This window comes from Bacillus cereus group sp. RP37, from assembly GCF_040459695.1.
Classification (GTDB): Bacteria; Bacillota; Bacilli; order Bacillales; family Bacillaceae_G; genus Bacillus_A.
This window is the reverse complement of sequence record NZ_JARVHP010000001.1, coordinates 288,356-403,698: the sequence shown is the minus strand read 5'-3', so window position 1 is coordinate 403,698 and position 115,343 is coordinate 288,356. Positions and strand designations below refer to the sequence as shown.

The window sequence follows — 115,343 nt, the reverse complement described above, 5'->3', positions numbered from 1 at the left end:
TCGCTACAATAGCAAATCCTTTTCCATGCTCGCCTGCTCTTGCCGCTTCAATATTTGCATTTAAAGCTAGCAAACTCGTCTGACTGGAAATATTCGTTATTACATCTACAATTTCATTAATTTGCTTCGATTGCATCATTAAATCTCTAAATATAATTCCTGATTGTGAAACAACATCATTTAAACTTCTCATATTCGCTTCAAAATTTCGTAAAGTATGTACACTACCCTTTGAAATCTCTAAACTTTCATCCACACGAATCGATGCATTTCTTACTTGAGAAATGATTTGTTCAATATTCCCCTCCATATCGTTCAATACTTCTACCGAACGATGCATCATCTCTGATTGTGATTGCGTGCCAACTGCCACCTCTTCAAAAGCCAAATTAATTTCACTCATCGACTCCATCGATGTATTCATATTTTGTCTTAAATGATTGAAATTACTATCTAGTTTCACCACAGTTTCCTCAATAAGTCTTTGCGTTTCTTCTAGCTCCTGAGCTTTCCTCATTACTTCTTGCTTCTCATCACTTAAACGAGCTAACAGATTAGAGCCAATCTTCGTTACGCCCCACATTGCGATCGTTACGATCGCTAACAAACTCGCGAAGTTTGCAGCTTCAGATGCCGCTGTATAAGCAAAAAATTGCTCCGGCCAATAACTACAAAGAATAAATGTGATAACAACCGCCACTCCGCCGAGAATGATAACGAGACGTTCACTTAAATAAATAAGTGAAACTGCTAGTGTAAAGTAGACCATTTGAAATACCGCTGGGCTTTCATTAAAAGCTTGTACCATAATGAAAGACATCATAAGCAACATAAATGTCATGATGTATTTATACATTGATTCCATACTTTTTATAAAAGTAAAAAACGTTCCAAATACAACAACAGAAATACCACAAACCCAAAACGCTATTGCTCTCTCCGTAAAAATATATCCGTAATACCCAATCGCGATTATTCCAAGGAAGAAACTACAAATCGTGATAAACAGTAATAAATGATTTTTCTGTGATTCTTTCTCAAGGTTAGAAAAACAAGTTCTCTTTAACCACTCCATATATGAAGCCCCACCTTCTGCACTTAATTACTTCAGCTTAAATACCGCACTTACTGGGTTATGATCGCTATTTTCAAACTTTAAATCTTTCCCTTGTACATTTACAATTTCCACATTTGGTGAAACGATAAAGCCATCAATAATCGTGACAAAGTTTTCACCTTCTACATACTTCTTCACATCATCTCTCACCGTCATAACTGACGGATCTACAGCCCACTTAAAGCCTCCATCAGTAAAGTCCTTCGGTAACTCTACTAACCACTCAGGACGCTCTTTCACAAACTTCGGATCACTTAATTGAACGTCAGAAAGCAATTGATTCCAATCTCCGCCCATTATTACGTAATCACCATTTTTATAATGCTTGTTCATATATTCTTTTAAATACTCTACTTGCTGTTTTCTAATTTTCCCGCCTTCGTCATACGCAGACAAATGTAAGTTTACAAGTCTAACATACTTTCCATTATTAACAGGGATTGTATATTCAACAATCGCTCGATCTAAATCGAATAAACGCTTTGGCCAAGGTTCCATTCCAGGAAGCTGGAATCTCTTCGCTGTTTGAACCGTATATTTAGAAAACGTACTTAACCCGGCCTCCGCATATCCCATTGGACTTGTAATTGGTACAGGGACCCATTTTGTGTCATAGTTCTTTCCGAACGACGAAGCATAATCAGGTAATCCATTTTTCAAAAATTCATGCCCATTCACATCAAAAGATCGCAGTGATTTTATATCAACTTCTTGTAATAACGCAAAATCACTATTCTCATTTTGTAAAAACGAAAGCATATTCTTTAAGTTCACTTCAGTCTGTTCTTTACTACTAGAACCAGAACCCTTTCCTCCGTCCATAAAGAAGTCTTGGTCCTTATCTAATCCACCATATCCAATATTAAATGTTGTAACTTTAAATTCATTTCCTGTCGCTAATACGCGCTCTTTATTATTTTCCACCTTCAAACTTACAACATCAGCAGGCTGTTCTTTAGTAAGTGTCATATACCCTAAAAAACCACCGACAACTCCCACCCCTACTAAAATACATATTAGTACTATTTTTAATAATTTCTTCAAATAAACGCCCCTTTTCTAAAACACCCAACTTAATTATCTTTATTTTCAGTTAACTAAAACTGAATGACAGACATACGAAATATTTTATCACATTGAAAACCCTATATCACTATATTTAGTTTATAAGTAATAATTCTTGCTCTTAAATCATCAAAAGTACAAAATGCCCCAACTCCTTCACTGGAAATCCAACGCAATGTTTAGTACACTATATGTAATAATTATAGGCGATGGAGTTCGCCATAAACGCTGCTTAGCTAATGACTCCTACCAGTATAACTACTGGTAGGAGTCTATTTTTTGGAGCAAGCTATTTAAAGAGGTGAGAAAATTGATTTATATTATCGTTGGCATTGCCGGTATATTAGGAGCCCTCTCTCGTTATTATTTAGGACTTACTATTCATACATTTTGGCATCATTCATTTCCATTAGCTACATTACTTATTAACTTAGCCGGCTGCTTCTTATTAGCGTGGCTAACTACCTATATAGCTCGGCGAAACATCTTGCCGTCAGAGATTATCACAGGCATTGGGACTGGATTCATTGGTTCCTTTACGACGTTTTCAACATTTAGTGTAGAGACTATTCAATTGATCAATCATTCTGAGTGGAGCATAGCCTTCTTATATGTATCATGCAGCATACTTGGTGGCCTCATTATGTCTGGACTTGGCTTTACACTAGGTGATTTCTTAATTAAGAAACATCTTACGGAAGGTGATCACTTATGATAGAAGCTTTATTAGTAGCAACAGGAGGATTTTTCGGTGCTATTACACGATTTGCAATTAGCAATTGGTTTAAAAAAAGGAATAAAACTTCATTTCCAATTGCTACGTTTCTCATTAATATAACAGGAGCATTTTTACTCGGATATATAATTGGTAACGGAGTCACTACAAATTGGCAATTATTATTAGGTACTGGATTTATGGGAGCGTTCACTACATTTTCAACATTTAAGCTAGAGTCCATTCAGCTCTTCAATCGTAAAAACTTTGGCATACTATTTCTATATTTAAGTGCTACTTACATAATTGGTCTCCTCTTCGCATTCCTTGGAATGAAGCTAGGCGGAATATAAAAAAGAAAGCGACTCTGATCAGTCGCTTTCTTTCATAAGAAGTATGTCCCGCCATATGGAATGGAAAATAAACCTGCTGGATGTACATCGTAATGTACAATTTGCATAGGCGGCTGCGCATACGGCATATACTGACTTTGCATCATTTGCGCTACTTGTGCTTGTTGCTGCTGCATTTGAATGGTCTGATACACAGCATGCATAGTCCCTTGCGCTCCTGCCAGCGTAATAGCTGCTCCCACTTGTCTACCACTATAAAAATAATGATTCATCATGATTCAGCTCACTTATTATTTTTCTTACATATAGTATGTTTCTATTTCATAGTGAGTGTTTTATCATACTGTCTTTTTTCGAAGCACCGAGAAAAGAGCCACGCACAAAACCAAAACAATTCCAGTAAAAGTAAATAAATATGCTAACGGAATTAAGAAAAATGGCTCCACTAAAGTTCCATCTGGTTTCACTTCAGAACCAATTATATTAAACATGATGATGCATAACACTCCTAAAAATATTGGACTAGAAGCTAGTAAGTATTTTTTCTTCATCTTATATTCTCCTCTATTCGTATAATCTTTTGATTAGTTAACATCATATTACTCAAAATAACATTAATGGTCAATAATTATTTATTGCAAAACGATAAATAATTATTGACCAAAACAAAAAAAGGTTTGTTAAGGCATCTTAAATTGCCTCACAAACCTTTTCAAACATAAATATTTACACTTCAAATCTCTTACTTACTACAACATAAATCGCACATAATAGCACGAATATCCCAGCATAAATTAACAAAATTTCTACACTAAACATATCAGCCAATGGGCCAAATATGATCATTCCTAAAGGAAGCGCGCATGAATTAGCGATTTGTACAACACTAAACATACGCCCATGCATAGAAGGTTCTACTTTTTCCTGCAATAACACAGTAACTGGTGTATTGAAGCACGGCATTGTTATACCAATTAAAAAATTAAATACTAAATACATAATAAATATGGGTGCAATTCCTAGTCCAATCATAAGCAGTCCATACAACGCACAAGCTAGCGCTGTTGTATGCATACGATTACGGAAACCATCCCATGCCGCAATTAATACGCCACCAGCTGCTGCCCCCGCACTAAAAGTCATCTCACTAGCAGTAAGTCTCCACATTTCTGCACCGAAGGAACGAGTTACCATTAAAGGGGTTAAAAAGGCAGCTGGACTTATTAAAATCATGACAATGATTAATAAAACGAGTAGCCTTTTAATGCATACATTTTCTTTTAAATAAGCAAAACCTTCTTTTATGCCTTGTAGATTAGATTTTTGCTTACTCTCTGCATTCACATGTCTCTCCACTTGAATAATAAACATAATACTAATTCCAATCATAGCCGTAATAACATCAATAAAAAATGTCGTTTCAATGCTAGCAATAGAAAGAATTGCAGCACTTGCTGCTGGAGAAAGAAACATAATTAAAGATGTAATACTGCTATTTATCCCATTTACTTTCATAAGATGATCTTTCGGAACGATTTGTGGGATTAACGCATTCACAGCTGGCGTTTGTACCCCTGTCCCAGCTGAACGAATAAGTAGTACGATAAAAAGTAACCAAATACTTTTATATCCTGTTAAAAATAAACCTGCTAAAACTAACGTAGCAATTGCTATAACCCCGTCCGATAACATAATCATCTTTTTACGGTCATAACGATCAATCCAAACACCTGCAAACAAAGATATCGCAATTTGTGGTAGGAAACCACAAACGGTTGAAATGGTCAACATTAACCCTGACGATGTTGTTAAGGTGATATACCATATAATCGCGTATTGCACGAGAGAGGAACCGAACAACGAAATCGTTTGAGCGGTCAAAAATATAATAATTTTCTTTTTCCAATCATTTCTACTCATATGTTTCACACCCCCTTAACTAATCCTGTCTCTATATTAAAAATACTATCTGCCCAATCAAGATAAAAACTTGCTTCGTGAGATACGAGTATAACGCTCCCCTTAAACTGTATTAACGCCTTTTGCAAAGCTTCCTTCGCTTCTGCATCTAGGTGATTTGTCGGTTCATCTAAGATTAAGAAATTACAAGGTAATAATAATAATCCGCATAATTTAACCTTTGATTGTTCACCACCACTCAACGTACGAATTTCTTGTGAAACATGAGTATCCCTCACACCACATGCAGCTAAATGATGACGTATTTCCTTCGTATTCAGTTTTGGAAATCGTTCCGAAATAATTTGAAGCGGCGTTAAAGAATCATTACTCCAATTTAAATCTTGCTCATAATATCCCATCTTTATTTGCTCTGAAAAATGAAATTCTCCAGAAATACTAGAAATAATACCCATGATTGTTTTTAATAAAGTAGATTTCCCTACTCCATTGAACCCTGTAATAACAAATTTTTGCCCACCCATTACTGAAAAATTCAATTTTGGTAAGAGAGCAAAATCGTAACCAACTTCAAGGTTATTTACTTCAAGAACTGTCTGAACAGAAATAGGAAGTTCCTGAAAATGAATAGACGGTTTATGAGTAAAACTTGGCGGCGCAATTCTTTCCATACGCTGCAACTGCTTTCTACGTCCTTGTGCTATTTTGGAATTCACTCCAGCAATGTTTCTACGAATATACTCTTCCGTTTTTTCAATTTTCTTTTGCTGTGCATCATATTGGCGAATATAATCTTTTCGTAAATGCTCCTTTTGTCTTACAAAATCTGAGTATTTGCCGTAATACTTCTTCACCGTTCCAAACTCTACATCACATATGCAAGAAGTTACTTTTTCTAGAAAATCAAAATCATGTGATACTACAATAAACGCCCCTTCAAAATTCATTAAATAATTAGCAAGCCATTCAACATGCTCTTTATCAAGAAAGTTTGTCGGTTCATCTAGTAATAAAATATTAGGCTCTTCTAATAAAAGCTTTGCTAAAATCACCTTTGCCCGTTGTCCTCCGCTTAATTCACCAATAACACAATCCATCCCAATAGCGTCAATACCTAAACCGGCTGCCACCTTATTTATTACGCTGTCTACCGAATAAAAATCGCGAGCCTCAAGCTGCTCTTGTATTTCAGCTGCTTTCAATAGTTGATTCTCATCTCCAGTCATCGCACTTTCTTCATATAACGTATTCATCCTCTTTTCCATTTCAAACAAATCATAAAAGGCTCGCTTTACATATTGTGCAATGGTATAGCTCCCATCAATTTCTGCATATTGATCAAGATGTCCAATTTGAATATTAGGTTGCCACTTAATGCTCCCCTTGTCAGAAATAATTTCCCCCACCAATATTTTCATTAATGTGCTTTTTCCTGCACCATTCTGCCCAACAATCCCCATATGTTCTCCTTTATGCAAATCAAAAGAAGCATTTTCGTATAATGCTTTATCTATAAAACTATGTGATAAATTTTCAACTTTAAGTAAACTCATTTTTATTCCTCTTTTCCTGAAATTAAAAAAAGCAGAGAGATAGCGTCATTCGACACTAGCCCTCTGCTTCGTGGTTTTCCCATACTACTCCAATTTACAGTAAAAGCTCATTGGAATAATATACACAAAGGGCCATAGACAAAGCATTGTCTATGGCCCTTAATCTATTTTATACATCAGCTGAAAAACCATAACGAAACAAGCATAGGTAAACTATACTTTTTTCGAAAAGTTATTCAGCCGATGAATATAGGGGATTTATGCCCCTTGATTAAGCTCCGTACAACGCTTCACCGTATACATTTGTGCGGAGCAAAGTTTTCTAATGAGTTTTACAAATTTTATATAAAGCATGTTCTGCACCTTCCTTAATACTTAAAAGGGATTTTAGCATACAGTTTTACGAAGCGTCAACATTACTTCCAAATCATTCAACTACTTGCTTTCAAAATATTCCTTCTGAAACATGCACATTCTTATCGCATTATGATAGTTACCATCCACGAAAAACTCGTCGAGAAGTTCACCTTCTACCATAAATCCAACTTTTTTATAAACATGTACTGCTTTTTCATTTTCCTTATCCACCACTAAATAAAGTTTATGCATATTTAATACAGAAAAAGCGTAATCCATCGCTAAACGCGTCGCTTCCGCTGCATAACCATGTCCTTGATAATTCGGATCAATAATAATTTGGAATTCAGTTCTTCGATGAATATAATCGATTTCCACTAACTCGACTAATCCAACCATCTCATTATCTTTCTCCAGGATAAAACGGCGTTCACTTTGATCATGGATATGTTTATCATATAAATCCTGCAGTTCTACAAAAGCTTCATACGGCTCTTCAAACCAATACGACATAATATGTGCATTATTATTAAGTTCATGTACAAACTTTAAATCTTCCCGTTCTAAAGGACGTAACTTCAATTCCTGACTCATTGCTATAACCTCCAAGTAAAAGAAACCTCTTCACTTAATTTCTCAATTTTTTTCAATTTCAAACGCCCTATTTTCATTGTAAACTTTCAAGTAACTTGAAGGTCAAGACATAAAAAGTAGTGCAAGCTACGCCTGCACTACTACTCTTTTCTCAAATCTCTCATATTCGATATGTATAAAGCAATAACTAAAACAAGAATGGATCCCGCATATAATAACGTCTCCATCGGTTTCTCATGAGATACGATAATTAATCGAATTAATGCCGTAATTCCAATATAAATAAAATAACGTAACGGGAAATGATAATTCGATTTGAAATACTTAATAATTAATGCGATAAACTCAAAGTATAAGAAGTAGACAATGATGCTTTCAACTAATTTATAGGACGTATACTTCTTCGCTGAAAATATGTATTGAATAAATGTGATTGTCTCGTTAATTAAAAAGATCGATAAGACAATGGACAATATAATTAGAGCTATATTTAATATCCACTGTAAAACACTCGCGATAAAATGATCGATATTAAATGATTTCATTTTCACATTAAACTCCCCTTCGTATAAGTACGTATTTATTATAGCAAAATTATGATTGGAGGTGTGTTAAATCATAGGTTCGTCCTTTGTTGTTGCCGGTGTAGGGAAGATTTAGTGTGTGGAGAATTCTGTTTACAATCATACCCGATGAAGCATGGAGAAACTCTTTCAAATTACCGTTCGTACATGTCGTACTAATGAGCAATGCATAATCTCGTATAGCATCCTCATGTGCCACTTTTGAAAAATCTTTACAACTTGTACAACGCCAGCCTTTCTTCACTTTAACCATTGGAATAACTAAGCATTTCTCACATTGTACTCCATTTAGCAACTCCTCTTTTTCTATTTTATATTGCTCAAGTATATTTTGTTGAAGTGGAGAATGCTCCATTATTATTTGATGAATGAGCCTATCTACATTATCTATAACTTTTCTCTTATATTTACTTTCAAACCACTTTATTTTATGAGGTAAATTTGCACTGTGAATAATTGTATGAAGAAGATTGTCATCTGAAGATTTTATAATGGTACGAGGCGAGCTAATAACAACGAGGGACTCAATTGGACAACTAGAAGAAAATCCATGTAAGCTTAACCATTTCTTAAGTTGTATTTCTTGCCTTTTTATTTGTAAAACCGGATCTGGGAATCCCTCTAAATTTCCTTCTGTTATTCGGATAAGTTGATTGAACTTTGCATCAAACAGTAATGTGCCTGCTATATTTTTTATCTCAAGAAAAAGAAGAAATTTTGTGGAAAGGATAATAGTATCAATTTGAAAGTATTGATCATGATTAGATAAGCGAACATCATGTAAAATACTATACTCTTTCTCAGAAATAAAACTAAGTGGATAATCAATCGCTTGCTCCCCTTTATACCCCGCCATGTGTTTTGCCAAGTTTTCTCCAATTAAATTTCGTTTCGGATGATGTACAGGTAACCTTCTAAGAAGTGCTTCTAACTGTCTTATATAAATCGGCATTTTTCGTTCTTTCACAATCACCTCAAACACCCCTTTACAAATATATCAACGATTTTTTCAATATATCAATCATAACTCGCAATATATCAACGATTTTTCCAATATATCTATCACAACTCACAATATATCAACGATTTTTTCAATATATCGATTAGTCGACAATATTCTACACTACCTCACTCCAATCACCCACAGCATATCCTAAAAAAACACCATCAGCAAAAACTTAAAATCGCATTTCCTCATAACAAAAAACCATAACCCCGCACCTCCAGCAAAGTTATGGTTTTTATCCTACAATGTCACTCTACCTATACGTTTGCCGTGAATTCCACAAAATTCATCTGTACTTATACCAATTTTTACACAATGAAACTATATACGCGAAAATCGTTTCACGACGTTATTACTTCCACATAGTTGCAATTTATATAATAACGGTACAGTACAAATAACGTACTGAATCAATAAGTATGGGGGAATAAAGATGAACGAAGCGTTACTATTAGTAGACATACAAAATGATTACTTTGAAGGCGGCAATATGGAATTATATCAACCTGAAAAAGCCGTACAAAAAGCCAAGGAAGTATTGAAAGTATTTCGTGAAAAACATAAAACAGTCATTCATGTACAACATATTGCGAACAATGAAGGAGCTACTTTCTTCTTACCTGAAACAGTAGGTGTTCAAATTCATGATGATGTACAACCGATTGCTAACGAAAGAGTCATACAAAAACATCACCCTAACAGTTTTTTAAGTTGGCCGTAAACAAAAGAGCATAAACTTTTTAAAGTTTTATTCCTTCAATTGCCGCACTTTTAGCAACACTTGTCCAAGTAATAGGAATTTCATTTCAATCCATTTTACGTGAAGAAGTAAATCGACGCCGATTAACTATATGAGGAATTACATTATTAATCAGTGGGGGTTTTGTTCATCCCCCACCTAACTTCTTTGCTTTCGCTGAATTTTGAGGTGGGGGTCTTACTGCCCGTTAATGCGGGATAAAATTTGTGACTAAGTAAAAAAGCGCCCTACTTATAGGGCGCTTTTTTATACTTAATGATTAATACTAGCTGTTGGGTATAATGTTGTTCCTCCAATTGAAACTTTTATTTCATTTGTTAATGGAACATTTTGTTCATTAATAATTGTTCTCCACCATTCCCATGCAAGACCTGTACATTCTCTTGCTACGACCTTTATATTTTTTGAATTTGGTGGAAGAGGGATAACTGTAGAGTAATGAGCCGTTTTGTCTTTTCCGCTACCATCCCATGTTTTATGTGTTAGTACTTCATTACCCTTTTGGTCAAATGTGAATTCATCCCAAGATACATCAAATTGAGCAACGTAAGCACCGTAATGATCAAGTGTCATTTTAGCACTTGAATATTCTGTAGTTGTCGTTTCAATATAATCTGTATTGTTATGAACAGCAGCAGTTGCATTATCTTTTAAGAAAGTACTTGTATATGAAATTGGGTATGCTGGATTTTTAAGACTTAATTCAGCATTATCTTTAATGATATTTCGGATTTCATTGAAATCTTTAGTAACAACCTTGTTATGCTCTTTCGCATCTCCGCCTAATACTACAGCAGTAAAGGTACTTTCTTCAAAAATATCTTTGTACTGTCCACTCGTTTCGACGCTGTTATTCTTAAGTAGGGCTTTAAATGCAGCTTGTACATCTTTGCTCTTAGATGTTGTTTCTAATTTTACATAAACAGTTCTACCATAAGCTACATTTGAGACCATAACAGGTGGAGCCGAATTACTTACACCTTTACGAGTTAACTCACCAAAAGTAACACTATTATCAAAAAGATCGGATGGATTGTTAGGTAGTTCAGCACTTACGGTATAAAATATTTGCTTATATGCCGCTACCATCACTTTTTTCTCTCCATTTGCAACCGCATTAAAATCAATGTTTAGACTGTTATCAAGATATTTAGCGTTAACGTTAAGGGCACTTGCGATTTGTGATTTACTATAAACCATAGATTCCGTATACTGCATTCTTGCAGGTAACGTATGTGTTTTAGAATACTTTTCATTCCAAGTAGATACTAAATCGTCTACTGCTCCAGCTACATTACCATATGTCGGATTTTGGACAGTAATTGTATTTTCTTTTCTCATGCCAGGTAAGTCTATACTAATATTCAAAGGCTTTCTCTTCGCCACTAATAAACTAGGTTGATTGTCTGCAAAAGCTTTATTTGCAAGTTGTACCGCTCCTGGATACGTGCGATTCACTACAGAATCAATAATTGAAATATCGACTGGTGACGTTGTAAGTGATTTTTTCTCGCGTTCCACTACTACAAATTTACCATTTGAATTGATACTTTCTTTCGGAACAAAACTCTCTACTTTATCACCATTTACAGCTAAAACCTCTTGATTATTATATTTAAGATTTGCTATACCAGTATCAATGCCACTAGCATTTTTGGTTACATCAGTTGCATTACTGGCTTGTGTTTCTGCGAAGGAAATAGATGAATAATTAATAGTGCATAGACTAACTAATAAACATGCAAGGAACTTTCTTCTTTTAGCGTTTTTCTTAATATTCAGAAAAATCACCCCGTTCTTTTTTTAGTAAGATATGATAATGATTGATAAATGATAGCTAACTAATACACTTACATAAATGCTTTTAAAAGTTCTTGAATTAACGGGATTACGCCACCTACAAATTTCAAAACTGCCATTGCGATTTCCATATTATTTCCTCCTTTTTATTGCTACGAAAATGTGATTTATCTTTATGCCCTCATTATAGTGACCCCTTACACTTTTATCAATACACTCTGATATGCAATATTACATATAAAAGAAACAGGATGAATTCTTTTAAAAAGTTATACAGAGATATTTTTTTCGCTTGGTAGATACTTGAAAAGGTGAAGCATTCTTTTGCATTTTATGAGTAATCACGTAAAAAAAGCTGCTGCCTATAAACTACAGACAGCAACTTCAACTAGAGTAACTTGCATAATCTACACAAGCTACAGTATTTTTTTACATTTTATAACTAATAAACAGCGATTGGACCATAAGGACCATTGATAATTTCTATTTTTGTTTCAAAAATATCTGTCAAAATTGTTGGGTCCATAACCTCTTCTACTGTTCCAAAAGCAGCAATTTGTCCATCTTTCATAGCACAAATTTTGTCAGAGTATTTAGCTGCAAAATTTATGTCATGCATAACCGTCAAAATTGTTCTTCCAAATTCATTAGCCGCACGTCTCAAATGCTCCATCATTTGAACAGAACGAGCAACATCAAGGTTGTTCAGAGGCTCGTCCAACAGTACATATTCAGTCTCTTGGCACAATACCATCGCTACATATGCCCTTTGTCTTTGACCACCAGAAAGCTCATCTAAATATCTATTCTCTAAATTAGTTAAATCTAAGAAATCGATATATTTAGAAATGATAACCTCATCTTCTTTCGTTAATCTTCCCTTTGAATAAGGAAAGCGCCCAAATCCAACTAATTGTCTAACAGTAAGCCTAGTTACAAAATGATTTTCTTGTCGCAATATAGTCAAAACTTTTGCTAAGTCTTTTGATTTGGATTCAGAAACATCCATATTTGCTACTTGAATTTGACCTTCATCCATATCTAAAAGTCTTCCAATCATCAAAAGTGTCGTGGACTTTCCAGCACCATTTGGTCCAATTAAAGAAGTAAAGCCTGCTTTTGGTATTTCAATATCCAAAGGTCCTATTTTTACCTTATCAGTATAGAACTTTTTAACATTATCAATTTTTATCATAAAGCCCTCTTCCTTAAAACTATAGTTAAGAATATAATTCCACCAAATAATTCAATAATAACTGAAACCACGCCTTGAGCATGGAATACATGATACATTAAAAAATATGCACTCGTCATTATTAAAAATCCTATTGCAAAAGCCATTGGAAAAATGTATCTATGATCATACGTTGACGCCGCCTGATAACTCAAAGTTGCTACTAAAAAGCCGTAGAAAGTAAGTGGCCCGATTAAAGCTGTTGAAATGGACATTAAAATAGCTACTAATACAAGCGTATAAATTACACTAGGTTGATATTTAACTCCAAAAGAAGTAGCAACATCCTTTCCTAGTGACAAAACATTCAAATTCTTAGAATGAGCAAAAATTAATACCGCTACAATTATAATCATAGGAATTACAACAGGAAAATAAGCAGGATCTGCATGATTAACAGAACCAAATAATCTCGCTTGTAAAATATCAAATTCTGAAGGCGCAAGTAGTTTTCTCATGAAAGTTGACACAGAATTTAGCCCGGTACCAATAATAATTCCAACTAAAAGCATAAGTTGTAAATTCCCGTATTTACCGGAAAGTAACCAGCCATAAAGTATCAAACTCATGAAGACCATAACAACGACTTGAAATAAAAATGATCCAATTCCATTAAAATTGAGCAATGCACTAGCACCAAAGAAGAATATTGTACTCGTTTGAATTGCTGAATAAAGTGATTCGAAACCTAAAAGTGAAGGAGTAATAATCTTATTATTCGTAATAGATTGGAAAGCAACTGTCGATAAGCTATGGCAAACTGCAGCAATAATCATTGCAACAATAGCTACTATTCTTCTCTTAACAACTGGAATAAAAGAAGGTGAATCTATCGGAACTGGGTTGTTATAAACTAAAAGTCCATATGAAGAAAGGAGACCTAAAGCAATCAATGTTACCAGTACAATCCAATAACGTCTTGCTTCCTTCTTAGAACGAAAAGCACTAGCTGATCTACTTTCATTATGAAGGCTAGAATCGATTTCGACATTTTCTTTATTTCTATAATCTAATGTGATCATCGCAGCCTCCTTGGTTTTCTTCGTCTCAATAGAATAGTAATAAACACGACTGCCCCCACTGTTGCAAGTATTAAAGAAACAGGTACTTCAAATGGCTTTATAATTGTTCGAGAAATGATGTCACAGACAGTGATTGTCCCCATTCCGATCACACATACCCAAGGTAAATTACTCCTAAGATCATCCCCTCTAAACATGGAAACAATGTTTGGAACAATTAATCCCAAGAAAGGTAAGTTTCCAATAACAGCTGCAACAATTCCAACAGCAACAGAGATAAGGCCAGTCCCAAAAAGAACAATTCTATTGTAATTAACTCCAAGGCTTGTTGCGACATCTTCTCCTAGTCCAGCTAAAGTCAATCTATTAGCATACATAAAAATAAGCACAGTAATGATAACAATCAGCCATAAATATTCATATCTTCCCACCTGAATGTTAGCAAATGAACCTACAAACCAAGTTTCAATACTTTGCGTCATTTGAAACAGGAGTCCCAAAAAAGTAGACACTGCAGAAATAACTGCTCCAAGCATCAATCCGATAATCGGGACAATTAAAGACGAACGAAGTTTAACTCTTCTTAAAAATAGAAAGAAAATCATAGTTCCTATAAAAGAAAAAATGATTGCACCAGTCATTCTTTGCACTAAAGTCGGGGCAGGAAATAATAAATAGACAAAAAGCAGGCCTAAGCCTGACCATTCAATAGTCCCCGTTGTAGTAGGTTCAACAAAGCGATTCTGTGTAATGAGTTGCATTACGAGCCCTGCCATCGCCATTGCAGCTCCAGTAAGCATTAATGCAACTGTTCTCGGAACACGAGTTATGAAAAACATCTCCATTCCGTCCTCTTGTCCACGTATATCATAAACTCCAGTAAACAGTGATATAATCCCTAAAATTATAACAATCATAATCGCTATTATAAAAGGTTTTGTCCATATTTTATTGTGATTATAAAACTGGGGTTGAGAAATATTCTCAACCCTAGAAATCATATTTTTTGACACTGTTTCGTACTCCTTTACACTACTTAGCTAAAGTTTTTGCGATATTTCCAAATAACTCTATATAAGTCTGAATTGATTCATTTGTGTAAGTATCTGCTGGTGCATAAATAACTTGTTTTTTAGAAACAGCAGTTGTGTTTTGAAGAGCTGGTGATTTAGAAATAACATCCTTAGCAGGAGCTGAAGTAGCAGCATCAGATGTTGCAGCATCACGATCTAATACGAAAAGCCAATCAGGATTTGTTTGTGCAATAGCTTCAACAGAAACGTCATCACCTTTATGACCTGCAGTAGAATTAGAAACTTCTAGTGCTGGAGTCCAACCAAAAATTTCATACATTGGTCCCCAAACGCGACCAGAATGTGGAGCAGCAAAACCAATATTTCCACCAGTAACGATAACACTCATAACTTTATCTTTTCCGTTATAAGCAGATTTTGCGTTTTCAATAGATTTATCAAAATCAGCTACTAATTTTTTAGCTTCTTTATCTTTATCAAAGATTTTTCCTAAAGAAAGTGTAGAATCTTTAAGTCCTTTTACTAAGTTTTCTCCAGGCTTAGTAGCTTTCTCAGAAACATCAACATTAAGATCAATAACTGCTGCATTTGGTACTAATTTTTTAATTTCTTCGTAATGGTCAGCAAATCTTTGACCAACGATTACAAGTTCAGGGTTTGCAGCTGCAATAATTTCAAGATTTGGCTCACGGTGATTCCCAATATTTTGAACTTTTTCATCCTTTTTATATGCTGAATCAGCAGGCATGATATCCTTTGGAGCAGCCGCTAATTTAATTCCCCAATCAGCTAAAGTTTCAAAAGTTCTATTATCTAAAGCAACTACATTCTTTGGATTTACAGGTACAGTAACCTTTCCATGTGCATCAGTGATTTCAACCGTTTTTGGCTTATCACTACCATTATCTTTAGTAGCCTTCGAAGTTTCTTTACCTGAATCTGAGCAAGCTACTAACATTAAAGTGAAAATTGCTAGAATACTTACTAATTTTAAAAGCATAGTTTTTTTCATACGTATACTCCTTATAATGTAATTTAGTTCGAAAATGATAAAGTCCATAGATTGAATTAGATAGTAAATGCTATTCACTTAAATCAATATTGATAATCATTTTCATTTGAACATCCTGTTAATTAGTATAGTCATTAATTCTGTGAAAATCTTGTGAATGGTGCGAATTAATAAAACCAAGCATAAATTGGATGCAAGAAGTAATATTTAAAGTCATGCATGTTGACTAACCATGATTTCCCCTACAAAACACCCCCATTACTAACTAGTATTTTCATAATCTATTGCCTGATAGAAATATTCTTTTTACGTATTTTAATACTTTCCAGAAACTATTTGATTATTAGATTTAACAGAAAAAACGAGTAAAACTGAATGAAACAGTTTTACTCGTTTTTCTATTATGCTAGTGATTATTATGAAAAACTGTACGTTACCTATTATCTTATTTTTATCATTCAATCATTGAATAGCCTCTGCCATGTATCGTTTGAATATATCTGTCTTTCTTCTCACACTTTAACTTTTTTCTTACATATCCAATATATAAGTCTACTACATTTGGATTTACTACTACGTTATATCCCCAAACCTGATTCAAAAGCATTTCACGGCTCAATATTGTGTTTTTATTCTTGATTAAAAATACAAGTAAATCGTACTCGCGCTTAGTAAGCGAGAGATTTTCACCACTTTTTTTCACAATATTGCTAGATGCATCAACAAAGAGATCTTTAAACTGAAAAAAGCTTATCTCATTTTGCTGGATATAGTCACTTCTCCTTAAAATGGCTTGAACCCTTGCTACTAATTCTTCTTTCACAAATGGTTTTCTTATATAATCATCTGCTCCTGCTTGTAACCCTGCTATACAATCCTTGCTAGAAATATTGTCTGTCACAATAATGATCGGTGTCGTTTTAACAAGTCGTATTTGTCTGCAAATTTCTGGTCCGGATATACTTAATGAATCCCAATCCAATATGATAATATCCCAATCTTGTTCATATATTATATTTAAACCTTCGTTTTCATTGTGAAGTTTTAAAATGAAATGGCCTTCTTTCTTTAGACCGCTTACGATTTTCTTTGCTAAAGACCGTTCATTTTTAATTACTAACACCTGCCTCACCGATGGTTCACCTCTACTTCAATATAACTTAGTTAGATAAAAAATTATCTCAAAAAAATAATGTAAGATTTATAAATATTAAACTCCTAAAAAAAGCCATTATAACAGCTTATTAGGGGAACTCTATATAATCTTACAATAGATATGGAGACGAATACAAAAGATATGAAGATTTAAATAAATATTATTTAATCATTAAGGTGCAGCTATAGTATCTACCTGATTATCATCAATAACTATTTCTTCATTTTTTGTTTCAGGGATACCGCCCCATCCCCATAACGAGATTTTTATCTTCTACAGTTATTTATGAGAGTACAGCCGAGATACGTATAATTTTAAGTATTAGTCTTGCTTTTATTTTATCTATTTACAATAAAGTTTCTCTCTTGATCTATATGGGTTAACACGAATCACACAATTAAAAACACTTTGTTTTAAACGTCTTTATTTTAAATTAAACAACTTTATTATTTGTATACACCATTACCAGAAAAACTCCCTAAAAAATAGAAAAACAAATAACCAGTTCCTTAACATACAAGAAATCGATTATTTTGTATCTAAACGTACCATTTTCTTTTTTGATATGATGAGCCCTAATGATATTGCCCAATCCGGTGTAAACTCCTCAATAACAATGGATCTTTTCATATTTCTAATGCACCTTATGTATTTTACGCTTAAACATAATATTAAAATTAGATGAGCGAAGCCACGTCAAGTGAATAGAATTCACTCTTTAAGAATACATAAAATATATACACACAAGTTTAGCCTACTCATTAGTGAACATAGGATTCTATAAATTTTGGAGGGAGAGATATGCCAAAAAAGGTTCTCCTGTTTACAGATTTGGGAATTGATGATGCGTTTGCTATACTGTACACCTTTTTTCGTAAAGACATTCAACTTGTAGGAATTGTAGCCGATTATGGAAATGTATCAAGAGAAAATGTAATAAGAAATATTAACTATTTGAAGTACATTGCGGGAAGGGAAGAGATACCTGTATTCCTTGGTGCTTCTGTGCCGTTGACAGGTATATTGATTCAGTATTTCCCTGAGGTACACGGAAAAGTCGGATTAGGTCCTATTATTCCCCCTGAAATTCCATATCCAATTTACCCCTTAAATGATATTTATCAAATTATAGAATCAAATTTAGAAGATCTTACAATTATCAATTTAGGAAGACTTTCTTCGCTAGCCACGACTTTTGTATTGAATTTAGAAACAATGCGAAACGTAAGAGAATGCATTTGCATGGGGGGAGCTTTTTTCTATCCAGGTAACGTAACTGCTGTGGCTGAAGCTAACTTTTACGCAGACCCTTATGCAGCAAATTTAATTCTGCAGCATGCGAAGAACTTGACAATTATTCCTTTAAATGTGACACAACATGCGATTGTTACACCTGAAATGGTCCAACAAATTGATACATTTCATCGGAATACACAAGATCTTGCAGGACTCATCATCAAGCCCATGCTAGACTATTATTATAATTTCTACTCCAAGTCTAATCCTGGTATAAGTGGAAGTCCTATGCATGATTTTGTAACAGTGTGGTATTTGTTAAATCAAGAGGCTGTTAGCCTTTCAAGAGTACCCATTAAAATAATTCCTGATCAAGGAGAAGGATTCGGTCAAAGCATTGCAGATTTTCGCTTTGTTGCTAATCCAGGCTATAAAATGCATAATGTTGCTTTTCAGTTTGATTATGAAAGATTCAAAAAGGATATTATGGAGACGTTCTTAAAGAAGAGAGTATAACATGCTTTATTAATTTCAGATAATAAGAATCACGCGAATAAAAATTCACTTTACTTAATGTACAGAAATTCGAATTTTTTAGGTTAAAATTCGCCTAGTAGGGATCCCCCACATGCCCATCGAACCAAAGAGATTATTTATTAGTTTTGGGGTATTTGCTTTTCCTATCTTGATTGTAATGTGGTCCTTAAAATGTAACAAGAAGCGTAAAATGGCTATTCTACGCTTCTTGTTACATTTTATTTTCGGAACCATAAGTTTGCCACAAACAAAAAGAACCATAACCTTGCCAATCCGGCAAAATTATGGTTCCTATCATACAAAATAAAAAAACCACCAAATATGTATTGGTGGAGACGGTGGGAGTCGAACCCACGTCCAAAAATATCGGCACTTAAGCTTCTACGAGTGTAGTCGATATATTAGCATTTCGCGAACTCTTCAGCCTATCGACAGGCTTCCAAGTTGCTAGTCTGGTTGTTCTCTTCCTTTGTCCTCAGACGGCGAACTCCGGCGTAGTCCACTTAGTTTGAGTCCCTTACCCTACCACATGGACGATGGAGGGAGGAACCTTTAGTGCAATTAAGCAGCTAAAGAAAGATTGTTTTGTTTGCCAATTATAGGCTTTGACGTTTTAACGAGGCCGATCCCCTCGACTCGCAACCTAAGCTCGAACTATCCCTGTCGAATCCGTAACGTCCCCATGATAAAAATGGAGCATACGAAGAAAAATCGTGATAGCTACTAAGAGCTGTTTTTCAATGTGCAACAATCTTACATAAGTTATTATATCATACGCGCGCCGTTTTACAAATGTAAATATCTGTATTACATCTTTTGACGATCACGGAACGCGCGTGCAATTTCACGTTTTGCTTCTTTTTCTTTTAAATCGTTACGCTTATCATATTGCTTTTTACCTTTTGCTAAACCAAGTGCCATTTTCGCAAATCCATTTTTCAAATAGATTCTAACTGGAACTAATGCATAGCCTGTTTCTTTTGAAGCGCCCGTTAACTTCTCAATTTCTTTTTTATGAAGAAGTAACTTTCTCGTGCGAAGCGGATCATGGTTGAAACGATTCCCTTGCTCGTACGTACTAATATGCATATTATGAACCCATACTTCACCATTATGTACACGTGCAAACGCATCTTTCAAGTTCACGCGTCCAGCGCGAATCGACTTAATTTCCGTTCCTTGAAGGACAAGCCCTGCCTCGTATGTTTCTTCGATGAAATAATCATGAAATGCTTTTTTATTTTGTGCAATAACCTTACCTGTACCCTTTGGCATAAAACGTCCCTCCTCTATTTTTACTATTGTAACAAATGTTAATAAAAAGCGAAAGTGGCTCGCTCTCAAGCCACCAATAAAAAAGAAAAAGCCCCGCTTTTCATCAAAGCGAAGCCCTCCTTTTCTTACTTACGCTTTTTCTTTTTCTTCTTGAATCCTGGTACATTTTCGAAGAATGCTTTTTTCTTCTTGCCGTTACCATCTTTTTTCCCTGGCTGACTAGCCGACGTGGAAGCGGAAGTAGAAGCTGATCCTGATCCTCTTCCTTTTCCTTTGCCACCACGGTCAAATTTTCTCCCTGTGCCACGTTCACCGCCACGCTCATTACTGCGCTCGCTACGTCCACCGCGTTTCTTTCTGCCTGTTCTTGGCTGTTCGATAACGACTGGGCGATCTTTGAACTTACGGCGAGGCGTACCTTTCATGCCAACGATTTCAAAGTCAATTGCGCGCTCATCTTTGTTTACGTTAATAACGCGAATTGTAATTTCGTCACCGATGCGGAATACGTTACCTGTACGTTCTCCGATCATTGCGAAATGTTTCTCGTCATAACGGTAGTAATCATCCGTTAAGTAGCTAACGTGTACAAGACCTTCAATTGTATTTGGAAGCTCTACGAATAAACCAAAGTTTGTTACAGAGCTAATCATACCGTCATACTCTTCACCGATCTTATCAACCATGTACTCTGCTTTTTTCATTTCGTCTGTTTCACGTTCTGCTTCAACAGCACGACGCTCCATATTAGAAGAGTGCTCTGCAATCTCAGGTAAGTTTTCACGCCATTTTGCTTGCGTTTCATTGTCGACTTTACCGTTAATGATGTATTCACGAATTAATCTATGAACAATCGTATCTGGGTAACGACGAATTGGTGATGTGAAATGCGTGTAGAACTCAGTTGATAAACCGAAATGTCCTAAGCTATCTGCATCGTAGCGCGCTTGCTTCATAGAACGAAGCATTACTGTTGAAATAACTACTTCTTCAGGCTGTCCTTGAACCATTTCAAGAATTTGTTGCAGTGCACGAGGATGTATTTCGTTCGCACGTCCTTTTACTGCATATCCGAAGTTCGTTACAAACTCGAAGAAACGCTCCAGCTTATCTTCTTTCGGATCTTCATGGACACGGTACATGAATGGTACGTTCATCCAGTGGAAGTGCTCTGCTACTGTTTCGTTCGCAACAAGCATAAATTCTTCAATTAACTTCTCTGATACAGAACGATCACGCATAACAACATCTGTCGGTTTTCCTTCTTCATCTACTAATACTTTCGCTTCTTTAAAGTCAAAGTCAATTGCACCGCGGCGCATACGTTTTTCACGTAAAATTTGTGCTAATTGACCCATCTCTTTAAACATCGGTACGAGCGGCTCATAGCGTTTGATTAACTCTTCATCCTCATCTTCTAAAATGCTTCTTACGTCAGCATACGTCATACGCTCTGTCGTTTTAATCACACTTTGGAAAATCTCGTGCTTTACAACATCACCTAAGTTGTTGATTTCCATTTCACAAGATAACGTCAGACGGTCTACTTTCGGGTTTAACGAACAAATACCGTTAGATAGACGATGCGGAATCATCGGAATTACACGGTCTACAAGATATACACTCGTCGCTCTCTCCGCTGCTTCTACATCAATTGGAGAACCTTCTTGAACGTAATGACTTACATCCGCGATATGAACGCCAAGCTTGTAGTTACCGTTCTCAAGCTTCGTTACTGTAACAGCATCATCTAAATCTTTCGCGTCTGCACCGTCAATCGTTACGATCATTTGGTCACGCAAATCACGGCGATCTTTTAAATCTTCTTCTGAAATCGTTTCTGGTACACTGTTTGCATGCTCCATCACTTCTTCAGGGAATGCTAAAGGTAAATGATGTTTATGGATGACAGATAAAATATCTACTCCTGGATCATTTTTATGACCTAGAATTTGAATAACTTCACCTTCTGCACTTAAACGATTCTCTGGATAGCTCGTAATTTTCACAACTACCTTATGACCTTCTACAGCACCCATTGATGCACTTTTCAAGATAAAGATATCACTCGTCCAGCGCTTATTGTCAGGTATAACAAACCCAAAGTTTTTCGATTCTGTATATGTACCAACGAGTTCTTTCGTTCCACGCTCTAAAATACGTACAATTGAACCTTCTTGTCGTGACCCACTTGATTGTGAGCTAACACGCGCTAATACTGTATCGCCATGAAGTGCACCGTTTAACTCTGTAGGCGGGATGAAAAGATCATCGTCTCCCGTTTTCTTCTCGTCTGGTACAACGAATGCAAAACCACGTGCATGTCCAATTAACTTACCACGTACTAAATTCATCTTTTCAGGAAGACCGTAACGGTTGCTACGTGTACGAATAACAAGCCCCTTCTCTTCCATCATTACAAGTGCTTTCACGAAATCTTTAAAGCCTTCAGAACCTTCAATCCCAAATGCCTCTTCTAACTCTTGTATCGTTAACGGTTTATACGCTTCTTCTCTCATAAATAATAACAACTTATCAATATGTTCTTGCGTGATTTCTTCCAAGTAAAAATACCTCCTTTGAACCCTTATATTATTTAGTGTATCCGAAAGATAGGGGATGTATAAAGCGAAACTTTAATACGCCCCTAATGATTTTTTACAGTTTTCATAAAGTGAAATTTTAATCAGTATTTTTTCTATTCCCACTGATTAGTAACCCCACCAATCGGGCTTTTACGGGCAGTTTGTCCCCTCTCCACTTTCTTGACTTCAGCAAAGTTTCGAGTATGAGTCTTACTACCGGCTAAAGCGGGTTGAAAAATTCCCTTATGAAAAAAAGAGGCAACTAGATCTTACCAATCTAGTTGCTCCAAGAAGTTATATACATCCTCATGTAGCTCGTCACGTTGCTTATCAAGTGTAATGACATGCGTAGAGTCTTCATACCATTTAATGTCTTTTAACGTAGATTCTACACCGTTATAAATAATGTTAGCACTATCTGTATTAATCATTTCATCATGACGTGCTTGTACAACAAATGTTGGTGCATAAATCATATCCACATTGTTACGTACGTCAGCAATTAATTGTTGTAATGCTTTTAATGTATTCATCGGTGTCTTTTGGAATTCCAACATTTCTTGTTCGATTTGTTCTGGTGATTTTTGCTCACGGTTTTTATATTCGCGGGCATATGCCAATATACCTTGGTACATCGTTTCTTCGCTCTTAATATACATCGGTGCACACATTGGTACCACACCTAATACTGGTACTGTATAACCTAATTTTAAAGAAAATACTCCGCCAAGTGACAATCCAACAACAGCAATTTTCTCAAAGCCTTTATCTTTTAAAAGCTGATATGCCTCCGTTACGTCTTGCCACCAATCTTCAGGACCTGTATGAACAAGCTCTTCTGGTGGTACACCGTGCCCTTTATAAATTGGTGCATGACAAGTGTAGCCTTTCTTTTCTAAGAAACGCCCTAACATACGTACATCAGCTGAGTTTCCTGTGAAACCATGTAGTAATAAAACAGCGCGGTCTCCACCCTCAAATGTAAATGGTTTCGGAGATGCTAATTTCATCATGTACTTCTCCTCTTTCTCTTCTGTAATCTAGTCGTATTCTTTCTATATCTTAGTGTACCATATTTATATTTCTATAATCTAATTAGAAACATCTTTCAAATGGCAAAATAAAAAAAGAAGAACCATTAGTACAACTTACTAACGCTCCTTCTTTCAATTCTATAAATTTAAGTACGTAACAGCAATTGTTAATACGAAGAATAGAACAGCTAAAACAATCGTAATACGGTTTAATACCGCTTCAATTCCACGTGCTTTTTGCTTACCAAATAATTGCTCTGCACCGCCTGAAATTGCACCTGAAAGGCCTGAGCTATTACTAGACTGCATAAGTACCATAACAATCATTAAAATCGATACAATAATAAGTAAAACGGATAATAACGTATGCACTTGGCGTACCTCCTACAAAGATTCAGTTATTGTAACTGTAGCATAAATCCTATAGAAAAGCGAGAGCAATAAGGTTGCTCTCGCTTTTCTTCTATTACATAAACATCATTGCAAATAATGGTCCGAGCAAACATGTCAAAATTGCAGTTAATGTCATTGTTACCGATCCAATAACACCTTCATGTTCATTATTTTTCATTGCTCTCATGACACCCATAATATGAGAAGCACATCCAAATCCGATACCTTTACCAACTGAGTTTGTAACGCGGCTCCATTTTAATAAAAGCGGGCCAGTAATTGTTCCAGTAATACCCGCAATAACAACGAAAGCTGCTGTTAATGACGGTACACCACCAACTTGTTCAGAAACACTCATCGCAACTGGCATTGTCACCGATTTTGGTAAAGATGATAAAATTAAGCTTTTATCTGTTCCCATAAGTGAAGCAATAACAAAATCACTTGCGATCGCAACTGTTGTACCTACTAATACCCCACCGGCAATTGGTACAACATACTTTTGCAGAACGTGACGTTGTTTATAAAGTGGGATTGCAAACGCTACAACACCTGGTCCAAGTAAATTCGCAATCCAGCCACCACCGCTTTCCATATAATTTTGATATGGTATATCAAGCACTATAAATAAGAAAGCCATTAATCCTGTCGCTACAAGCATTGGAATAGTAAATGGTGTTGGAAATAATGTATAGATTTTTTTAGATAATTGATATAATAGCACCGTAAAAAGAACCCAACCAATTCCGATTAATATTTGGCTCATCGTGACTCTCTTTCCTTTCTATTCGCAAGATATTGTCCTGTATGTCCTGCGACAATAATAATTAAAAATGTACTCGCTACAATTGTAATGAAAAGAGAAATTCCTTTACTCATAAAAAAAGCACCGTAATTCATTAGGCCAAGCGTTGGCGGAATTAATAAAAACGGCATAATAGCAACGAGTGTTTCTGCTCCTAAATCGAACCATTTCACTGGAAGAACTTTTAGGCTAAGTAAAACAAGTAAGAGGAACATTCCAATCAAACTTCCTGGAATCGGAATATTTAACATTTCTTGTACCCAAGTTCCAACCATATAAAAAACGTAAAGAGCAGCAATTTGGACAAGAATCTTTGTAAATTTCATGTTCATCATCCCTCATGTTTATACGATCTTCTGTTAATATCTTTATCATAGTATAAATTGTAAAAAGCTGCAATTTATCAACTTGACAGCAAAAATAGCCTATGTTACACGCTTACAACCTTGATATGACTGCATTTCCAAAAGAAAATTAAGTCAAAAACCTTGACCTAATATAAAAAGTTTTTATTTTCTGAATTTATCATGTTGTTATTTCAATAAAATAATCTTCTTTATCCTTAAACCTACATATATATAAACAAGATAGGTGGTGAACATATGCCCAAAAAATTTCTTATTTTTTGTGATCCTAGGATTGATGATACGATGGCTCTCCTCTTAGCATTCTTTATCGATGAAATAGAAATCATCTGCATTGTTGCTGATTATGGCAATGTTCCAAAAGAAATGGCCGTACAAAATGCTCATCTTCTTAAGAACGAAGCAAAGGATAGAAATATTAAGATATTTGGTGGATCAGAACGTCCACTTACTGATGCCCCTCCTGCTTTTTTTACAGATGTAAACGGAAAACAAGGGCTCGGGCCAATTATTCCAAAGGGGAATGTGACTAACGGAGAAATGGAGAATTTCGCTCTTTAGAAGAATCTAAACCATTTATTGATTGGCCGATTCATCAAATCGCCATTGATTGTGATTATAACCGTTTCTTTAAACATTTCATGTCACTTATGACGGGTGAACAATTTTAGCAAAAAAAAACAGACCGTGATTTCTCACGGTCTGTCGTTATTTTCTACAATTATCGTTTGATGTTATAGAAAGATTTTACACCATCGTAAACAGCGATTTCGCCTAGTTCGTCTTCGATGCGTAATAATTGGTTGTACTTAGCAATACGGTCAGTACGGCTCATAGAACCAGTTTTGATTTGGCCAGCGTTAGTTGCAACTGCGATGTCAGCGATTGTAGCATCTTCAGTTTCACCAGAACGGTGAGATACAACTGCTGTGTAACCAGCACGTTTAGCCATTTCGATAGCTTCGAAAGTCTCAGTTAAAGTACCGATTTGGTTAACTTTAATTAAGATTGAGTTAGAGATACCTTTTTCGATACCTTCAGCAAGTTTTTGAGTGTTAGTTACGAATAAGTCGTCACCAACTAATTGTACTTTATCACCGATACGATCAGTTAATAATTTGTGACCATCCCAGTCGTTTTCGTCTAAACCATCTTCGATAGAGATGATTGGGAAGTCTTTGCAAAGCTCTTCGTAGAAATCAACCATTTCTGCAGAAGTTAAGCCAGTACGGCCTTCGCCTGCAAGGTCATATTTACCAGTTTCTTTGTTGTAGAACTCAGAAGAAGCAACGTCCATTCCTAAGAATACGTTCTCGCCAGCTTTGTAACCAGCTTTTTCGATAGCTTCGATGATTACTTCTAATGCTTCACGGTTAGAACCAAGGTTTGGAGCGAATCCACCTTCGTCACCTACTGCAGTGTTAAGACCTTTGTCATGTAATACAGCTTTAAGTGCATGGAATACTTCAGCACCCATACGGATTGATTCTTTGAATGTTGGAGCACCAACTGGTAAGATCATGAACTCTTGGAAGTCTACGTTGTTATCAGCGTGAGAACCACCGTTGATGATGTTCATCATTGGAGTTGGTAATTGTTTTGCATTGAATCCACCAAGGTAACGGTATAATGGAAGACCTACGAAGTCAGCTGCTGCGTGAGCTACTGCCATAGATACACCAAGGATAGCGTTAGCGCCTAGTTTACCTTTGTTTGGAGTGCCATCTAATTCGATCATAGCACGGTCGATACCAGCTTGGTCAGTTACGTCGAAACCAACGATTTCTGGAGCGATTGCTTCGTTAACGTTGTTTACTGCGTTCATAACACCTTTACCAAGGTAACGAGATTTGTCACCGTCACGTAATTCTACTGCTTCGTGCTCACCAGTAGATGCACCACTTGGTACGATAGCGCGTCCGAAAGCGCCGCTTTCTGTGTAAACTTCTACTTCTACAGTTGGGTTACCACGAGAGTCAAGGACTTCGCGAGCATAAACATCAATAATTGTTGACATAATAAATTCTCTCCTTTTTATATAAGCAAATTATTTAATAATTGTTTTACCTGTCATTTCTTTCGGTTGTTCCACATTTAAAAGTGTAAGCATTGTTGGAGCGATATCTCCTAAAATACCACCTTCACGAAGCTCTACATCATTTTTTGTAACGATGAAAGGAACCGGGTTAGTTGTATGAGCTGTCATTGGTCCACCATCAGCAGTTAACTCCTGATCAGCATTACCATGGTCAGCAGTAATAAGTGCTACACCATCTTTTGCAAGAATCGCTTCTACAACTTTTCCTAAACATTCGTCAGTTGCTTCTACTGCTTTAATTGTTGGTTCCATCATCCCAGAATGGCCAACCATATCACAGTTCGCAAAGTTAAGAATGATAACATCATGTTTATCATTTTCAATTTCATTTACTAAAGCGTCCGTTACTTCGTAAATGCTCATTTCAGGTTTCAAGTCATACGTTGCAACCTTCGGTGAGTTAATTAAGATACGCTCTTCTCCTGGGAATTCAGCCTCACGACCACCGCTAAAGAAGAATGTAACGTGCGGATACTTTTCAGTTTCCGCGATGCGAAGTTGCTTTAATCCCGCTTGCGCAACAACTTCACCTAAAGTGTTATCAAGATTCATTGGCTTGAATGCCACGTAACCATCTACAGTTTCACTGAAGTGTGTCATACAAACGAATTCAGGAATGTGAGGTACTTTTTCACCACGATCGAACTCACGGAAATCTTCGTTTGTAAATACACGAGCAATTTGAATTGCACGGTCTGGACGGAAGTTATAGAAGATAACTGCATCATCATCATTGATTGTTGCAACTGGCGTGTTATCTTCGTTAACAATTACAGACGGCAATACGAATTCATCATAGATACCGTTCGCATAAGAGTCTTCTACACACTCTTCTGCTGATTTATAAGTAGGGCCTTCACCATTCACCATGGCACTGTAACATTTTTCAACGCGATCCCAACGCTTGTCACGGTCCATAGAGTAATAACGACCAGAGATAGTCGCGAATTGTCCTACTCCTGTTTCTTTAATTACTTCATTCGTTGCATCGATATAACCTTTTGCTGTTTGTGGTCCAACATCGCGGCCATCTAAGAATGCATGGATATAAACTTTCTCCACGCCTTCTTTTGCTGCTAAGCGAAGAAGAGCAAACATGTGGTTCATGTGACTGTGCACACCACCATCAGAAAGCAAACCGAATAAATGAAGAGCAGTACCTTTTTCTTTCACGCTTTTAATTGCATTTTGGAACGTTTCGTTCTGATCGAACTCACCTTCACGAATTGCAACGTTTACGCGTGTTAAGCTTTGATATACGATACGGCCAGCACCGATATTTAAGTGACCAACCTCAGAGTTACCCATTTGACCTTCTGGAAGACCCACTTCCTCACCACAAGCTGTAAGCGTTGTATGAGGGAATTTGTTCCAGTAACCATCAAAATTAGGTTTTTTAGCTTGTGCTACAGCATTCCCGTGAGTTTCTTCACGTAGTCCGAAACCGTCAAGGATGATTAAAGCTGTTGGCTTTCTCATTTTACCGCCCCCAGAAGACCTAAGAACGAAGCAGGCTCTAAGCTAGCACCGCCAACTAAAGCGCCGTCGATGTCAGATTGTGCCATATACTCTTTAATGTTTTCTGGTTTTACGCTACCGCCGTATTGAATACGAACAGCTTCTGCAGCTTCTGGAGAAACAGCTTCTGCAACAACTTTACGGATGTGCGCACATACTTCATTTGCATCTGCAGAAGAAGAAGATTTACCTGTACCGATAGCCCAGATTGGCTCATAAGCGATAACAGTTGCTTTAACTTGCTCTTCTGTTAAACCTGCAAGTGCTTTAGTCACTTGACCTGCTACTAGATCAAATGTTTTTCCGCTTTCGCGCTCTTCTAAAGTCTCACCACAACATACGATTGGTGTTAAACCATGTTCAAATGCTGCAAGAGTCTTTTTGTTTACTGATTCGTCTGTTTCAGCAAACATTTCACGACGCTCAGAGTGGCCAAGTACTACATAGCCTACTTTTAAGTCGCTAAGTGCTACTGGGCTAATTTCGCCAGTGAATGCACCATTTTTTTCGAAGTGCATGTTTTGTGCACCTACTTGTAAGTCAGTTCCTTCAGTTGCTGCTACTAAGCGCTCTAAGAATAGAGCTGGAGAGCAAACTACTGCATCAACAGCTGAAGCTGCTGGGATTTGACCTTTAACTTCCTCTACGAAGCTAACTGCTTCTGATAGAGTTTTATTCATTTTCCAGTTACCTGCGATAATTGGTTTACGCATGCTTTGCACCGTCCTTTTTCTTTGGCTGCTACTTATTTGTCGTTAAGACAAACTACACCTGGAAGCTCTTTGCCTTCCATGAATTCTAATGACGCACCGCCGCCAGTAGAAATGTGGCTCATTTTATCAGCCATACCGAATTTTTCAACAGCTGCTGCAGAGTCACCACCGCCGATAACAGAGTATGTATCTTCTGCATCTGCTAATGCTTGTCCTACTGCTTTTGTACCTTCTGCGAATGGAGTCATTTCGAATACACCCATTGGTCCATTCCATACAACAAGCTTAGAGTTTTTAATTACATCTGCATAAATTTCACGTGTTTTAGGACCGATGTCCACGCCTTCCCATGTAGAAGGGATAGAGTCGATACCTACGATTTGAGTTGTTGCAGTTTCAGAGAATTCCTCTGTGATTACAACATCAACTGGCATGTAGAAGTTTACGCCTTTTTCTTTTGCAAGTTGCATAAATTCTTTAGCTAGTTCGATCTTGTCGTCTTCACATAGAGATAGACCAATTTCATGACCTAAAGCTTTAACGAATGTATAAGCAAGTCCGCCACCGATGATTAAGTTATCTACTTTGTCTAATAGATGACGAATTACACCGATTTTATCTTTTACTTTCGCACCACCGATGATAGCTGTGAATGGACGTTCTGGGTTAGAAAGTGCTTTACCTAATACATCTAACTCTTTTTCCATTAATAAACCAGATACTGCTGGTAGGTAGTCTGCGATTCCTGCTGTAGAAGCATGAGCACGGTGAGCTGCACCGAATGCATCGTTTACGAAGATATCAGCAAGAGCTGCAAATTCTTTCGCAAGTTCTGCATCGTTCTTTTCTTCGCCCGCATAGAAACGTACGTTTTCAAGAACTAATACGTCGCCTTCGTTCATTGCTGCAACCATTTCTTGTGCAACTGGTCCGAATGCTTCGTCTGCTTTTTTAACATCTTTACCAAGAAGCTCGCCTAAACGTGCTGCTACTGGAGTAAGACGTAATTCTTCTACCGCTTGACCTTTTGGACGGCCTAAGTGGCTTGCTAAAATAACTTTCGCACCTTGCTCTACTAAATATTGAATTGTAGGAAGAGCTGCACGGATACGAGTTTCATCTGTAATTTTGCCTTCTTTCATAGGTACGTTGAAGTCAACGCGGCAAAATACACGCTTACCTTTTAAATCTACGTCACGAATTGATTTTTTGTTCATTGGATTTCCCTCCGACTACTAGTTAGGATTGACAAAACCCATTCAAAAGCTTAACACATTTGCTTCTAAAACGAAAGAAGAGAGAGAGGGAACAAACCCTCTCCCTCGTTTTGTCATTGATTACTTATATAATTAAGAATTAAAGACCTTTAGAAGTCATGTATGCTGCTAGGTCTACTACGCGGTTAGAGTAACCAGTTTCGTTATCGTACCAAGAAAGTACTTTAACCATGTTACCTTCCATTACCATTGTAGATAATGCATCGATTGTAGAAGAAGCTGTACATCCGTTATAGTCGATAGATACTAATGGCTCTTCGCTGTATCCAAGGATACCTTTTAATTCGCCTTCAGAAGCTGCTTTGAATGCTGCGTTTACTTCTTCAACTGTTACTTCTTTGTCAAGTTCAACAACTAAGTCAACAAGAGAAACGTTAGCAGTTGGAACACGTACAGCGCCACCGTTTAATTTACCTTTAAGTTCTGGTAATACTAATGCTACAGCTTTAGCTGCACCAGTAGATGTTGGGATCATGTTTTCAGCTGCTGCACGAGCACGACGTAAATCTTTGTGTGGTAAGTCTAAGATTTGTTGGTCGTTAGTGTAAGAGTGAATTGTTGTCATCATTCCGCGTTTTACGCCGAATTTTTCGTTTAATACTTTAGCGAATGGAGCTAGACAGTTTGTAGTACAAGAAGCGTTAGATACTACGTTGTGGTTAGCTGCATCGTATTGTTCGTGGTTAACACCCATAACTACAGTGATATCTTCGTCAGAAGCTGGAGCTGAGATGATAACTTTCTTAACTGATCCACCTAAGTGTTTTTCAGCGTCTGATTTTTTAGTGAAACGACCAGTAGATTCTACTACTACTTCTACTCCGTAGTCGCTCCATGGTAGTTGAGCTGGGTCACGCTCAGCGATAACTTTAATTTCTTTACCGTTAACAACGATGCTGTTTTCGTTAGCAGATACTTCTGCATTTAAAGTTCCGTGAACTGTGTCATATTTTAAAAGGTGAGCTAATGTTTTAGCATCTGTTAAGTCGTTGATTGCTACTACTTCTACCTCAGAGTTGTTAAGAGCTGCGCGGAATACGTTACGTCCGATACGTCCAAATCCATTAATACCAATTTTAGTCATTTGAATTTCCTCCTTGGGGGATTATATTAAAGGGTAATACCCTTTGTTAACTGTTTTGCTGCACCTTCATCTGTAATTAGAATTGAAGTGTGCCCTTGTTTAATTACAGCCTGTATTGCCTTTGCCTTTGAAGAACCTCCAGCGACTGCAACAACGTGAGATACATGTTGTAAATCCTCTAGTTGCATACCAACTGTTCTTACTTTATGAACAACATTTCCTTGTTCATTAAAGTAGTAACCGAAAGCTTCGCCAACTGCTTCGCTTGCCTGAATCTTTAACCAATCTGCTTCTGAAGTATTTCTGCGACGTGCCATTGTTAACGCATCACCTATTCCATGAATGACGATATTGGAAGATCGAATCAACTCAAGAACTTCTTTCACGGAAGGCTCTGTCACAATAGACGCATATGCTTCGCTACTAACATGGTCTGGAACATACAATAAGCGATAATTACTCATCGTATTTTGCGCCATTTTGGCACAAATGGTATTGGCTTCTAACTCAACACCTTCTCCAATTCCACCACGCGCTGGGACAAATAGCATATGTAAATCTTTGCAATCAAGCTGCATCATGTCCGCAGCAGCAGCTAGCGTAGTTCCTCCAGCCACAGCAACGATATTATTCGCTGTCAGACGGTCTTTTATACAAGTCACACAAGCACGGCCCATCTCCAGTTTGACCCAAGGTGATTCATCACTATCACCAGGGACAACGAAAACTTCATCCAAGTCTAATGTTTCCTTAAGTTGCTTTTCTAAAACCTTTAACCCGGAAATTTCTTTCATAAAGTCTTCCAAAGCAAGAACTAAAGCTGTTCCTTCTTCTGTCAAAGTCATTCCAGAAGAAGCGACGTGAACTAAGTTTTGTTCTTTCAAAACTTGAACTTCACTTCGCAATACTCGTTCTGTCATACCGAGACTTGCTGATAAGTTCCTTCTTCCAATCGGCTGCATGAGCCTAATGTATTGAAGAATTTGCATTCTCGTTTGCATAACAGGTAGCAGATCAGGTAATAATTTTTTTGTATTCTGAATCCATGAGCGCATATCTTTTCTCCTCACTACATTGGTTCATTTTTCCTTATTGGTCACTTTACGTCCCGTAGTGACATTTTGTGTCCCACATAGGTTAAAAAAATAATCCCTGCTACGTGTATTATTGTAACAGGAGATAGAAACTTATTCAACTCTTAACTGCATTCTTTATATAGTTTATTATGACACCTTTGTGAATGTTACCATATTCTACTTGTTTTCCGTCTATTTCTACAACCGGAATCATTAGGTGATATTTTTCTAAAAGGTCATTATCTTCATATATATCTATTTCCTCGATTTGAAAAGAATATTCACATTGTACTTCCTGCAAAACTTGTTTTGCCTGCACGCAAAGACCACAATCCTTTTTTGTATACAGTACAACTTTCATCTCCTTCACCTATCCGATCGTTTTTCGTAATGACGAAGCTGGAATATGCATTTGTTCTCTATACTTCGCCACCGTTCTTCGAGAAATAACAATTTCATGCTCTTCTTCTAATAATTTTGAAATCTTTTGATCTGAAAGTGGCTTTTTCTTATTCTCCGCTTCAACAAGCTTTTGAATAAATTGTTTTACACGCTTTGTAGAAATCGCTTCATCTTCAGTCGTTGAAACGGCATTGCTAAAGAACGATTTCATCTCAAATAAACCGTGTGGTGTTTGCACATATTTATTTCGCGTTGCACGACTAATTGTAGATTCATGCACACCTAACTCTTCCGCCACCTCTTTTAAAGCAAGCGGTTTTAAATACGCTGGACCTTCCCAGAAGAAATCACGTTGTTTTTCCATAATAATAGTCATTACTTGCAGGAGCGTCTGTTTTCTCTGTTTCAAACTGCGCATAATCCACTGCACATGCTGATACTTTTCTGATACGTAAGATGCTACTTCACTTTCACTATTATTAAGAAGCGCACTATATTCAGAATGAATTTCAATTCTCGGCATATTTCTCTCATTCATCTGTAAAACGAGACGATCGCCATCTTTTTTTACTGCCATATCAGGCACAATATAAAGTGGTTTATCCGAAGAAAAAGCAAGACCTGGTTTCGGCTGTAATGATGTAATACAGTTCACCGCTGTTTGCAATTCTTCATTACTACACTTCAACACTTGAACGAGCTTTCGCCAATCTTTCTTCACGAAATAAGCGAAGTGATCCTCTATAACCTCTTCTGCTAATCCATTCCGTCTTTGTAAGCGCTTCAATTGTAAAGTTAGACATTCCTGAATATTACGCGCTCCTACCCCTGCTGGCTCGAGTGATTGGACAAGCTCTACAGAGCGTTCGACTACATGAAGTGGTGCGGAAAGGAGACCCGCTAACTCTTCGTTCGTTTCTTGTAAATACCCATTTCCATCCATGTTCATAATAATGAAAGAAGCTACTTTTCGCTCTTCTTCTTCTATTTTATAATACTGTATTTGATTTAATAAATGTTGCTGAATCGTTGTTGAATCCACACTGTAGATTTCCATCTGATTCTCGACTTGTTTGCTGGTACTTTTACTGTTGTTAGAGCTCTTTTTCTTCTCCCTCTCAAAACCACCTAACTCAATAAGGGGATTCTCTAACGATTGCTCATACAAAAACTCCGATAATTCTTGTACATTATACTGGAGCATTGTAATCGCTTGCCTTAACTCTTGTGTCATTGCCAAACGTAAGCTTTGTTCTTGTAAAAGACTTGCCTTCAAACTAATCTCCCCCTTGTTTCTATTGTACAATAAGTTTGGTAAAAGGAGAATGCTATCACAGACACCCATTCCAAAATATTATTAATTTATATGTATTAATGAGATTTACAACTTACAACCGAAATTTGAATAATATTGAAAGAAAATAATAAAGCAAAACATTATTATAACCAAGTACTAATAGTAAATCTTATCACTAGATATAACAAGAGGGAAATAAAAAAAGTCCTAACCTACAAAACGTAAGTTAGGACTTTTTGACGCGCCCAGAGGGATTCGAACCCCCGACAGACGTGGTACCGGAAACCACCGCTCTATCCGACTGAGCTATGGGCGCATGATTATAAAAAACACATCATTTTCTTCTCATAATAATAGCAATAAAATCCATCTAAATCAATAAAAATATCCCCTTTCATCCTTTATACACCTTAGCCTAAAGTATAGAAACACATTTCTTCACCTTAATTTTCCAATCATAAATTCACCCCAACTCACAAATTATAATCTTTGAATTGATATTCCAAAGGGGGCTTCATTCAATGACTGTAATTACAAAGTTAAAGCAAACTGTTTCTGGATTAAAAAGTGCACAAGCTAGCTTAGAGGGATTCGCTCTTGATACGGATAACCAACAAGCAAAGCAACTTTTCCAAACAGCTGCAGAGCAAACACAAACGATTATCGATTCTTTAAACCCACGCGTTGAAGAAGTCCAACAGGAAGAACCACAATACTCGCAGCAATAACGGATTCGTCATGCTGTGAAATAGAAAAAGGATGATATGCAGTCATCCTTTTTCTATCACATTACATATTGCAATAGAAATGGAATGATTATAATGCGAAAACTCGGAATCATAACCGCGTTATTTATGCTCCTATTCGGTTCACTTACCGGATGTGATAATAGCCCGTTAGATAAAAAGGTAAAGAAAGAAGAAGCTAAACGAACGGAAGAAGACAAGGGCCCTAAATTAACAAAAATGAGTACAGAATCCTTTAATCAATCTATATCGCAAGACGCTAAGAAAAAAGCTCTTGCTATGGAGGGAATTATAGAAGCTACCGCAGTTAATACAAATTTAGATCTTTACATAGCCGTCAAGCCTGAACATCACGAAAGATTTGGTTTAAAACCTTTACGAAGTAAATTAAAAAAGAAACTAAGTGATGAAAACCCTACTTTCAATATTCGTGTAAGTACAGACAAAAAGATCTTTATGCTCATAGAAGAACTTGAAAACAAAATTAAGAAAAAGAAAGTAAGTAAAGATGGCATCAAAAAACAATTGAAACTCATTCAATCAGAAATGGGATCTAATATTTAAGCTTTCTAATAGAGAAGGAAGGATTCAAATGTCTAGTAAAGATAAAAACTTAACACCTGTACAACAAGAATATAAAAAATTCGAACAACAGCGCGAACCGAAGCGCCCCGTTTTTAAAAATTGTATAAAAGCTTTTCTCGTCGGAGGATTAATTTGTCTAATAGGCCAACTGATTTCCACCTTTTATATTACTTATTTTGATTTCACTGAACGCTCTGCCGGGAACCCTACCGTTGCAACTCTTATTTTTATCTCCATGCTACTGACGGGATTTGGCGTCTACGATCGTCTTGGACAGTTTGCCGGGGCAGGCACAGCTGTACCTGTCACTGGATTTGGTAACTCTGTTATTGCCGCATGTATCGAACACCGTACAGAAGGATTTGTCCTTGGTGTTGGCGGTAACATGTTTAAATTAGCTGGATCCGTTATTTTGTTTGGTGTATTTTCGGCTTTCGTCATCGCACTTATTAAAACGATTCTCGTTCAATGGGGAGGGCTATAAATGTTACAAGGACACCGAACGTGGGTATTTGAAAACAAACCAGTTATTATTTCGACAGGAGTCGTTGGCGGGCCGTTTGAAGCAAAAGGGAAAATTCCAGAAGACTTCGATATCCTTCATGAAGATTTATGGCTCGGCCAAGATTCCTATGAAAAAGCACATAAAATTTTGTTCGAAGAAGCTTGTAGCCGCGCTACTGAAAAAGCAGAACTTCGTAAAGATGATATCCAATTCGTACTTGCAGGAGATTTAATTAATCAAATTACCCCTACAAGCTTTGCTTGCCGTACACTTGGCACTCCTTACCTCGGATTATTCGGTGCTTGTTCTACTTCTATGGAAGGTTTAGCACTTGGGGCAAGTATCGTAAATGCAAAAGGTGCAAAATATTTATTAACTGGGGCATCCAGCCATAACACTGCGGTTGAAAAACAATTCCGCTATCCAACTGAATACGGCGGTCAAAAACCACCTACTGCACAGTGGACAGTAACCGGGGCAGGCGCGGCTATTTTAAGTGACACTGGACATGGCCCTAGGGTAACATCTGCAACAATCGGACGAGTGGTTGATATGGGATTAACGGATCCATTTAATATGGGCGGTGCGATGGCTCCAGCCGCCGTCGATACAATTGAAGCCCACTTACGCGAACGCCAAATTGATGCCTCTTACTACGATTTAATCGTAACAGGCGACCTAGGACATGTCGGACGCGAAATTGCTTATGACTTACTACATAAACACGGAACAAAAGTGACAAGCGAACAGTTTCAAGATTGCGGGCTACTCATCTATAGAGAGGGGCAACCTGTCATAGCTGGCGCTAGTGGACCAGGATGTTCCGCAACAGTCGTGTACGGTCATTTATTAAACCGAATGAAAAGAGGAGAGTTCAAAAAAATACTTGTCGTTGCGACAGGCGCTTTACTATCTCCACTTACATTCCAACAAGAAGAAACGATTCCGTGTATCGCTCACGCCGTTTCGATTGAATTTGGAGGTGCAACGCAATGATTTTTTTCTGGGCTTTCGTCATTGGCGGACTCATATGTGTAATCGGCCAACTTATGTTTGATGTCGGCAAACTAACACCCGCTCATACAATGGCAACACTCGTTGTTGCCGGAGCTATATTAGATGGATTCAATTTGTATGAACCATTAATCGACTTTGCTGGAGCCGGGGCAACCGTACCTATTACAAGCTTTGGTAATGCCCTCGTTCACGGCGCAATGGAAGAAGCTGCAAAGCACGGAATCGTTGGCGTCATTACCGGCATGTTTAAAGTAACGAGCGCCGGCGTATCCGCAGCTATTATTTTCGGCTTTATTGGAGCATTGCTATTCAAACCGAAAGGATAAGAGGTGTTTGTATGACAGTTATCGCTAGCGTTAAAACCTGCCTTGCTAGTGTAAGGGGCTCTCAAGCAAGTTTAAGCTCTCTTTCACTAAATTCACAGGATGAAGAATCAAAACGTGTATTTCATGAATGTATGTTAGAAATGGACAGCATCATCGCTGATTTACAAAATAGAATTTCAGTATTAGAACGTGAAGAACCTCAATATAAAGGGTTTTAAGTAGACTGGAGGAAATGACTATGTCTCACCTGCCGGAATGGACACTTGTCATTCTTCGCTCTGTATTCATATTAATTATTTTATTCGCTATTACGAAATGGTTAGGGAAAAGACAAATCTCTCAGCTCTCCTTTTTTGAATACATAGCCGGAATGACAATCGGTGACATCGCTGCCCAAGTATCTACAGGGCTCGATTCAAAATTTTTCCACGGCGTCTTTGCGATACTCATTTTCGCTGCGGTACCTTTTCTCACAGGAATCCTCTCTTTAAAGAACAAAACAGCTCGAGATTTTTTTGAAGGAAAATCTACCGTATTAATAAAAGATGGAAAGGTACTCGAAGATAACTTAAAGAAAGAAAAATATACAAGTGACGAATTACTTGAACTACTGCGAGGAAAAAGTGCGTTCAGCGTAGCTGAAGTCGAATTTGCTGTCTTAGAACCGAGCGGAGAATTAAATGTATTATTAAAGAAAGATTCTCAGCCACTTACAGCAAAAGACATCGGTTTAAAAGTACCAAATGAAAAAGAACCGCAAACTGTTATTATGGATGGAAATGTACTAGATGAACCCCTTTCCTCTAGTGGACATAACCGCGCTTGGTTACATTCTGAACTAGAAAAACTCGGTGTTGTCATCGAAAATGTCTTTCTCGGCCAAGTTGACTCATATGGACAACTTACTATCGACATTTATAATGACAAGCTGCAAATGCCTTCTCCTCAAAACAAACCTTTATTATTGGCATCTTTAAAAAAATGTCATGCTGATCTTGAACTATTCTCCCTAGAAACAAAGTCGAAATCAGCAAGCGAAATGTATAGTAAAAACGCGAAACAAATCGAAAAGATTTTAAATAAAGTAACCTATCTTTTAAAAGAATAAATATCGAAAGAACGCTTCAGTAAAAAGGCGTTCTTTTCTTTTTTCTCCAGTTTTTATAACGTTTAAATTTATGTAATTCGGTTATGATGTTGAAGATACATAAGCAGGGAATTTCAAAAACATAGCGAATATTTCATGGTACAACTACATATTTTTTTGATTTAAAGTGGTTTCGTTTGACCTTTATTGACCATAATTGTATTATAAGACTAAGAAAGCTTTAGAAGGAGGAAATAACAGATGAATTTAATTCCTACAGTAATTGAACAAACAAATCGTGGAGAACGCGCTTACGATATTTACTCTCGACTATTAAAAGACCGCATCATTATGCTTGGTAGTGCAATTGATGACAACGTAGCTAACTCAATCGTTTCCCAGCTTTTATTCTTGGAATCTCAAGATCCAGAAAAAGATATTCACATCTACATCAACAGCCCTGGTGGTTCTATCACAGCAGGTATGGCAATCTATGATACAATGCAGTTTATTAAGCCACAAGTATCAACAATCTGTATCGGTATGGCTGCATCTATGGGTGCATTCTTACTTGCAGCAGGTGAAAAAGGAAAACGTTATGCACTTCCAAACAGTGAAGTAATGATTCACCAACCACTTGGCGGAGCACAAGGTCAAGCGACTGAAATCGAAATCGCTGCTAAACGTATCCTATTCTTACGTGAAAAACTAAACCAAATTCTTGCTGACCGCACAGGCCAACCAATTGAAGTACTACAACGCGACACAGACCGCGACAACTTCATGACAGCAGAAAAAGCTTTAGAATACGGTTTAATCGATAAGATCTTTACAAATCGTTAATAACTAAAAGCGGAAGCGGCTCGTTCAGCTCTGACTGGCTAAGGTTCTTAGACACGAAGAGTTAGCCACTGGCGCTAGATACAACTTAAAGCAGAAGCGCCCTATTACAGGGCGCTTTTTTTATGGCTAGGCCTCCGCGCGAACATACCCCATCTAGTATCTCCCTGAATATATCAACGATTTTCCAATTATATCGAACACAACTCAAATTATATCAACGGTTCGACACAACATATCGATCTACCGACAATCCTCGACAAGCAGAAGCGCCCTACATACCCCCCACCCAACAAATAGCAAAACAAAAAAGCTATCGCACATGCGCGATAGCTTTTTACTGTACATATGCAGCTAATGCCTCTAAAGCCTCTTCTGCATCTGAACCTTCTGTTGTAATTGTTATCATGCTACCAGTTCCAATTGCTAAGCTCATAATCCCCATTATGCTCTTTGCATTTACTGTCTTTCCATCTTTCTCGATGAAAATATCCGCATGAAAGCGATTGGCCTCTTGTACAAACAACGCAGCCGGACGTGCTTGTAAACCGTTTTTTAATGAAACCTGAACTCGTTTTTGAACCACAGCTCCATTTCCCCTTTAACCTCTTATTTTTTTGCTACCGTTTCCCCCGCGCGTAACTTCTCTGCAATATCATCGATTTTACGCAAGCGGTGATTAATACCCGATTTACTAATTTTCCCCCCGGATACCATCTCACCTAACTCTTTCAATGTTACATCTTGATAATCTCTTCGTAGTTGCGCAATTTCTCGTAGTTTATCTGGCAATATATCAAGACCAACCGTCTCATCAATATAACGGATGTTTTCAATTTGCCTTAACGCTGCACCAATTGTTTTATTTAAATTGGCTGTTTCGCAATTCACTAAACGATTTACTGAATTACGCATATCGCGAACGATTCGAATGTCTTCAAATCTTAAAAGTGCATTGTGAGCACCTATAATATTTAAAAACTCTGTAATCTTTTCCGCTTCTTTCAAATACGTAATGTACCCTTTTCTTCTTTCCAATGTCTTACTATTTAAATCAAATCCGTTCATCAGTTCACATATAGCATCATTATGTTCCTTATATAACGAAAAGATTTCTAAATGATAAGATGATGTTTCTGGGTTATTTACTGAACCACCTGCTAAAAATGCACCGCGTAAATACGATCGTTTACAACATTTCTTCTCAATCAATTCTTGTGATATATTTCGAATAAATGAAAAGTCGTCTCGAACGATATGAAGATCAGCTAATATTTCGCGAGACTTCTCAACAAGCCGTACGATATATACATTATTTTTCTTCAATCGCATTTTTTTACGAACAAGTAATTCTACCGTCACGTCATATCCTTTTTTCAAAAGCGTATAAATCCTTCTTGCAATTGCCGCATTTTCCGTTTGAATATCGATAGATAGACGACGGTTTGAAAAAGAAAGCGATCCGTTCATTCGAAGTAACGCTGATAATTCTGCTTTCTCACAGCATTCCTTCATCTCAAGATTCGTCAACTCTTTCTTTGTTTCTGATGCAAATGACACAGTCAACACCTCCTTATACGATTATTGTGGAACAAAAATCTTGTCCTATATGAAAGGATGAGCGTTACCTCAAACGAGGCAACGCACATCTACAACAGTGAATATAAAATAGAAGCTAACTTTAATGTATCGTGTCTTACAACACGATCATCATACTTCGCTAATTGATCTTGAATGACATCAATATTGTTTTCGGTAAAACGTTCTTCATCTACTACAACTGGCGCCGACATTTCTTCTTCATATAACTGACGTAATTCACAAGGAATATCACGGTTATTTACAATTGCAGTATCGATAAATGGTTTACCTAAATGATCATGTAACGCCTGCACATGGTCAAACGCAGTATATCCCATCGTTTCACCAGCTTGCGTCATAACATTACATACATATACCTTCTTCGCTTTTGCAGCAAGAACAGCGTCCCCGATTTTGTTAACAACTAAATTCGGTAATATACTCGTATACAAACTTCCTGGACCGAAAACAAGTAAATCAGCTCGTTTAATCTCAGCCAACGTTTCATGTAACGGCTCTACATCTTCTGGAGTTAAAAAGACACGGTTAATCTTCTTTCCGAAATAAGGAATCTTTGATTCACCTGTTACAATTTCTCCATCTTCTAGTACTGCATGCAGTACTGCACTTTGGTTCGCTGCCGGCAATACACGTCCTCTAACATTTAACACTTTACTCGTTTCTGTAATCGCATGGAAGAAGTCTCCTGTAATCGAGGTCATACCCGCCAATAATAAATTTCCTAACGCATGACCTTTCAGTCCGTCTCCCGTTGTGAAACGATGCTGAAATAAAGCTTCCACCAGCGGTTCTACATCTGATAACGCAACAAGTACGTTACGAATGTCACCTGGGGGTGGAATTTCTAGCTCATCACGTAATCTACCTGAACTGCCGCCATCATCAGCGATTGTAACAACTGCTGTAATATCCACAGGATATTGTTTTAATCCTCGTAATAAAACAGAGAGTCCAGTACCGCCTCCCATGATAACAATTTTAGGTTTTCTCTCTTTTTTCATCCCTTAATGGCCCTTTCTCTTCTCCACATCACGATGAGATACATGAACACTATACTCTGGTTTCAAATGTTTCCCAAGGTATTCTGTAAGCGTAACAGAACGATGCTGTCCACCTGTACATCCAATTGCAATTACAAGTTGACTCTTGCCCTCTCTTTTATAATGAGGCAGCATAAAAGTGATAAGGTCCGTCAATTTTTCTAAAAACTTATGCGTCTCATTAAATTTCAGTACATACGATGAAACTTCTTCATCTAGTCCTGTTAATGGCTTCATATGTGGAATGTAATATGGATTTGGTAAAAAACGAACATCAAATACTAAATCTGCATCAATTGGAATACCGTACTTAAATCCAAATGACATAACATTTACACGAAATGCTTGCTCAGTTTCAGTTGAAAACAGATGAACAATCTTTTCACGTAATTCTTTCGGTTTTAAATCCGATGTATCCAGCACAATATTTGCTCGTGCCTTCATATCAGTTAATAAGCCACGCTCCATTTCGATTCCCTTTAACGGTAAACCAGTTGGCGCCAGTGGATGCGAACGTCTCGTTTCTTTATAACGAGTTACAAGCGTGCTATCTTTCGCATCTAAGAATAAAATATGAGGAATAATCCATGTACGTTCTGATAAATCATCAAGTGCTCCCCATAAATGTTCGAAAAACTCTCGGCCACGTAAATCAACGCCAAGTGCCACTTTATTCATTTTCCCTTTTGAATCCGCCATAAGCTCAATAAACTTTGGCAATAACATCGGTGGTAAATTATCAACACAGAAATATCCTAAATCTTCAAAACTTTGTAAAGCTACTGTCTTTCCAGCTCCAGACATTCCTGTAATAATTACCATTTTTATATCATTATTCTCTGTCATCGTATCCTCTCCTTGCCGGTTTAACTCGGATCTAATCGATATGAAAGCAACTCAAAATCTGGGGTATATACAAATGTACCGTAGATTATGCCATTTCCTTTAATTAAATAATCAATAATGTGATAATCTCCTGGTGCCATTGCTAAATCATCAATTTTATCAAATGTATGCCAACCAATGATGCCTTCTTCGCTCTCTAGTTTGTTTTCTCCTGCAAAATCTGTCGCTAAAAAGGAGAACATCATCCATTCAGAAACAACTTTATCACCTTCTTGGATGACAAAGGTGAAGACCCCCTTTAACGCTGGGTTCTTTAAATAAATACCTGTTTCTTCACGATATTCGCGAACAACGGAATCTCTTACTGTCTCACCACGCTCCATTTTCCCGCCTGGTGCAACCCACCAATTCCGACGAGGTTTTTGGAGTAAGAGTACTTCATTATCTCTAATTAACACACAGTTTGTCACTCTTTGCATGTTTCTTCACCTCAGCTACTTGCGGCAAATTTCTCACCGCATACTCATTTCATTATACTATCAAAAACAGTTTGCTACAACGAAGGAGCCAGTCCTCTTTCGCTAAGCACTGCTACTCAACAATTTTTAAAAACTTTCTATAACAAGCAATGTAAATCCCTAGACTTTCAATGAATAGCATAAAAAATCCCCTTCACGATTTTTATCGCCAAGGGGATTAAAGCTCTTATTTCTTACCGAAATAAGTAACAATCGCAAATCCTAAAATAAAGGTAATAATTGAACTTATAATTGAAAATCCTCCAGTTGGAATACCAGGGAACACAATTACAATCGAACCGATAACAAGTCCAATAATTGCCGCAAATGTCATACTTTTATAACGATCTAATAAGAAACTAATTCCTTTACTACTTACAACAAATCCTACCATAACACCAGCACCGATAACTACGATTAAAGGTAAGTTCAGTGTAGTTAAAGCATTAATTGCTGTCGGATACACACCAATAATTAATAAAATAAATGATCCGCTAATTCCAGGAAGCAACATAGCCATACTAGCCATCCATCCTGCGAAAAATAAACCAATTGCATTTAAAATTGTTAACGTCGTAATTGGATCTGCTGCCTTATCTGGTTTAAAGAAAGCTGTGATCGCCACAAGAATTGCTGCAACTATTAATAAAACAATATGCTTACCTTTAAACGATGCCTTCGCATCAGCTTCCCTCATTAACATCGGTAATATACTAATAATTAAACCGAGGAAGAAAAATTGAGTCGGTTCATAATGATTTGCAAGTAAATATTTAATAACGTGACTTAACGTTAAAAACGCTGCTGCCACACCAGCTGCAAGGGGAATTAAAAATCCTAAATGTTTTTTCCATTCACGACTAAAGAACCCACTAATTGCCGCAAGCAATTGTTCATAAATCCCTAACACAACAGCGATTGTACCGCCGCTCACACCAGGAATTAAATCACTAACGCCCATACAAAATCCACGATATATATTACGCCATTCCATACTGAATAAATTCCTCATTTCTTATAGTGATTTTTTCCGTAAAGTCCAGTATATCAATAAGAAAGCTTATAATCCCAATATTTTTTGACAAAACTTTGACATTTTCACACAAAAAAAGAAGAAAGCTCCTATATGTAGCTTTCTTCTCAAAAGGTATAGTATCCCTTATTTTTCTGATACAGTTTTTAGTTCTTCTAATAACTCTTCTACGTAATGTTGTGCGCTTTGCGCTGCAATACTACCGTCACCTGTTGCAGTTACAATTTGACGAAGCATTTTTTCGCGAACATCACCAGCTGCGAAAATACCAGGAACTTTCGTTTCCATACGCTCGTTCGTTTCAAGGTAACCATTTTCATTTGTAATACCTAATTCAACAAATGGTTTTGATAATGGTAACATACCGATGTATATGAACACACCATCAGTTTTGACTTCTTTCTCTTCTCCACTGTTTACGTCTACAAGTGTTACGCTTCCCACTTTACCATTTGCATCGTTAATTTCTTTTATCGTGTGATTCCAAATGAAATCTACTTTCTCGTTTTGGAAAGCACGATCTTGTAAAATTTTCTGTGCACGAAGCGTGTCACGACGGTGAACGATTGTTACTTTTGATGCGAAGCGTGTTAAGAACACACCCTCTTCAACAGCAGAATCTCCGCCGCCAATAACTACAAGTTCTTTTCCTTTAAAGAATGCCCCATCACATACTGCACAATATGATACACCGCGTCCGCCAAGTTCTGTTTCACCTGGTACACCGATTTTTTTATACTCTGCACCGCTCGCAACGATAATTGCACGTGCTTTATATTCTTTTTTGCCAGCAATAATTGTTTTGTATTCTTTACCATCAATGACTGCTTTCACATCACCGTATGCATATTCAGCACCAAATTTCTTCGCATGCTCGAACATTTTATTTGATAAGTCTGGTCCTAAAATAGACTCATAACCTGGGTAGTTTTCTACATCTTCTGTATTTGCCATTTGGCCACCCGGAATACCACGCTCAAGCATTAATGTGCTTAAGTTTGCACGAGATGTATATACTGCAGCTGTCATACCAGCTGGTCCTGCACCAATAATAATGACATCATAAATTTTTTCTTCTGACACACTATTCACTCCTATTCATTCCTACACAATTAAGTTACCCTCATTATACTGTTAGCATCATTTTTTTCCCAATGATTTGCTTACCTTATGTGTGCGTACGCTTAACAGCCTGCACATACTTTCGAACAGTCGCTACAGATACATTATATACATCTCCAAGCTCCGACTGTGTCATCTTATTTCCTTGTTCGCCGCGCACAATGTATTCAACCGCAGCTGACCAGCCGTATACATTTGTAAAAACTGCTCCGGATGTATATAAACGTATGAACGTACAAAACCAAAATTGTAAACACTCTTCGATTAATTCATCATCTTTTTTCGTATAATTGTATAAGGCATCCGCGATTCGCGCGCACTGTTCAAATTGCTGTAAATCAGCTGGAATGCTCTTATGGCTATTCAGTAAAAAGAAATACTTTGCAAGTTGCGATACGATTGGAACACCATTCTTCGCCTGCGTTACATCAAAGAAGAATCCAACCTTCTCTGGCGTTGATAATTCATTCATTAAATATAAAGCTAGCATTTGTTCCTCAAGCGTCGCACTTTGCTGAAATGACTTTCGTAATTCTTCAAATAAAACGTTTTGCTCTTCATCTGCTAAATTCAGCGCATTCCATGGTTCTTTTCCCTTTTTATCAGGGTGTAATTCTACAACATGTTGCCACATTTTTTCAGCTACTTGCTGCTCTTTCACCATATATGCAGAATATGCAAACCAATAATAAAAACTAACGTCTCCTTCGTATCCTTGACGCTTTAATACTTTGAACCATTTATATGCATGCTCGAAATGACCAATTGTCGCAAGGGTCGTTCCAAGTTTCAAACGATGTTCAAATGAAATTGGATATACTGCAACTAACTGAGCAGCTAACGCTTCTACTTGTTTATGCTCTCCAATTGAATATAGAAAAATAAGCGTATTACAAAGCGCATGTATGTTACCAGGATTTTTCTCTAAAATCATTTCCGTTAACTTTAGTGCCTTATCTACATTACCAGATTGAAAATGCGCAATGGCTAAATTATTATGCCCCGACCAAAATTCCGGATAATCTTTCGTAACAATTTCTAATGTAGTAATTGCTTCTTCCAATTGTCCATTACGAATATAACGATTCGCTTCTTCCTGCATAACAATTAAATCATCTTCATCCTCAATCTCTTCTGCACCCATCGCTTCTTCTTCCATAATTTCAAGTAATTCTAATGTATCCTCTACGAATTCCTTCTCTTCTGCAACTTCTAAATAGCGCTCCGCATACTTTTTCGCCTGCTGAAATAGACCCATATATGCATAGTTATTTGCAATAAAATAATAGCATTGTTCAAGATCAGGGTTAGTTCTAACTAGCCTTAAGAATATTTGATTCGACTCTTGGTATTCACCAGACTCAGACAATACTGTTGCTAATTGGCATAAAATAAACGGCTCCTTCTCACTTTGTGCCGCTCTTCGAAAATATTTAATTGCATCTTGCAATTTTTGCCCTTTGTAAGCCCTCATCCCTTTTTTATAAAAGAAGTCCGCTAATTGATTAAAAGAGATAACTTGTCCGTTCTCCTTATACATTCTTTGATTTTTCCCCATATATCCTCCAGTTTTTTGTTTTCTTCGTTCACACATTCTTCTATCTATAAGTATAAACGATTCCGTAAAAAACAAAACAGTATATTGTACTCAATTATTTCCTTTTTATTCATTAAAAAAGAAGAGAAATGTTACATTTTTAGCATCAACCTTCTCTAGCAATCATCTCTTCTTTTGTATAAATAACACGCATTGGATTTCCACCCACGAAAGCGCCGCTTGGTACATCTCTATGAACAAGTGTGCCAGCTGAAACAATCGCAGCATCCCCAATTTCCACACCTGGTAATATAGTTGTATTTGCTCCAATCATCACTTCATTTCCTATGACGATCTCTCCAAGTCGATATTCGCGAATTAAATATTCATGTGCTAAAAGCGTTGTATTATAGCCGATAATCGAATTTTCTCCCACAGTTATCTTTTCTGGGAACATAATGTCCGGCATTACCATAAGCGCAAATGATGTTTTCTTTCCGACTTTCATCCGTAAAAACGTGCGGTACAACCAATTCTTGACGGATAAAAATGGCGTATAGCGCGCAATTTGGATAATAATAAAGTTCTTCATTACCTTCCAAAAAGACACTGTTTTATACACATTCCATAATGAATTTTCTCCTGAAACAGGATAGCGCGTTGTCCGTCGCACTTAGCTCGCCCCTCTACTAAAAAGTGAAACTGTAAGTTAGTAGAGAAACACACCCCTACTAACTTGCTTGGACCTTTATGAACGGTTCATATCAGACAAAATCGGTAGTAAATCACTCATTTTATCTAACATAAAGTCCGGCTTGTAAGCCTCTAAATACGCTCTACCTTTCAACGTCCATGAAACCGCAGCTGTTTTCGTGCCCGCATTTTGTCCGCCGACAACATCATGATGATTATCCCCAACCATCAATGCTTCTTCCGGTTTCGCATCCAATAACTCAAGCGCTTTTTGAAGTGGCTCTGGATGTGGTTTCACATGCTCTACATCATCAATTGTCACAACAACATCAAAAAATTCATCAAGCTTTGACAACTTTAATCCCATCTCAACGGTTTGTCTCGCTTTCGTTGTAACAATACCAACTTTATAGCCTTGCTTCTTCAACTCTTGAACTGTTTCATATACAGTTTCATATTCTTCCACTAATTCATCGTGATGATCATGGTTAAATTGACGATAACATGTAATCATCTCTTCAACCTTGTTTGCATCAATCTTGCTGAAAGTATCATGTAAAGAAGGGCCGATAAATGGCAATACATCTTCACGCTTATATTGACTTGGATAATATGTATGTAACGTATGTAAAAAAGAAGAAATAATAAGTTCGTTTGTATTAATTAAAGTTCCATCTAAATCAAATAACACTGTATTTATTCTCATTGCCTTAGTCCCTTCTCTTTCCTGAATATGAAAGAAGCAGCATCTTGTAATAAGATGCTACTTTTCTCTAATTTTCCGAATATCTTTTATCAGCTTGCCCCATTTTTCGTCTCACAATAATGAAAATAATAGAAATAACAACAAGTCCAATTGACATTACTTGTGCGATACGAAGTGGTCCTAACATTAAACTATCTGTACGTAAACCTTCTACGAAGAAGCGCCCTACTGAATACCAAATTAAATACGTGAAGAATAATTCCCCGCGTCGTAAGTTCACTTTTCGTAATGCAAGTAATAAAATGACACCTGCAAAATTCCATAATGATTCATATAAAAACGTCGGATGATAGTACACACCCTCAATGTACATTTGATTAATAATGAAATCCGGTAAATGAAGACCTTCTAAAAACTGTCTCGTTACTTCATCACCATGTGCCTCTTGGTTCATAAAGTTTCCCCATCGGCCAATTGCTTGTCCTAGTAAAATACTCGGCGCAGCAATATCAGCCAACTTCCAGAATGAAACCCCGCGTCGTTTCGCAAATAGAATCCCTGTAATAACAGCCCCGATTAAACCACCATGAATCGCCAAGCCACCTTGACGAATATTAATAATTTGACTCGGGTTTTGCGCGTAATATTCCCATTCAAAAATAACATAGTACATTCTCGCAAATAGAATAGCGATCGGTACTGCAATTAATACAAGGTCAACGAATGTATCTTTTGGAATACCTAGCCTTTCTCCCTCACGAGTTGCTAGCCAAAGACCTAATAGCACACCTGTACCGATAATAACCCCATACCAATACACAGGGAACGGCCCAAGTTGGATGGCTACGCGGTCAAGCTGTGGTACAGAACCTAACAGCATATGTATGACCTCCCTCTCCAAAGTTTACTCCTGATTCCCTAACTCAATCGCACTCATTAATCGTTCTGAGAACTGCTGTGCTGCATTGACTCCCATACGTTTTAAACGGAAGTTCATCGCTGCTACTTCAATAATAACAGCCAAGTTTCGACCAGGACGAACTGGAAGTGTAATCTTCGTAAGTTCTGTATCAATAATTTTCATCTTCTCTTCATCAAGACCTAAGCGATCATAATTTTTCTTTTGATCCCAAATTTCAAGATTAATAACAAGCGTAATACGCTTATAATTTCGCACTGCCCCTGCACCGAATAACGTCATCACGTTAATGATACCTAGACCACGAATTTCTAATAAATGCTCAATTAAATCTGGTGAGCTTCCTACTAATGTGTCTTCATCTTCTTGGCGAATTTCTACACTATCATCCGCAACAAGGCGGTGACCACGCTTCACAAGTTCAAGAGCTGTCTCACTTTTACCAACACCACTTTGACCTGTAATTAAAACACCAACACCGTAAATATCTACTAATACACCATGAACAGCAGTTGTTGGTGCTAACTTACCTTCTAAATAATTGGTTAAACGACTTGATAATCTCGTTGTCGTTTGAGAAGAACGTAATAAAGGCATGCCTGATTCACGTGATGCTTGTAATAACTCATCTGGTACATCTTGATTACGAGTTATAATAATACATGGTGTCTCCTCGGTACAAAGCGCTTTCATTCTCTCTTGTTTTTGCTCTGTTGTTAACGTATCAAAGAACGTAAGCTCCGTCTTTCCAAGAAGCTGCACACGATCAGCTGGATAATAAGTAAAAAATCCTGCCATTTCAATTCCAGGTCGTGATAAATCACTTGTATCAATCGGACGATGAATTCCTTCTTCACCACTTATTAACTCCAATTGAAATTGTTCAATTAAATCTTTTGTCCTTACTTTCGGCATATGTATAAACCTCCACTCCGCTGCGGGTTCAGTCTCATTTGATGTAAAATTCCATTCTACCGGATATTGTACCATTTTTTTCTGGAAACAAGAAATACGGTTTCTAATAAATAGAAAAAAACATTTCATACAAACAATGAAATGTTTTTCTTTTTGTCATTTTCTCTTTTTTTCATATAGCGGTTCCACAATTGCCTTTTCAATAATCATATTAAAAATTGAAATACAAATTGCTGCAACGATCGCTACACCAAACCCTGATATATTAAATGCATCTCCTAATAATGAATCTGCTATTTTTAACGTAATCGCATTAATAACAATTAAGAAGAACCCGAAAGTTACAACAGTAATTGGTAACGTAATTAAAATTAAAAACGGTTTTACGAATACATTTAAAACAGCCAAGATAATACTCGCAATAATTGCAGTTTGTATATTTGCTACGTAAAACGCGTCTGGTGCAATCCCTTTTAAAAGTCCCGATACAGCGATTAACACAACGCTATTTACAAGAAGTGATACAATCCATCTCATTTTCTTACACATCCTTTTGACATATATATTTCATCATACGCTAATAGCTAATAAACGCAAGTATCATGCAAACACTTATATCAACCTATTCTACTCTTCATGCTTGTATACCTACTAACATTTCTTTGTGAAATAAGGGCCATACCATCCATGCTCATGCGTTTTCACAAAGGTCCAAGTGAACTCTTTATCTACAATATAAATATCACCTTTATACGCATCGTCCGTCTCCCTTAATATATCATCTATATGCAATAAGCTCGAATCCTTTATTAGCAGTACGTCGTCACAATGTTGATAGAATACATAACAATCCTTTTTCACTTCATTATGAAACGCGTTCTCTGCTTCTTTACCCTCTAAACACTTCTTTTTCTCATAACTAAATATGTGCCATAGATAACCACATGCATACTTATCTCCGTAAAGGAAAATGTCTTCTTTCTCCTCATCGCTTAAATGATTTGCAAAATGATCCTCCCAGCGCTTGCGAAAATATACACCCCACTTTTGAAACTCTCTTACCTTCATGTTCTTCTTTAATCCTTCTAAGAACTCCATCTTCTCCCCCCTACGAAATAAAAACCGAGTGTCATTTCCACTCGGTTTTTATTCATACACTTATTGTGATAACTCTACTTCTTTTATTTTCTCTTTCATTCTCGCTTTATCACGAACTAAAATATCTTTTAAATACTTACCTGTATATGAGCGCTCTTCTTTTACTACTTGTTCTGGCGTTCCGGATGCAACGATTTGTCCACCTTTGTCCCCGCCCTCTGGTCCAAGGTCAACGATATAATCAGCTGTTTTAATTACATCTAAATTATGTTCAATCACAAGTACTGTTTCACCACTCTCAACAAGGCGCTGCAACACTTCTAGAAGACGTGCGATATCATGCGCATGTAAACCAGTAGTTGGCTCATCTAAAATGTATAGCGTACGTCCTGTAGAACGACGGTGTAATTCAGAAGCTAGTTTCACGCGCTGTGCTTCTCCTCCAGATAACGTCGTAGCTGGTTGCCCTAATTTCATATAACCAAGCCCAACGTCTACAAGCGTTTGGAGTTTACGCTTAATTTTCGGGATATTAGCGAAGAATTCTACCCCGTCCTCAATTGTCATCCCTAACACTTCAGAAATGTTCTTATCTTTATACTTCACTTCTAACGTTTCACGATTGTATCGTTTACCATGACAAACTTCACACGGAACGTATACGTCTGGTAAGAAGTGCATTTCGATTTTAATAATCCCATCACCGCGGCACGCTTCACAACGTCCACCTTTTACATTAAAGCTGAAACGTCCTTTTTGATATCCGCGCACTTTCGCTTCATTCGTTTGTGCAAACACATCACGAATATCATCGAATACACCTGTATACGTAGCTGGATTAGAACGTGGTGTACGACCGATTGGCGATTGATCAATATCGATTACTTTATCTAAATGCTCAAGACCTTTAATCTCTTTATGCGTACCTGGTTTCGCTTTCGCTTTATATAACTTTTGCGCTAATGATTTATATAATACTTCATTAATCATCGTACTTTTACCAGAACCAGATACACCAGTTACCGCTACAAACGTACCAAGCGGGAATGACATCTTGGCATTCTTTAAGTTATTCTCTTTTGCACCGATGATTTCCACTTTACGTCCGTCACCCTTACGTCTTTCAAGTGGAACCGGAATAAACTCTTTACCGCTTAAATACTTCCCTGTTAATGAATTTTCATCTTGCATCACTTCAGCTGGCGTCCCCGCTGATACAACTTGACCACCGTGAATACCAGCACCAGGTCCGATATCAAGTAAATAATCAGCAGCCATCATCGTATCTTCATCATGTTCAACGACAATTAACGTATTTCCTAAATCGCGCATTTCTTGCAATGTGCGAATAAGACGATCGTTATCGCGCTGATGCAAACCGATAGAAGGCTCATCAAGAATGTAAAGTACGCCAGTCAGACGAGAACCGATTTGTGTCGCTAAACGAATACGCTGTGCCTCACCACCTGATAAAGTTCCTGCAGCACGACTTAACGTTAAATAGTCTAAACCGACGTTTACTAAGAATCCAACGCGCTCCTGAATTTCTCTTAAAATTAAATGAGCAATTTTTTGTTGTTTCTCCGTTAGCTCCACATTTGAGAAGAATTCCTGTACTTCTTGAACAGAATACTTCGTTACGTCAGCAATCGTTTTATCACCAACGAAAACAGCTAAACTCTCAGGCTTTAAGCGTCCACCTTTACACTTCGGACAAGCTTGCTCTGCCATATATTTCTCCATTTGCTCACGAATATAATCAGAACTCGTTTCACGATAACGACGTTCGATATTTGGAATAACACCTTCAAATAAAATCTCATTTTCCTTTACTTGACCAAATTCATTTACATAGCGGAAATAAACCTTCTCCTCTCCGCTTCCGTACAACACTTTATCAAATAAATCTTTCGATATATCTTTCACAGGCATATCCATATCAACGCCGTAATGATTACATACAGATTGTAAAAGTTGTGGATAGTATTGTGAACTTGTCGGTTCCCAAGGCGCAATCGCATGTTCATTTAATGATAAATCCCAGTTCGGGATAACAAGTTCTAAATCTACCTCTAACTTTGAACCAAGTCCATCACAAGAAGGACATGCCCCAAATGGACTGTTGAATGAGAACATACGCGGCTCTAATTCTCCGATTGAAAAACCACAATGCGGACAAGCATGATGTTCACTAAACAGAAGTTCCTCTTCTCCCATTACATCGATTAACACTCGTCCCCCGCCAAGCTTTAATGCACTTTCAAGAGAATCCGCAAGACGGCTTGCAATCCCTTCTTTTACAACAATACGGTCAATTACAACTTCGATAGAATGCTTCTTATTTTTATCTAACGCAATATCTTCAGATACATCAAGCATTTCACCATCAACACGTACACGAACATACCCTTGCTTCTTAATATCTTCAAGCACTTTCACGTGCGCACCTTTACGCCCAGAAACGATAGGAGCTAACACTTGTAATTTCGTACGTTCAGGATATTCAAGTACACGGTCTACCATTTGCTCTACTGTTTGTGATGTAATTTCAATGCCATGATTCGGACAAATCGGCGTACCAATTCGCGCAAATAATAAACGTAAATAATCATAAATCTCTGTGACCGTTCCAACTGTTGAACGAGGATTACGACTCGTCGTTTTTTGATCGATTGAAATCGCTGGTGACAATCCTTCAATCGTATCTACATCTGGCTTATCCATTTGTCCTAAAAACTGGCGCGCATACGCAGATAACGATTCTACGTATCTGCGCTGCCCTTCTGCGTAAATCGTATCAAACGCTAATGATGACTTCCCTGAACCAGACAATCCCGTTACAACAACAAGCTGATTTCTCGGAATGGTTACATCAATATTTTTTAAGTTATGTGCTCTAGCACCTTTTACAACAATAAAATCCTTACTCACGCTCACTCTTTTCACCCTTCCGCTTTTAATTCTAATAGTAAATCTCTTAATTCAGCTGCACGCTCGAAATCTAACGCTTTTGCTGCCTCTTTCATCTCTGCTTCCATCTTCGTAATTGTCTTTTCACGCTCTTTTTTCGTCATCTTCTTAGCTGGCGCTGCTTCATATGTTTCTGGCTCTTCAGCAGCTGTCGTTGCCCGGATTACATCACGCACGCCTTTTTGAATCGTTTTCGGCGTAATACCATGCTCTTTATTGTAAGCTTCTTGTATAGTACGACGACGCTGCGTTTCTTCAATCGCAATTCCCATTGATCTCGTTATACGATCTGCGTACATAATAACGCGGCCATTTTCATTACGCGCCGCACGACCGATTGTTTGAATTAACGAACGCTCTGAACGCAAGAAACCTTCTTTATCAGCATCTAAAATAGCTACAAGTGATACTTCTGGAATATCTAACCCTTCTCGTAATAAGTTAATACCAACGAGTACATCAAACTTACCAAGGCGAAGATCACGGATAATTTCAATACGTTCTAACGTTTTAATTTCAGAGTGAAGATAGTTCACTTTAATTCCTACATCTTTTAAGTAGTCCGTTAAATCCTCTGACATCTTCTTCGTTAAAGTCGTAATTAATACACGTTCATTTTTCGCAATGCGATCTTGAATCTCTCCTAATAAATCGTCAATTTGCCCTTCAATTGGTCGTATATCAATTGGTGGATCTAAAAGCCCTGTTGGACGAATAATTTGTTCTATTACTTCTGGCGACTGCTCTAACTCATACGGTCCTGGCGTTGCCGAAACGTAAATAACTTGATTCGTTTTCTCTTCAAACTCATCAAACATAAGCGGTCTATTATCTAAAGCTGATGGCAGACGGAATCCATGATCCACAAGCACTTGCTTACGTGCTTGGTCTCCGTTATACATCGCTCTTACTTGCGGTACTGATACGTGCGACTCATCCATAACGATTAAGAAATCTTCCGGGAAATAGTCTAATAACGTATACGGCGTTGCACCTGCTGGTCGAAGCGTTAAATGGCGGGAATAGTTTTCAATCCCTGAACAAAAGCCCATCTCGCGCATCATTTCTAAATCATAACGTGTACGTTGCTCTATACGCTGCGCTTCTAACAACTTGCCATTATCATTTAATTCCTTTAAACGCTCTTCTAATTCTTTTTCGATATTTTCAATAGCGACCTTCATCTTTTCTTCACGTGTAACGAAGTGAGATGCTGGGAAGATTGCTACATGATCACGTTCTGCTAATACTTCACCTGTTAACGCATTTACTTCGCGAATACGATCAATTTCATCGCCGAAAAATTCAATTCGAATACAATGCTCGTCAAGTGATGCTGGGAAGATTTCAACTACATCTCCGCGCACACGGAATGTACCACGCTTGAAATCAATATCATTACGTCCATACTGCACATCAACAAGTTCACGAAGCAATTGATTACGGTCCTTTTCCATACCAACTCGAAGTGAAACAACTAACTCGCGGTATTCTTCTGGAGAACCTAAACCATATATACACGAAACACTCGCAACAATAATCACATCATCCCGTTCAAATAATGAAGACGTTGCTGAGTGACGCAATTTATCGATTTCATCATTAATCTGCGCGTCTTTTTCAATAAACGTATCTGTTTGCGGCACATACGCTTCTGGCTGATAATAATCGTAATAACTAACAAAATATTCAACTGCATTATTCGGGAAAAAGTCTTTCAACTCACTATATAACTGTCCCGCTAACGTTTTATTATGAGCCATGACAAGTGTTGGCTTCTGCACTTCTTTAATGACATTTGAAATCGTAAATGTCTTACCCGTTCCTGTCGCTCCAAGCAACACTTGCTTTTTCTTTCCACTATTAATTCCCTCTACAAGCTTCTCTATAGCTACCGGCTGATCACCTTGCGGGGAATACGCTGAGATAATTTCAAATTGATGTTCCAAGTAAAATCCGACCTCCTCATAAAAAATCTGTATTATTATTTTACCACGAATGCCCATAAAAAACCTAAAAAAACGAACAGATATTCGGTAAAATTTTCGACAATATATACATAGAAAAAGGAAGGAGTCAAATCTTCCTTCCTCTACTAACTCTATTTTTTAGGTACATATAATAAATCATATCCATTGCGCCCATTTTCATTCGCACAGTCTATTAACCTATAAGCCGTTTGTGATTCACGTTGCTCTTTAACAATCCTTTTACAGCTATCTTTATGTAACCCGTTATCCTCACCAGCAAATTGGTCTTTTCTATTATCTGACACATAAAGTATATCGTTCTCACTATGCTCTAACGTTTGAAAAACTGGATCCCCTTCATGTGTGTAATGTACAATCCTTATTTTATCAACTTTCCCTTGTTCCACATTCAAAACGAACTGCTCCAATTTATCTAGATTGGAAGTTCTTGCTCCCTTCACAATGACATCATTCTTCTTATCAATTGTACTGTTAGATTGTGAGCATGCTACTAAACTACAGAGAAATAGACATATAAAACCGGTTCTTTTTCCTATTGTCATCCTCTCCTATAACAACGATTTGTATACCCAAAAAGCTACTTCCTTCTATGAAAGTAGCTTCTCTTTTCCTTTCGCCTTCTTCGGGAAAAGAACATATGAAAATGAAATCGCTGTATCAACTAAAAATATAATCGCCCACACTTGGCTCACGCGACTTGCAGCTTTATTTAAAACAATTCCTGACTCTAACCAATTGCCCCATTGTTCAAATGGAATCAATCCGTACGCGAAGAAAAAGAATATATGAACAGCAACGAATAAAACAAGATGTACTACCAAATTTTTCACTTCCTGCTTCGCATAGGCCATACCTGTTAATTCTACCTGTTCTTCCATAATAGGCGCCGGTTCATTCCGCCATTTCGCAACTAACTTTTGCGCAAATATATCAAGCTTCTTCAAATCCTTTTTCCCGTAAAAGACTGCATACAATAAAATAATTACAGTAATAATTTGAAAGTTAGAGAACTTTCCTGTTTGATAATAGTCCACTACTCCTAAAGTTAAAATAAACACTTCATTTACGAGGAGTACAATCCCCATAATAAAACTCGCCTTTTTCAAACGGAATCCGTAACGGAGTAAAAAGAAACCGATAGCTGATAACCAAAATACAATTTCCGCCCCAATTAAAAAATACCAACGATATTCTGCGAGTATACTCATTTATCCTTCTCCCTTTCATCATAAATACGAAAAGCCTCATCCATATATACTAAAAGTTCTTCTTCAATTGGATACATGCTCATTTTCTGTGAATCTTCCTTCGATTTTCTAACTTCCCATAACTTATCTAAAAAGGCTTCGTCACCATTGGCCATTTCTAGACACTTCTGCATTAATTTCTTCGTTGCCTCTTGTACCTCATCACTCCCTGCTTCCTTACCATCTTTCATAAAATGACGTAATTGCTTTAATAAATCTACCCATTCTAAAACATTCGGATCTTCTTCACTCATCTTTGGTAAGTTATGAAGCAATTTTTGTTCTTCCTTTGAAAATACTTCATTTTGAAATATTTCACGTATACGAGGAGACTGTTTTGAAAGCTGAATAAGTTCAAACATAACTTTCCAATCAAGTTCTCCCTCTACATCTACCGAATAAACAACCGCTTGTAAAACACGCTCCATTCGATTGAACTTCTTTTGTTCTTCCTGTACAAATCGAAGTTGTTTTTCAAGAGAATCCTTTAAATTCAGCTCACCTTTTACTAACATATTCGCAGTTTCTTTTAATGAAAATCCCATTTCTTTTAAAAATAAAATTTGTTGCAAACGAATGACATCAGTTTCACTATATAACCGATGTCCACCCTCTGTTTTCCCACTTGGCTTTAATAAATCTATTTGATCATAATAACGTAATGTACGTACCGTAACCCCTGTTTCTCTCGTCAATTGCTGTATTGAAATCACTACCATCACCTCTTCCCCTTCATTATAAAAGATGACGTTACGTAACTTTCAAGTGTTTTGTAAAAAAAATACAAAAAGCTGTTTATACTCTTTGTATAAACAGCTTTTATGGAAATAACCCCTTTTGTACAGCACGACCACAAAATAAAATAAGTGCTCCAACAACAACGCTCGTTGCTGTTTTATGATAATGGGCTGATAGTAATAAATAATACGATAAACCTACAGTACCAATCATAATACAAATACTTGGCACTGGATTACGAGAAAAATTTTGCATTCCCCAAAGAAGCGCAAATATAGCTGTAGCGACACATAACACCGGTAATCCCATCCCAGTTCCCCTTTTCTATTTATGCCTTACTCAGGCGATGCCAAACTCATACACGATCAGCCTCTTTACTATTTCTATATCTCCACTTCGGCCAATAGTTCACAAGAAAATACACCCACTGCCCTAGTACAAATAAAACAAACGGCATACCAGCATTTCCATCAACAATTAAATTATATAAACCCCATATCGCTAAACTAATCGTAAAAAATAATCCTACATATTTAAACGCTTTATCTGACTGGAATCTCTCAAACTCATCCTGCATTTTTTCATTCCTCCTATCGCTATGCTCGTTTCCCTACCATAACTCCTATGATGAGACTACCTGCAAATAAGGAACTACATATTATCAATATCTCTTGCACAGGTATAACAGCCCCGCCTATTGCTTTACTCGCAACAATATAAACAATAAGAAACAGAAATGCGAATACAAATGAGACATTTACATGCTTTTTTATATTTTCATTTACTCGCTCATCTATATCGGGAAGTTCTTCTTTTCTGTACTTACGATTTTTGTAATACACATACACTGTCAAAAATACAATTGCTAAAACGTTACTCACTACGAGCGGTAAAATTGGTATAGCCGGATTCATAATATGAACTATAATGTCTCCCAAAAACAATCCAAAAAACGCACCGATATACAACTTTCTAGCATTGTTCATTTTCTCTCCCCTTACTCCAGCGTAAAGATTTCCTCCACCTTCACTCCAAAATATTTGGCGATTTTTAGGGATAACTCTAGACTCGGGTTGTAATGATGGTTTTCAATCGCCACGATTGTCTGCCGTGTCACCTGCATCGCCTTTGCCATTTCCACTTGTGTTATATGATGTTGCTTTCTTAATTCTTTAATTTTATTTTTTACACCCATAGGCTCCACCTTCAAAAGTAAAGATATCTTTACTTGGATTATAAATATTTTCCAGTTATAAGTAAAGATATCTTTACAAATTTTAGAAAAACGTTTCACTGAACATCTACTCTAACAAAGTACAAAAGTAATTCAATTTATATCAGCGATTTTTTAATATATCGACATCCGTAGCGCTATAATCATAAGAAAAAGCTGTCCCCAAATACCTTTGGGAACAGCTTTTTCATCCTACTACATAAATCCTAATCCCCAGACAAGAACGTATCCAAGAACCGATAAGCAAACCGAGCCGATTAGCCCCGCGACGAATGCTTTACTTCCTAATTTACGGAACGTTTTAAACTCTACATTTAAGCCGAGCCCTGCCATCGCCATTGCGATTAACATATAAGCAATGACCACAATATAGCCCGCGACAACTTCTGGAATAATTCCAAGTGAATGCACTGCACTCATCGCTAAAAATCCGAAGATGAACCAAGGAATTGGAAGGTCACGCCACGATCTTTTTTCTTCGCTTCCCTCGCTCTTACCAAACCATAATCCGATTAAAATCGCTACTGGTACAAGCATTGCAACGCGCGTTAATTTCACGATAACTGCGATGTCTACAGCCGCGCTTCCCCCTGGCGCCGCAGCTGCGATGACATGAGCGATTTCATGAAGCGTCGCCCCTGAGAATACACCGTAACCGTACGGAGAAAAGCCGAGCACTGGGTATAATAGCGTATAAATAAGTGTAAATATCGTACCTAAAATTGCAATAATTGCTGCTCCAACTGCCGTTTCTTCATCCTTCGCTTTCACTTGCGGTGCAATTGCCACGACCGCAGCCGCCCCGCAAATTGCCGTTCCGCATGCTGTTAAAATTCCAAGTTTCTTTTCTACTTTAAATACTTTCGTTAGTCCATATACAACGAAAATCGTAAATGTAATAACAACCGCTGCGATGACCAATACTTTCGGTCCCGCCTTCGCAATATCAACAAGATTTAACCGCATTCCAAGTAAGATGATCCCAAAGCGAAGCAACTTCTTACTCGCGAAATTCGTTCCAGCTATCGCTTCTTGCGGAACTCCGATAGCTGCTCGCCAAACCATCCCAATTAGAATAGCAATTACTAATTGTCCCATAATATTTAAAAATGGAAGCTCTGCTAAATATTTCGCGACAATTGCGATTAATAATGTAATCCCAATTCCTTGCGAAAATCCAAAGCCCTTTTTCTTTTGTATAACAAGTGTTTGTTCCACTTTGTACCACCCCAATAATCGTATTGGAACATGCATGTTCTTTCTACTTACATTATAAGAGAGTTTCTATAATAAGTTTAATATCAATATTGAATCTCTATCATCAGAAATACTTATGATAAGATGATAGAAAAACGAAAGGATCCCATTATATGAACGTAGACATTTTAAAGATTTTTGTTACTGTCGTTGAACAGAAACACTTCTCCCGTGCAGCAGAACTATTAAACCTCTCGCAACCTGGCGTAAGTATGCACATACGCAACTTAGAAAACGAATTTGGCACTACACTTATTCAGCGCTCTCCTAAGCACGTTCAAGTGACAGAGGCTGGAAACATTTTATATATACACGCAAAGCAAATGCTCTCTCTTTACGAAGATGCTAAACAAGAAATTAACGAATTACATAACGTTGTAACAGGAACTCTTCGCATCGGTGCTAGTTTTACAATTGGCGAATACTTACTTCCAAAAATACTAGCTAACTATGCGAATGAAAATCCACACGTCGAAGTTCATACTTTTATCTCAAATACAGAAGACGTTTTGCAAAGCCTTCGCTCTAATCAAATTGATATCGGCTTAGTGGAAGGGCAAGTCGTATATGCCGATGTTGACGTTGAAACATTTATGCAAGATGAAATGAAGCTCGTCGTTCCGCCAAATCATCCACTGCTCCGCACAAATGAAATAAATGAAAACACACTCCAAGATCAAGTATGGGTATTAAGAGAAAGTGGTTCTGGAACACGTGCTTATAGTGATCGCTTCATTCATCAACACCATTTAAAAATGAAACGATTCTTTACATTCAGTAGTATTCAAAGCGTGAAGGAAGCAGTTAGTGCTGGGCTTGGCATCGCTATCCTTTCTGATTGGACTGTACGGAAAGAGCTACTGGCAAAAGAGCTATTCCACGTCGAAGTTCCAAATGAACAACTCATCCGTCCCTTCTCCATCGTGCGTGGCAAATACTTTATTCAGTCTAAAGCTATTCAAGTGTTTTTAAATCATGTAGATTCTTTTGCGAAAAAACAGAGTTGACCTTCACATTAGTGTGAAGGTTTACAATATGTTTAAAAGGAGTGAAACACGTTGCGAATTGGAGAGTTATCAAAAGAAACTGGCGTTAGCGAAAGATCACTAAGACATTATGAGGAAAAGGGATTACTCCCTTCTAAACGCCTCACAAATGGCTACCGTGATTTTGATGAAAATGCCATCAAAAAAGTAGAACTTATTCAAATGTACTTACAAATTGGCTTAAATTTAGAAGAGACGGCAAGGATGCTGCGTTGCCTTGAAATTGAACCACACCTGTACGAAAATCCTTGCAGCAGCATCCTTACGCTTTATGAAGATAAACTCAATGAAGTAACAAAGCAAATTTCATTACTTTCCAGTATTCAAAAGAATTTGCAACAACACGTTTCACTCCTAAAACAAGCAAAAGAAAAGGAATGATTACATGTTTGTTATACACGGCAGTTCAAGACAAAATGGAAATACGGAAGCTCTAACACATATGATGATTGATGGAATGGAAACAGAACAAATTTACTTGCGAGACCATACAGTTCATCCTATTACGGATCAACGTCATGATGCAGAAGGATTTCAACCTGTAAATGATGACTATGGGCAGTTAACCAAACGCATGTTAGAGCACGACACGATTATCTTTGCTACACCATTATATTGGTACGGAATGAGTGGACATATGAAAAATTTTGTTGATCGCTGGTCACAAAGCTTGCGTGATACATCCCTTCATTTCAAAGAAAAAATGAAGGGCAAAAAAATGTATGTTGTCATCGTTGGTGGGGACAATCCAAAACTAAAAGCATTACCGCTTATTGCTCAATTCCAATATATCTTTGATTTTGTTGGTTCATCATTTGAAGGGTATGTTATCGGAGATGCGAATGGATTAGATGAAATCCAAAATGATGCTGAGGCGCTAGCAAAGGTACAAATTTATAATAAAGAATTCAAAAATCACAAACAGAAATAAGTTTGACAAACTCATTTGTATGCGCATACAATAAAAGTAATATTATGAAAGGAAGGTACTTTGACCAATGAAGTTCTAATTCTCTTATTTATTTCATCCATCACAAATAGTGAACAAAAATGATGAAAACTAGCAGGGGATTAGTCTGTCCATTTGTCGATACTTTCTTTCGAAACGATCATGTAAAAAAATCGTTTATTTATGTACGATTTTTTACATGCAAGGGCGACGTTTATCCTCTCTAGTGAAACTAGGGAGGTTTTTTTATGACTATTTTATTCGCACGTAATATTGAAAAGAGCTTTGGTGATCGCACACTATTTACGTTACCATCACTGGAAATTCAAGCACAGGATCGCATAGGAATTGTCGGAGTCAACGGAGCTGGTAAATCTACGTTATTACAAATATTAAGTAAAGAAATAGAAGCTGATAAAGGCATAGTAACTCATCATAGCTCTATAAGCATCATTCCTCAAATTAGCGAGGAATTACCAGAGGTCGCTTCTTCTCCTGCAAAAGGAAAATGGAATATTTCAAACGTCTCAAATTCAATGAGCGGCGGTGAACGAATGCGTCTAAAGATTGCCCATGCTCTCGAGCAAGAGGCAGGCATTTTATTCGCTGACGAACCAACAAGCCACTTAGATATGATCGGTACAGAGCAATTAGAAAAGGCACTTTTATCTTATAAAGGGGCTCTTGTTTTAATATCGCATGATCGTGACTTTTTAGATAATATATGTACAAAAATTATTGAAATTGAAGACGGGATGATTCAAGAATATAAAGGAAACTATTCCAACTATCGAAAACAAAAAGAACGTGAGCGAATACAAAAACAAGCAGAATATGAGCAATATGTACAAGAAAAAAATCGTTTAGAGCAGTCCATTCTACAAAGAAAGCAACGTGCTTCTAACATGACAAAAATCCCAACAAGGTTCAGCTCATCTGAATCTAAACTGTATAAGTTAAGCGGGGCTCATGGGCAAGAAAAGGTTACCAAAGCAGCGAAAGCATTAGAGACACGTCTCGAAAAACTAGAAAAGAAGGAAAAGCCAAAGGATCTTTCTCAGGCCCAGTTTGACGTGCAATACCATACACCCATTCATAGTAAAGTGGCAGTACAGTTCAATAAAGTAACAAAGAAAATAGACGACCGCACACTATTTACAAATATGAATGGAACGATTGCTCCTGGTGCAAAGCTTGCCGTTTTAGGGGAAAATGGAAGCGGCAAAACAACTTTGTTCAACATGCTTCTCGCAAACGAGCGTGGCATACAGCTATCGAAAAGCTGTAAAATCGGATACTTCGAACAAACACTATCAATTTTAAAAACAGATAAAACCATTTTAGAAAACGTTCTAGAAGAAACAAACTATACAGAAGCATTCGCTCGCACAATACTTGCACGACTCCTATTCCGCCGTGAAGATGTTCATAAACCTGTTCACGTTCTAAGCGGCGGTGAACGAATGAAGGTTGCACTCGCAAAAGTATTTTTAGGAAACTATAATATGCTTCTGCTCGATGAACCGACAAACTATTTGGACTTAGCGACGCAAGAAGAATTAGAAATCATGTTACAAGAATACCCTGGCACAATACTTTTCATTAGCCATGACCGTGCCTTTATTCGCTCTGTTGCAGACCATATTCTACAAGTAGATGAGAGTGAACCAAGAATCTTCCATGGTAATTACGAACAATACACAAAAAGAACAACCGGGAATTCTGTAAACGTTACTGAACAAGAATTATTACGATTACAAACAAAATTAACAGAAATCATCGGCCGAATTTCCATACCAAATCATCACGATGACATCACATCTCTCGAACAAGAATACGAAACATTATTAGTTCAAATCCGAGAATGTAAAGAAGCGCTCTAATGTCTTCCCTATATATCGACAGGGCCTTCCGCATTTCCCAAGAAATACTGAAACTTCGACATAGAATAGCATCAATAAAAGTGAAAAAGCCGTGCATCAGCACGGCTTTTTCGCTTTATATACGGACAGCAGTCCCGCTCACTGCAACCATTAGCATTCCTTCGCGAACTACTTCGTAATCCACGTCGATACCAACAATTGCATTCGCATTTTTTTGTCTTGCGAAAGTTTTCATTTCTTCCATTGCGATGTCGCGCGCTTCTTTTAATTTACTTTCATAAGCGCCTGCACGACCGCCGACAACGTCACGGACAGAGGCGAAAAGGTCACGAACGATATTCGCGCCCATAATCGCTTCTCCATTGACGATATCGATATACTCAATAATTTCTTTGCCTTGAATTGTAGACGTTGTTGTTACAATCATACTTTATAGCCTCCCATATGAGATTTTCACCTACTTATGGTGCACTAATTCAGTACAAATTATATTTACGAACTAAACTGAGCTTCGTATAACCTACTGTATCCTCCGCCTTGCTCAATTAATTCATCATGTGAACCTTGCTCTGCAATACCGTCTTTATTTACAACGACGATACGATCTGCATTTTTAATCGTTGCAAGTCTGTGAGCGATAACTAACGTTGTACGGCCAACTGCTAATTCTGCAAGCGATTTTTGAATCGCAAGTTCCGTCTCTGTATCTAATGCGGAAGTCGCTTCATCTAGTATTAAAATTGGCGGGTTTTTCAAGAACATACGAGCAATAGCTAGACGTTGTTTCTGTCCGCCTGAAAGTTTCACACCGCGCTCACCGATAACAGTATCTAAACCGTCTGGTTGTGAGTAAATTAAATCTTCTAATTGAGCTCTCTTTACCGCCTGCCAAATTTCAGCTTCTGACGCCTTTAAGTTTCCGTAAGCGATATTTTCACGAATCGTTCCTGAGAATAAGAACACATCTTGCTGCACAATTCCGATTTGCTTACGAAGTGAAGATAACGTCATATCTTTCGTATCAATGCCATCAATTTGAATCGATCCAGATGATTGCTCGTAAAATCGTGGTAATAAACTACATAGTGTTGTTTTCCCTGCCCCTGACGGTCCAACGAAAGCAACCGTTTCACCTGCATGGATTTTCAAACTAATCTCATTTAAAATCGGTTCTTTGTTTTCATATCCGAACGTAATGTTGTTATATTGAATATCACCATGTACATGTTTTACTTCTATCGCATCTTTAGAGTCTACAATGTCAGGCTCTGTTTCAAGAAGCTCTACATATCTCTTAAAACCAGCAATCCCTTTCGGATAGCTTTCGATTACCGCATTAATTTTTTCGATTGGGCGGAAGAAAATATTCGTTAATAGAACGAATCCGATAAATCCACCATACGTTAATTCGCCTTGCAGAACAAACCATGTACCGCATATTAAGACGAAGAGCGTTACGAGACGCATGAGCATATAACTAATCGATGAATTTAACGCCATAATTTTATACGCCATTAATTTCGTTGTACGGAAACGAGCGTTGTTCACAGCAAATTGTTCTTTCTCAAACTTTTCATTTCCGAATGCTTGTACAACGCGAATACCACCAACGTTGTTCTCAATACATGCATTGAAATCCGCAACATCTGAGAATAAACGTCTAAACGTACCTGTCATTTTTTTGTTGAAGTAAAGTGCCAACCATAGTAGGAATGGAATGACGAAGAACGTTAATAGCGCTAACTTCCAGTTGATCATCATCATGAATGAGAACGCCCCAACTAAAGTCATAACAGCGATAAATAAATCTTCTGGCCCATGGTGAGCAATTTCCCCGATTTCCATTAAATCATTTGTAAGACGTGAAATTAAATGACCTGTTTTATTATTATCAAAAAATCTGAATGATAGCTTTTGAATGTGATCAAATAATTTCTGCCTCATATCCGTCTCAATGTTAACGCCAAGCATATGTCCCCAGTATGTAACGACATATTGTAAGCCTGCATTTAATATATAAACTGCTAGTAAACCGAAACAAGCCCATAAAATAAGCGTCCAGTTTTGTCCTGGCAATAACTTATCAATAAATTGATTTACGATAAGCGGGAAGCCAAGTTCTAGTAATCCTGCGACAACCGCGCAAGAAAAGTCGAGTATAAATAAACCTTTATACGGTTTATAGTAAGAAAAAAATTTACGTAGCATATCTTACCTCCATTTTCCAAAATTAAAAAGACTCCCTAAATGATAACCATTATCAAATAATTATTCAAGTTATCCGTCTATGAAACCAAAAAAGTGGATAAATTTAAAAAGCCTAACTCCTCATTTATATCCATGAGAAATTAGGCTTCATTTCTATATGTTACGGATCGTATTCAATCCAAAGTGCTCTACTGATAAGTTTCGTTCCTTTTATTTTTTCACAAATACATCCTTTAAATAGTTCAAAACTCATCATACTCCCGATAAATCTTTCGCTTCTCTGTTCTTATCCCGTAACTTCCAACTGTGCAATAAACGGTTTAACTTGTAGATCTAAATTTACATATTAACCCACCCTAAAATCCCCTCACTACACTTGGATTTGAAAATAACGACGAACAGTTTCTTCAATCTCATGTTTTTCTAGCTTTTCTTTTGTTTTTTCTTTTCCATCAACAATAATCAGTGTGTCTCCTAACAAGGTGATGCGCCCATTTTCTGTAACTCGTGAAAGGAAATACACCTTATTGAACATTGATTCTGGAGCTTTTTCAGTTAAGACACAAATTGGATGAATGTTTTCCAAGTTCCATTTATGAGACGGCTGTTCAAATCGATATAGCATCTCCCAATCATCATCCGTCTTTTTTTGCAAATAATAAAATGATGTTGTCTCGTCTTTATTTACTCGGTAAAGACCATCACTATCCACAACTTCCTCTCCATTCAACGGAACAGGAATTCTCGGTGAATTACCGCCCATGCCTACATCCACCAAATACTCTTTATTATCAATTGGTGCGATTATGAATAAATGAGCATTTTCAAGAGCCCAAATTCCTTCTCTTACATATACAGTTCCTGCCATAAGATAGGAATCAAATCCTAATTCTTTTAGCAGAAAATAAAATATTCCGTTTAACTCGTAGCACACGCCACCCTTCTTCGCATGAACAATTTTTTGATATAAATCTTCTTCACGCAAAGATAGAGGTTTTCTTGCAAGAATATCAAGATTCTCAAAGTGAACGTTGAGTACATGTTGCTTTTGAAGATGAGATAAGTAAGAGAAACTTACCTCTCTTTTTTCAGATTGAATATGCTCTAAATATTTTTGAATATCCAAAAATCATCCACCTCATTTTTTATCTATATATAAATTCTTATAGTATTTCTTTTCACACTCCTATTATAAAATTGATTATTGATAAACAAAAATATAAAATAACTATCATATTAATAACTTCGAGTATATAAGAGAAGGTGAACATAATTTATGGAATTGCTGCAGCTCAAGTATTTTAAGACAGTCGCTCGGACGGAACATATAACAAAAGCGGCACAAGAACTTCATATCTCCCAACCAGCTTTAAGCGTTACTATCTCTCGATTAGAAGAAGAGTTAGGGGTTCCCTTATTTGATCGAATCGGACGAAAAATCCGTCTAAACACTTTCGGAAAGGCTTTTCTCAAGCAAGTGGATACAGCCCTTGAGGCACTCGAAGTAGGCAAACGACAAGTTACAGATATGGCTGGATTAGAACAAGGAAGTGTTGTAGTAGCTACTACAACTTTAAATCGGGTCTCTGAATTGCTAGCACCTTTCCTAGCCCTATATCCACACATTAACTTCCGCATAACACAAGCATCTACAGAAGAATTAAAAATTCAGCTTCTTGAAAAAGGCGAAATCGACTTTTGTCTCACACCTTCACCTATTGATCGACTAGGAGTCTATAGTCTTCCATTAATGACCGAAGAGATTGTACTAGCTGTACCAAGTACACATCGACTCAAAGATCGCGATCGTATCAAGCTAAGTGAAGTAGCAAATGATCCTTTTATCTCCCTAAAACCAGGGTATAGCTTCCGTGAGATTACAGACAATTTCTGCAGACAAGCTGGGTTTACGCCTAACATTGTATGTGAAGGAGATGAACCTGCAGCAATAAGCGGCTTAGTACGCACTGGACTTGGCGTTGCTTTTTTACCAATCGCAGCAAAAAAGGAATTACCCCCGCTAACGCTTCTCCATATTGAAGAGCCCGTTTGCCAATGGACGCCTCATTTAGTATGGAATGAAAAACACTACTTATCACTTGCTGCACAAACGTTTCGTGAGTTTGTTGTGCAACATTACGCTCAAGTAAAACCGTAAATCAAAAAAGAAGAGGCTATATAACTACAATGTTATATAACCTCTTCTTTCATTTTATTATTACATAGCTTCCGAATCCCACTCATGCTCCTGCTGAACAAATACAATACCTAATTCATGATGTCCCCCAGCGTATAATGCCGTTTGAGCAAGACGAAGCTCACCATTTGTATCTAATACTTCTAATTTACAAAATGCCCCCGTCGTCTTCGTTTGAAGCGCATCATAAAATTCCTCAGCGCTTCCTGGAATGACTCCATTTACTTTCGTAATTACTTCTCCAGGCAGTAAATGCAGCTCTGCCCCAATTGTATTCGGGATTGTATCTAATACAACAAGCCCATCATTACGTGCAGCGAAGTACGCCGGTCTTGTCTCATCCGCAATTTTTTCTTGCATCGAAATCGTGAAACGCCCAAGCATTGCGACTCCCATTGCGATAATTGCAAGTACATGCCACCAATAACTTGCGATTCCTAAAACAAGTACAAGTGCTGCTAATCCGTAAACACGTCTTCCTGTAAATAATAAAGCTTCCGTCGGCTCATAACTTCTAATCCTTCTCATAAATCCAATTAAAAATGGAACGAGGAATAGAGAATAGGTATCTGAACCGATTGAAACGACAGGCCACCATGAAATAAACTGCGTTACTGCATCACCTGGTACAAGAATAAAAATAGGCACGATCCATAAACGCTTTGATTCGTGTAAACCAATCTTTAGCCCACGCTTACCCTTACGAATCTTCGGCGTAGAATATCCTACTGCATTTTTAGAAATCAACAAGCCCTCTACAACAAGCATGACGCCTAGTAAAATAGCAAGAGATACAATCGTACTCTCTTCCCCTTCTCCAAGCTGTAAGAAGGAAACTGGTAGCTTAGAAGATAATAGAACGCATACAATTGCGATACTAAATGTATAAGCTGCTGATAAATATCGATACATAGCAGTTAATCCAAATAGTAACGTCCAAAATAAGATGACCCATAAGCTCGCTTTGGAAACAACAAGGCCAAGTCCAATTGTAATAATAGATACGATTAATCCGTATCCAACTCCCGCAAATAGAGATGTTCGCAGTTCAAACCAAATATCATAAACTTTAAAGGAAAAATCCTTTCGTTCTCGTAACATACGTAAGTATCCAACGAAGATACTACTTATTAAAAATACATAGACAGCAGGGTGTAAGAAAAAACGTCCAACTGCCCGCATTATTTCAAAAATCCATGCCTCCACGAACCCAATCACCACCATTTATATCATTCTTTCTTTTTATATTATCATAACTGGACAAACGTTTGTTTAACACAAAAAAATACAGGCAGCAAACTACCTGTATTTCTTTTTATCCCGCTTTAATGGGGAGTAAGACCCCCACCTCAAAATTCAGCGAAAGCAAAGAATTTAGGTGGGGGGTCAACTGCCCATAAAAGTCCGATTGGTTCAACTAATAATCAGTGGGGGATGAAGAAAACCCCCACTGATTAAAGTTTCACTTTATTTCACTATTAACTTTAATGCTGACTGTAATTGTAGATCGTTTTCTCCAGAACGGATTTTTTCAATAATTTTAGTTTGAATCGCCTCAGCTGTCTTTTTATCCAGCTGTCCTGTCGCTTCCATCTCATTCGCATTTTGGAATGCTTTCAGCGCTGATTCTGTCTCTTTACTAAAGTATCCATCTTCACGTCCTGGTACATATCCTAAACTCTTAAGCATTTCTTGCGCGTGTTTTACTTGGACATCATTTGAATTGTATGAAAGTGTCTTTTCAATTTGAATTGGTGTCGCATGATAATAATCTGGTTGCTTCACTTCTACTGTTGGCGCAATTCCTTTTTTATGAATCCAGTTTCCATCCGGTGTTAGCCATTTAAACATCGTTAATTTAATGTTGCTGCCATCTTTAAATGGAACGGCTTGCTGAACAGTACCTTTACCAAATGTTTTTTCACCAATTAAATCGTATCCTTCTCCCTCTTTTAGCGCACCCGCTAAAATCTCTGAAGCAGAAGCACTTCCGTTATCAATTAATACTGAAATTGGATATGGCTTTCTCTCTTTCAGTTCCGTAGAGAATTTCTTCTTCTCACCATTTCGTTGTTCTACTTGTAGCATCGGCTTTTTATCCGTCATAATTTCCCCTAGTATCTCTTCTACACTATTTAAGTAGCCACCAGGATTACCACGCACGTCAATAACTAAGCCTTTTATGTTTTTCTTCTCTAACTCTTTTAACTGATCCTTAAATTCTTTCGCCGTATTTTCAGCAAAAGAAGTGATTTGCATATAACCGATATCTTTTCCGCTCTCTTGTTTCACAGAACTAAACACTGTGAAGATTGGAATTTTTTCACGCTTAATTTTAAATACAATCGGATCAGCTACTCCTGCACGCTTAATTTCAATCGCGACAGTCGTTCCTTTTTTACCACGAATCTTTAATACTGCTTCTTCACGTGATAAATCTTTCACACTATTTCCATCTACAGATAAAATTTGGTCATTCGGTTTAATTCCAATCTTTTCTGCCGGTGAGCCTTTAATTGGAGATACGATAATAAGCTTACCGTCCGTTTTGTTCACCTCAGCCCCGATCCCCTCTAGCTCAGGATCAAGCGATTCACTAAACTGTTTAGCCGTTTCTTTATCCATATACGTGGAATAAGGGTCCTTCAGCGTAGACAACATGCCTTGTATTGCACCTTCGACTAACTTGTCATCCTTCACGTCTTCCACATAACGTGAATCAATTAGTGCATACGCCTCATTAATTTTTGCCAAATTCCCTTGCGCGGTGCTAGCGTTTCCACTCGAAATTGTTTGCGTTACCTCTGCTGGGTTAACCCCAAATAAAGACATACCTGCAAACATTCCGCCAGCACCAATTAAAAATGCAACAACCATTCCAATAATTGCAACTCTACGTTTCAATGCGGAATTCCCCTTTCCAAAACACACAGGTGGTGTAGCAAAAGGCATCACACAGTGTGTGATGCCTTTACCTATTTCTACTATATGATAAGCTTGTACGAATTATGTTTGCAACTTTTTATACTTTTAAGAAGCGACGAATTGACATTACACTTCCCCACATACCGATTAAAGCCCCGATTAACACTAGTAAACCAGCTAATTGGAATACGAAAGGACTGTATGGTAGAAGTTCGAAAATTGTTCCGCCAAGTTTTTCGTTAAACACACTTTGTAGTGAATTATACGTAACTAGAATTAGGCCAATTGGAATAATTGATCCTAATACTCCTAGGAATAATCCCTCTAATAAGAACGGCCAACGAATAAACCAGTTTGTTGCACCTACCAGTTTCATAATTTCGATTTCTGTACTACGAGCATAAATTGTAATTTTAATTGTATTAGAGATTAAGAACATCGCTGTGAATAAAAGACCAGCAATTAGCGCAATCCCGATATTACGTCCTGTTTTTACAGTATCAAATAATTTTTCAACTTGACCTTTACCGTATTGAACGTTACTTACAAACTGCATTTTTTCAATCTTTTTCGCAATTGTTGCTGTATCTGTTGGTTCTTTTGCTTTTACAATGAATACGTTTTTAAGTGGGTTATCTTGTTCAAATAACTCAAACGTTTTTCCGCTATCACCTAAGCTTTTAATTAAGCGTTTTAGCTCTTCTTCTTTAGATGAATATTTAATAGAGTCTACTTTTGCAACCTTACTCATATCATCTTCTAATTTCTTTTGATCCGCTTCTTTTGCTGCTGGATCAATGTGTACACGAATCTCTACATCTTGCTCTACTTTCGTCGCAAAATGGTTCATATTCATAATCGCTGTTAAAAAGACACCTACAAGTAATAATGTAACTGTTACTGCACTAACAGAAGCAAACGTCATCCATCCGTTACGTGATAGATTCTTTACACCTTCTCGCAAATGTCGACTAAGGGTCTTAGCCTTCATATCCGTATCCTCCCTCAATCTCATCTCGAACAATTTTTCCGCCTTCAATCGCGATTACACGATGACGAATTGTATTTACGATATCTGCGTTATGTGTCGCCATAACAATCGTTGTACCACGCTCGTTAATACGCGTAAAGATCTTCATAATATCAAGAGCTGTTTCAATATCTAAGTTACCTGTTGGTTCATCGGCAATTACAACCTTTGGTCTATTAACAATCGCTCTCGCAATCGCAACACGTTGCTGCTCTCCGCCCGAAAGTTCACTTGGTAGTGCGTCTGCACGATCCTCAAGACCTACAAGACCTAAAACTTCTGTTACACGCTCACGAATGGCTTCTTTTTCTTCTTCAATTACTTCTAAGGCAAACGCAACATTCTCATATACCGTTAACTTAGGTAGTAATTTAAAATCTTGGAAAATTACGCCTAATTGACGACGGAAATAGGGAACATCTCTTTCTGCTAATGTTTCAATAACAAGTCCATTTACATTAATTGATCCTGTAGATGGCTTTTCTTCACGATACATCATTTTAATAAATGTAGATTTCCCGGCTCCACTCGGTCCAACTACATATACAAACTCACCTTGTTTAATGTTAACTGTGAGACCAGCAATGGCTTTCATACCATTCGGGTACTCCTTATAAACATTCGTCATTTTTATCATTATTTATCACCCAATACTTAATGATTTTTTTCGAAATACTTTTCTGTACATCTGAAAATAAAAGATAACCTTTTATTCTCGCTTAACCACTCTTGTTGAAGGTAGTCTACTTACAATCTTTTTATAAGCAATACTACTATGTAATATATTTCAGCAAAATTCTACAAACCTCATTGTAACATCAAACGGTTTCCAGTTCGGATACAATTTTGTTACAGTTATGTTACACTCCAAAAAAGGAAACGAGTCGTCATAATTCTTACCCAAAATCATTTTGGGATAAGATTATATAATCAACTCGTCCATTTTACCCTTTTTATTTATGTTCAGCTAACCACTCAGCTACTTTTTTCGCATCCTCACCTTGAATGATTCCTGGTGACATGGACCCGCGACCCTTTTCAATAATCTTTTCAATCTCTGCCGCATCATATTTCTGTCCTACTTTTCGTAAATCTGGGCCAGTTGCTCCTGATAAATCTTTAGCATGACAACCAATACAACTTTTTTGATAAATTTGCTCTGCGCTATCTGTGCTTGCAGATTGTTTCGAAGGCTTACTCTCTTCTTTATTTCCACATGCTCCTAAAGCAAAAACTACTGATGTCCCTAGCGCAATAGCCAACAATTTCTTTTTCACTTCTATCGCTCCCCATTGTTGATATTCTTTTCATTCCTAACACACTCATTTTCATTATAAGCATTATCTTTATATAGAAAAACTAAGGTATATTTCAAATTCTTCAAAAATACAGTAAGAACCCTGATAATATAAAGCTTTCATAAGTTGTTTCAATTCTGTGAACAACGTAAAAACTTCTATAAAGAATTCTTTTTGAACAGGAAATCAGAAAAGTTCTGTTCAAGTCTTACTCTATTACCGCCCTGTTTTACTATTCTCTACTTTTTACAATACAATATACAACATTGTATGCTACATATAATCTCATCAAAAAGAGAAGTTGTCGTTTCCAACTTCTCTTCCTCTTTACTTCATCTATAAAAATAAAATCAAATTCTTTATATCCTCGATTATCCTCAGCATACGCCGACAACTTTGTTGGCTTTTTTTCGCTTATCCCGCTATTTGTGAGCAGTAAGACCCCGCCTCAAAATTCAGCGAGAGCAAAGAAGTTAGGTTGAATGCGGGCTGATAATCAGTGGGGATGAACAAAATTCCCTCTGATTAAAGTTTCACTTTATTAGATGCGAGAACGTAAGTAAGCATCAATAAATGGATCAATTTCTCCATCCATAACTGCTTGCACGTTACCAACCTCTGTATTTGTACGGTGGTCTTTCACAAGAGAATACGGGTGGAATACGTAAGAACGAATTTGGCTACCCCATCCGATTTCTTTTTGTTCACCACGAATTTCATCTAACTCCGCTTGTTGCTCTTCTAATTTCTTTTGGTATAATTTCGCTTTTAACATCTTCATCGCGTGCTCACGGTTTTTAATTTGTGAACGCTCTGACTGACATGTTACAACTGTGTTTGTTGGTGTATGTGTAATACGAACTGCTGAGTCTGTCGTATTAATATGCTGTCCACCCGCACCACTTGCACGGTACGTATCAATTTTTAAGTCTTCTGAACGTATTTCGATTTCAACTTCATCATTGAACTCAGGTACAACTTCACAAGATACGAACGATGTATGACGACGGCCTGAAGAATCGAACGGCGAAATACGTACAAGACGATGTACACCTTTCTCTGCCTTTAAATAACCGTAAGCATTATGACCTTTAATTAATAAAGTAACACTCTTAATACCAGCTTCGTCACCTGGTAAGTAGTCAACAGTCTCTACTTTAAACCCACGTTTTTCAGCCCAACGTGTGTACATACGTAATAACATAGAACCCCAGTCTTGTGACTCTGTTCCACCAGCACCTGGGTGTAATTCTAAAATCGCATTATTTTTATCATAAGGATCGCTTAATAATAACTGAAGTTCATAGTCATTCATTTCTTGAATTAAGCCTTTTACTTCTGATTCAAGCTCCTCATGTAAATCTTCATCATATTCTTCTTTTAAAAGCTCATGCGTTATTTCCAAATTTTCGAATGTCTCATCTAACTGACGAAACTTTCCAACCATATCTTTCAGTGCATTTGCTTCATTAATTACAACTTGTGCGCCTTGTTGGTCATCCCAAAATCCTGCGGCCATCATTTTTTCTTCTAATTCTGCAATTTGTTTTTCCTTAGTAGGAAGGTCAAAGAGACCCCCTAAAAGCCGCTAATCTCTTAGCCATTTTCTCTAATTCTTGTCTAATTTCTACTAATTCCATTTCCTTCACCTCTATGTAATTGCTGTTACTTTCGTATGAAAACAAGGGAAACTCTCTCCGCTTATGACGGAGAGAGCTTAATCCTTCTTAATTATACATTTTTGATGTAAAATTTTGCAAAGCAGTCTGGGCTACCGCCCTGTATTACTTCCCGATACCACAGCAGTTTTTATATTTTTTACCGCTACCACATTTACATAGATCGTTGCGTCCTACTTGGTCACCTTTTACAACTGGTTTTTTCTTCGCCTCTTCGCCATCACTAGATGGATGAACAGCTTCGCCTTGAACAACTTCTTGACGCTCTAAGTTTTGTTCAATTTCAGCCTTCATAATATAACGAGAAATTTCCTCTTCAATAGACGCAATCATCGATTCGAACATTGCGAATCCTTCCATTTGATACTCACGAAGTGGATCAATTTGACCGTAAGCACGTAAATGAATACCTTCACGAAGGTGATCCATCGCATCAATATGCTCTGTCCATTTCGTATCTACAACACGGAATACAACAACTTTTTCAAACTCACGCATTTGCTCTTCTGGCATAAGCTTTTCTTTGTCGTTGTAACGCTCTATTAATTTCGCGATAATTGGCTCGCTCATTTCCTCTGGAGCAAGGCGACGTAATTCTTCTTCTTTTACATCTCCTTCTTGCAGAAGGTTTGTATTTAAGTAGTCAACAAGACCTTTAATGTTCCAATCTTCTTCCATTTCCTCTTGTGTATGAAGCGCAACAGCACGTTCTACTGTAGATTTCATCATACCTTCAATAATATCGCGTAAGTTGTCCGATTCCATTACTTCTTGACGCTGTTTGTAAATAACTTCACGTTGCTGACGAAGTACATCATCGTATTGTAGTAACTGCTTACGTGCATCATAGTTATTTCCTTCTACACGTTTTTGCGCAGATTCAACTGCACGAGAAACCATTTTACTTTCGATTGGCTGTGAATCATCCATACCAAGGCGATCCATCATTGATTTCATATTATCAGAACCGAAGCGGCGCATTAGTTCATCTTCCATTGATAAGTAGAATTGCGTAACACCAGGGTCTCCCTGACGACCAGAACGACCACGTAGCTGATTATCAATACGACGACTTTCGTGACGTTCTGTACCGATAACGGCTAAACCAACGTTTTTAATATCTTCTCCAAGCTTAATATCCGTACCACGGCCCGCCATGTTCGTCGCAATCGTTACAGCGCCCTTAATACCAGCTTCTGCAATGATATCTGCTTCACGCGCATGGTTTTTCGCATTTAAGATGTTATGACGTACACCCTTACGTGTTAACATTTTTGAAATAAGCTCTGACGTTTCAATTGCAACTGTACCGACAAGAACAGGTTGTCCTTGTTTATGACGATTTACAATATCCTCAACAACAGCATTAAATTTACCTTCCATTGATTTGAAGATTAAATCAGCACGGTCATCACGAACAATCGGTTTGTTTGTTGGAATTACGATAACATTCATATTGTAAATGTTACGGAATTCTTCTTCCTCTGTTTTCGCTGTACCAGTCATACCAGATAACTTTTCGTACATACGGAAGTAGTTCTGGAACGTAATTGTCGCAAGCGTCATACTTTCATTTTGAATTTCTACGCCTTCTTTTGCCTCGATAGCTTGGTGTAAACCTTCGCTATAACGACGACCTTTCATAAGACGACCAGTAAATTGGTCTACAATTACGATTTCGCCTTCTTGTACAACATAATCAGTATCACGGTGCATAACAACGTGCGCACGAAGTGCCTGGTTAATATGGTGAAGAAGTGCTACATGTTTTAAATCGAATAAGTTTTCAATATGGAAAGCTTTCTCCGCTTTCGTAATACCATCTTCTGTTAACATTACATTTTTCGTCTTCACATCAAATGAATATTCTTTTTCATTTTCTAATGTACGAACGAATGCATTTGCAAACATGTATAGCTCTGTTGATTTTTGCGCTTGCCCAGAAATAATAAGCGGCGTACGCGCTTCATCGACTAAGATAGAATCGACTTCATCGATAATAGCAAAGTGAAGCGGGCGTTGAACGCACTGCTCTTTATATAAAACCATGTTGTCACGTAAGTAATCGAATCCCAGCTCATTATTTGTGCTATACGTAATATCAGCAGCATAAGCCTCTTGTTTTTCTTCGCGTGACATACTGTTTAAGTTAATTCCTACTGTTAAGCCTAGGAACTCATGAAGTTGTCCCATTTCACTTGCATCACGTTGTGCTAAGTATTCATTGACTGTAACAACGTGAACACCTTTTCCTGTTAAGGCATTTAAATATACAGGTAATGTAGATGTTAATGTTTTACCTTCACCCGTTTTCATCTCAGAGATATTCCCTTCATGTAAGGCAATACCACCCATTAACTGTACGCCATACGGACGCATTCCAAGAACACGAGTCGCAGCTTCACGAACAACCGCAAAAGCTTCAGGTAGTAGATCATCTACTGTCTCACCTTTTGTTAGACGTTCTTTAAATTCAAGCGTCTTCCCTTTTAATTGTTCATCAGTTAATGGCTTAATAGATGGCTCTAATGCATCAATTTGCTCAACTGTCTTCTGCATACGTTTAATTTGGCGTTGATTTACATCAAACACCTTTTTTAAAATACCGATCATAGGAAATACGCTCCTCTTTTTATTAAAATAAAACTTCTGATTGTTTTTTCTTTTTCTCTATTTCAATCAGTCGTTATAAAAATCAAATGTATGTTATGCCAATTTTTCTCCTAATTAAAAAAACTAAAATGTATATACCTAATGATAATTGTAACACTTGTCTTATAACTATGACAACAATCGGCAAGATGTCTCGTTCTAAATTAAGAAAATTTTTTAAAAAAATCTATTTCCAGCAAAAAAAGCGCAGCCATTTCGGCTGCGCTTCTGAATTATTATTTAGTTTCGATTAAACCATATTTCCCATCTTTACGGCCATATACAACATTAGTTTCATTTGTATCAGCATTTGTGAAGACGAAGAAATTATGCCCTAGCATATCCATTTGTAGGATCGCTTCTTCAACGTCCATCGGTTTTAAATCGAATCGTTTTGTACGTACAAGTTCTAGTTCATCCTCTTCTACCTCATCCAGAACAGCTACTGCTTCTGGAAGGATAAAGTTCGTTTTCATAGAACCTTTCTCACGTAACTTACGATTTACCTTTGTTTTATGTTTACGAATTTGTCGCTCAATTTTATCAACTACTAAATCGATAGCAGCGTACATATCGCTATTAGTTTCTTCTGCACGAAGTAATAAATCAGTAAATGGGATTGTTACCTCGACACGTTGCTTGTCAGAGTATACTTTTAAATTAACTTTAATCTCTGGGAATGTATCAAAATAACGCTCTAACTTACTTAGTTTTTTCTCTACATATTCCTTTAATGCTGGAGTTACTTCAATATTTTCACCACGAATGTTGAATTTCATAGATGAATTCCTCCTTTCAAGCCTATGTACTATAATTTCGACACTGGCTTAAAAACTCCTTCTAACTTTTTTAAAAAAATTAGTGGAATTGCGATTTTTTTATCGTTTTTTGTTGAAATGAAAAGATGCATCGTTTCTATCTTTATTTTATCCTATTCACATCGTGAATAACGAATATAACTGTGGACAATTCGTTACAGAAAAGAAACAACTTTTTGACAACTTGATTCATAACAAAAACCCCTTGCAAAAAACAAGAGGTTCTACTACATATATATAACGTTGCCACAAACGCAGCTTTCTCTTCCCAAAAACAATATCCCTACAGTTTTACAACATTAGCTGCTTGTGGTCCACGTGCTCCATCTACAATGTCAAACTCAACTTGTTGCCCTTCTTCTAATGACTTATATCCATCTTGTTGAATAGCAGAAAAATGAACAAACACATCATCACCATCTTCACGCTCAATAAACCCAAATCCCTTTTCTGCATTGAACCATTTCACTCTTCCTTGCATATTCATTCCATTCCCTTCACTCTAAAAATCAGGGCATTCACCCCATAATTTGACTATAACGAATGACAACTTACGAAGTCAAAGAAGACTTATCGTCTTTTTATTATCCCTTTCGACAGTTATAGATCAACTTCTACAGAGCGTCAAACTAGAAACTTCCCTTGCTCCTCTATCGTATAAAAGACTTCCAATTTGTCTAACTGTAATTCCTGTCGTATATACATCATCAACAAGTAAGATGTGTTGACCATGAAACATCTCTTCTCCCTGAAAATAAAAAGGATTACTTCCCGAAATCCTTTCTTTACGTGTCTTCTTACTTTGCTTTTCTGTTTCCCTTCTCCATAATGATGGATAAGAAATTTTGACAGGTAAACAAGCTGCTAATAACTCTGCCTGATTAAAACCACGTTCATATTCCCGTTCCCTACTAAGTGGAACAGCAATAACACTTGAAACACTCGCAAAATGCTTTTGAAATAGCTCCCGAAAGGATCGATGAAAAATATGAACTAACTCCGCATCCCCCCGAAACTTAAACTGTGCTAATATTTCTTTCATCTCACCATCGTATACGTGCAAAGAACGATTTTTAAAAGGACGATACTTCTCCTCATTTATCCACCTTACGCAATCCACACAAATATCATTTTCTTTATATTCGGAAGGCAAGTCCTCTAAAGGTCGCCCACACTCCATGCAAATTTCTCCTATAATATAGGAAAGTTTCCGCTCACACCTATCACATATATATTTTTTATGAGGCTTTACAAAGAAGGTACACCAACTAACTGTTCCCAAAATATATTCATCACAAAGTAGACAATGCATTAATCGATCAATCCTTGTTCTTTCGCATTTTTGTTCATACTTTGAATATGTTTTTTCGCTCGTACCATCGCCTCTGTCTTACCGTAATGAAAATAAATAACCTCACCATAAGGTTCTTCAAAACTACGACCTGCTCGGCCTGCAATTTGTACGAGCGCACTTTCCGAAAATATTTCTTCTTCCGCGCCTAACACCGCCACTTGTAAGTTCTTCACAGTTACTCCTCTCTCTAAAATTGTCGTTGTAACTAATAACGGAATTTCTCCCTTTCTGAAAGATGCCACTTTTTCTTTTCTCATTGGATCTTCTGCATGTACACCATCCACTCTATGATCCAATGATTTCAATAACAAGCTCATTTCTTCTATATATCGTACATGGGGAACAAATAAAAAAATGGGATACTTTTTGTTTAAGTACATGTTTAACCATTGTAGTAAAACTCGAGGAATTCTTTTATGATGGAGGCCTTTCTTCCAATTTCCGCACCAGCAAAATAGAGGGACTGGCAACGGATGACGATGGTATCGTCCAGAGACAATGATACCTTTTTGTTTCCCACTTCTGAAATTACGCTTCCACTTTTCATCGGGAGTTGCTGTTAAATAAATACGCGCTGCTTTCTCTTTCATCGCTTGTTGTACTGCATACTGTAACATTTGATCTGCATGATACGGGAAAGCATCTATCTCATCTACAATCATGACATGAAACGCTTGATAGTAACGTAACAATTGATGCGTAGTTGCAACGACTAACGCTGCATCTTTGTCTCGGTCTACACTTCCTCCGTATAAGGCTGCTACATGTATATTTGGAAACACCTCTTGTAATCTCGGTGCTAGTTCCAGCACAACGTCTGTTCTTGGTGTTGCGATACAAACTCTTTCTCCCTTTCGCAATGCCTCTTCCATACCGTAAAATAACATTTCTGTTTTTCCAGCCCCGCACACAGCCCAAATAAAAAACGATTCTTTTTTCTTAACAGCCTCTATCACTCCTTGTGCAGCCAGCTCCTGACCAGTAGACAGAGCCCCTTTCCACTGTAACGGATTTAACTCCTTTTCTCCTTTTCTTTCATTAATCCCGCGAACGAGTACAACACATTCACTAACTCTCCCCATCGTTATACACTTCCGGCAATACGTACATACTTTACTGCACCTTTTACATAAAAATGATGCAAATAGTCGCTGCTCTATATTTCCGCAGCGCTGACACACATATTTAGAAGCCTTCTTTTTAACACCTTGTACACATACGACCTCTTTCTTCTTTTTCAAATCATGTAATGTATCCCGCACGTCTGAAGAGAGTTCTTCTAATAGCAACTGTTTTCCAGCAAGCATCAGCAACCACCTCCAGCACTACTATAAACTTTTCTTATAATCTCGTAAAAACTCAAAAAAGCCGATAACCCACTTATAAAATAGTAAGCTATCGACTTTATACACGTTTTTTTATTAAATTATAATCCTATAATCTTCCGTAACCTAAGAAATGTTTTTGGTTATAAGAGCTATTTACGCTACCGTAAGTAACACCTGTTGATTCATCAGCAGCATGAATCATTTGACCGCCACCAATATAAATACCAACGTGAGATACGCCTGCTCTGTAAGTACCTTGTAAGAAGATAAGATCTCCTGGTTTTGCTTCAGATGGGCTAATCTTTTGTACAGAGTTCCATAAACCTCTAGTATCTTGACGACCTAAACCGTAAACATAAGAGATTAAACCACTGCAATCAAATCCACCATTCGAAATTGATGCACTACCCCATACATATTTCAGACCTACTAAACCTTTAGCTTTTGAGACAACATCTTGTCTTCCGCCACCATTATCAGCTGGTACTTCTGGAGCTGGTGTTTCTTTTTTCTCTTCTTTTTTCTTAGGCTCTTCTTTTTTAGCTTGTCCATCATTGTTTGCTGGAGCTGCTGTTTGAGCCTGTGTTTGTGCTGGTTGAGCTGGAGCCTGCGCTGGTTGGGCTGCTTGCTCTGCCTGCTTTTGAGCAGCAACTTCTTGTGCAGCTTTTTCTTGCGCTTCTTTTTCAGCAATTTGTTGTAATTTTAATGCCTGTTGTTCAAGCTCTTTTAATTGGCTTTCCGTACTTGTCATCGTATTTACAACTGTATCCATTTTTCCGCTTAAATCATTTACTGCAGTTTCTTTTTTCGCTTTTTCAGTGTCAAGTTCTTTCTTAGCAGTTTCAATTTGAGCCTGTGCTTCTTTTAATTCTTTTTGCTTTGTTTTTACCGTTTCAACATCTTTTTTCACGTTCGTTTGATCTTCTTGTTGAGTTTTCATGATATCTTCGTCAGACGCAAGAATTTTAGAAACAGAATTTAAACGATCAACTAAATCTGCAATGTTTTTAGAGTTTACAAGAACTTCTGTTACAACGTTCGTATTTGGTTGTTCTTGAAGTGCAACTAAACGTTTTCTTAATAACTCTTCACGCTTTGCAATTTTCGTTTGTAATTCTGCAATATCTTTATTTTTTGTTTCAATTAATTGCTGAGTATCCGCAACTTTTTTCGTTGTTTCATCAAGTTTCGAAGCATTCTCTTGAACAGACTTATCCAAACCTTGAATTGTTTTGTTTAAGTCATTCATTTGTTTTTGTAATTCATCACGTTCTTGTTGTTGTTTATGTAAAGTGTCATTTTGTGTATTAATTTGTGATTTCACGTCAGAAATTTTATCTTCTGCAAATACATTTGGTGTTAGTCCTGAAAACATTAACCCTGCAACTAATGCGCAAGATGCCATTTTTAGCTTTTTCATTTTATTTTTTACACCGCTTTCTTTTTTCTTTTTCCGTATATAACCTATAAAATTTATACCATAATTCGGGATTTTTTTTGCTAATGTTACGCTTTTGTAAAACAAATGTAATATTATATGTAACTGTATCGCAAAATATGCGTATTTTTGTATGTATGTGTAGAATTTTAAAGGCTTTTTATAAGCAAAAAAAAACGTAAGGTTTCCCTCACGTTTTGTTAAATATGCTAATACGAATGAAATCAAAACGTTATTTCATCCATTTCTCAGCCCAATTTTGGACTTCATCCATAACACTTTCTAATGCTTTCCCTTTGTCAGTTAAGCCGTACTCGATTCGAACTGGTACTTCTGGATAAACACTACGAACTACAATGCCTTCGCTTTCCAATTCCTTTAAACGCTCTGACAACATACGATCGCTCATATTGGGTATGATATCTGCAATTTCTCTAAAACGTTTTGACTCTTCAAGCAAAGATTTAATAATTAAGCCAGTCCATTTTTTACTAAGCAAAGTAAAAGCTGACTCAAACTTTGGACATAAACAAGAATTATGCTCCATATGTTTCACCTCTCTCCCATTACAATATAGTCTCTTGTAAAAAGTAAGTTATAAAACTTTCCTCATTATTTTATTTTACGTACATTTTACCATTTCCAAATATTAACTTGTCAACTACACGTAAAATATCCGTAAAAAAACCCTCTTCCAAAAGAGAGCTTTTTATATCTTTATTACTTCGTATACCATCCAAGACCTAGTGCACCTTCACCTAAATGCGTTCCAATTACAGCACCAAAATAACCTGTGCGGATTGTAACATGAGGATATTTTGCTTCCAATTCTTTCTTCCATTCATTCGCTTCTTCTTCACGTTGTGCATGAATGATAACAGCTTCCATAGGTACACCTTTACTTGCTTGCTCATCAAAAATTTCGATGATACGTTTTAACGCTTTTTTACGCGTACGAATCTTTTCAAACGGAATAATGACTTTATCTCTAAAATATAAAACCGGCTTTACTTGTAACAGACTACCGATGAAAGCTTGCGCACTATTTAATCGTCCTCCACGTTGTAAATGGTGTAAATCATCTACTACAAAATACGCATCCATCGTTTTCTTCATTTCATCAAAACGGGCGATAATCTCTTTTGGATCCTTTCCTTCGCTTGCTAGCTGTGCACCTTCACGCACATAGAATCCTTGTACTTCACAACTAATTTCAGAGTCGTACGTATATACATCAATACCCTCTACCATCTGTCCAGCTGCCGTTGCTGTTTGATATGTACCACTAATTCCACTTGAAAGATGAATACTAATAACTGCATCATAATCCTTAGATAATTCTTCATATAGCTCAACAAACTTTCCAATTGCTGGCTGAGAAGTTTTCGGAAGTTCTTCTTGCTCACGTACTTTTACATAAAAATCATCTGCTGAAATTTCAGCTTCTTCTTGATAAGATTCCGTTCCAAACACAACGTTTAATGGAATCATATATATATTGAGTTCATCACGAATATGCTTCGGTATATATGCTGTACTATCAGTAACAATAGCTATTTTCATTTGCGTACCTGCCTTATAAAAAAGTTTTTATTTCCTAATTTTACACGAAAACTAAAAATGGTGCATCCATACATGAAAATGCCAATTTGAAATTATACTCACCATATCGACAAATTACAACAAAAAGACGAAATACTCACCAAAATATTCAGCGCAATTATAAAAAATGTTTGAATATAAAAACGCTCGCTTTTAAAATGTAAAGTACTAGTCATTTTGATAGATAGGGGCGTATAAGAGTGTTATTACAATATTTAACAATCAAAGACTACGGTGAAAACGAAATTGTCATTCAAAAATCAAGATTTATCTGTTATGTTAGCAGAGCTACAACAGAAGAAGAAGCTCAAGAATTTATACAAAAAATAAAAAAACAAAACTGGAATGCCACACATAATTGTTCTGCATATTTGATTGGTGAACAAGATCAAATCCAAAAAGCAAATGATGATGGTGAGCCTAGCGGTACAGCTGGTGTACCTATGCTTGAGGTATTAAAAAAGCGAGGTCTAAAAGATACCGTCGTCGTTGTTACACGCTATTTTGGTGGTATCAAACTTGGTGCAGGTGGATTAATTCGCGCATATGGAAAATGTACAAGTGAAGGCATTAATCATGTTGGTATTGTTCAGCGACAACTAATGCTTGTTATGCAGACCGAAATTGATTACACATTACTTGGCAAAATTGAAAATGAATTACGTAATTCAAAATATGCCATTAAAGATATACATTATCTAGAAAATGTCACATTTGATACGTATGTAGAAGAAGACGGAAAACAAACATTCACAGATTGGATGATTGAATTAACAAATGGGAAATGTACAATTACAGAAGGAGATATGTTGTACTTAGAACAAGATGTTATCTAAGAATAACTACATCATCACCTTTAAAGATTAATGTAGTGAATCACTTCCCTACAAATGAACTAAGGAGATTATATATGGAAGAACGTTATTATCATCTCCAAAATAGCAGAATAAAAAAGAAACGAAGAAGAAAGTTTTTCTACTTCCTTATTTTCTTATTTTTATTTGGCAGTGTAGGACTTTATATATTAAATTCCTACTCTTCTCTCATGGGGATGTATAGTGGTTTTACTCGTGAAAAATCGGATTTGAGAACCGAAGATGTAGAAATTACAAAGGAGCCTTTTACACTCCTTATTATGGGTATAGAAGATTATGCAACAGACGGTCAAAATGGTCGTACAGATTCATTAATGTTTGCGACAGTCAATCCGAAAACGAAAAAGATTTCGCTTATGAGTATCCCTCGTGATAGTCGCGTTCCAATTGTCGGAAAGAACAAAGAGGACAAAATTAACGCTGCGCATGCTTACGGCGGAGAAGAAATGGCAATCAAAACTGTCGAAGGTTTTCTAAAAGTGCCTGTAGACCATTATCTTAAAATTGATTTCCAAGGCTTTAAAGGTATTGTTGATGCTGTTGGCGGTGTTACTGTTGATGTCCCATTCGATTTTTGGGAGCGTTCAGACGTGGATTACTACAAAAAAATCGAATTTAAGCAAGGACAACAAGAATTAAATGGTGAAGAAGCCCTTGCTTACGTTCGTATGCGAAAGCAGGATCCAAATGGCGATTATGGTCGAGCTGCTAGGCAAAGGCAATTACTAGCCGCTGTTGCTCAAAAACTAAATTCCACCTCTACCGTATTTAAAATTAAAGATTTAACAACAGTCGTTGGAAAATATATAAAAACTGACATCCCTATTTCAGACGGACTTGCTCTTTACAATAAACTTTCTGGGTTTGATCCTTCTACAATGCAAACTTTCAAACTTGAAGGAGAAGACAAAAAAATAGGTGGTATTTATTACTTCCTTCCAGATCCAATCGGCGTAGAGACAGTACGTAACGAAATAAAAAAAGAATTAGGAGAAACAGCAAACACTCAAGAAAATCCAACAACAAAAACCGAATCAAATCCTTCTTCAAATTCTAACTCTAACGAAAAGGCGAAGAAAGAAACGAACCAGAACCAGAACCAAAATCAGAACAAAACACCAACTGCCCCCCCTCCTTCTACGAATGCTCATGCAGAGTGGATTATGAGAAATCAGCAATAAAAAAAGAGCCAAATCGTATATGATTTGGCTCTTTTTATTTACTTGTTAAAGTGTTGTAAAATTGCTTCTACAATACGCTCTGATGCAAGGCCATCACCGTAGGGGTTAGATGCTTTTGACATCTTATCATGAGCTTCTTTGTTTGATAACAACTCATCAGCAAGACCAAAGATTGTCTCTTCGTCTGTTCCTGCTAATTTCAATGTACCTGCTTCAATACCTTCTGGTCGCTCTGTTGTATCACGAAGAACAAGAACCGGTACACCAAGTGACGGCGCTTCCTCTTGTACACCACCAGAATCAGTTAACATTAAGTATGAACGAGCAGCCACATTGTGGAAATCAATTACATCTAGCGGCTCAATTAAATGAATGCGGCCATGATCACCTAAAATATCATTCGCTGTTTCACGAACAACAGGGTTCATATGAACAGGATACACAACTTGTACGTCTTCATGCTTATCAACAAGACGTTTAATTGCACGGAACATATTACGCATTGGCTCTCCTAAGTTTTCACGACGGTGAGCTGTCATAAGTACAAGACGATCATTTCCAAGCTTCTCTAGTACAGGATGACTATATGTTTCTTTTACAGTCGTTTTTAGTGCGTCGATCGCTGTATTTCCTGTGATGAAAATGCGTGACTCATCTTTATTTTCTTTCTGTAAGTTCGTTGCTGATTTTGCTGTAGGTGAGAAATGAAGATCTGCCATTACGCCTGTTAATTGGCGATTCATTTCTTCTGGGTATGGAGAATATTTATCCCATGTACGAAGTCCTGCCTCAACATGACCTACTGGAATTTGATTATAGAAAGCAGCTAAACTTGCAATAAATGTTGTCGTTGTATCACCATGTACAAGTACAATATCTGGCTTTGCTTCTTTCATTACTTTATCCAAACCTTCTAAACCACGCGTTGTAATATCAATTAAAGTTTGGCGATCTTTCATAATATTCAAATCGAAATCTGGCGTAATTCCAAAGATACTTAATACTTGGTCTAACATTTGACGATGTTGCGCTGTTACAGTCACAATCGATTCAATTTTGTCTGAATGCTTTTGCAACTCTAATACAAGAGGTGCCATTTTAATTGCTTCTGGACGTGTCCCGAAAATTGTCATTACTTTTAAACGTTCAGTCATTTCATTGCCTCTTTTCTTTCACTAGTTACAATTTCTATTATGACATATAAGAATATACATGAATATATGCCTTTTTAACGAATAACGGAAAAGTCCCTCTTACAAATACTTTCTCTTCCAACAGAATAATAATCTATCCCTCGCTTCTTGACATCCTCATTAGTATAACAATTTCTACCATCGAATAAAATAGGTTCTCTCATAAGTTGTGCGTACTTCTCTAACGGATAAGCGCGGATAGCCTCCCATTCTGTCATGATAAAAGCCGCACTCGCTCCTCTAATCGATTCATCTATACATTCGCTATATTGTATAGTCTCCCCAAAGATATTTTTCATATTTTGAATCGCCTTCGGGTCATATAGAACTACATCCGCACCTATATGAATTAATTCTTGTATCATAATAAGGGACGGTGCGTCTCTTACATCATCAGTATTCGGTTTAAACGCTGCTCCCAGCACCGCAATCCGCTTCTTGTTCATATTTATTACTTTCTTCGCTTTCTCAATCAATAACAACTGTTGTTTATTATTCACTTCAATGACTGCCTTTAACAAACGAAAATCATGCGCCACATTCCCTGCAATTTGCACAAGGGCTTTCGTATCTTTCGGAAAACACGATCCCCCGTAACCAATGCCCGCATTAAAAAAAGACGCACCAATTCTCTTATCCATTCCCATCCCTTGTGCAACGTCTAATACATTGGCTCCTACCTTCTCACATATATTTGAAATTTCATTGATAAAACTAATTTTTGTCGCTAAAAAAGCATTCGATGCATATTTAATCATCTCTGCACTTTTTATATCTGTAACATATGTTTTTAAGCGTAATTCACTATACAAATCCTCTACTTTTCGTGCCGCTTCCTCATGATCCGCTCCAATTACAATACGATCTCCTTGAAAAAAATCGTAAATACCTGAACCCTCCCGTAAAAATTCGGGATTCGATACAATATGTAATTCATGTCTCCCCTGTAACTTCTCCTCAATCCATCCTCTAATAGCACCATTCGTCCCTACAGGAACAGTACTTTTTGTAACAACAATAATGTCGTTAGTCGCATATGTTCCAATATCAACACATGCACTTTGAATATATGTTAAATCCGCTGTCCCATCTAATAAAGAAGGTGTTCCAACTGCAATAAATATAAACTCCGCATCGTTAAATGCTTCTTCTTTACTTGTTGTAAAAGTTAAACGATTATTCTCACATGCATCATTTATTAATTCATATAAGCCCGCTTCATAAATGGGCAGATCCCCTCGCCTTATCCGTTCAATTTTCTCATCATTTATATCAAAACATGTAACCGAATGTCCTAATATCGCCAACCCTACTCCTGTAATCAACCCAACGTATCCGGTACCTATTATCGTAATTTTCATTTCCTTTTCGCACAGGAATATACAATAGAAAATATACGAATACATAGAATTCTCCCTGTGCTTCCCCCTCTCACATTAAAAATGAGAAAACTCCTTTACTTCTTTATTATATGAATTACTTTTTTCATTCTTTTTTAAGTTTTTGTAAAATTAAATGCACGAATATAAAGTGTAACGCTATTCAGTGAGGACATCCATTCCCCACTGATTATTAGTTAAACCAATCGGGATTTTACAGGAATTAAGATCCCCATCTAACTTCTTTTTTCCAACTGAATTTTGAGGTGCGAACCTTACTGCCCGTTCATGCAGGATAAATTCCCACATTTTAACACGGAACTTACTCATTTCTACGTGTAACACTTATAATATTGAAATAAAAGTATTCACTATCAAAGAAAAAGAGAAAATGTCATATTCCAAAGCCCAATACGATTAACCTTCTCAAATGATTCAACATTCTGTATACAATTGTCATATATTCTATCTGCTTCCATTTACCGTAAAAACAAAAAAAGATTGAATTCTAATCTTTTTGTGATACCATATGTTATGAGCCTGTAAATAAACATCATAATTTTCAGATAAATATATTTAAAAAAATTACGTTAGACTATAAAAGGGTGGGGTATTAATGGACTCACAAGTGATTTATGCCATTTTGGCATCTTTCATCACTGTACTCGTCGTTACTCCTTTAGTTATTAAGTTAGCTTTTAAAATAGGAGCAACAGATAAGCCAAACGCTCGTAAAGTGCACCAAAAGATTATGCCTCGTCTTGGCGGGTTAGCGATATTTATTGGTGTAGCTGTAGGATTTGTTGTCGGCGGATTATATGAACAAAGAATGTTATCGATAACGCTAGGTGCAATTATCATTGTAATCATCGGTATTTTAGATGATATGTACGAGTTATCTGCGAAGGTAAAATTCGGTGGACAACTATTAGTTGCCATGATGATTGTAAAAAGTGGATTATTAGTGCAAGTATTATATATTCCAATCCTCGGGGATACTGAACTTGGATGGCTTGCTTACCCAATTACAGTATTTTGGATTGTAGGTATTACAAATGCAATCAACTTAATTGATGGCTTAGATGGATTATCTGCTGGTATTTCATCTATCGTACTTGCAACGCTAGCATATATGGCCTTCACTAGCCCATGGGGCACTGGAGCCGCTATTATCTTACCACTAGCATTAATTACATTAGCAAGTACAATTGGATTTTTATTCTACAACTTCCATCCAGCAAAAATTTTCATGGGAGATACAGGCGCACTATTTTTAGGATACTGTATTTCTGTTATATCGTTACTTGGATTATACAAAAGTGTAACGTTATTCAGCTTTATCGTTCCAGTTATCATTTTAGGCGTACCTGTATTTGATACGACATTTGCAATTATCCGTCGTATCGTAAATAAAAAACCTATTTCAGCACCAGATAAATCGCATTTACATCACCGTTTACTTGCAATGGGCTTTTCTCATCGAAAAACGGTACTAATTATATACGCATTCGGTATTTTCTTTAGTGTAAATGCAATCATTTTCTCTAGTGCGACATTATGGTTATCCATTATTCTTCTTTTCGTTTTAATCTTCTTTACAGAAATTATTGCTGAAGTAATCGGGCTTGTACATGAACGTTACAAACCACTTATTTCCTTTTATAAAAAAGTGAAAAAACGCGAAGACTAATTGTAGTATAGCCTTTACAATTATGAAATATTCAAATAGCATCCTCTTTCTTATAAGAGGATGCTATTTTTTATTCATTACTTTACATTTCCAAAATATAGATTGTTTGAGAGTTCCTCTATTGGAGAAAGATATACATAATAAGAAAAAGAGTACATTTTCTTTTTTACATCTTGATTGTCAAACTGAGGGTGAATGTTATGATCAAGCGAGTATTGCAATACATTATTTTACTTTTAACGATTACTATGTACGCGTCATCTCATGCGGGAGCAACTACAATTATCCCTGCTGAACATCATCCAAATACCGAAACTACCTCTCCTACCCAAAAAATCGCGTACTTAACATTTGATGACGGACCAAACAAATATACTACGCAAATTTTAAACATCTTAAAAGAAAAGAACGGAAAAGCAACTTTCTTTGTTATTGGTGGAAAAGTACCACATTATAAAAAGACAATGCAACGATTAATTAAAGACGGACATTATATCGGACTTCACAGTATGTCACACGATGTAAAACGCCTTTACACTGGTGATCCATCCGCTTTAATTACAGAAATGGAACAAACACAAAACATTGTTCAGCAAGTTACAAAATTAAATACACATCTCGTTCGCGTCCCGTATGGTAGTATGCCTTACTTAAAAAAGAATTACCGTGATGCACTCGTATCAGCACAGTATAAAATGTGGGATTGGACAATCGATACATATGATTGGAAAAGCTATGACAATCCTTCTGCCATACTAGAAAGAGTACGTAATCAAAGCGATGAACAAGTCGAAGTGATTTTAATGCATGATTCAAGTGTAACCGTACAAATACTGCCAAACGTAATTGATTATTTGCAGTCACAAGGATACAAACTTCTTCCCTATAATCCATCTTCCCACCTCGAAGTGAACTTTTGGAAAGACACAAGATTGTAACAGCTTTAGTGCCTATTTGCTAAAGCTGTTTTATTTTTCTCTTCCCACCCTTCCCATTTTTGTGTAAAATTTTAAATAGTGATGAAGTTTCGAGGTGAATAGAAATGAAACGAATAGATCTCATTTTTAACGCAATACAAGAAGGAGTTTATACAGAAGGTGTAACTGCATCAGAACTTGCTACCCTTCTACAACTAGATCGCGCCAATGTAAGCAGCGACTTAAACAAACTTGTAAAGGATAAACGCTTATTAAAAACAAATACGCGTCCTGTTCGTTTTTATATAGAAACGAACGCTTCGTTGGAAACGCATTCAAAAGAAATAACTTCATTAGATACATTTGCAATTGAAAATACAAGCCTTAAAATCGCAATCGAAAAAGCAAAAGCTTCTATTCTCTATCCTCCAAACGGTATGCACACTTTACTGCTGGGAGAAACAGGAGTCGGAAAGTCTATGTTCGCTTCTTTAATGCACGAATATGCAATTGAAGTTGAACAGCTTCCTAAAAACGCACCATTTATCGTCTTTAACTGTGCTGATTACGCAAATAATCCACAGCTACTACTGGGGCAGTTATTTGGGATTAAAAAAGGAGCTTATACAGGGGCAAGTGATCAAAAAGGGTTAATTGAAAAAGCACATGAAGGGATTCTTTTCTTAGATGAAGTACATCGCCTTCCTCCAGAAGGACAAGAAATGCTTTTCACCTTTATTGACCGCGGAGTATATCGCCGCCTTGGGGAAACAGAAAACGAGCGTAGAGCACAAGTATTAATTATTACTGCTACAACCGAAGAACCAAATTCATTTTTATTAAAAACATTTACAAGACGTATACCGATGACTGTCACACTGCCACCACTTCGTGAGCGTACACATAAAGAACGCTTTGCTTTATTACAACTATTTTTCACAAATGAAGCAATCCGCCTGCGAAAAGAAATTCACGTTAGCCCGAATGCAATGCGCGCTTTCGTCTTTTACAATTGTCCCAATAACATCGGTCAATTAAAAACGGATGTACAAATTGCCTGCGCGAAAGCCTACTCTGACTTTGTGACGAAGAAACGTGATTCTGTCTATGTTTCAAGTACAGATTTACCCTGGTATATGAAAGAAGGGCTATTCATTGAAAGAAAGAGCCGTCATCTATACCAAATACCAAATGAAACATTTATATTTACAGGTGATGAAGGTTGGAGTAATCATAAAACAGAAAATGAAAAACGGTCTTCTATTTACGATTATATTGATTATAAATATGAAGAACTTCAAGCTCGCGGTATTGAAGAGGAAGAATTAGAATTACTAATAGAAAATGATATTCAAAGCTTTTTCGTACAATATTTTAACCAAATGTCCCAAAAAACAAGTCATGAAAATGTTTTTAAAATTGTGGATCGTAATATCGTTTCCGTATGTGAAAAAATTGCGGAACTCGCTGAAAAACATTTATCTAAGACGTTTGATGAAAAAGTATTTCTCGCTTTAAGTTTACATGTACAGACAACTCTACAACGTTTGCAAGCTGGAAAACAAATTCATCACCCACAATTAAATCAAATTCGTACGAAATATAAAGACGCTTTTTCCGTAGCTATGCAATGCATTCAGCTACTAGAGGACGAATTACAAATAACAATGCCTATTGATGAAGCAGGCTTTTTAACAATGTTCTTCGTTGTTGATCCAATTCCTGCCTCACAAACAGAAGTAAAGGTATTAATATTAGCGCACGGCAACGGCATCGCAACAGAAATGGCAAACGTCGCAAACGAACTTCTCGGCATTGAGGAAGTAACCGGTATCGATATGCCGTTACATGAATCGCCGAAAGATTTCTTAGAACGTGTGAAAGTGTATATGAAAACACTCCAAAATGTAAACGGGCTTCTCTTACTCGTTGATATGGGATCACTCGCTTATATTGGCGATATATTAGAAACTGAGTTCAAAATTCCGGTACGTGTTCTTTCCATGACAAGCACTCCACACGCACTAGAAGCAGCTCGAAAAGCTCAGCTTGGCTACTCGCTAGATGCATTATATGAAACAGTGAAGAACTTAACACCGTTTTACTTAAACGTACAAGAAGAAAAGAAAAAGCCACTATCACCAATGAAATCTGTTATTTTAACAGCTTGTTTAACTGGTGAAGGCAGTGCTTTAGCTATCCAAAAAATGTTAGAGAACTATTTGCGATTTGATAAAGAATTAATTGAAATTATTCCGATTAGTATCGTCCATGAAAAAGATTTAACGAAAATGATTGAGAACATCAAAAAAGAGCGGAATATCATTTGTATCGTCACGAATTTCGATGTACAAGTTCCTTGCTTAACATATCATTTTCAAGATATCGTAAACTACACAGCGATTCAGCCAATTCAAGAATTAATTACGTATGAAGAAACATATGCAAAAATGGCTGATATTCTTGAACAACAAATGCAGCGTAACGACGGAGCATTACTTATTAAAACAATTCGTTACGCATTAAATACAATTCAAGAATTAATTTCCTTACAGCTAACTCCTGACAGCTTAATGGGTGTGATTCTGCATATGAGCTGTATGGTTGACCGTCTTCAAAAAGGAGAAAGCCTCCTGCCTCATCCAGATAAAGAGAAACGAAGACAAGATGAGTATTGGATGTATATGAAAGTGAAAAAAGCATTACAACCGATTGAAAATACATTTGAAATACAAATACCTGATGACGAAGTATTTTATGTCATGGACTTCTTTATTAAAAATCAACCTGTGAAAAATTAATCAAGGCAGTTTTTTAATATATCGGCGTAACTCGGATTATATCAGCGATTTTTCAAATATATCGATTTACCGACAATAATCGCTAAAATTTGCACCGTATAGCAAAAAAAGGCTGTTCCAAAATATGGACAGCCTTTTTTGCTACTTCTTTACTTTCCTAATCCGCCCTCTTATTTCGCCCTTCTTATTGGACTTCGTATAAACATTTACATATACATTCGCCTGAATGATTTCTTGAAGTAAGCTATCAAACGCTCTCCCTTGTAAAGGCCCTTCAAAATCCCCCACATTAACTACACCGGTCACGATCCCTTCATTTACACTAATACCTTGCTTTAGCGGACCAAACAAATTTAAAACAACTGGACCAATCTGATCCGCTTTCCCTAAATGAATTTGGCAGGATGTAACTTTTTCTATGTTTTTCAATATGACCCGATATTGCAATTTCTTTAAATCCTCACTAAATATAAACTCTGTTACACCATAAGCTTCTGTATTTACGGGAGGTATTTCCCTCTTACCTGTTAATCTCGCAAAGAAATGTGTTGTCATACGGGCATTCTCCTTATATAAATTTCCCAGCACTACTTCTACTACTTTATGGTTTATACATAATCATTTATGACTTTTTCAATTTTAAGTACAAAGAAAAGATTCACAAAATCTTTACATAAGAATCATTTCTTTTGCTTTACCACCTCTTGTATAATGCACATAGAAAAAATTCTCTAGGAGGTTACTTTGAAAAATAACAACTACTCTTTTCGATTATTAGTCGAGATTTTTCTCGTCTCATTTAAATTAGGGCTTACTTCATTTGGTGGTCCTGTCGCCCATCTCGGCTATTTCCACCACGAATACATACAAAAAAGAAAATGGATGGATGAACGAAGCTATGGAGATTTAGTAGCACTATGTCAATTCCTTCCTGGTCCTGCTAGCAGTCAAGTCGGTATGGGGATTGGATTATTAAGGGGCGGGGTATTAGGAGCTATTATTTCATGGATTGGATTCACCTTACCGTCTGTGCTTGTTTTAGTTTTCTTCGCCTCATTCCTTAATCAATTCGATCTTGGAAGTGCTGGCTGGATTCATGGACTAAAACTTGTAGCAGTCGCTATTGTCGCTCATGCAATATGGGGAATGGCGCAAAAATTAACGCCAGACCGAAATCGTGCGACGATTGCTATTATAACTGCTGCAATCGCCTTACTATGGCCAAATAGTTGGACACAAGTCATTCTCATTATAGTATCTGGCTTTATCGGCTGGTTTTTATATCGCAACCAACCAATTAGCCAATCTCAACATATAAAAGTACCTATTTCAAAAAAGATAGCAGTTTCTTGTCTCGTCTTATTCTTCGGACTATTACTACTGCTACCAATATTAAGACCGTTCTCTTATTACATCGCTTTATTTGATAGTTTCTATCGCTCTGGTGCACTTGTATTTGGAGGCGGACACGTCGTGCTGCCCCTTCTTGAAGGTGAGTTCGTACAAAACGGAATGATGACGAAAGAACAATTTCTAGCTGGATACGGATTAACACAAGCCGTACCAGGCCCACTATTTACATTCGCTTCTTATATAGGAGCTGTGTTAAACGGGACACTTGGGGCAATACTCGCAACAATTGCGATCTTTCTTCCTGCTTTCTTACTCGTTATTGGTGTTTTACCATTTTGGAACAGTGTGAGAAAAATATCTTACATACAAGGCGCACTACTTGGAGTCAATGCAGCCGTTGTCGGTATTTTACTAGCAGCTTTTTATGACCCTATTTGGACAAGCACAATTATGAACGCTGTAGATTTTGTTTTTGCATCTCTTCTATTTTGCTTGCTCGCTTTTTGGAAAACACCACCTTGGGTTATCGTTATACTTGGAGCCTTTGGCGGATATATTTTATCCATTTTGTAAATAAAAAACGACGGCATTCTATAGCCGTCGTTTTTCTATGAAAACTTCACAAGCTCTATTCCTTCAGGCAACTCGCTCTCTGTTAAAATACGTAATTCTTTCACACGATCCATTACGTAAGAAGAACGCTTCACAAGCTCTGGATCAATATAAGCTGGATGAACCATAATTTCTACCGTTTGTTCACCTTGTACTCTTCCTTTTAACTTCACGAAGTAATCTTCCGTCACACCATCTGCGTAAAAATCACTGTAAAACACGTCAGAAAATGGGCGTACTGCTCGTTCTTCCTCACAACGACGAATTGGAACATTATATGTAGCAGCTAATCTCTCCAGAACATCGTGCAAAATTGGCAATCCATGTACGTGATGATGACTATCTAAATGGGTCGGTGTTAATCCGTAAGATAAGAATTTCTCAATTTGAGCAGTCCATTCTCTCTCAACTTCTTCGGGACTTAGCTTCCCTTCCCATACGATGCTTTGTTTATGAAACAATCCATCGCTACTTACAAGTGATGGTACGTCTCCAAGAAGCGGTTTCCCTGCCGTTAATACGAGATGTACGCCTACCCCTAACGTTTTATACTCTTTCGCTAAGCGTACCGCATGCTCTGTTCCTGGCATATTCATCATCATCGTCGTTGAATTTACAAGTCCATTTATATGTCCATCAATAATGCCATAATTTGTACCCTCAGTAAGACCGAAATCATCTGCATTTACAATTAACTTAATCATCGTAATACCTCCTAATAGAATAAAAAAAGCGGGCTAAATAGCGCCGCTTTATTTCTCTACCTTTTTGAAGAACTGCGGAAGATATTCTTTATGTGCTTCCAACATTTCATCTAAAATTTGTTTTGCAACTTTATCTGATGGTACAAGTGGATTAATTGTCATAGCAAGCAGCGCTTTATGATAATCCCCTGTAACAGCAGCTTCAATTGTTGTGCGCTCGAATGATTTAATTTGTTGTACTAAACCGCGAACTGGTACCGGAAGATCTCCAACTGCAATTGGTTTTGGACCTTCTTTCGTAATAATACAGTTCACTTCAACAGCCGAATCATGTGGCAAGCTTGCAATTGTTCCGTTATTTCGTGTATTAACAGGTTGGATATCACCTTTATTATTGTAAATAGAAGTAATTAAGCTACATGCTGCGTCACTATAATAAGCGCCGCCACGTTTTTCTAATTGTGGTGGTTTAATATCTAAGTTCGGGTCTTTATATAACTCGAATAAATCGTCTTCTAACTGTTTCACTACTTCTGCACGTGTACCTTTTTCAACCGAAGCTTCTTTCTCTTCTTCTAGCATTTCACGTGTTTTGTAGTAATAACGATGGTATGGACATGGAATTGCACGAAGACCGCGAATAAAGTCTGGCTCCCAGTTAAGCGCTGCAATATTTTCCATCGTAATTTGCTTTTCTGGATCTGTTACAAGCTCTAACACACGATCCATTACACTTACGCCATCTAAATATACGTCTAGTCCGTATACCATATGGTTTAAACCTGCGAAGTCAACATGTACACGACTTGCATCTACTTCAAGTAATCTTGCAAGACCCATACGGATTCCGATTGGAACGTTACATAGACCAACTACTCTTTGGATATTTGTATAACGAAGAACAGCTTCTGTTACCATACCAGCTGGGTTTGCAAAGTTAATTAACCATGCATTCGGACAAAGCTCCTCCATATCCTTACAAATATCTAAAATAACAGGAATCGTTCTCAACGCTTTGAATAAACCACCAGGACCATTCGTTTCCTGACCGATTACATCATATTTTAATGGGATTGCTTCATCTTTTGCACGAGCTTCTAATAAACCTACGCGAAGCTGCGTTGTTACGAAGTCAGCGTCCTTTAATGCCTCGCGGCGATCAAGTGTCAAATGAACCTCGATTGGTAAACCTGATTTTTTCACCATACGTTTCGCTAAGTTACCAACGATTTCTAACTTTTCTTTTCCTGCCTCAATATCTACTAACCAAATTTCACGAACAGGAAGCTCATCATAACGTTTAATAAATCCTTCAATTAACTCTGGTGTATAACTAGATCCACCGCCGATTGTAGCAATTTTAATTCCAGTCATGCTTTATTCCCCTTTCGCTTCAAGCTTTTTATAAAGATCGATAAACTCTGCTGCTAATTCTTTTACTGTAATCGCATTCATTAAATGATCTTGTGCGTGAATTAAAAGAACACTAATCTCTGTTTTTTCTCCTCTTGCTTCTGATTGTATGAGCTCCGTTTGAAAATGATGCGCTTCATTAATCGCTTCTTTCGCCTTTGCCATCGCTTCATCAGCTTCTGCCATTTTCCCCTGTTTGGCAAATTGAAGTGCCTCCATCGCAAAGCTTCGTGCATTACCACTATTTAAAATTAATTGGAATGGAATTTGTTCTGCTGTAGTCATCATAATTACCGCCCTCTCTATTATGGTTCAACCGATTGAAATACCCCTTCAGTTTGAACATGTCTATTAAATTATTATTTTATGAATGATAGTTTGGTGTTCTTGTAGATGGGTCTCATCTTTTTGAACATGATATAAAGGTAATTGTTCTCACAGACAATTCTGTCTGTGAGAACAATCTTTATGTTACATAGGTACAGAGTTGTTATTTCCTTGCGCTGCTGCTTTTTCAGTACGAACAACAGAACGGTCGCATAATACAACGAATGGATAATAGATTACCATCGCAATTACAAAGTTGAATAACTGTAGGAGTGCACCTGAAAGATGTCCACCTGTTACAAGATAACCACTAATAATTGGTGGTGTTGCCCATGGGATCATCACAACTGTTTTTGGTACCCAACCAATAGATATAGCTGTATAAGAAGTAATTACTAATACAATTGGTGTTATGATAAACGGTAAGAATAAAATTGGATTTAAAATAATTGGTGTACCAAAGATTACTGGTTCGTTAATGTTGAATGCACCAGGACCAATTGATAAACGAGATACACCGCGTAATTGTGCACTTTTTGCTACAAGTAATACGACCACTAAGAACGCTAATGTTGCACCAGAACCACCAAGATATACGAAAGTATCAAAGAATGGTTTTGTAACAATGTTGGGAACATCAAATGCAGATGTACCACCTTTGAATAAATTCATATTTTTCTCTAATGCCGGTAAGTATAATGGCTCAATAATACCACCAACGATATTTGGCCCATGTAAACCGAAGAACCAAAGAAGATGAACAAGGATTACAATGATAATTGCACTTGGTAATGTCCCTGCTAAACTTTGCAGTGGTGATTGAATCGTATTAAAAATAAATTCATGAACACTTGTACCAGATAATTTCACTGCTAATTGAATACCTGCAACTACTGTTAAGATAACAAATGCTGGAACTATAGCTGCGAAAGATCTTAAAACTGCTGGTGGTACTCCATCAGGCATTTTAAAAGTAATGTTTCTTTGTACAAAGAAACGGAATACTTCAGTAACAAGGAGTGCCACAATAATTGCTACGAATAACCCTTGTGCACCTGTCCAAGCTAAGTTCAATCCGCCTTCTTTCGGTGTTGTTGGTGTAAGAATAATTAACGCACCAAATGAAATAATACCTGCTGACAAACCATCAACGCCGTAAGATTTTGCTAAGTTATAACTTGTTGTAAATGCTATGATTAGTGCTAGAATCGCGAAAGAACCAGTCCACATTCCGCCGCCGACTTGTTTCCACGTTTCACCAAACAAACCTTTCATGAAATCTTGGAAAACTTCAGATGGAAAACCATTAATTAGTGATGCCAGTGCACCAACTAAAATAAGTGGCATAACTGCAATAAATCCATCACGGATCGCAGCTAAGTGACGTTGCGATCCGATTTTACCAGCGACAGGAACAATATATTTCTCCATGAATGCAATAAACTTTTGCATTTCGCTTCCCCCCTAATTATTTTTTAAGTGTTAATGCGTGATCTAAAACTGCTTCTCCATTCATCATGCCGTAGTGCATTGGATTGATAACGTCGATTCCAACGTTTCTCTCATCAGCAAGCGTTTTCATTGAAGAAAGCATGTAACGAACTTGCGGTCCTAGTAATAACACATCTGCTTGATCGATATTCGTTTTTACTGCATCCCCAGATACAGCCCAAATCTTTCCTTCTAGACCGCGAGCTTTTGCAGCCGCTTCCATTTTTGTAACTAGTAAACTTGTAGACATCCCTGCTGAGCAACATAATAAAATATTCATTTGAAAATCCCCCTTGTGTAGTATAAAAAGTTTATGTTTATTTATTTTTCTTTACGCTATTTATTAATGCAATTAGCGTGCCAACTTTTCAAAACCACTAAAATCAGCACTTTTTCGACTGTTTTCTTTGTGTGTTAACGCTTTCAATTAGTGTGTCACTCAAAAACACACAGTGTGTTATAAAACAACACGCTTTTAACACATAACTGTATGAAAATAGATTAGTGTTTAGTTGTCTAGTTGTGTTTAAAACAAAAAACACTAAAAAGTTTTTTTCAGTGTGAAAACCTATTAAAAAATAACCCCCTCTTGAACACACTCTTCTATTTATTGTCCAAGCAAACTCTACTAAATTACATAGAATAGAATAAAATAACACAATTCGAAAGGGGATTCCTATGCCAAAACATAGAAAACAAAGCAAAATAAAGATTTATAGAATAACAAACTATAAAAAAAACAAGCTTTCTGAATTAGACTCTGACAAATTTGAATTAGAACAGCAGGAAATAGAAAATAAGCAGGACAAGCACGGTAAACAAGACAAACAAGATAAACAAGACAAACAAGACAAACAAGATAAACAAGACAAACAAGACAAACAGGACAAACAAGACAAACAAGACAAACAGGACAAACAAGACAAACAGGACAAACAAGACAAACAGGACAAACAGGACAAACAGGACAAACAAGACAAACAAGACAAACAAGGTAAACCAGGTAAACCAGGCAAACAAGACAAACAAGACAAACAGGACAAACAGGACAAACAGGACAAACAGGACAAACAGGACAAACAGGACAAACAGGACAAACAGGACAAACAGGACAAACAGGATAAACAGGACAAACAGGACAAACAGGACAAACAGGACAAACAGGACAAACAGGACAAACAGGACAAACAGGACAAACAGGACAAACAGGACAAACAGGACAAACAGGACAAACAGGACAAACAGGACAAACAGGACAAACAGGACAAACAGGACAAACAGGACAAACAGGACAAACAGGACAAACAGGACAAACAGGACAAACAGGACAAACAGGACAAACAGGACAAACAGGACAAACAGGACAGACACGATAAACAAGATAAACAGGACAAACACGATAAACAGGACAAGCAAGATAAACAGGACAAACACGATAAACAGGACAAGCAAGATAAACAAGACAAGCAAGATAAACAAGACAAGCAAGATAAACAAGACAAGCAAGATAAACAAGACAAGCAAACACCATTTGAGCCTACAATAGAAACAAATTCACATAACTTAGATATATGGGATGAAATTTCCCTAAAAGAAATACAAGCTGGTGAGCATACAAATTTATTTGAAGAAAAAAGTAATTATCAAAATATTAATTTGCTACAAGTAAGCGATGTTCGTTTATATTTGGACAACCAACTACAATTTAGTTCCATTGATGAGCAAATTTATCATGAAGCGCTTGTACATCCAATCATGTCTAAAGTCATTGATCCAAAACGTGTCCTCATATTAGGTGGCGGCGATGGGCTTGCTTTACGGGAAGTTTTGAAATATGAAACTGTGCTACATGTAGACCTTGTTGATTTAGACGAGGCAATGATTAATATGGCACGTAATGTTCCAGAAATAGTATCCTTAAACAAAAATGCTTTTTTTGATAATCGTGTGAATGTGCACGTATGCGATGCGAAAGAATTTCTAAATTCTCCTTCATCCTTATACGATGTAATTATTATTGATTTTCCTGATCCAGCAACAGAAGTTTTAAGTACTTTATATACAAGCGAACTTTTTGCTCGTATAGCTACGTTCTTAACAGAAGATGGTGCTTTCGTCTGCCAATCTAATTCACCTGCTGATGCACCTCTTGTATATTGGAGTATCGGTAATACAATTGAAAATGCCGGATTAACTGCAAAAAGCTATCATATCATTGTTCCTTCTTTCGGAACTGACTGGGGATTTCATATTGCTGCTAACTCCTCACATGTACTCAATCAAATTGAACAATTATACGTAGTACCAACTCCTCGAACATTGCCTTCTCTTCTTTTTCCTTTATTTCAATTTAAAGAAGAACATTTAGAACAACGTAATCTCGCTCTTCTAAACTCAGAATCCAATCTTATCCTACATCAATGTTACAAAACGGAAATGGAGTTTTGACGATACTATAGTAAGGAGTGCTACCTTATGGAATATTCTACTTTCGGTAAGCATATAATAGTAGATTTATGGGGAGTGGATTTTTCCCTATTAGATGATATTCACTTTTTAGAATATCATTTAGTTAACGCTGCCGATCGCTCTGGTGCCCATGTTTTAAACGTAAGTACAAAAGAATTCGATCCGCATGGTGTTACTGTTTTAGTTTTACTATCAGAAAGCCACCTTTCTATTCACACTTATCCAGAAAAAAACTTTGCAGCCATCGACTGTTATACTTGCGGTACGACCGTTGAACCGCAAATAGCAATTGATTATATCGTAAGTTTATTAAAACCAAATGAGATGCATATAAAAAAACTAATTCGTGGTACAGGAGAAATTGTTACTGTCGATTAAATATTAATCTTACTCATTTGTAAAAAGGAGGATTGTAACTACCATCAGTGGAACGAACATTCCACTGATGGTACAGACATATACATAAAAAAACCTTGCATACGCAAGGTTCATTCAGCCACTGACATCTTCCTATATAATTCTACAAATTCACTCGCTAATTCCTTCACCGTAATCGCATTCATTAAATGATCTTGCGCGTGCACCATCAGAAGGGTAACTTCGGTCTTTTCACCACCAGCTTCTTTCTGTATGAGATCCGTTTGTACACGGTGCGCCTCTTTTAATTCCTCTAACGCTTCTTGTAATTTCGCTTCTGCTTCTGTAAATTCTCCACGCTTTGCGCAATCAATTGCTTCCATTGAACAACTTCTCGCATTTCCCCCATGCAAAATTAAATGAAAAGCCTTCGTTTCTATCGTATCCATTTTAGTTCTTTACTCCCCCTTTTCTTCCGCCACTTTTTGTTTATCCCATATTTTTAAGAACGGTAAATAAATGAAGAATGCAAGCGCAAAGTTAACAAGTTGTAAAACAACACCTGAAATTTTCCCGCCCGATCCTAAATATCCACTAAATAGAATTGGTGTCGTCCAAGGCACAGCAGCTCCACTCGGGCGAGCAACTAATCCCCATTCCATTGCAAAGTAGGAAACAATTGTTAACACAACTGGAACCAATATAAATGGAATTAATAAAATTGGGTTCATTACAATCGGCATACCAAAAGTTACCATCTCATTAATATTAAATATGCCAGGCGCAATTGACAATCTCCCTAAACTTTTTAATTGCTGACTTCGCGCAAATAGTAACATTCCTACAACTAAAGCAAGTGTTGCACCGGAACCGCCCATATAAATCCATAAATCAAAAAACTGTGCGGTAATCGTATTTGGTACATCTTGCCCTGCTTGAAAAGCAACTCGATTTTGATCCATTAACGACAACCAAACAGGGCTCATTACACCACCAACAATAGTAGCACCATGAATTCCACACGACCAAAGAACATGAACGAGAATAACTGCTATTATTGCGCCCCAAAGACTAGCACCAAGTACACTAAGTGGTTCTTGTAAAATTTGCCCTACAATATTATGGATACTGCCAAAAGAAGTATTTTCTATAATTAAGCGTAAAATCCAAATAACCGTTACCACAATGAATCCCGGAACAAGTGCCGCAAATGAACGCGTCACAGCTGGTGGAACTGTCTCTGGCATCTTTATAATTATCTTTTTTTGTACAATAAACCGATAAAGTTCAGTAGATATAAGTGCAATAATCATTGCTACAAACAACCCTTGGCTTCCCATTAATGCTGCTGGGATAGCACCTTCTACAAGTACACTCTCTTTTGTACTTGGTATAATATATGCGACTTGAAATGGCGTCGCAAGTAAAAACGTCACAAGCGACAATGCCCCGGATGCTAAAGCGTCCACTTTATAATATTCCCCAAGTCTGTAAGCGATTCCAAAAACAGCTATTAAAGCCATTATATTAAAAGTTGCACTAACTGGATACCCCAAAGCCCTCTGCCAATTCTCCCCAAACAAACCTGCCATAAAATCATTGTACCCTGGTATTGGTAAAGCACTAATGATAAGGAAAAATGATCCAATAATTAAGAAAGGCATCGTCAAAATAATTCCATCACGAATTGCTTGTAAATGCCTCTGCTCTGCAACCTTCCCTGCTACTGGCATTACATATTTCTCTAAAAACCGTATCATCTATCCCACTCTCCTCATGGTTTCATTGACAAAGCTGCTTGCAAGATAGCTTCTCCATTACAAAGCCCGTAATGGACCGATTGAATGACATCAACAGGTATCCCTTTCTCCTTACATAATTCTTTCATTTTCGGTAATAAATAACGTACTTGCGGTCCAATTAAAAGTACATCAGCTTTATCAATATGACTATTCACTTCAGAACCGGATACTGCCCAAATCTTTACCTCTATCCCTCTTGCCTCTGCTGCTTTCTCCATTTTTGTTACAATCAAACTGGAAGACATTCCCGCTGCACAGCAAAGCAAAATATTCATCCCTTTTCCCTCCCCCTTTTTCCAAACCTAAGTTACGGTGCATCGCTTGCCACCACTAGGTTACAAATATATATGTCTAGATTTCCTGCTGTATGCCGAGCTTAAAAACAAAAATTTCTCGGTTTTCACGCTATTCCATCAATCGGTATTTTCCTAGTAAAGAGGACTCTAACTCGCTATAATAATTCAGTATGATTTTTTTAATTGATAGGAGGATATATTTATGAAGGCATATCGCTTTCCGCTTATTTTATTATCTTCTATCCTAATTGGTGGTTTCATTGGTTATTTCATGGGTGCCGATGCAGTTGCTTTAAAGCCGCTTGGTGACATTTTCTTAAACTTAATGTTTACGATTGTTGTACCGTTAGTGTTCTTTAGCATCGCGTCATCTATTGCTAATATGGATGGATTAAAACGTTTCGGTAAAATTATGTCTAGTATGGCTGGAACTTTCTTATTTACGAGTATTTTAGCTGCTATTTTTATGATTATTGTCGTGAAAGTATTCCCGCCAGCACAAGGTGTTGTATTAGAACTAACACAACCTGACAAAGCTGAAAAAGCAGTTAGTGTTGCAGATCAAATCGTCGGTATTCTAACAGTATCTGACTTCTCGAAGTTACTATCTCGTGAAAATATGTTAGCTCTTATTTTCTTCTCTATCTTAATGGGAGTTGCAACTTCAGCAGTTGGTGAAAAAGGAAAACCATTCGCTACATTCTTACAAGCTGGTGCAGAAATTTCAATGAAAGTTGTATCTTTCATTATGTACTACGCTCCAATCGGACTTGCTGCTTACTTCGCAGCATTAGTTGGTGAATTCGGACCACAACTTCTTGGAACTTACTTCCGAGCAGCGATGGTATACTATCCAGCGTCTCTAATTTACTTCTTTGTATTCTTTACGTTCTATGCATACCTTGCAGGTCGCAAGCAAGGTGTACAATTATTTTGGAAGAACATGGTCTCTCCTACAGTTACATCTCTTGCAACTTGTAGTAGTGCCGCAAGTATTCCAGCGAACTTAGAAGCAACGAAGAAAATGGGTATTTCTTCTGACGTTCGTGAAACAGTTGTCCTTCTTGGATCTACACTTCATAAAGACGGCTCTGTTCTAGGCGGCGTATTAAAAATTGCTTTCTTATTCGGTATTTTCAACATGGAATTTGAAGGACCGAAGACATTAGCAATCGCACTTGTTGTTTCTCTATTAGTCGGAACAGTAATGGGCGCTATTCCAGGCGGCGGTATGATTGGTGAAATGTTAATCGTTTCTCTATACGGCTTCCCGCCAGAAGCATTGCCAATTATCGCAGCAATTAGTACAATCATTGACCCTCCTGCAACGATGTTAAACGTAACAGCAGATAACGCTTGTGCCGTAATGACAGCTCGCCTTGTAGAAGGTAAGAACTGGATTAAAAACAAATTTGCTTAATAAATAGAAAGAGGATGCTTCTAACGAGCATCCTCTTTCTTGTTGTTAATCCATTCCGCCACAAATTTGTTATAATCTTCACAAATATTCCACATCCATTATCCATTCTCCGTACTATAATCATGTATGGAAAAGGAGATGGACACGATGACACAAAGCGCACCAGAATTTAAAGTTTTGCAAAGCATTGCATTCCTTGCTGTCGTTTTGCAAAGTTCCTTATTATATACAATAAATCAAGGAAATGTCTTACTTGAGCAATCCCTCATTATGGGCATGCTATTTAACCTTGCAAAATTTTCAGCACCTGCATTCATATTTATCGTCGGCTTTCACTTAATTCGGCAATATACAAAACAACTAGCCTACACAGAATATATTTATGAAAAAGCCGCACATTTACTCATTCCTTATTTCTTCTGGTCTATTCTTTACTTATTAACAACAAACGATATGATTACACTACAAAGCGGAATAAAAAGTTTATTACTCGGAACAGCCGCGCCTCATCTTTGGTACGTGATTATGATGTTCCAAATTCATTTATTGTTCCCTTTGCTGTGCACACTGTTTTATTGGTTTCAAAAACGGACAGAAAATAAAAAAGACATATATAAATATATGACCATCTTTGCTTGTCTATATTTCCTCTTAATGTGGTATTCTTCGCACTACATTTTTAATGGAGAGAAATTGACTAGCTCAACCATTTTACATTATACAGATCGTTCCTTCTTCTTCTACTCGTTCTATTTCGTCATGGGAGGAATCGCTGCTGTCGCACTAAAAACGTGGCGTACATTTGTCATGAAACATATCCCGCTTATCACAATATTATTTTTCATCTTATTTTTATTCATCAACTATGAGTTATTTAGTTTTTACGGAGCAAACTCTATTCATTTAACCGTTTCGACTTATTTAAAACCGTCTATGTTTTTATATATTGTATGCGAAATTATCATACTTTACGTTCTGTCTATTACAATCGTACAGCGACGCGGTTTCTTGTATAAAGCTTTACGATTTATCGGGAATTACACATATGGTGCTTATTTAGCTCACTTTTTCTTCTTACAACTATGTACAAAATTTCTTTCTTTATTTACACTGCAAGAAAACACAATATTATATAGCTTATTATTATTTACAATAACGGCCACAATCTCGATTTCAGCAATGGTTATTTGCAGTACACTACCACTTCATACGTGGATTACAGGGCCTTCTCCTACAACAAATGTGAAATGGGCGAAGGTTGTACTTCGGAAAAATCACGAAAAGGTATTCAAACCATATCTTTGATATAATAGAATTCCATACAAGAAAAGAAAGTAGGACACACCTATGATTAATCAAATTGGACAAATTATGTTATATGTAAATAATCAAGATGAAGCGGTACAATTTTGGACTGAGACAGTAGGATTCCAAATTATTGCGGAAGAAAATAACGGACAAGGGTTTCGCTGGATTGAAATTGCACCAACGAAAGAATCAGGCACAAGCATCGTCCTTCACGATAAAGCGTTAATTGCGAAGATGCAACCTGAATTAAATTTAAATACACCTTCACTTATGTTCTTCTCTAATAACTTAGATCAAATGTATAAAGATCTTTCTGAGAAAAACGTTACCGTTGGACAAGTTGTAGATTTACCTACAGGTAGAGCATTCAACTTTGCTGATAATGAAAACAATTACTTTGCGGTAATGGAAAAGAAATAAGAAAAAGCTATCCGGAAAAATCGGATAGCTTTTTTTCATTTTAAGAAACTTGTTCCGCATTCGTTTCCCTATGTTGTATATGACTCGTGATCCAAGCAATTCCGCCGGCAACAACGAGGTAGCATAACAATATTAAAATTTGCGTTTGTAATTGCGACCAATCCCCTAAAGAGATCACATCTTGTAATCCTCTAAGAGAATGAGACATTGGGAGAAACTGTCCAATTTTGCTAAGAACAGCTATGTTTAACTCTCCTGGGAAAGTCCCCCCGCTCGTAGCTAATTGCAATACGAGAAGCGTTACCGCTGCGAACTTCCCAACAAGACCAAATACCGTTACTAACATAAGGATAAATGTCATGAACGTAAAGGAAATAACAATACTTGATAAAACAAAGAGTGACACACTTGCAACTTCTAATTTCATAACTCCTAGCACAACCACATCCACAAGTAATGCTTGAATAAGTCCAATTACATATACTAATCCTAGTTTATTAATAAAATGTACCGTTCCGCTTACCTTCATATTCTGTCTACGACCAAGCGGTAAAATATTCGAAGCCATAATTCCGCCAACATAAAATGCAAGTGATAGGAAGTATGGTGCAATACCTGAACCGTAGTTAGGCACGTCAGAAACTGTTGACTTTACTAATTGAACCGGTTCTGAGAACATCGTATTGCGTGCATCATCATTGCGAACATCCGCTATCTTCTCTGCGCCCTCTCCTAATTTCGTAGAAAGTTCTTTCGCACCATCGTCAAGTTTAACAAGTCCGTTCGTTAACTGATCAGCCCCGTGATTCAGCTCTGTTCCGCCACTTGCAAGATGATTTACACCTTCTTGCAGGGATGTAAATCCATTTCCCCACTTCGTAAATCCATCTGCTAAATTCGAAGCACCATCTGCTATCTTTTTCGTTCCAGCAGTAGCTTCATTTAACTTAACTCCGAATGTATTCATACCTTCTTCAATCTTATGCTGACCATCCGCAAGCTTCTTCGCACCTTGCGTCAATTGTTGTTGGCCACCATTTAAAGCGTTTGTTGCTTTAGCTAATCCATTAGAAGTAGCAACGATTTTTTGAAAAGCAGGATCTTGCTGCACTTCTGGATGACTTTTCACGTACTCTTCTAATTGTTGTTTTACACTATTTGCTGCATTGTCCGCTTTCACTTGCCCTTCAGCAAGTTTCTCACTTCCGTTCACCCATTCATTTGTACCAGCACTTAATTCACTAACTCCTGATTGTAAAGTTTTTTCACCTTGTGCTAATAACTCCATACCACTATGAAGTGATGTCGCCCCTTGACTCAGCTCATTTGCTCCCCCCGTTAAGGCAGATTGGCTGGATGCAAGCTTGTCACTTCCCTCTTTCAATTTCGATGTCCCGTCACTTAAACGATGAATACCATCTGCAAGCTGATTTGTCCCATTTCTTGCATCTGTCGTTCCTTCATGTAACTTCTTAGCGCCATCACTTGCATCACCCAATCCTTGTGCTAAGTCTTGAAACTTTGAAAAGACACCTTCTGTATAAGATTTCGTAATACTATTTGAGATTTTTGTTTTCATATTTTCCACAGCTGTCGTTCCAATTTGAGCTGCTACAAAGTTTTTACCTGGATTTACTTTGTACTGCAATTGTGCCGGCTCTGGTTTCTCATCCATAAGCGTACTTACCTTTTTAGAGAAATCCTCTGGAATCGTAACAACCATATAGTACTTATCTTCTTTTAGCCCTTCATCAGCATTTTTTTCTGATACGAAATGAAAAGCCAGTTCCTTATTCTCTTTTAAATTTTTTACAAAATCGTCTCCTGCATGAATTGTTTTCTCATCCATTGCAGCACCCTTATCTAAATTCACAACCGCAACCGGTAATTTATCTAACCGTCCATATGGATCCCAATATCCAGCTAAAAAGAATCCTGAATAAATTAAAGGAACGATTAACAAAAAAATTAAAGCGATACGCCCATGTTTATGGTGCCACATCGCTTTCCAATCTTTAAATATAAGTTGAATTCCATTCATGAAACATACTCCTTCTCCTAATTTAACACCATTAGAATGGTTTAACAGATTTACTATACACGTCCATTTTCATACTGTATAATACATCTTTAATTATCAATTCATTCCTTTTGGTCTATAGAAAGGAGAGTCAAAATGGAACTTCTTCAATTAAAATACTTTCAGACAGTCGCACGATTAGAACATATGACAAAAGCCGCGGAAGAATTGCATATCGCGCAACCTTCGCTCAGCAAAACAATTGCTAGATTAGAAAAGGACTTAGGCGTCCCATTATTTGATCGTCAAGGTCGACAGATCACATTAAACTCTTTTGGGAAAGTATTTTTAAAACGAGTAGAGCGCATTTTTCATGAATTAAGTGAAGGCGAACGAGAAATTAAAGATTTAGCTGAATTACAACAAAGCTCTATTACACTGGCAGTTTCTATCCCGAGAATATTACCAGAACTACTCGGTTCTTTTTTACTAGAACATCCTAACGTTCGATTCCAACAGTTTCTCGCATCTACTCCTTCTATGAAACGACAACTAGATAATATAGAAATCGACTTTTGTATTTCTTCTGTGCCAATCGAAGGCGAGGAGATTATTTGGGAACCACTTATTACAGAAGAAATTTTCTTAGTCGTCCCTTCAGGTCATCGTTTATCAGGACGTGAAAGTATCTATCTACATGAAGTAAAAGACGAACCGTTTATTAGTATGAACACTGGTTATGGATTTCGGCACTTAACAGATGAATTTTGTAAAGAAGCTGGCTTCACTCCACATATCGCTTTTGAAGTAGATGAACCAACCGTGATTAGCGACCTTATTAAGCAAGGCCTCGGCATCGCTTTTGTCCCAAGTTTAACTTTATTAAAAAACTCTACTTTAGCACTAAATAAGTTACGTATTATTGAACCAAATTGCGAGCGAACTATCGGCTTAAGTTGGTCGAAGAAACGCTACTTATCGAAAACTGCTCAGCAATTTCGTAAATTTGTGATTCATTACTTCTCCAATATTAGGACGTAAAATTATATCAACAAATAAAAGGTGCCATCCTCATATGGTGGCACCTTCTATTATTCACTCTTCTCTAATTCCATTTCAGCTAACAGTGGTAGTACGTTATCGAAAATATGCGTATTATTATTTTCGCCTGTTACGTATCCACCGTAATATCTACTAAATACGTTATCATTTCGGAATGTCGACATATGATCATACAATTCCTTCGCAAACTTCGTATCGCCTGTTTGTAGTACGTACAAAATCGTTAATCCGTAAGCGGCTGGCGATTCATACTTCACAGTTTGTTTTCCCGTTTCTAAATTGTAACGACCATATAACTTTCCATCCTCCTGAAATTTCTTCTTTATAAATTCCATATAAGCATCGGATGAAAGACCACCTAAACTACGATGATATGCAACATATGATTGATCAATAAGATTCACTTCTTTATCGTACGTAAATGTACCATCTTCTTTATACTCTTTTGGGAACGCCCAGCCATGCCTTGGGTAATCCGCTAAAAATTGAACGACGTCCTGATATTGCTGATCAGAAACTTTTCCATACTTTTTCATATACGAAAATGCGTGTGGATTTATGTATGATGTAGTTACAAAATTATTTTGTTTGCCTGCATCTGCATCATAATAATCAACGTAATAATTACCTTTCCTATTGTAACGAAGTACAGCATCACTCAATTGATCTGCAAGATTTTTATAGCGCTCTTCCTTATACATTTCATAAGCACGATATAATTGTTCTATAATACGAAGGTCATCTATAAGTGCATTTGTAGCTGACTGCATTTCTCCCTTTTCAGAGATTTTCCATAAAACAATTTGATCCTTATGTACAAAGTTATTTTGAATAACCTTAACTTGTTCATCGAATAACGCTTGATCGTCTTTATCCAATGTATATTGTAGCCACAGTCCTGCCGATTCTGATAAAGCTTCACGGCCTTTCGCTTCACCCGTGCCAGCTTTTGTATCCCCTAAACGATAGGTAGCAAGCGTCCCATTTTCATTCACCATATGTCTTAAAATAAAATGTTCTGTACGGTTTCCTTGCAAAGCTGACCAAAATACAATTCCACCTAAAGCGATTAAGAGAATAACCCCAATCCCTATATATAAACGTTTCCGCAATCTTTTCACCTCCTTATTCAGGCTAACCTTAATTTTAACAGAACATACGTCAATTAAAAAAAGACAATCTATTAGATTGTCTCCCTCACTTTATCCCTCGTAAGCCTCTTTAGAAGGTCTATATAGCGATTCCACAAGGCGATCATATTCACGACGCGTAATCTCTTTATTATACAGCTTCAATAATAAATCTCTATGCTCTTTTGAAAATGCCATCTTTTTAATGACTTCAGGATACATAAAACATCCTCTCCATTTCACATAAACTTCTTCAACTCGAAAACAGAACTTATGTTCGCATAAAAGATTATAAAATATTCCTTACTAAAAAACAAACAAAATATTATCAAATATTAACTTCTTTCTATTTAGAATATTCAAACATTATATTACCATATCCACTTTTTAAATACATATATATTTTTGGTAGTTTTTTTGAATAAATCTTCCAATTCAATCAGAAAATAATGGCAAAAAAGAAGAGGAGTTTACATATGGATACGGTAACACTAGCAAGAGCATTTTTTGGTTCTTCATTAGCATTCCACATTATCTTTGCAACACTTGGTGTCGGGCTTTCATTAATGATTTTTATAAGTGAAATACTCTATCACTGGAAGAAAGATTCCGACTACGCCATTATGGCGAAAAGATGGACAAAGGCGTTTGCCATCCTTCTCGGTGTAGCAATTCCAACTGGAACAATTGTTGGTGTGCAAATTTCACTTCTTTGGCCTGGTTTTGCCAAAATTGTTGGGCAGGTTATTTCTGTTCCCTTTCAAATTGAGATTTTCGCCTTCTTTTTAGAGGCTTTGTTCATGTCCATTTATGTATATGCAGCTGACAAACTACCTCCATTCATGAGATTAATTTCGTTATTCTTCGTCATGATTGGTGCCACGGCATCCGCCGTGCTTATTACATCCGCAAATACATGGATGAATACACCCGCAGGCTTTTCAATGGGTCCAGATGGATCAGTTTTTAACGTTGATCCGTGGAAAGCTTTCTTTAATCCGAGTTTTGGCACAAGCGCATTCCATGTTGTGATTACAGCCTATGCAACTGGAGCAGCTGTCATTGCCTCTATCGCTGGATTTAAATTATTAAAGAAGAATTTAAGTGAACGTGAAGTGGCGTATCATAAAAAGGGACTACTGTTAGGACTGGTCGTGACATTTATTA

At 37.1% G+C, this 115,343-nt stretch carries 113 protein-coding genes, 1 tRNA gene, 1 other RNA gene, 2 pseudogenes and 1 riboswitch (2 of these 118 running past the window's edge); of the genes and pseudogenes, 31 read left to right on the top strand and 86 right to left on the bottom strand.

Annotated features, from left to right (window positions below; translation table 11 throughout):
• Nucleotides 1–1,075 carry the 5' portion of a DUF4077 domain-containing protein gene (locus QCI44_RS01970; protein ID WP_016135985.1) on the bottom strand. 428 nt of this gene lie to the left of the window's left edge, so the window shows 1,075 of its 1,503 coding nt (coding positions 1–1,075); the start codon lies at nt 1,073–1,075; the stop codon falls past the left edge of the window.
• Nucleotides 1,076–1,102: 27 nt separating this feature from the next.
• On the bottom strand, nt 1,103–2,161 hold the full coding sequence (locus QCI44_RS01965) for an endonuclease/exonuclease/phosphatase family protein (RefSeq protein ID WP_016135986.1): 1,059 nt from the start codon (nt 2,159–2,161) through the stop codon (nt 1,103–1,105).
• A gap of 217 nt (nt 2,162–2,378) precedes the next feature.
• A riboswitch (Fluoride riboswitch) is annotated at nt 2,379–2,438 on the top strand.
• Nucleotides 2,439–2,492: 54 nt separating this feature from the next.
• On the opposite strand from QCI44_RS01965, the gene crcB (QCI44_RS01960) reads away from it, so the two are divergent.
• The gene (gene crcB, locus QCI44_RS01960; RefSeq protein WP_016135987.1) at nt 2,493–2,897 is read left to right on the top strand and encodes a fluoride efflux transporter CrcB; all 405 of its coding nucleotides are present in this window, start codon (nt 2,493–2,495) and stop codon (nt 2,895–2,897) included.
• Nucleotides 2,894–3,250, top strand: coding sequence for a fluoride efflux transporter CrcB (gene crcB / locus QCI44_RS01955; protein WP_016135988.1), 357 nt, complete (start codon nt 2,894–2,896; stop codon nt 3,248–3,250). Before crcB (QCI44_RS01960) ends, crcB (QCI44_RS01955) begins: the two co-directional genes overlap by 4 nt.
• A 32-nt stretch (nt 3,251–3,282) precedes the next feature.
• On the opposite strand, the gene QCI44_RS01950 is transcribed toward crcB (QCI44_RS01955), so the two are convergent.
• The 7 genes from QCI44_RS01950 to QCI44_RS01920 all read right to left on the bottom strand — a co-directional run bounded on the left by QCI44_RS01950 (nt 3,283) and on the right by QCI44_RS01920 (nt 9,225).
• Nucleotides 3,283–3,525, bottom strand: a complete 243-nt coding sequence (locus QCI44_RS01950) for a DUF3947 family protein (protein WP_016135989.1) — start codon at nt 3,523–3,525, stop codon at nt 3,283–3,285.
• 63 nt (nt 3,526–3,588) lie between these two features.
• On the bottom strand, nt 3,589–3,801 hold the full coding sequence (locus tag QCI44_RS01945) for a DUF3955 domain-containing protein (protein WP_016085623.1): 213 nt from the start codon (nt 3,799–3,801) through the stop codon (nt 3,589–3,591).
• 175 nt (nt 3,802–3,976) lie between these two features.
• Complete coding sequence (locus QCI44_RS01940) at nt 3,977–5,170, bottom strand: MFS transporter (RefSeq protein WP_016135990.1); 1,194 nt, start codon at nt 5,168–5,170, stop codon at nt 3,977–3,979.
• Between the two features lie 5 nt (nt 5,171–5,175).
• Complete coding sequence (locus tag QCI44_RS01935; protein WP_016085621.1) at nt 5,176–6,723, bottom strand: ABC-F family ATP-binding cassette domain-containing protein; 1,548 nt, start codon at nt 6,721–6,723, stop codon at nt 5,176–5,178.
• Between the two features lie 435 nt (nt 6,724–7,158).
• Nucleotides 7,159–7,674: a spermidine N1-acetyltransferase gene (gene speG / locus QCI44_RS01930; protein WP_016085620.1), complete on the bottom strand. Its 516-nt coding sequence runs from the start codon at nt 7,672–7,674 to the stop codon at nt 7,159–7,161.
• A gap of 140 nt (nt 7,675–7,814) precedes the next feature.
• A complete protein-coding gene (psiE, locus tag QCI44_RS01925) occupies nt 7,815–8,219 on the bottom strand; it encodes a phosphate-starvation-inducible protein PsiE (RefSeq protein ID WP_016085619.1) in 405 nt (134 codons plus the stop codon).
• A 49-nt stretch (nt 8,220–8,268) separates the two neighbouring features.
• The gene (locus QCI44_RS01920; protein WP_016135992.1) at nt 8,269–9,225 is read right to left on the bottom strand and encodes a nuclease-related domain-containing protein; all 957 of its coding nucleotides are present in this window, start codon (nt 9,223–9,225) and stop codon (nt 8,269–8,271) included.
• Nucleotides 9,226–9,697: 472 nt separating this feature from the next.
• Between QCI44_RS01920 and QCI44_RS01915 the strand changes: the two are divergent.
• Nucleotides 9,698–9,973 (top strand): annotated as a pseudogene (locus QCI44_RS01915) (isochorismatase family protein); the annotation flags it as partial.
• A 303-nt stretch (nt 9,974–10,276) separates the two neighbouring features.
• On the opposite strand, the gene alo reads toward QCI44_RS01915, so the two are convergent.
• The 6 genes from alo to QCI44_RS01885 form a co-directional block, all read right to left on the bottom strand.
• The gene (gene alo / locus QCI44_RS01910) at nt 10,277–11,815 is read right to left on the bottom strand and encodes an anthrolysin O/cereolysin O family cholesterol-dependent cytolysin Alo (RefSeq protein ID WP_016135993.1); all 1,539 of its coding nucleotides are present in this window, start codon (nt 11,813–11,815) and stop codon (nt 10,277–10,279) included.
• Between the two features lie 451 nt (nt 11,816–12,266).
• Nucleotides 12,267–13,019, bottom strand: coding sequence for an iron ABC transporter ATP-binding protein (locus QCI44_RS01905; protein ID WP_016085615.1), 753 nt, complete (start codon nt 13,017–13,019; stop codon nt 12,267–12,269).
• Nucleotides 13,016–14,080 carry an iron chelate uptake ABC transporter family permease subunit gene (locus QCI44_RS01900; protein ID WP_016085614.1) on the bottom strand — a complete coding sequence of 355 codons (1,065 nt, stop codon included), beginning with the start codon at nt 14,078–14,080 and terminating at the stop codon, nt 13,016–13,018. Before QCI44_RS01900 ends, QCI44_RS01905 begins: the two co-directional genes overlap by 4 nt.
• On the bottom strand, nt 14,077–15,093 hold the full coding sequence (locus QCI44_RS01895; RefSeq protein WP_016085613.1) for an ABC transporter permease: 1,017 nt from the start codon (nt 15,091–15,093) through the stop codon (nt 14,077–14,079). Before QCI44_RS01895 ends, QCI44_RS01900 begins: the two co-directional genes overlap by 4 nt.
• A 19-nt stretch (nt 15,094–15,112) precedes the next feature.
• Nucleotides 15,113–16,126: a siderophore ABC transporter substrate-binding protein gene (locus QCI44_RS01890; protein ID WP_016135994.1), complete on the bottom strand. Its 1,014-nt coding sequence runs from the start codon at nt 16,124–16,126 to the stop codon at nt 15,113–15,115.
• Nucleotides 16,127–16,580: 454 nt separating this feature from the next.
• A complete protein-coding gene (locus QCI44_RS01885) occupies nt 16,581–17,258 on the bottom strand; it encodes a response regulator transcription factor (protein WP_016135995.1) in 678 nt (225 codons plus the stop codon).
• Between the two features lie 825 nt (nt 17,259–18,083).
• Between QCI44_RS01885 and QCI44_RS01880 the strand changes: the two genes are divergently transcribed.
• On the top strand, nt 18,084–19,034 hold the full coding sequence (locus tag QCI44_RS01880; RefSeq protein WP_001125076.1) for a nucleoside hydrolase: 951 nt from the start codon (nt 18,084–18,086) through the stop codon (nt 19,032–19,034).
• Between the two features lie 348 nt (nt 19,035–19,382).
• Here QCI44_RS01880 and ssrA read toward each other — a convergent pair.
• The 7 genes from ssrA to QCI44_RS01845 all read right to left on the bottom strand — a co-directional run bounded on the left by ssrA (nt 19,383) and on the right by QCI44_RS01845 (nt 25,473).
• Nucleotides 19,383–19,737, bottom strand: a transfer-messenger RNA (tmRNA) gene (gene ssrA / locus QCI44_RS01875).
• Nucleotides 19,738–19,862: 125 nt separating this feature from the next.
• Nucleotides 19,863–20,330 carry an SsrA-binding protein gene (gene smpB / locus QCI44_RS01870; protein ID WP_001123922.1) on the bottom strand — a complete coding sequence of 156 codons (468 nt, stop codon included), beginning with the start codon at nt 20,328–20,330 and terminating at the stop codon, nt 19,863–19,865.
• 125 nt (nt 20,331–20,455) lie between these two features.
• The gene (gene rnr, locus QCI44_RS01865) at nt 20,456–22,894 is read right to left on the bottom strand and encodes a ribonuclease R (RefSeq protein WP_016135996.1); all 2,439 of its coding nucleotides are present in this window, start codon (nt 22,892–22,894) and stop codon (nt 20,456–20,458) included.
• A 290-nt stretch (nt 22,895–23,184) separates the two neighbouring features.
• On the bottom strand, nt 23,185–23,925 hold the full coding sequence (gene estA, locus QCI44_RS01860) for a carboxylesterase (protein WP_165615090.1): 741 nt from the start codon (nt 23,923–23,925) through the stop codon (nt 23,185–23,187).
• Between the two features lie 162 nt (nt 23,926–24,087).
• On the bottom strand, nt 24,088–24,321 hold the full coding sequence (gene secG / locus QCI44_RS01855) for a preprotein translocase subunit SecG (RefSeq protein ID WP_000557263.1): 234 nt from the start codon (nt 24,319–24,321) through the stop codon (nt 24,088–24,090).
• 94 nt (nt 24,322–24,415) lie between these two features.
• Entirely contained in the window at nt 24,416–25,108 is a 693-nt protein-coding gene (locus QCI44_RS01850) for an LrgB family protein (RefSeq protein WP_016135997.1), read from the bottom strand.
• Nucleotides 25,105–25,473, bottom strand: a complete 369-nt coding sequence (locus tag QCI44_RS01845) for a CidA/LrgA family holin-like protein (protein ID WP_000673220.1) — start codon at nt 25,471–25,473, stop codon at nt 25,105–25,107. Before QCI44_RS01845 ends, QCI44_RS01850 begins: the two co-directional genes overlap by 4 nt.
• Before the next feature lie 276 nt (nt 25,474–25,749).
• Between QCI44_RS01845 and QCI44_RS01840 the strand changes: the two are divergent.
• Nucleotides 25,750–26,064: pseudogene (locus QCI44_RS01840) on the top strand (nucleoside hydrolase); the annotation flags it as partial.
• Nucleotides 26,065–26,233: 169 nt separating this feature from the next.
• Here QCI44_RS01840 and eno read toward each other — a convergent pair.
• The 9 genes from eno to QCI44_RS01795 all read right to left on the bottom strand — a co-directional run bounded on the left by eno (nt 26,234) and on the right by QCI44_RS01795 (nt 35,293).
• Nucleotides 26,234–27,529: a phosphopyruvate hydratase gene (gene eno / locus QCI44_RS01835; RefSeq protein WP_016085606.1), complete on the bottom strand. Its 1,296-nt coding sequence runs from the start codon at nt 27,527–27,529 to the stop codon at nt 26,234–26,236.
• 30 nt (nt 27,530–27,559) lie between these two features.
• Nucleotides 27,560–29,089 (bottom strand): 2,3-bisphosphoglycerate-independent phosphoglycerate mutase, encoded by a 1,530-nt coding sequence (gene gpmI / locus QCI44_RS01830; protein WP_001231145.1) that lies wholly within the window; start codon nt 29,087–29,089, stop codon nt 27,560–27,562.
• Nucleotides 29,086–29,841 carry a triose-phosphate isomerase gene (gene tpiA, locus QCI44_RS01825; protein WP_001231042.1) on the bottom strand — a complete coding sequence of 252 codons (756 nt, stop codon included), beginning with the start codon at nt 29,839–29,841 and terminating at the stop codon, nt 29,086–29,088. Before tpiA ends, gpmI begins: the two co-directional genes overlap by 4 nt.
• A 32-nt stretch (nt 29,842–29,873) precedes the next feature.
• Nucleotides 29,874–31,058 (bottom strand): phosphoglycerate kinase, encoded by a 1,185-nt coding sequence (locus QCI44_RS01820; RefSeq protein ID WP_001036333.1) that lies wholly within the window; start codon nt 31,056–31,058, stop codon nt 29,874–29,876.
• Nucleotides 31,059–31,197: 139 nt separating this feature from the next.
• Nucleotides 31,198–32,202, bottom strand: a complete 1,005-nt coding sequence (gene gap, locus QCI44_RS01815) for a type I glyceraldehyde-3-phosphate dehydrogenase (RefSeq protein WP_000161237.1) — start codon at nt 32,200–32,202, stop codon at nt 31,198–31,200.
• 26 nt (nt 32,203–32,228) lie between these two features.
• Entirely contained in the window at nt 32,229–33,257 is a 1,029-nt protein-coding gene (gene cggR / locus QCI44_RS01810) for a gapA transcriptional regulator CggR (RefSeq protein WP_001258183.1), read from the bottom strand.
• A gap of 136 nt (nt 33,258–33,393) precedes the next feature.
• Nucleotides 33,394–33,639, bottom strand: coding sequence for a glutaredoxin family protein (locus QCI44_RS01805; RefSeq protein WP_016085604.1), 246 nt, complete (start codon nt 33,637–33,639; stop codon nt 33,394–33,396).
• Nucleotides 33,640–33,648: 9 nt separating this feature from the next.
• Nucleotides 33,649–34,956 (bottom strand): RNA polymerase factor sigma-54, encoded by a 1,308-nt coding sequence (gene rpoN / locus QCI44_RS01800; RefSeq protein ID WP_016135998.1) that lies wholly within the window; start codon nt 34,954–34,956, stop codon nt 33,649–33,651.
• A gap of 261 nt (nt 34,957–35,217) precedes the next feature.
• A tRNA-Arg gene (locus QCI44_RS01795) sits at nt 35,218–35,293 on the bottom strand.
• Between the two features lie 205 nt (nt 35,294–35,498).
• Here QCI44_RS01795 and QCI44_RS01790 point away from each other — a divergent pair.
• The 8 genes from QCI44_RS01790 to clpP all read left to right on the top strand — a co-directional run bounded on the left by QCI44_RS01790 (nt 35,499) and on the right by clpP (nt 40,086).
• On the top strand, nt 35,499–35,705 hold the full coding sequence (locus QCI44_RS01790) for a DUF1657 domain-containing protein (RefSeq protein ID WP_000216160.1): 207 nt from the start codon (nt 35,499–35,501) through the stop codon (nt 35,703–35,705).
• A 93-nt stretch (nt 35,706–35,798) separates the two neighbouring features.
• The gene (locus QCI44_RS01785) at nt 35,799–36,287 is read left to right on the top strand and encodes a YhcN/YlaJ family sporulation lipoprotein (protein WP_001228530.1); all 489 of its coding nucleotides are present in this window, start codon (nt 35,799–35,801) and stop codon (nt 36,285–36,287) included.
• A gap of 28 nt (nt 36,288–36,315) precedes the next feature.
• Nucleotides 36,316–36,792 carry a stage V sporulation protein AC gene (gene spoVAC / locus QCI44_RS01780; protein ID WP_000095409.1) on the top strand — a complete coding sequence of 159 codons (477 nt, stop codon included), beginning with the start codon at nt 36,316–36,318 and terminating at the stop codon, nt 36,790–36,792.
• A complete protein-coding gene (spoVAD, locus tag QCI44_RS01775) occupies nt 36,793–37,809 on the top strand; it encodes a stage V sporulation protein AD (protein WP_000938954.1) in 1,017 nt (338 codons plus the stop codon). It begins immediately after the preceding gene.
• The gene (gene spoVAE, locus QCI44_RS01770) at nt 37,806–38,156 is read left to right on the top strand and encodes a stage V sporulation protein AE (RefSeq protein WP_000575919.1); all 351 of its coding nucleotides are present in this window, start codon (nt 37,806–37,808) and stop codon (nt 38,154–38,156) included. The genes spoVAD and spoVAE overlap by 4 nt, the downstream gene beginning before the upstream one ends.
• An 11-nt stretch (nt 38,157–38,167) precedes the next feature.
• Nucleotides 38,168–38,374, top strand: a complete 207-nt coding sequence (locus tag QCI44_RS01765; RefSeq protein WP_016085602.1) for a DUF1657 domain-containing protein — start codon at nt 38,168–38,170, stop codon at nt 38,372–38,374.
• Between the two features lie 20 nt (nt 38,375–38,394).
• Nucleotides 38,395–39,264 carry a DUF421 domain-containing protein gene (locus QCI44_RS01760; protein WP_016085601.1) on the top strand — a complete coding sequence of 290 codons (870 nt, stop codon included), beginning with the start codon at nt 38,395–38,397 and terminating at the stop codon, nt 39,262–39,264.
• A 240-nt stretch (nt 39,265–39,504) separates the two neighbouring features.
• Complete coding sequence (clpP, locus tag QCI44_RS01755; protein WP_001049161.1) at nt 39,505–40,086, top strand: ATP-dependent Clp endopeptidase proteolytic subunit ClpP; 582 nt, start codon at nt 39,505–39,507, stop codon at nt 40,084–40,086.
• A gap of 334 nt (nt 40,087–40,420) precedes the next feature.
• Here the strand turns inward: clpP and QCI44_RS01750 are convergent, their stop codons facing one another.
• From QCI44_RS01750 to QCI44_RS01635, 24 genes are all read right to left on the bottom strand, one after another.
• On the bottom strand, nt 40,421–40,669 hold the full coding sequence (locus QCI44_RS01750; protein WP_000250307.1) for an HPr family phosphocarrier protein: 249 nt from the start codon (nt 40,667–40,669) through the stop codon (nt 40,421–40,423).
• 23 nt (nt 40,670–40,692) lie between these two features.
• On the bottom strand, nt 40,693–41,643 hold the full coding sequence (whiA, locus tag QCI44_RS01745; protein WP_000006561.1) for a DNA-binding protein WhiA: 951 nt from the start codon (nt 41,641–41,643) through the stop codon (nt 40,693–40,695).
• An 89-nt stretch (nt 41,644–41,732) separates the two neighbouring features.
• Nucleotides 41,733–42,686, bottom strand: a complete 954-nt coding sequence (locus QCI44_RS01740) for a gluconeogenesis factor YvcK family protein (RefSeq protein WP_016136006.1) — start codon at nt 42,684–42,686, stop codon at nt 41,733–41,735.
• Between the two features lie 3 nt (nt 42,687–42,689).
• On the bottom strand, nt 42,690–43,571 hold the full coding sequence (gene rapZ, locus QCI44_RS01735; RefSeq protein ID WP_016085598.1) for an RNase adapter RapZ: 882 nt from the start codon (nt 43,569–43,571) through the stop codon (nt 42,690–42,692).
• A gap of 20 nt (nt 43,572–43,591) precedes the next feature.
• The gene (locus QCI44_RS01730; RefSeq protein WP_001190080.1) at nt 43,592–44,050 is read right to left on the bottom strand and encodes an NUDIX hydrolase; all 459 of its coding nucleotides are present in this window, start codon (nt 44,048–44,050) and stop codon (nt 43,592–43,594) included.
• 226 nt (nt 44,051–44,276) lie between these two features.
• Nucleotides 44,277–45,083, bottom strand: a complete 807-nt coding sequence (locus QCI44_RS01725) for a DUF368 domain-containing protein (protein WP_016085597.1) — start codon at nt 45,081–45,083, stop codon at nt 44,277–44,279.
• 165 nt (nt 45,084–45,248) lie between these two features.
• Nucleotides 45,249–46,205: a thioredoxin-disulfide reductase gene (gene trxB / locus QCI44_RS01720; RefSeq protein WP_001288065.1), complete on the bottom strand. Its 957-nt coding sequence runs from the start codon at nt 46,203–46,205 to the stop codon at nt 45,249–45,251.
• Between the two features lie 85 nt (nt 46,206–46,290).
• Nucleotides 46,291–47,802, bottom strand: a complete 1,512-nt coding sequence (locus QCI44_RS01715; RefSeq protein WP_016085596.1) for a tetratricopeptide repeat protein — start codon at nt 47,800–47,802, stop codon at nt 46,291–46,293.
• Nucleotides 47,803–47,947: 145 nt separating this feature from the next.
• Nucleotides 47,948–48,454: an acyltransferase gene (locus QCI44_RS01710; protein ID WP_016085595.1), complete on the bottom strand. Its 507-nt coding sequence runs from the start codon at nt 48,452–48,454 to the stop codon at nt 47,948–47,950.
• 75 nt (nt 48,455–48,529) lie between these two features.
• Complete coding sequence (ppaX, locus tag QCI44_RS01705) at nt 48,530–49,180, bottom strand: pyrophosphatase PpaX (RefSeq protein WP_016085594.1); 651 nt, start codon at nt 49,178–49,180, stop codon at nt 48,530–48,532.
• Between the two features lie 67 nt (nt 49,181–49,247).
• Nucleotides 49,248–50,060, bottom strand: coding sequence for a prolipoprotein diacylglyceryl transferase (gene lgt, locus QCI44_RS01700; RefSeq protein ID WP_088084569.1), 813 nt, complete (start codon nt 50,058–50,060; stop codon nt 49,248–49,250).
• A gap of 24 nt (nt 50,061–50,084) precedes the next feature.
• Nucleotides 50,085–51,014: an HPr(Ser) kinase/phosphatase gene (gene hprK, locus QCI44_RS01695; protein WP_001127251.1), complete on the bottom strand. Its 930-nt coding sequence runs from the start codon at nt 51,012–51,014 to the stop codon at nt 50,085–50,087.
• 156 nt (nt 51,015–51,170) lie between these two features.
• The gene (locus tag QCI44_RS01690; protein ID WP_001267308.1) at nt 51,171–51,551 is read right to left on the bottom strand and encodes a phage holin family protein; all 381 of its coding nucleotides are present in this window, start codon (nt 51,549–51,551) and stop codon (nt 51,171–51,173) included.
• A gap of 114 nt (nt 51,552–51,665) precedes the next feature.
• Complete coding sequence (locus QCI44_RS01685; RefSeq protein ID WP_088084570.1) at nt 51,666–52,112, bottom strand: DUF4275 family protein; 447 nt, start codon at nt 52,110–52,112, stop codon at nt 51,666–51,668.
• Nucleotides 52,113–52,172: 60 nt separating this feature from the next.
• Nucleotides 52,173–55,043: an excinuclease ABC subunit UvrA gene (gene uvrA, locus QCI44_RS01680; RefSeq protein ID WP_353811518.1), complete on the bottom strand. Its 2,871-nt coding sequence runs from the start codon at nt 55,041–55,043 to the stop codon at nt 52,173–52,175.
• 11 nt (nt 55,044–55,054) lie between these two features.
• Nucleotides 55,055–57,031 carry an excinuclease ABC subunit B gene (gene uvrB / locus QCI44_RS01675; RefSeq protein WP_016085590.1) on the bottom strand — a complete coding sequence of 659 codons (1,977 nt, stop codon included), beginning with the start codon at nt 57,029–57,031 and terminating at the stop codon, nt 55,055–55,057.
• Between the two features lie 152 nt (nt 57,032–57,183).
• The gene (locus tag QCI44_RS01670; protein ID WP_016085589.1) at nt 57,184–57,615 is read right to left on the bottom strand and encodes a DUF4362 domain-containing protein; all 432 of its coding nucleotides are present in this window, start codon (nt 57,613–57,615) and stop codon (nt 57,184–57,186) included.
• 45 nt (nt 57,616–57,660) lie between these two features.
• Nucleotides 57,661–58,281 carry a hypothetical protein gene (locus QCI44_RS01665; protein ID WP_353810985.1) on the bottom strand — a complete coding sequence of 207 codons (621 nt, stop codon included), beginning with the start codon at nt 58,279–58,281 and terminating at the stop codon, nt 57,661–57,663.
• Nucleotides 58,278–59,039: a MerR family transcriptional regulator gene (locus QCI44_RS01660; protein WP_353810984.1), complete on the bottom strand. Its 762-nt coding sequence runs from the start codon at nt 59,037–59,039 to the stop codon at nt 58,278–58,280. The genes QCI44_RS01665 and QCI44_RS01660 overlap by 4 nt, the downstream gene beginning before the upstream one ends.
• Nucleotides 59,040–59,139: 100 nt before the next feature.
• Nucleotides 59,140–59,367, bottom strand: a complete 228-nt coding sequence (locus QCI44_RS01655) for a hypothetical protein (protein ID WP_016085586.1) — start codon at nt 59,365–59,367, stop codon at nt 59,140–59,142.
• Nucleotides 59,368–59,413: 46 nt separating this feature from the next.
• Entirely contained in the window at nt 59,414–59,635 is a 222-nt protein-coding gene (locus tag QCI44_RS01650) for a hypothetical protein (protein ID WP_016136014.1), read from the bottom strand.
• Nucleotides 59,636–59,654: 19 nt separating this feature from the next.
• Nucleotides 59,655–60,044 (bottom strand): hypothetical protein, encoded by a 390-nt coding sequence (locus tag QCI44_RS01645; protein ID WP_088084573.1) that lies wholly within the window; start codon nt 60,042–60,044, stop codon nt 59,655–59,657.
• Between the two features lie 11 nt (nt 60,045–60,055).
• Entirely contained in the window at nt 60,056–60,253 is a 198-nt protein-coding gene (locus QCI44_RS01640) for a helix-turn-helix transcriptional regulator (RefSeq protein ID WP_000538359.1), read from the bottom strand.
• A 234-nt stretch (nt 60,254–60,487) separates the two neighbouring features.
• Nucleotides 60,488–61,510, bottom strand: a complete 1,023-nt coding sequence (locus QCI44_RS01635) for a YeiH family protein (RefSeq protein WP_016085583.1) — start codon at nt 61,508–61,510, stop codon at nt 60,488–60,490.
• A 152-nt stretch (nt 61,511–61,662) separates the two neighbouring features.
• Between QCI44_RS01635 and QCI44_RS01630 the strand changes: the two genes are divergently transcribed.
• The 4 genes from QCI44_RS01630 (at nt 61,663) to abc-f (ending at nt 65,427) form a co-directional block, all read left to right on the top strand.
• Entirely contained in the window at nt 61,663–62,556 is an 894-nt protein-coding gene (locus QCI44_RS01630; protein WP_016085582.1) for a LysR family transcriptional regulator, read from the top strand.
• A gap of 51 nt (nt 62,557–62,607) precedes the next feature.
• Nucleotides 62,608–62,976, top strand: coding sequence for a MerR family transcriptional regulator (locus QCI44_RS01625; protein ID WP_098561009.1), 369 nt, complete (start codon nt 62,608–62,610; stop codon nt 62,974–62,976).
• Nucleotides 62,977–62,980: 4 nt separating this feature from the next.
• Nucleotides 62,981–63,526 carry a flavodoxin family protein gene (locus QCI44_RS01620; protein ID WP_016085580.1) on the top strand — a complete coding sequence of 182 codons (546 nt, stop codon included), beginning with the start codon at nt 62,981–62,983 and terminating at the stop codon, nt 63,524–63,526.
• Between the two features lie 266 nt (nt 63,527–63,792).
• Complete coding sequence (gene abc-f / locus QCI44_RS01615; protein ID WP_353810983.1) at nt 63,793–65,427, top strand: ribosomal protection-like ABC-F family protein; 1,635 nt, start codon at nt 63,793–63,795, stop codon at nt 65,425–65,427.
• A 115-nt stretch (nt 65,428–65,542) separates the two neighbouring features.
• Here abc-f and QCI44_RS01610 read toward each other — a convergent pair whose 3' ends face one another.
• The 3 genes from QCI44_RS01610 to QCI44_RS01600 form a co-directional block, all read right to left on the bottom strand.
• Nucleotides 65,543–65,854, bottom strand: a complete 312-nt coding sequence (locus tag QCI44_RS01610) for a heavy metal-binding domain-containing protein (RefSeq protein WP_000637523.1) — start codon at nt 65,852–65,854, stop codon at nt 65,543–65,545.
• Nucleotides 65,855–65,919: 65 nt separating this feature from the next.
• On the bottom strand, nt 65,920–67,635 hold the full coding sequence (locus tag QCI44_RS01605; RefSeq protein WP_016136019.1) for an ABC transporter ATP-binding protein: 1,716 nt from the start codon (nt 67,633–67,635) through the stop codon (nt 65,920–65,922).
• Nucleotides 67,636–68,005: 370 nt separating this feature from the next.
• Nucleotides 68,006–68,761, bottom strand: a complete 756-nt coding sequence (locus QCI44_RS01600) for an arylamine N-acetyltransferase family protein (protein WP_098505928.1) — start codon at nt 68,759–68,761, stop codon at nt 68,006–68,008.
• Between the two features lie 150 nt (nt 68,762–68,911).
• Here QCI44_RS01600 and QCI44_RS01595 point away from each other — a divergent pair, with 150 nt between their 5' ends.
• Nucleotides 68,912–69,793, top strand: coding sequence for a LysR family transcriptional regulator (locus tag QCI44_RS01595; RefSeq protein WP_000421891.1), 882 nt, complete (start codon nt 68,912–68,914; stop codon nt 69,791–69,793).
• A 60-nt stretch (nt 69,794–69,853) separates the two neighbouring features.
• Here the strand turns inward: QCI44_RS01595 and QCI44_RS01590 are convergent, their stop codons facing one another.
• The 14 genes from QCI44_RS01590 to QCI44_RS01525 all read right to left on the bottom strand — a co-directional run bounded on the left by QCI44_RS01590 (nt 69,854) and on the right by QCI44_RS01525 (nt 85,917).
• Nucleotides 69,854–71,038 carry a PDZ domain-containing protein gene (locus tag QCI44_RS01590; RefSeq protein ID WP_016136935.1) on the bottom strand — a complete coding sequence of 395 codons (1,185 nt, stop codon included), beginning with the start codon at nt 71,036–71,038 and terminating at the stop codon, nt 69,854–69,856.
• 261 nt (nt 71,039–71,299) lie between these two features.
• Nucleotides 71,300–72,736 carry a S41 family peptidase gene (locus tag QCI44_RS01585; protein WP_080120081.1) on the bottom strand — a complete coding sequence of 479 codons (1,437 nt, stop codon included), beginning with the start codon at nt 72,734–72,736 and terminating at the stop codon, nt 71,300–71,302.
• Between the two features lie 118 nt (nt 72,737–72,854).
• On the bottom strand, nt 72,855–73,748 hold the full coding sequence (gene ftsX / locus QCI44_RS01580; RefSeq protein ID WP_000645023.1) for a permease-like cell division protein FtsX: 894 nt from the start codon (nt 73,746–73,748) through the stop codon (nt 72,855–72,857).
• A complete protein-coding gene (gene ftsE, locus QCI44_RS01575; RefSeq protein WP_071724655.1) occupies nt 73,738–74,424 on the bottom strand; it encodes a cell division ATP-binding protein FtsE in 687 nt (228 codons plus the stop codon). The genes ftsX and ftsE overlap by 11 nt, the downstream gene beginning before the upstream one ends.
• Nucleotides 74,425–74,740: 316 nt before the next feature.
• Entirely contained in the window at nt 74,741–75,064 is a 324-nt protein-coding gene (cccB, locus tag QCI44_RS01570; protein ID WP_000727965.1) for a cytochrome c551, read from the bottom strand.
• 562 nt (nt 75,065–75,626) lie between these two features.
• Nucleotides 75,627–76,725, bottom strand: a protein-coding gene (prfB, locus tag QCI44_RS01565) for a peptide chain release factor 2 (protein ID WP_098405031.1) whose coding sequence is annotated in 2 segments (ribosomal slippage) — nt 75,627–76,652 and nt 76,654–76,725 — 1,098 coding nt in all. Because the reading frame shifts where the segments join, the coding sequence is not laid out codon by codon here.
• Between the two features lie 144 nt (nt 76,726–76,869).
• Nucleotides 76,870–79,377, bottom strand: coding sequence for a preprotein translocase subunit SecA (secA, locus tag QCI44_RS01560; RefSeq protein ID WP_016085573.1), 2,508 nt, complete (start codon nt 79,375–79,377; stop codon nt 76,870–76,872).
• 275 nt (nt 79,378–79,652) lie between these two features.
• Nucleotides 79,653–80,195 (bottom strand): ribosome hibernation-promoting factor, HPF/YfiA family, encoded by a 543-nt coding sequence (gene hpf / locus QCI44_RS01555; protein ID WP_000671186.1) that lies wholly within the window; start codon nt 80,193–80,195, stop codon nt 79,653–79,655.
• Nucleotides 80,196–80,517: 322 nt separating this feature from the next.
• Nucleotides 80,518–80,715 (bottom strand): cold shock protein CspC, encoded by a 198-nt coding sequence (gene cspC, locus QCI44_RS01550; RefSeq protein ID WP_001990088.1) that lies wholly within the window; start codon nt 80,713–80,715, stop codon nt 80,518–80,520.
• A gap of 126 nt (nt 80,716–80,841) precedes the next feature.
• Nucleotides 80,842–81,546: a ComFC family protein gene (locus QCI44_RS01545; protein ID WP_082181535.1), complete on the bottom strand. Its 705-nt coding sequence runs from the start codon at nt 81,544–81,546 to the stop codon at nt 80,842–80,844.
• Entirely contained in the window at nt 81,546–82,895 is a 1,350-nt protein-coding gene (comFA, locus tag QCI44_RS01540) for an ATP-dependent helicase ComFA (protein ID WP_088084580.1), read from the bottom strand. The genes QCI44_RS01545 and comFA overlap by 1 nt, the downstream gene beginning before the upstream one ends.
• Before the next feature lie 127 nt (nt 82,896–83,022).
• Nucleotides 83,023–84,441, bottom strand: coding sequence for a C40 family peptidase (locus tag QCI44_RS01535; protein ID WP_033659985.1), 1,419 nt, complete (start codon nt 84,439–84,441; stop codon nt 83,023–83,025).
• Between the two features lie 145 nt (nt 84,442–84,586).
• Nucleotides 84,587–84,901: a winged helix-turn-helix transcriptional regulator gene (locus QCI44_RS01530; RefSeq protein ID WP_016085569.1), complete on the bottom strand. Its 315-nt coding sequence runs from the start codon at nt 84,899–84,901 to the stop codon at nt 84,587–84,589.
• Between the two features lie 173 nt (nt 84,902–85,074).
• Complete coding sequence (locus QCI44_RS01525) at nt 85,075–85,917, bottom strand: DegV family protein (RefSeq protein WP_016136026.1); 843 nt, start codon at nt 85,915–85,917, stop codon at nt 85,075–85,077.
• A gap of 239 nt (nt 85,918–86,156) precedes the next feature.
• Here QCI44_RS01525 and QCI44_RS01520 point away from each other — a divergent pair, with 239 nt between their 5' ends.
• Together QCI44_RS01520 and QCI44_RS01515 are read left to right on the top strand one after the other, a co-directional pair.
• Nucleotides 86,157–86,792: a YigZ family protein gene (locus QCI44_RS01520; RefSeq protein ID WP_353810982.1), complete on the top strand. Its 636-nt coding sequence runs from the start codon at nt 86,157–86,159 to the stop codon at nt 86,790–86,792.
• 74 nt (nt 86,793–86,866) lie between these two features.
• Nucleotides 86,867–88,012 (top strand): LCP family protein, encoded by a 1,146-nt coding sequence (locus QCI44_RS01515; protein WP_016085566.1) that lies wholly within the window; start codon nt 86,867–86,869, stop codon nt 88,010–88,012.
• A 38-nt stretch (nt 88,013–88,050) separates the two neighbouring features.
• Here QCI44_RS01515 and wecB read toward each other — a convergent pair whose 3' ends face one another.
• Together wecB and QCI44_RS01505 are read right to left on the bottom strand one after the other, a co-directional pair.
• Complete coding sequence (wecB, locus tag QCI44_RS01510; protein ID WP_016085565.1) at nt 88,051–89,166, bottom strand: non-hydrolyzing UDP-N-acetylglucosamine 2-epimerase; 1,116 nt, start codon at nt 89,164–89,166, stop codon at nt 88,051–88,053.
• 74 nt (nt 89,167–89,240) lie between these two features.
• Nucleotides 89,241–90,611, bottom strand: coding sequence for a UDP-glucose dehydrogenase family protein (locus QCI44_RS01505; RefSeq protein WP_353810981.1), 1,371 nt, complete (start codon nt 90,609–90,611; stop codon nt 89,241–89,243).
• 589 nt (nt 90,612–91,200) lie between these two features.
• Between QCI44_RS01505 and QCI44_RS01500 the strand changes: the two genes are divergently transcribed.
• From QCI44_RS01500 to QCI44_RS01490, 3 genes are all read left to right on the top strand, one after another.
• Nucleotides 91,201–92,274 carry a glycosyltransferase family 4 protein gene (locus tag QCI44_RS01500; RefSeq protein ID WP_000378314.1) on the top strand — a complete coding sequence of 358 codons (1,074 nt, stop codon included), beginning with the start codon at nt 91,201–91,203 and terminating at the stop codon, nt 92,272–92,274.
• Between the two features lie 200 nt (nt 92,275–92,474).
• A complete protein-coding gene (locus QCI44_RS01495) occupies nt 92,475–93,212 on the top strand; it encodes a polysaccharide deacetylase family protein (protein WP_016085563.1) in 738 nt (245 codons plus the stop codon).
• Nucleotides 93,213–93,316: 104 nt separating this feature from the next.
• Nucleotides 93,317–95,992: a sigma-54-dependent transcriptional regulator gene (locus QCI44_RS01490; protein ID WP_016136031.1), complete on the top strand. Its 2,676-nt coding sequence runs from the start codon at nt 93,317–93,319 to the stop codon at nt 95,990–95,992.
• Between the two features lie 141 nt (nt 95,993–96,133).
• On the opposite strand, the gene exsM is transcribed toward QCI44_RS01490, so the two are convergent.
• Complete coding sequence (exsM, locus tag QCI44_RS01485) at nt 96,134–96,547, bottom strand: exosporium regulatory protein ExsM (RefSeq protein WP_088084581.1); 414 nt, start codon at nt 96,545–96,547, stop codon at nt 96,134–96,136.
• A gap of 189 nt (nt 96,548–96,736) precedes the next feature.
• On the opposite strand from exsM, the gene QCI44_RS01480 reads away from it, so the two are divergent.
• A complete protein-coding gene (locus QCI44_RS01480) occupies nt 96,737–97,918 on the top strand; it encodes a chromate transporter (protein WP_016136033.1) in 1,182 nt (393 codons plus the stop codon).
• A gap of 35 nt (nt 97,919–97,953) precedes the next feature.
• Here QCI44_RS01480 and chbG read toward each other — a convergent pair whose 3' ends face one another.
• The 5 genes from chbG to QCI44_RS01455 all read right to left on the bottom strand — a co-directional run bounded on the left by chbG (nt 97,954) and on the right by QCI44_RS01455 (nt 102,172).
• A complete protein-coding gene (gene chbG, locus QCI44_RS01475; RefSeq protein WP_016136034.1) occupies nt 97,954–98,661 on the bottom strand; it encodes a chitin disaccharide deacetylase in 708 nt (235 codons plus the stop codon).
• 48 nt (nt 98,662–98,709) lie between these two features.
• Nucleotides 98,710–100,035 (bottom strand): 6-phospho-beta-glucosidase, encoded by a 1,326-nt coding sequence (gene celF, locus QCI44_RS01470; protein ID WP_000145757.1) that lies wholly within the window; start codon nt 100,033–100,035, stop codon nt 98,710–98,712.
• Nucleotides 100,036–100,038: 3 nt separating this feature from the next.
• Entirely contained in the window at nt 100,039–100,362 is a 324-nt protein-coding gene (locus tag QCI44_RS01465; protein ID WP_000989047.1) for a PTS lactose/cellobiose transporter subunit IIA, read from the bottom strand.
• Between the two features lie 183 nt (nt 100,363–100,545).
• Nucleotides 100,546–101,853 (bottom strand): PTS cellobiose transporter subunit IIC, encoded by a 1,308-nt coding sequence (gene celB, locus QCI44_RS01460; protein WP_016136939.1) that lies wholly within the window; start codon nt 101,851–101,853, stop codon nt 100,546–100,548.
• A gap of 16 nt (nt 101,854–101,869) precedes the next feature.
• Nucleotides 101,870–102,172 (bottom strand): PTS sugar transporter subunit IIB, encoded by a 303-nt coding sequence (locus QCI44_RS01455; RefSeq protein WP_001023569.1) that lies wholly within the window; start codon nt 102,170–102,172, stop codon nt 101,870–101,872.
• 398 nt (nt 102,173–102,570) lie between these two features.
• Here QCI44_RS01455 and QCI44_RS01450 point away from each other — a divergent pair, with 398 nt between their 5' ends.
• Together QCI44_RS01450 and speD are read left to right on the top strand one after the other, a co-directional pair.
• On the top strand, nt 102,571–104,340 hold the full coding sequence (locus tag QCI44_RS01450) for a polyamine aminopropyltransferase (protein WP_353810980.1): 1,770 nt from the start codon (nt 102,571–102,573) through the stop codon (nt 104,338–104,340).
• Between the two features lie 27 nt (nt 104,341–104,367).
• A complete protein-coding gene (speD, locus tag QCI44_RS01445) occupies nt 104,368–104,739 on the top strand; it encodes an adenosylmethionine decarboxylase (protein WP_016085556.1) in 372 nt (123 codons plus the stop codon).
• Nucleotides 104,740–104,849: 110 nt separating this feature from the next.
• On the opposite strand, the gene QCI44_RS01440 is transcribed toward speD, so the two are convergent.
• The 3 genes from QCI44_RS01440 to QCI44_RS01430 are packed head-to-tail and all read right to left on the bottom strand — an operon-like array spanning nt 104,850 to nt 106,795.
• Nucleotides 104,850–105,167, bottom strand: coding sequence for a PTS sugar transporter subunit IIA (locus tag QCI44_RS01440; RefSeq protein WP_016085555.1), 318 nt, complete (start codon nt 105,165–105,167; stop codon nt 104,850–104,852).
• 9 nt (nt 105,168–105,176) lie between these two features.
• Nucleotides 105,177–106,478 (bottom strand): PTS cellobiose transporter subunit IIC, encoded by a 1,302-nt coding sequence (gene celB, locus QCI44_RS01435; RefSeq protein ID WP_016085554.1) that lies wholly within the window; start codon nt 106,476–106,478, stop codon nt 105,177–105,179.
• Between the two features lie 14 nt (nt 106,479–106,492).
• Complete coding sequence (locus QCI44_RS01430) at nt 106,493–106,795, bottom strand: PTS sugar transporter subunit IIB (protein ID WP_098561179.1); 303 nt, start codon at nt 106,793–106,795, stop codon at nt 106,493–106,495.
• Between the two features lie 223 nt (nt 106,796–107,018).
• Between QCI44_RS01430 and QCI44_RS01425 the strand changes: the two genes are divergently transcribed.
• The 3 genes from QCI44_RS01425 to QCI44_RS01415 all read left to right on the top strand — a co-directional run bounded on the left by QCI44_RS01425 (nt 107,019) and on the right by QCI44_RS01415 (nt 109,964).
• A complete protein-coding gene (locus QCI44_RS01425; RefSeq protein WP_016085553.1) occupies nt 107,019–108,236 on the top strand; it encodes a dicarboxylate/amino acid:cation symporter in 1,218 nt (405 codons plus the stop codon).
• 147 nt (nt 108,237–108,383) lie between these two features.
• The gene (locus tag QCI44_RS01420) at nt 108,384–109,541 is read left to right on the top strand and encodes an acyltransferase (RefSeq protein WP_016085552.1); all 1,158 of its coding nucleotides are present in this window, start codon (nt 108,384–108,386) and stop codon (nt 109,539–109,541) included.
• Nucleotides 109,542–109,583: 42 nt separating this feature from the next.
• Nucleotides 109,584–109,964, top strand: a complete 381-nt coding sequence (locus tag QCI44_RS01415; RefSeq protein WP_016136039.1) for a VOC family protein — start codon at nt 109,584–109,586, stop codon at nt 109,962–109,964.
• 40 nt (nt 109,965–110,004) lie between these two features.
• Here QCI44_RS01415 and QCI44_RS01410 read toward each other — a convergent pair whose 3' ends face one another.
• Nucleotides 110,005–112,005, bottom strand: coding sequence for a YhgE/Pip family protein (locus QCI44_RS01410; protein ID WP_353810979.1), 2,001 nt, complete (start codon nt 112,003–112,005; stop codon nt 110,005–110,007).
• 135 nt (nt 112,006–112,140) lie between these two features.
• Here QCI44_RS01410 and QCI44_RS01405 point away from each other — a divergent pair, with 135 nt between their 5' ends.
• Nucleotides 112,141–113,025, top strand: coding sequence for a LysR family transcriptional regulator (locus tag QCI44_RS01405; RefSeq protein WP_016085549.1), 885 nt, complete (start codon nt 112,141–112,143; stop codon nt 113,023–113,025).
• A gap of 50 nt (nt 113,026–113,075) precedes the next feature.
• Here the strand turns inward: QCI44_RS01405 and QCI44_RS01400 are convergent, their stop codons facing one another.
• Nucleotides 113,076–114,158, bottom strand: a complete 1,083-nt coding sequence (locus QCI44_RS01400) for a transcriptional regulator (RefSeq protein WP_353810978.1) — start codon at nt 114,156–114,158, stop codon at nt 113,076–113,078.
• Between the two features lie 90 nt (nt 114,159–114,248).
• Nucleotides 114,249–114,398, bottom strand: a complete 150-nt coding sequence (locus QCI44_RS01395; RefSeq protein ID WP_000283175.1) for a hypothetical protein — start codon at nt 114,396–114,398, stop codon at nt 114,249–114,251.
• Between the two features lie 254 nt (nt 114,399–114,652).
• Here QCI44_RS01395 and cydA point away from each other — a divergent pair, with 254 nt between their 5' ends.
• Nucleotides 114,653–115,343 carry the 5' portion of a cytochrome ubiquinol oxidase subunit I gene (gene cydA / locus QCI44_RS01390; protein WP_098591691.1) on the top strand. Its footprint extends 665 nt past the window's final position, so 691 of the gene's 1,356 nt are visible here — the first part of the coding sequence; its start codon is at nt 114,653–114,655; its stop codon lies off the right edge, out of view.

Excerpts from the sequence above, each read along its gene's own strand:
- crcB (WP_016135988.1), top strand. The coding sequence starts at position 2,894 with ATGATAGAAGCTTTATTAGTAGCAACAGGAGGATTTTTCGGTGCTATT.
- QCI44_RS01950 (WP_016135989.1), bottom strand. The coding sequence starts at position 3,525 with ATGATGAATCATTATTTTTATAGTGGTAGACAAGTGGGAGCAGCTATT.
- QCI44_RS01945 (WP_016085623.1), bottom strand. The coding sequence starts at position 3,801 with ATGAAGAAAAAATACTTACTAGCTTCTAGTCCAATATTTTTAGGAGTG.
- QCI44_RS01940 (WP_016135990.1), bottom strand. The coding sequence starts at position 5,170 with ATGAGTAGAAATGATTGGAAAAAGAAAATTATTATATTTTTGACCGCT.
- QCI44_RS01935 (WP_016085621.1), bottom strand. The coding sequence starts at position 6,723 with ATGAGTTTACTTAAAGTTGAAAATTTATCACATAGTTTTATAGATAAA.
- speG (WP_016085620.1), bottom strand. The coding sequence starts at position 7,674 with ATGAGTCAGGAATTGAAGTTACGTCCTTTAGAACGGGAAGATTTAAAG.
- psiE (WP_016085619.1), bottom strand. The coding sequence starts at position 8,219 with ATGAAATCATTTAATATCGATCATTTTATCGCGAGTGTTTTACAGTGG.
- QCI44_RS01905 (WP_016085615.1), bottom strand. The coding sequence starts at position 13,019 with ATGATAAAAATTGATAATGTTAAAAAGTTCTATACTGATAAGGTAAAA.
- QCI44_RS01900 (WP_016085614.1), bottom strand. The coding sequence starts at position 14,080 with ATGATCACATTAGATTATAGAAATAAAGAAAATGTCGAAATCGATTCT.
- QCI44_RS01890 (WP_016135994.1), bottom strand. The coding sequence starts at position 16,126 with ATGAAAAAAACTATGCTTTTAAAATTAGTAAGTATTCTAGCAATTTTC.
- QCI44_RS01880 (WP_001125076.1), top strand. The coding sequence starts at position 18,084 with ATGCCAAAAAAGGTTCTCCTGTTTACAGATTTGGGAATTGATGATGCG.
- smpB (WP_001123922.1), bottom strand. The coding sequence starts at position 20,330 with ATGCCAAAGGGTACAGGTAAGGTTATTGCACAAAATAAAAAAGCATTT.
- estA (WP_165615090.1), bottom strand. The coding sequence starts at position 23,925 with ATGAAATTAGCATCTCCGAAACCATTTACATTTGAGGGTGGAGACCGC.
- QCI44_RS01850 (WP_016135997.1), bottom strand. The coding sequence starts at position 25,108 with ATGAGCCAAATATTAATCGGAATTGGTTGGGTTCTTTTTACGGTGCTA.
- QCI44_RS01845 (WP_000673220.1), bottom strand. The coding sequence starts at position 25,473 with ATGAAATTTACAAAGATTCTTGTCCAAATTGCTGCTCTTTACGTTTTT.
- eno (WP_016085606.1), bottom strand. The coding sequence starts at position 27,529 with ATGTCAACAATTATTGATGTTTATGCTCGCGAAGTCCTTGACTCTCGT.
- gpmI (WP_001231145.1), bottom strand. The coding sequence starts at position 29,089 with ATGAGAAAGCCAACAGCTTTAATCATCCTTGACGGTTTCGGACTACGT.
- tpiA (WP_001231042.1), bottom strand. The coding sequence starts at position 29,841 with ATGCGTAAACCAATTATCGCAGGTAACTGGAAAATGAATAAAACTCTA.
- QCI44_RS01820 (WP_001036333.1), bottom strand. The coding sequence starts at position 31,058 with ATGAACAAAAAATCAATTCGTGACGTAGATTTAAAAGGTAAGCGTGTA.
- gap (WP_000161237.1), bottom strand. The coding sequence starts at position 32,202 with ATGACTAAAATTGGTATTAATGGATTTGGACGTATCGGACGTAACGTA.
- cggR (WP_001258183.1), bottom strand. The coding sequence starts at position 33,257 with ATGCGCTCATGGATTCAGAATACAAAAAAATTATTACCTGATCTGCTA.
- QCI44_RS01805 (WP_016085604.1), bottom strand. The coding sequence starts at position 33,639 with ATGAAAGTTGTACTGTATACAAAAAAGGATTGTGGTCTTTGCGTGCAG.
- QCI44_RS01790 (WP_000216160.1), top strand. The coding sequence starts at position 35,499 with ATGACTGTAATTACAAAGTTAAAGCAAACTGTTTCTGGATTAAAAAGT.
- QCI44_RS01785 (WP_001228530.1), top strand. The coding sequence starts at position 35,799 with ATGCGAAAACTCGGAATCATAACCGCGTTATTTATGCTCCTATTCGGT.
- spoVAC (WP_000095409.1), top strand. The coding sequence starts at position 36,316 with ATGTCTAGTAAAGATAAAAACTTAACACCTGTACAACAAGAATATAAA.
- spoVAD (WP_000938954.1), top strand. The coding sequence starts at position 36,793 with ATGTTACAAGGACACCGAACGTGGGTATTTGAAAACAAACCAGTTATT.
- spoVAE (WP_000575919.1), top strand. The coding sequence starts at position 37,806 with ATGATTTTTTTCTGGGCTTTCGTCATTGGCGGACTCATATGTGTAATC.
- QCI44_RS01765 (WP_016085602.1), top strand. The coding sequence starts at position 38,168 with ATGACAGTTATCGCTAGCGTTAAAACCTGCCTTGCTAGTGTAAGGGGC.
- QCI44_RS01760 (WP_016085601.1), top strand. The coding sequence starts at position 38,395 with ATGTCTCACCTGCCGGAATGGACACTTGTCATTCTTCGCTCTGTATTC.
- clpP (WP_001049161.1), top strand. The coding sequence starts at position 39,505 with ATGAATTTAATTCCTACAGTAATTGAACAAACAAATCGTGGAGAACGC.
- QCI44_RS01740 (WP_016136006.1), bottom strand. The coding sequence starts at position 42,686 with ATGAAAAAAGAGAGAAAACCTAAAATTGTTATCATGGGAGGCGGTACT.
- rapZ (WP_016085598.1), bottom strand. The coding sequence starts at position 43,571 with ATGACAGAGAATAATGATATAAAAATGGTAATTATTACAGGAATGTCT.
- QCI44_RS01730 (WP_001190080.1), bottom strand. The coding sequence starts at position 44,050 with ATGCAAAGAGTGACAAACTGTGTGTTAATTAGAGATAATGAAGTACTC.
- QCI44_RS01725 (WP_016085597.1), bottom strand. The coding sequence starts at position 45,083 with ATGGAATGGCGTAATATATATCGTGGATTTTGTATGGGCGTTAGTGAT.
- QCI44_RS01715 (WP_016085596.1), bottom strand. The coding sequence starts at position 47,802 with ATGGGGAAAAATCAAAGAATGTATAAGGAGAACGGACAAGTTATCTCT.
- ppaX (WP_016085594.1), bottom strand. The coding sequence starts at position 49,180 with ATGAGAATAAATACAGTGTTATTTGATTTAGATGGAACTTTAATTAAT.
- lgt (WP_088084569.1), bottom strand. The coding sequence starts at position 50,060 with ATGCTGTTAGGTTCTGTACCACAGCTTGACCGCGTAGCCATCCAACTT.
- hprK (WP_001127251.1), bottom strand. The coding sequence starts at position 51,014 with ATGCCGAAAGTAAGGACAAAAGATTTAATTGAACAATTTCAATTGGAG.
- QCI44_RS01690 (WP_001267308.1), bottom strand. The coding sequence starts at position 51,551 with ATGAGATGGATTGTATCACTTCTTGTAAATAGCGTTGTGTTAATCGCT.
- QCI44_RS01685 (WP_088084570.1), bottom strand. The coding sequence starts at position 52,112 with ATGGAGTTCTTAGAAGGATTAAAGAAGAACATGAAGGTAAGAGAGTTT.
- QCI44_RS01670 (WP_016085589.1), bottom strand. The coding sequence starts at position 57,615 with ATGACAATAGGAAAAAGAACCGGTTTTATATGTCTATTTCTCTGTAGT.
- QCI44_RS01665 (WP_353810985.1), bottom strand. The coding sequence starts at position 58,281 with ATGAGTATACTCGCAGAATATCGTTGGTATTTTTTAATTGGGGCGGAA.
- QCI44_RS01660 (WP_353810984.1), bottom strand. The coding sequence starts at position 59,039 with ATGGTAGTGATTTCAATACAGCAATTGACGAGAGAAACAGGGGTTACG.
- QCI44_RS01655 (WP_016085586.1), bottom strand. The coding sequence starts at position 59,367 with ATGGGATTACCGGTGTTATGTGTCGCTACAGCTATATTTGCGCTTCTT.
- QCI44_RS01650 (WP_016136014.1), bottom strand. The coding sequence starts at position 59,635 with ATGCAGGATGAGTTTGAGAGATTCCAGTCAGATAAAGCGTTTAAATAT.
- QCI44_RS01645 (WP_088084573.1), bottom strand. The coding sequence starts at position 60,044 with ATGAACAATGCTAGAAAGTTGTATATCGGTGCGTTTTTTGGATTGTTT.
- QCI44_RS01640 (WP_000538359.1), bottom strand. The coding sequence starts at position 60,253 with ATGGGTGTAAAAAATAAAATTAAAGAATTAAGAAAGCAACATCATATA.
- QCI44_RS01630 (WP_016085582.1), top strand. The coding sequence starts at position 61,663 with ATGAACGTAGACATTTTAAAGATTTTTGTTACTGTCGTTGAACAGAAA.
- QCI44_RS01620 (WP_016085580.1), top strand. The coding sequence starts at position 62,981 with ATGTTTGTTATACACGGCAGTTCAAGACAAAATGGAAATACGGAAGCT.
- abc-f (WP_353810983.1), top strand. The coding sequence starts at position 63,793 with ATGACTATTTTATTCGCACGTAATATTGAAAAGAGCTTTGGTGATCGC.
- QCI44_RS01610 (WP_000637523.1), bottom strand. The coding sequence starts at position 65,854 with ATGATTGTAACAACAACGTCTACAATTCAAGGCAAAGAAATTATTGAG.
- QCI44_RS01605 (WP_016136019.1), bottom strand. The coding sequence starts at position 67,635 with ATGCTACGTAAATTTTTTTCTTACTATAAACCGTATAAAGGTTTATTT.
- QCI44_RS01595 (WP_000421891.1), top strand. The coding sequence starts at position 68,912 with ATGGAATTGCTGCAGCTCAAGTATTTTAAGACAGTCGCTCGGACGGAA.
- ftsX (WP_000645023.1), bottom strand. The coding sequence starts at position 73,748 with ATGAAGGCTAAGACCCTTAGTCGACATTTGCGAGAAGGTGTAAAGAAT.
- ftsE (WP_071724655.1), bottom strand. The coding sequence starts at position 74,424 with ATGATAAAAATGACGAATGTTTATAAGGAGTACCCGAATGGTATGAAA.
- secA (WP_016085573.1), bottom strand. The coding sequence starts at position 79,377 with ATGATCGGTATTTTAAAAAAGGTGTTTGATGTAAATCAACGCCAAATT.
- hpf (WP_000671186.1), bottom strand. The coding sequence starts at position 80,195 with ATGAAATTCAACATTCGTGGTGAAAATATTGAAGTAACTCCAGCATTA.
- cspC (WP_001990088.1), bottom strand. The coding sequence starts at position 80,715 with ATGCAAGGAAGAGTGAAATGGTTCAATGCAGAAAAGGGATTTGGGTTT.
- QCI44_RS01545 (WP_082181535.1), bottom strand. The coding sequence starts at position 81,546 with ATGCATTGTCTACTTTGTGATGAATATATTTTGGGAACAGTTAGTTGG.
- comFA (WP_088084580.1), bottom strand. The coding sequence starts at position 82,895 with ATGCTTGCTGGAAAACAGTTGCTATTAGAAGAACTCTCTTCAGACGTG.
- QCI44_RS01530 (WP_016085569.1), bottom strand. The coding sequence starts at position 84,901 with ATGGAGCATAATTCTTGTTTATGTCCAAAGTTTGAGTCAGCTTTTACT.
- QCI44_RS01525 (WP_016136026.1), bottom strand. The coding sequence starts at position 85,917 with ATGAAAATAGCTATTGTTACTGATAGTACAGCATATATACCGAAGCAT.
- QCI44_RS01515 (WP_016085566.1), top strand. The coding sequence starts at position 86,867 with ATGGAAGAACGTTATTATCATCTCCAAAATAGCAGAATAAAAAAGAAA.
- wecB (WP_016085565.1), bottom strand. The coding sequence starts at position 89,166 with ATGACTGAACGTTTAAAAGTAATGACAATTTTCGGGACACGTCCAGAA.
- QCI44_RS01505 (WP_353810981.1), bottom strand. The coding sequence starts at position 90,611 with ATGTATTCGTATATTTTCTATTGTATATTCCTGTGCGAAAAGGAAATG.
- QCI44_RS01500 (WP_000378314.1), top strand. The coding sequence starts at position 91,201 with ATGGACTCACAAGTGATTTATGCCATTTTGGCATCTTTCATCACTGTA.
- QCI44_RS01495 (WP_016085563.1), top strand. The coding sequence starts at position 92,475 with ATGATCAAGCGAGTATTGCAATACATTATTTTACTTTTAACGATTACT.
- QCI44_RS01490 (WP_016136031.1), top strand. The coding sequence starts at position 93,317 with ATGAAACGAATAGATCTCATTTTTAACGCAATACAAGAAGGAGTTTAT.
- exsM (WP_088084581.1), bottom strand. The coding sequence starts at position 96,547 with ATGACAACACATTTCTTTGCGAGATTAACAGGTAAGAGGGAAATACCT.
- chbG (WP_016136034.1), bottom strand. The coding sequence starts at position 98,661 with ATGATTAAGTTAATTGTAAATGCAGATGATTTCGGTCTTACTGAGGGT.
- celF (WP_000145757.1), bottom strand. The coding sequence starts at position 100,035 with ATGACTGGAATTAAAATTGCTACAATCGGCGGTGGATCTAGTTATACA.
- QCI44_RS01465 (WP_000989047.1), bottom strand. The coding sequence starts at position 100,362 with ATGATGACTACAGCAGAACAAATTCCATTCCAATTAATTTTAAATAGT.
- celB (WP_016136939.1), bottom strand. The coding sequence starts at position 101,853 with ATGCAAAAGTTTATTGCATTCATGGAGAAATATATTGTTCCTGTCGCT.
- QCI44_RS01455 (WP_001023569.1), bottom strand. The coding sequence starts at position 102,172 with ATGAATATTTTATTATGTTGCTCAGCAGGGATGTCTACAAGTTTACTA.
- QCI44_RS01450 (WP_353810980.1), top strand. The coding sequence starts at position 102,571 with ATGCCAAAACATAGAAAACAAAGCAAAATAAAGATTTATAGAATAACA.
- speD (WP_016085556.1), top strand. The coding sequence starts at position 104,368 with ATGGAATATTCTACTTTCGGTAAGCATATAATAGTAGATTTATGGGGA.
- QCI44_RS01440 (WP_016085555.1), bottom strand. The coding sequence starts at position 105,167 with ATGGATACGATAGAAACGAAGGCTTTTCATTTAATTTTGCATGGGGGA.
- celB (WP_016085554.1), bottom strand. The coding sequence starts at position 106,478 with ATGATACGGTTTTTAGAGAAATATGTAATGCCAGTAGCAGGGAAGGTT.
- QCI44_RS01430 (WP_098561179.1), bottom strand. The coding sequence starts at position 106,795 with ATGAATATTTTGCTTTGCTGTGCAGCGGGAATGTCTTCCAGTTTGATT.
- QCI44_RS01425 (WP_016085553.1), top strand. The coding sequence starts at position 107,019 with ATGAAGGCATATCGCTTTCCGCTTATTTTATTATCTTCTATCCTAATT.
- QCI44_RS01420 (WP_016085552.1), top strand. The coding sequence starts at position 108,384 with ATGACACAAAGCGCACCAGAATTTAAAGTTTTGCAAAGCATTGCATTC.
- QCI44_RS01415 (WP_016136039.1), top strand. The coding sequence starts at position 109,584 with ATGATTAATCAAATTGGACAAATTATGTTATATGTAAATAATCAAGAT.
- QCI44_RS01410 (WP_353810979.1), bottom strand. The coding sequence starts at position 112,005 with ATGAATGGAATTCAACTTATATTTAAAGATTGGAAAGCGATGTGGCAC.
- QCI44_RS01405 (WP_016085549.1), top strand. The coding sequence starts at position 112,141 with ATGGAACTTCTTCAATTAAAATACTTTCAGACAGTCGCACGATTAGAA.
- QCI44_RS01395 (WP_000283175.1), bottom strand. The coding sequence starts at position 114,398 with ATGTATCCTGAAGTCATTAAAAAGATGGCATTTTCAAAAGAGCATAGA.